Annotated in this window: 78 protein-coding genes; 41 read left to right on the top strand and 37 right to left on the bottom strand. The window is 71.2% G+C overall.

The genetic code is table 11. From position 1 onward, the window contains the following. Window positions 1-28: 28 nt before the first annotated feature. Window positions 29-1,378, bottom strand: a complete 1,350-nt coding sequence (locus BIU96_RS15980; protein WP_083402994.1) for an MFS transporter — start codon at window positions 1,376-1,378, stop codon at window positions 29-31. A 109-nt stretch (window positions 1,379-1,487) separates the two neighbouring features. Here BIU96_RS15980 and BIU96_RS15975 point away from each other — a divergent pair, with 109 nt between their 5' ends. Then, complete coding sequence (locus BIU96_RS15975) at window positions 1,488-3,737, top strand: FAD-dependent oxidoreductase (protein ID WP_071293583.1); 2,250 nt, start codon at window positions 1,488-1,490, stop codon at window positions 3,735-3,737. 26 nt (window positions 3,738-3,763) lie between these two features. Then, window positions 3,764-4,540: an IclR family transcriptional regulator gene (locus tag BIU96_RS15970; RefSeq protein WP_071293582.1), complete on the top strand. Its 777-nt coding sequence runs from the start codon at window positions 3,764-3,766 to the stop codon at window positions 4,538-4,540. A 207-nt stretch (window positions 4,541-4,747) separates the two neighbouring features. Here BIU96_RS15970 and BIU96_RS15965 read toward each other — a convergent pair whose 3' ends face one another. Next, the gene (locus BIU96_RS15965) at window positions 4,748-5,398 is read right to left on the bottom strand and encodes a GntR family transcriptional regulator (RefSeq protein WP_071293581.1); all 651 of its coding nucleotides are present in this window, start codon (window positions 5,396-5,398) and stop codon (window positions 4,748-4,750) included. Between the two features lie 12 nt (window positions 5,399-5,410). Then, window positions 5,411-7,522, bottom strand: coding sequence for an efflux RND transporter permease subunit (locus tag BIU96_RS15960; RefSeq protein ID WP_071293580.1), 2,112 nt, complete (start codon window positions 7,520-7,522; stop codon window positions 5,411-5,413). A gap of 77 nt (window positions 7,523-7,599) precedes the next feature. Between BIU96_RS15960 and BIU96_RS15955 the strand changes: the two genes are divergently transcribed. Beyond that, entirely contained in the window at window positions 7,600-8,013 is a 414-nt protein-coding gene (locus tag BIU96_RS15955; RefSeq protein WP_071293579.1) for a MarR family winged helix-turn-helix transcriptional regulator, read from the top strand. A gap of 87 nt (window positions 8,014-8,100) precedes the next feature. After that, on the top strand, window positions 8,101-9,150 hold the full coding sequence (locus BIU96_RS15950; RefSeq protein ID WP_071293578.1) for an LCP family protein: 1,050 nt from the start codon (window positions 8,101-8,103) through the stop codon (window positions 9,148-9,150). Between the two features lie 71 nt (window positions 9,151-9,221). On the opposite strand, the gene BIU96_RS20445 is transcribed toward BIU96_RS15950, so the two are convergent. The 5 genes from BIU96_RS20445 to BIU96_RS15925 all read right to left on the bottom strand — a co-directional run bounded on the left by BIU96_RS20445 (window position 9,222) and on the right by BIU96_RS15925 (window position 13,754). Next, entirely contained in the window at window positions 9,222-9,905 is a 684-nt protein-coding gene (locus BIU96_RS20445; RefSeq protein ID WP_071293577.1) for a transglycosylase family protein, read from the bottom strand. 334 nt (window positions 9,906-10,239) lie between these two features. Further along, on the bottom strand, window positions 10,240-11,391 hold the full coding sequence (gene rlmC / locus BIU96_RS15940; RefSeq protein ID WP_071293576.1) for a 23S rRNA (uracil(747)-C(5))-methyltransferase RlmC: 1,152 nt from the start codon (window positions 11,389-11,391) through the stop codon (window positions 10,240-10,242). 7 nt (window positions 11,392-11,398) lie between these two features. Continuing rightward, window positions 11,399-12,268, bottom strand: coding sequence for an SMP-30/gluconolactonase/LRE family protein (locus tag BIU96_RS15935; RefSeq protein ID WP_071293575.1), 870 nt, complete (start codon window positions 12,266-12,268; stop codon window positions 11,399-11,401). Window positions 12,269-12,309: 41 nt separating this feature from the next. Next, the gene (locus tag BIU96_RS15930) at window positions 12,310-13,035 is read right to left on the bottom strand and encodes a FadR/GntR family transcriptional regulator (protein WP_071293574.1); all 726 of its coding nucleotides are present in this window, start codon (window positions 13,033-13,035) and stop codon (window positions 12,310-12,312) included. Next, on the bottom strand, window positions 13,032-13,754 hold the full coding sequence (locus BIU96_RS15925) for an SDR family oxidoreductase (protein WP_071293573.1): 723 nt from the start codon (window positions 13,752-13,754) through the stop codon (window positions 13,032-13,034). The genes BIU96_RS15930 and BIU96_RS15925 overlap by 4 nt, the downstream gene beginning before the upstream one ends. A 45-nt stretch (window positions 13,755-13,799) precedes the next feature. Between BIU96_RS15925 and BIU96_RS15920 the strand changes: the two genes are divergently transcribed. From BIU96_RS15920 to BIU96_RS15890, 7 genes are all read left to right on the top strand, one after another. Next, complete coding sequence (locus BIU96_RS15920; protein ID WP_071293572.1) at window positions 13,800-14,561, top strand: SDR family NAD(P)-dependent oxidoreductase; 762 nt, start codon at window positions 13,800-13,802, stop codon at window positions 14,559-14,561. A gap of 114 nt (window positions 14,562-14,675) precedes the next feature. Next, window positions 14,676-17,588 carry a Na+/H+ antiporter subunit A gene (locus BIU96_RS15915; RefSeq protein ID WP_071293571.1) on the top strand — a complete coding sequence of 971 codons (2,913 nt, stop codon included), beginning with the start codon at window positions 14,676-14,678 and terminating at the stop codon, window positions 17,586-17,588. Further along, window positions 17,585-17,995, top strand: coding sequence for a Na(+)/H(+) antiporter subunit C (locus tag BIU96_RS15910; protein WP_071293570.1), 411 nt, complete (start codon window positions 17,585-17,587; stop codon window positions 17,993-17,995). Before BIU96_RS15915 ends, BIU96_RS15910 begins: the two co-directional genes overlap by 4 nt. Continuing rightward, complete coding sequence (locus BIU96_RS15905) at window positions 17,992-19,692, top strand: Na+/H+ antiporter subunit D (RefSeq protein WP_071293569.1); 1,701 nt, start codon at window positions 17,992-17,994, stop codon at window positions 19,690-19,692. Before BIU96_RS15910 ends, BIU96_RS15905 begins: the two co-directional genes overlap by 4 nt. Continuing rightward, entirely contained in the window at window positions 19,689-20,276 is a 588-nt protein-coding gene (locus tag BIU96_RS15900; RefSeq protein WP_083402993.1) for a Na+/H+ antiporter subunit E, read from the top strand. Before BIU96_RS15905 ends, BIU96_RS15900 begins: the two co-directional genes overlap by 4 nt. Next, complete coding sequence (locus BIU96_RS15895) at window positions 20,273-20,599, top strand: sodium:proton antiporter (RefSeq protein WP_175477585.1); 327 nt, start codon at window positions 20,273-20,275, stop codon at window positions 20,597-20,599. Before BIU96_RS15900 ends, BIU96_RS15895 begins: the two co-directional genes overlap by 4 nt. After that, complete coding sequence (locus BIU96_RS15890; RefSeq protein ID WP_175477584.1) at window positions 20,596-20,952, top strand: monovalent cation/H(+) antiporter subunit G; 357 nt, start codon at window positions 20,596-20,598, stop codon at window positions 20,950-20,952. Before BIU96_RS15895 ends, BIU96_RS15890 begins: the two co-directional genes overlap by 4 nt. 166 nt (window positions 20,953-21,118) lie before the next feature. Here the strand turns inward: BIU96_RS15890 and BIU96_RS15885 are convergent, their stop codons facing one another. Next, window positions 21,119-22,390 carry an MFS transporter gene (locus BIU96_RS15885; RefSeq protein ID WP_071293568.1) on the bottom strand — a complete coding sequence of 424 codons (1,272 nt, stop codon included), beginning with the start codon at window positions 22,388-22,390 and terminating at the stop codon, window positions 21,119-21,121. Between the two features lie 217 nt (window positions 22,391-22,607). On the opposite strand from BIU96_RS15885, the gene BIU96_RS15880 reads away from it, so the two are divergent. Together BIU96_RS15880 and soxR are read left to right on the top strand one after the other, a co-directional pair. Beyond that, entirely contained in the window at window positions 22,608-23,063 is a 456-nt protein-coding gene (locus BIU96_RS15880; protein WP_071293567.1) for an iron chaperone, read from the top strand. A gap of 44 nt (window positions 23,064-23,107) precedes the next feature. Beyond that, complete coding sequence (soxR, locus tag BIU96_RS15875) at window positions 23,108-23,596, top strand: redox-sensitive transcriptional activator SoxR (RefSeq protein ID WP_071293566.1); 489 nt, start codon at window positions 23,108-23,110, stop codon at window positions 23,594-23,596. Between the two features lie 64 nt (window positions 23,597-23,660). Here the strand turns inward: soxR and BIU96_RS15870 are convergent, their stop codons facing one another. Then, window positions 23,661-24,107, bottom strand: coding sequence for a MarR family winged helix-turn-helix transcriptional regulator (locus tag BIU96_RS15870; protein ID WP_071293565.1), 447 nt, complete (start codon window positions 24,105-24,107; stop codon window positions 23,661-23,663). A gap of 45 nt (window positions 24,108-24,152) precedes the next feature. On the opposite strand from BIU96_RS15870, the gene BIU96_RS15865 reads away from it, so the two are divergent. Continuing rightward, window positions 24,153-25,406: a multidrug effflux MFS transporter gene (locus BIU96_RS15865; protein ID WP_071293564.1), complete on the top strand. Its 1,254-nt coding sequence runs from the start codon at window positions 24,153-24,155 to the stop codon at window positions 25,404-25,406. A 116-nt stretch (window positions 25,407-25,522) separates the two neighbouring features. Here the strand turns inward: BIU96_RS15865 and BIU96_RS15860 are convergent, their stop codons facing one another. Next, complete coding sequence (locus BIU96_RS15860; RefSeq protein WP_071293563.1) at window positions 25,523-26,245, bottom strand: phosphatase PAP2 family protein; 723 nt, start codon at window positions 26,243-26,245, stop codon at window positions 25,523-25,525. Between the two features lie 111 nt (window positions 26,246-26,356). On the opposite strand from BIU96_RS15860, the gene poxB reads away from it, so the two are divergent. After that, a complete protein-coding gene (poxB, locus tag BIU96_RS15855) occupies window positions 26,357-28,081 on the top strand; it encodes a ubiquinone-dependent pyruvate dehydrogenase (protein WP_071293562.1) in 1,725 nt (574 codons plus the stop codon). Between the two features lie 28 nt (window positions 28,082-28,109). Here poxB and pcp read toward each other — a convergent pair whose 3' ends face one another. Together pcp and BIU96_RS15845 are read right to left on the bottom strand one after the other, a co-directional pair. Then, window positions 28,110-28,757, bottom strand: a complete 648-nt coding sequence (pcp, locus tag BIU96_RS15850) for a pyroglutamyl-peptidase I (RefSeq protein WP_071293561.1) — start codon at window positions 28,755-28,757, stop codon at window positions 28,110-28,112. A gap of 99 nt (window positions 28,758-28,856) precedes the next feature. Then, the gene (locus BIU96_RS15845; protein ID WP_071293560.1) at window positions 28,857-29,645 is read right to left on the bottom strand and encodes an SDR family NAD(P)-dependent oxidoreductase; all 789 of its coding nucleotides are present in this window, start codon (window positions 29,643-29,645) and stop codon (window positions 28,857-28,859) included. An 86-nt stretch (window positions 29,646-29,731) separates the two neighbouring features. Here BIU96_RS15845 and BIU96_RS15840 point away from each other — a divergent pair, with 86 nt between their 5' ends. Together BIU96_RS15840 and BIU96_RS15835 are read left to right on the top strand one after the other, a co-directional pair. Further along, complete coding sequence (locus BIU96_RS15840) at window positions 29,732-30,586, top strand: helix-turn-helix transcriptional regulator (RefSeq protein ID WP_071293559.1); 855 nt, start codon at window positions 29,732-29,734, stop codon at window positions 30,584-30,586. 44 nt (window positions 30,587-30,630) lie between these two features. Then, window positions 30,631-31,134 carry a MarR family winged helix-turn-helix transcriptional regulator gene (locus BIU96_RS15835; RefSeq protein WP_071293558.1) on the top strand — a complete coding sequence of 168 codons (504 nt, stop codon included), beginning with the start codon at window positions 30,631-30,633 and terminating at the stop codon, window positions 31,132-31,134. Between the two features lie 25 nt (window positions 31,135-31,159). On the opposite strand, the gene BIU96_RS15830 is transcribed toward BIU96_RS15835, so the two are convergent. Continuing rightward, entirely contained in the window at window positions 31,160-31,456 is a 297-nt protein-coding gene (locus tag BIU96_RS15830) for a Dabb family protein (protein ID WP_071293557.1), read from the bottom strand. A gap of 167 nt (window positions 31,457-31,623) precedes the next feature. Here BIU96_RS15830 and BIU96_RS15825 point away from each other — a divergent pair, with 167 nt between their 5' ends. Next, a complete protein-coding gene (locus BIU96_RS15825; protein WP_071293556.1) occupies window positions 31,624-31,980 on the top strand; it encodes a VOC family protein in 357 nt (118 codons plus the stop codon). A gap of 70 nt (window positions 31,981-32,050) precedes the next feature. Here the strand turns inward: BIU96_RS15825 and BIU96_RS15820 are convergent, their stop codons facing one another. Continuing rightward, a complete protein-coding gene (locus BIU96_RS15820) occupies window positions 32,051-32,938 on the bottom strand; it encodes an SDR family oxidoreductase (protein ID WP_071293555.1) in 888 nt (295 codons plus the stop codon). 171 nt (window positions 32,939-33,109) lie between these two features. On the opposite strand from BIU96_RS15820, the gene BIU96_RS15815 reads away from it, so the two are divergent. Continuing rightward, window positions 33,110-33,568 (top strand): DUF4383 domain-containing protein, encoded by a 459-nt coding sequence (locus BIU96_RS15815; protein ID WP_071293554.1) that lies wholly within the window; start codon window positions 33,110-33,112, stop codon window positions 33,566-33,568. Window positions 33,569-33,694: 126 nt separating this feature from the next. On the opposite strand, the gene BIU96_RS15810 is transcribed toward BIU96_RS15815, so the two are convergent. From BIU96_RS15810 to BIU96_RS15790, 5 genes are all read right to left on the bottom strand, one after another. Then, entirely contained in the window at window positions 33,695-34,666 is a 972-nt protein-coding gene (locus tag BIU96_RS15810; protein WP_254786181.1) for an ROK family protein, read from the bottom strand. Further along, window positions 34,663-36,345 (bottom strand): ABC transporter ATP-binding protein, encoded by a 1,683-nt coding sequence (locus BIU96_RS15805; RefSeq protein ID WP_071293553.1) that lies wholly within the window; start codon window positions 36,343-36,345, stop codon window positions 34,663-34,665. The genes BIU96_RS15810 and BIU96_RS15805 overlap by 4 nt, the downstream gene beginning before the upstream one ends. Then, window positions 36,345-37,238 (bottom strand): ABC transporter permease, encoded by an 894-nt coding sequence (locus BIU96_RS15800; protein WP_071293552.1) that lies wholly within the window; start codon window positions 37,236-37,238, stop codon window positions 36,345-36,347. Before BIU96_RS15800 ends, BIU96_RS15805 begins: the two co-directional genes overlap by 1 nt. After that, entirely contained in the window at window positions 37,235-38,194 is a 960-nt protein-coding gene (locus tag BIU96_RS15795; protein ID WP_071293551.1) for an ABC transporter permease, read from the bottom strand. Before BIU96_RS15795 ends, BIU96_RS15800 begins: the two co-directional genes overlap by 4 nt. A 93-nt stretch (window positions 38,195-38,287) precedes the next feature. Continuing rightward, window positions 38,288-40,084 (bottom strand): peptide ABC transporter substrate-binding protein, encoded by a 1,797-nt coding sequence (locus BIU96_RS15790; protein WP_071293550.1) that lies wholly within the window; start codon window positions 40,082-40,084, stop codon window positions 38,288-38,290. 237 nt (window positions 40,085-40,321) lie between these two features. Here BIU96_RS15790 and BIU96_RS15785 point away from each other — a divergent pair, with 237 nt between their 5' ends. The 3 genes from BIU96_RS15785 to BIU96_RS15775 are packed head-to-tail and all read left to right on the top strand — an operon-like array spanning window position 40,322 to window position 43,768. Continuing rightward, window positions 40,322-41,506 (top strand): ROK family protein, encoded by a 1,185-nt coding sequence (locus tag BIU96_RS15785; RefSeq protein WP_083402991.1) that lies wholly within the window; start codon window positions 40,322-40,324, stop codon window positions 41,504-41,506. Continuing rightward, a complete protein-coding gene (locus tag BIU96_RS15780; protein ID WP_071293548.1) occupies window positions 41,499-43,031 on the top strand; it encodes a M81 family metallopeptidase in 1,533 nt (510 codons plus the stop codon). Before BIU96_RS15785 ends, BIU96_RS15780 begins: the two co-directional genes overlap by 8 nt. Next, the gene (locus BIU96_RS15775; protein WP_071293547.1) at window positions 43,028-43,768 is read left to right on the top strand and encodes a copper homeostasis protein CutC; all 741 of its coding nucleotides are present in this window, start codon (window positions 43,028-43,030) and stop codon (window positions 43,766-43,768) included. Before BIU96_RS15780 ends, BIU96_RS15775 begins: the two co-directional genes overlap by 4 nt. Before the next feature lie 61 nt (window positions 43,769-43,829). On the opposite strand, the gene BIU96_RS15770 is transcribed toward BIU96_RS15775, so the two are convergent. Continuing rightward, a complete protein-coding gene (locus BIU96_RS15770; RefSeq protein WP_071293546.1) occupies window positions 43,830-44,489 on the bottom strand; it encodes a TetR/AcrR family transcriptional regulator in 660 nt (219 codons plus the stop codon). 110 nt (window positions 44,490-44,599) lie between these two features. Between BIU96_RS15770 and BIU96_RS15765 the strand changes: the two genes are divergently transcribed. Beyond that, entirely contained in the window at window positions 44,600-45,934 is a 1,335-nt protein-coding gene (locus BIU96_RS15765) for an MFS transporter (protein ID WP_254786180.1), read from the top strand. 18 nt (window positions 45,935-45,952) lie between these two features. Here the strand turns inward: BIU96_RS15765 and BIU96_RS15760 are convergent, their stop codons facing one another. Then, a complete protein-coding gene (locus BIU96_RS15760) occupies window positions 45,953-47,179 on the bottom strand; it encodes a Fic family protein (protein WP_254786179.1) in 1,227 nt (408 codons plus the stop codon). Between the two features lie 19 nt (window positions 47,180-47,198). Continuing rightward, window positions 47,199-47,843 carry an ATP-binding cassette domain-containing protein gene (locus BIU96_RS15755; RefSeq protein ID WP_254786178.1) on the bottom strand — a complete coding sequence of 215 codons (645 nt, stop codon included), beginning with the start codon at window positions 47,841-47,843 and terminating at the stop codon, window positions 47,199-47,201. A gap of 50 nt (window positions 47,844-47,893) precedes the next feature. On the opposite strand from BIU96_RS15755, the gene aztB reads away from it, so the two are divergent. From aztB to BIU96_RS15735, 4 genes are all read left to right on the top strand, one after another. Beyond that, a complete protein-coding gene (gene aztB / locus BIU96_RS15750) occupies window positions 47,894-48,721 on the top strand; it encodes a zinc ABC transporter permease AztB (protein ID WP_071293544.1) in 828 nt (275 codons plus the stop codon). Then, window positions 48,718-49,908, top strand: a complete 1,191-nt coding sequence (locus tag BIU96_RS15745; RefSeq protein ID WP_071293543.1) for a hypothetical protein — start codon at window positions 48,718-48,720, stop codon at window positions 49,906-49,908. Before aztB ends, BIU96_RS15745 begins: the two co-directional genes overlap by 4 nt. Before the next feature lie 71 nt (window positions 49,909-49,979). After that, window positions 49,980-50,864, top strand: coding sequence for a metal ABC transporter substrate-binding protein (locus tag BIU96_RS15740; RefSeq protein WP_071293661.1), 885 nt, complete (start codon window positions 49,980-49,982; stop codon window positions 50,862-50,864). Window positions 50,865-50,890: 26 nt separating this feature from the next. Beyond that, window positions 50,891-52,075 carry a hypothetical protein gene (locus BIU96_RS15735; RefSeq protein WP_071293542.1) on the top strand — a complete coding sequence of 395 codons (1,185 nt, stop codon included), beginning with the start codon at window positions 50,891-50,893 and terminating at the stop codon, window positions 52,073-52,075. 179 nt (window positions 52,076-52,254) lie between these two features. Here the strand turns inward: BIU96_RS15735 and BIU96_RS15730 are convergent, their stop codons facing one another. From BIU96_RS15730 to BIU96_RS15720, 3 genes are all read right to left on the bottom strand, one after another. Continuing rightward, entirely contained in the window at window positions 52,255-53,109 is an 855-nt protein-coding gene (locus tag BIU96_RS15730; RefSeq protein WP_071293541.1) for a LamG domain-containing protein, read from the bottom strand. Further along, entirely contained in the window at window positions 53,106-53,990 is an 885-nt protein-coding gene (locus BIU96_RS19955) for a S26 family signal peptidase (protein ID WP_071293540.1), read from the bottom strand. Before BIU96_RS19955 ends, BIU96_RS15730 begins: the two co-directional genes overlap by 4 nt. Window positions 53,991-54,093: 103 nt before the next feature. Next, window positions 54,094-54,747, bottom strand: coding sequence for a hypothetical protein (locus BIU96_RS15720; protein WP_071293539.1), 654 nt, complete (start codon window positions 54,745-54,747; stop codon window positions 54,094-54,096). 183 nt (window positions 54,748-54,930) lie between these two features. On the opposite strand from BIU96_RS15720, the gene BIU96_RS15715 reads away from it, so the two are divergent. The 3 genes from BIU96_RS15715 (at window position 54,931) to msrA (ending at window position 56,917) form a co-directional block, all read left to right on the top strand. Next, the gene (locus BIU96_RS15715) at window positions 54,931-55,377 is read left to right on the top strand and encodes a MarR family winged helix-turn-helix transcriptional regulator (protein ID WP_139200096.1); all 447 of its coding nucleotides are present in this window, start codon (window positions 54,931-54,933) and stop codon (window positions 55,375-55,377) included. A 37-nt stretch (window positions 55,378-55,414) separates the two neighbouring features. Continuing rightward, window positions 55,415-56,236 carry an aldo/keto reductase gene (locus BIU96_RS15710; RefSeq protein WP_071293537.1) on the top strand — a complete coding sequence of 274 codons (822 nt, stop codon included), beginning with the start codon at window positions 55,415-55,417 and terminating at the stop codon, window positions 56,234-56,236. A 156-nt stretch (window positions 56,237-56,392) separates the two neighbouring features. Further along, window positions 56,393-56,917 (top strand): peptide-methionine (S)-S-oxide reductase MsrA, encoded by a 525-nt coding sequence (gene msrA / locus BIU96_RS15705; protein ID WP_071293536.1) that lies wholly within the window; start codon window positions 56,393-56,395, stop codon window positions 56,915-56,917. Window positions 56,918-56,921: 4 nt separating this feature from the next. Here msrA and BIU96_RS15700 read toward each other — a convergent pair whose 3' ends face one another. The 3 genes from BIU96_RS15700 to BIU96_RS15690 all read right to left on the bottom strand — a co-directional run bounded on the left by BIU96_RS15700 (window position 56,922) and on the right by BIU96_RS15690 (window position 59,524). Beyond that, complete coding sequence (locus tag BIU96_RS15700; RefSeq protein ID WP_071293535.1) at window positions 56,922-57,281, bottom strand: UBP-type zinc finger domain-containing protein; 360 nt, start codon at window positions 57,279-57,281, stop codon at window positions 56,922-56,924. 19 nt (window positions 57,282-57,300) lie between these two features. Beyond that, the gene (locus tag BIU96_RS15695) at window positions 57,301-58,302 is read right to left on the bottom strand and encodes an aldo/keto reductase (protein ID WP_071293534.1); all 1,002 of its coding nucleotides are present in this window, start codon (window positions 58,300-58,302) and stop codon (window positions 57,301-57,303) included. A gap of 109 nt (window positions 58,303-58,411) precedes the next feature. Continuing rightward, a complete protein-coding gene (locus BIU96_RS15690; RefSeq protein WP_071293533.1) occupies window positions 58,412-59,524 on the bottom strand; it encodes a 5-methyltetrahydropteroyltriglutamate--homocysteine S-methyltransferase in 1,113 nt (370 codons plus the stop codon). A gap of 79 nt (window positions 59,525-59,603) precedes the next feature. Here BIU96_RS15690 and BIU96_RS15685 point away from each other — a divergent pair, with 79 nt between their 5' ends. From BIU96_RS15685 to BIU96_RS15655, 8 genes are all read left to right on the top strand, one after another. Further along, on the top strand, window positions 59,604-60,446 hold the full coding sequence (locus BIU96_RS15685; RefSeq protein ID WP_071293532.1) for an alpha/beta fold hydrolase: 843 nt from the start codon (window positions 59,604-59,606) through the stop codon (window positions 60,444-60,446). Window positions 60,447-60,551: 105 nt separating this feature from the next. Beyond that, window positions 60,552-61,895, top strand: coding sequence for an ABC transporter substrate-binding protein (locus BIU96_RS15680; RefSeq protein WP_368072980.1), 1,344 nt, complete (start codon window positions 60,552-60,554; stop codon window positions 61,893-61,895). Between the two features lie 29 nt (window positions 61,896-61,924). Then, window positions 61,925-62,881 carry a carbohydrate ABC transporter permease gene (locus BIU96_RS15675; RefSeq protein ID WP_071293530.1) on the top strand — a complete coding sequence of 319 codons (957 nt, stop codon included), beginning with the start codon at window positions 61,925-61,927 and terminating at the stop codon, window positions 62,879-62,881. Beyond that, window positions 62,878-63,783: a carbohydrate ABC transporter permease gene (locus BIU96_RS15670; protein WP_071293529.1), complete on the top strand. Its 906-nt coding sequence runs from the start codon at window positions 62,878-62,880 to the stop codon at window positions 63,781-63,783. Before BIU96_RS15675 ends, BIU96_RS15670 begins: the two co-directional genes overlap by 4 nt. Next, the gene (locus BIU96_RS15665; protein WP_083402990.1) at window positions 63,783-66,194 is read left to right on the top strand and encodes a glycoside hydrolase family 31 protein; all 2,412 of its coding nucleotides are present in this window, start codon (window positions 63,783-63,785) and stop codon (window positions 66,192-66,194) included. Before BIU96_RS15670 ends, BIU96_RS15665 begins: the two co-directional genes overlap by 1 nt. Window positions 66,195-66,427: 233 nt before the next feature. Continuing rightward, window positions 66,428-69,070 (top strand): class III lanthionine synthetase LanKC, encoded by a 2,643-nt coding sequence (gene lanKC, locus BIU96_RS15660; protein WP_139200095.1) that lies wholly within the window; start codon window positions 66,428-66,430, stop codon window positions 69,068-69,070. A 456-nt stretch (window positions 69,071-69,526) separates the two neighbouring features. Continuing rightward, a complete protein-coding gene (locus BIU96_RS19950) occupies window positions 69,527-69,673 on the top strand; it encodes a SapB/AmfS family lanthipeptide (protein WP_175477583.1) in 147 nt (48 codons plus the stop codon). After that, window positions 69,670-70,353 (top strand): hypothetical protein, encoded by a 684-nt coding sequence (locus BIU96_RS15655; protein WP_139200094.1) that lies wholly within the window; start codon window positions 69,670-69,672, stop codon window positions 70,351-70,353. Before BIU96_RS19950 ends, BIU96_RS15655 begins: the two co-directional genes overlap by 4 nt. A 257-nt stretch (window positions 70,354-70,610) precedes the next feature. On the opposite strand, the gene BIU96_RS15650 is transcribed toward BIU96_RS15655, so the two are convergent. The 8 genes from BIU96_RS15650 to BIU96_RS15615 all read right to left on the bottom strand — a co-directional run bounded on the left by BIU96_RS15650 (window position 70,611) and on the right by BIU96_RS15615 (window position 79,136). Next, the gene (locus BIU96_RS15650) at window positions 70,611-71,636 is read right to left on the bottom strand and encodes a LacI family DNA-binding transcriptional regulator (RefSeq protein ID WP_083402989.1); all 1,026 of its coding nucleotides are present in this window, start codon (window positions 71,634-71,636) and stop codon (window positions 70,611-70,613) included. A 166-nt stretch (window positions 71,637-71,802) separates the two neighbouring features. Beyond that, on the bottom strand, window positions 71,803-72,807 hold the full coding sequence (locus tag BIU96_RS15645) for a carbohydrate ABC transporter permease (protein WP_083402988.1): 1,005 nt from the start codon (window positions 72,805-72,807) through the stop codon (window positions 71,803-71,805). Between the two features lie 2 nt (window positions 72,808-72,809). Next, entirely contained in the window at window positions 72,810-74,174 is a 1,365-nt protein-coding gene (locus tag BIU96_RS15640) for an ABC transporter substrate-binding protein (RefSeq protein ID WP_083402987.1), read from the bottom strand. A gap of 38 nt (window positions 74,175-74,212) precedes the next feature. Then, window positions 74,213-75,100, bottom strand: a complete 888-nt coding sequence (locus BIU96_RS15635; RefSeq protein WP_083402986.1) for a carbohydrate ABC transporter permease — start codon at window positions 75,098-75,100, stop codon at window positions 74,213-74,215. A gap of 83 nt (window positions 75,101-75,183) precedes the next feature. Then, entirely contained in the window at window positions 75,184-75,978 is a 795-nt protein-coding gene (locus BIU96_RS15630) for a serine hydrolase (protein ID WP_175477582.1), read from the bottom strand. Then, on the bottom strand, window positions 75,975-77,120 hold the full coding sequence (locus BIU96_RS15625; RefSeq protein ID WP_071293524.1) for a serine hydrolase: 1,146 nt from the start codon (window positions 77,118-77,120) through the stop codon (window positions 75,975-75,977). The genes BIU96_RS15630 and BIU96_RS15625 overlap by 4 nt, the downstream gene beginning before the upstream one ends. Continuing rightward, window positions 77,117-78,271, bottom strand: a complete 1,155-nt coding sequence (locus BIU96_RS15620; RefSeq protein ID WP_071293523.1) for an exo-beta-N-acetylmuramidase NamZ domain-containing protein — start codon at window positions 78,269-78,271, stop codon at window positions 77,117-77,119. Before BIU96_RS15620 ends, BIU96_RS15625 begins: the two co-directional genes overlap by 4 nt. A gap of 1 nt (window position 78,272) precedes the next feature. Continuing rightward, on the bottom strand, window positions 78,273-79,136 hold the full coding sequence (locus tag BIU96_RS15615; protein ID WP_083402985.1) for a MurR/RpiR family transcriptional regulator: 864 nt from the start codon (window positions 79,134-79,136) through the stop codon (window positions 78,273-78,275). A 141-nt stretch (window positions 79,137-79,277) separates the two neighbouring features. Between BIU96_RS15615 and BIU96_RS15610 the strand changes: the two genes are divergently transcribed. The 3 genes from BIU96_RS15610 to BIU96_RS15600 are packed head-to-tail and all read left to right on the top strand — an operon-like array spanning window position 79,278 to window position 82,073. Further along, complete coding sequence (locus tag BIU96_RS15610) at window positions 79,278-80,225, top strand: N-acetylglucosamine kinase (RefSeq protein ID WP_071293521.1); 948 nt, start codon at window positions 79,278-79,280, stop codon at window positions 80,223-80,225. Then, window positions 80,215-81,234, top strand: coding sequence for an N-acetylmuramic acid 6-phosphate etherase (murQ, locus tag BIU96_RS15605; protein ID WP_083403003.1), 1,020 nt, complete (start codon window positions 80,215-80,217; stop codon window positions 81,232-81,234). Before BIU96_RS15610 ends, murQ begins: the two co-directional genes overlap by 11 nt. A 5-nt stretch (window positions 81,235-81,239) precedes the next feature. Further along, entirely contained in the window at window positions 81,240-82,073 is an 834-nt protein-coding gene (locus BIU96_RS15600; RefSeq protein WP_175477581.1) for a C40 family peptidase, read from the top strand. Window positions 82,074-82,152: the final 79 nt, after the last annotated feature.

Raw genomic sequence — 82,152 nt, 5'->3', positions numbered from 1 at the left:
CGCCTCCCGTCCGTCGTCCGCCCGCGTCTCAGGACGGCAGCTCCGCCTTGTTCGTCTCTCGTGCCCGCAGCACGGTGATCCCGGTGATCGCGGCCGCCGCCATCACGTAGAACGCCGGCGCGAACGTGTTGCCGGTCGTGGCGATGAGCCAGGTGGCGAAGTACGGCGTGATGCCACCGAACAGCGCGACGCTGATGTTGTACGCGATGCCCATCGAGCCGTAGCGGATCGCGGTCGGGAACAGCTCCGCCATCGAGGCGCTGACGGCTCCGTCGAACGCCGCCATGAAGAGCCCGAGGAGCATCATCGCGCCCGCCGCGGCGAAGAAGTTGCCCGCGTTCATGAGCATGAGCGTGGGGTAGGTCAACACCAGGAACCCGGCGCAGCCCGCGAGCATCACGGGCTTCCGGCCGATCTTGTCCGACAGCAGCCCGAAGAACGGCACGAGGGCGGCGATCACGATGAACCCGATCACGACCACGCCGTACGACACGAGCGGGGAGTAGCCGAGGTCGGCCTGCAGGTACGACGGCATGAACGTCTGCAGGATCCAGTGCCCGACCGCCTTGAGGACGACGAACCCGACGCAGAACAGCAGCGCCTTCCACCCCGAGCGGATCGAGCGACGGAGCGGGTTGACCGCGACCTCGCCCTTCGCCTTGAGGGCCCGGAACTCCGGGGTGTCCTCGAGCTTCGAGCGGAGGTACAGCCCGACCAGCCCGAGTGGCAGCGCGATGAGGAACAGGACGCGCCAGCCCCACGACTCGAGGGCGCCGTCGCCGGCGAGCGCCGTGAAGAGGAACACCAGACCGCCACCGACGATGAACGCCGCGAAGCCGAAGACGTCGATGAAGCTCGTCACGAAGCCGCGCCGGTTCGACGGGGCGAACTCGGCGAGGAGCGTCGTCGCACCCGCCCCCTCGCCACCCGCCGCGAAGCCCTGCACGAGGCGGACCACGACGAGCAGGATCGGCGCGAGGAGCCCGACGCTCTGGTAGGTCGGCAGGATCCCCATCACCGCGGTCGCGCCGCTCGTGATGAGGATGACCGTCGCGAGCGTGGTCTTCCGGCCGACCCGGTCCCCGAGCGAGCCCCAGAACAGGCCGCCGAGCGGACGCATCACGAAGCCGGCACCGAACACGGCGAACGCGGAGAGCAGCGCCACCTGGGGGTCGCCCTGCTTGAAGAAGTACAGCGAGATGACGGTGGCCAGGGTGCCGTACAGGCCGAAGTCGAACCACTCGACGAAGTGGCCGACGCCCGCGGCGACGATCACCTTCCGCATGCTCTGGCGGCGCGCGTCGTCGCCCAGTGCTGCCTGGACGTCTGGGCTGCTGGCGGCGTCGGCGCTCGTGCGCGTTCGGGTTCCGTCGCTCATGGGGTTGACCTCACACTTCGTTGTCGAGAGTTCGTTGACGATAGCACTTGCCGGGCACACTTTGCCACACAGTGGGAAAGAAGCACCAGAGGGTGATACCGTCACGGCCATGCAGTCCCGTGAAGAACACCACGACGTCGTGGTCGTCGGAGGCGGTCTCGCCGGTGTGAGCGCCGCGGTCGCCGCCGCCCGCCTCGGCTCCAGCGTCGCCCTCGTCACCAACCGCCCCGTCCTCGGCGGCAACTCCTCGAGCGAGATCCGGGTGTGGGTGGTCGGGGCGACCGCGCACGGCACGCAGCGGTTCGCCCGCGAGACCGGGATCATGGGCGAGCTCTTCCTCGAGAACCAGTACCGGAACCCGCAGGGCAACGCGGTCTACTGGGACCAGGTCGTGCTCGACCTCGTGCGCGCCGAGCCGAACGTCCACCTGCACCTCAACACCGACGTGCGGACGGTGACGACCTCGGACGACGACGGCGAGACCCGGATCACCTCGGTCACCGGATGGACGATGGGCTCCGAGATCGAGACGACGTTCACCGCACCGGTCTTCCTCGACTGCACCGGCGACGGCCTCGTCGGTGCCCTCGCGGGGGCCTCGTACCGGATCGGTCGCGAAGGACGCGACGAACACGGCGAGGAGTGGGCGCCGGAACAGCCCGACGACGAACTGCTCGGCAGCTCGATCTTCTTCTCGACGCACGACACCGGGCGCCCGGAGAAGTTCGTGCCGCCGTCGATCGCCGTCGACCTGGCGACGACGCCGATCCTGGCGAACCGCGCGATCACGACCGGCGACAACGGCTGCAACTACTGGTGGATCGAGTGGGGTGGCGAACTCGACACCGTCGCCGAGAACGAGCGCATCCGTGACGAGCTGTGGGGTGTCGTGTACGGCATCTGGGACCACATCAAGAACTCCGGGGCGTTCGACGCCGACACCCTCACGCTCGACTGGGTCGGCGCGATCCCCGGCAAGCGCGAGTACCGCCGCTTCGTCGGGGACCACACCCTGACGCAGCAGGACCTCGTGTCGCAGCGGACCTTCCCCGACACGGTCGCCTTCGGCGGGTGGTCGATCGACCTGCACCCCGTCGAGGGCGTCTACGCCGAGACCCCGGGCGCCCAGCAGCGGTACACCGACGGCACGTACGACATCCCGTTCCGCTCCCTCTACTCGGCGGACGTCGCGAACCTGCTCTTCGCCGGCCGGAACATCTCGGCCTCGCACGTGGCGTTCGGGTCGACGCGGGTGATGGCCACGTGCGCCACCCAGGGGCAGGCCGCCGGCACCGCGGCGCACCTCGTCGCCCGGCACGGCACGACGCCCCGTGCGCTCGGCACCGACCACGTCGCGATGCTCCAGCAGACGCTGCTCCGCGAGGACGCCCCGCTCGTCGGGGTGCGGGCGGCCGACGGCGCTGACCTGGCCCGGCACGCGCGGATCAGCGCGAGCAGCGAGCTCACGACGATCGACACCACCCCGTGGGCGACGGCGGACACGTTCGCGCTCGACCGCGACGTCGCGATCGTCCTGCCCGCCGACCCGGCGCTCGGCTCCTTCGCGCTCCGGACCGTCGCCGACGACGGCGCCCCGGCCGAGCTCACGATCGAGCTCTGGACGACCGGCAAGCCGCAGAACTACGCCCCGATCGAGCACGTCGCCACCCACACCGCCGCGGTCGCCCCGGGAGCCGGGGAGGCGGTGGTGGACCTCGCGTTCCGTCCCGAGGAGCCGTGCAACGCGGTCGTCGTCGTCCGTCGCGCCCCCGGCGTCCGCCTGGTCCTGACCGACGGGCACCCGTACGGGGTGCTCGCCCTCCGCGCCCGCACGGCCGATGACGAGCAGTTCGACGACCACATCCCCGAGGAGTCCGACCAGCCCGTGACCGACTGGGAAGCCCGGGCCCTGCGCGGACGCTCCTTCGCGTTCACCGCTGCCGGCACGTCGGACGCGTGGCGTGCCTCCAGGGTGGTGGACGGCTACCAGCGTCCCTTCGGCGGGCCGCACATGTGGTCGTCGGAGGCCGGCGACGGCACCGCTGCCCTGGTGCTCGACTGGGCGGAACCGGTCGACGTGCACGAGGTCCGGATCGTGTGGAACGACGACGTCGACGCCGACCTCATCAACCTGCACCACCACCGCACCCACTGGGACGCCGTCCCGACGCTCGCCCGCGACTACCGGGTCGAGGCGTGCGTCGACGGGTCCTGGCGGCTGCTCGACGAGGTGACCGGCAACCGGCACCGGCACCGCGTCCACGCGGTGACGCCCGTGCGGACCACCTCGCTCCGCGTGGTGGTGACGGCGACGAACGGGTCGCCCTTCGTCACGGCGAGTGCCGTGAAGGTGTCCTGATCAGCACTCCGGTCCAGAATGATCGGATGGTGACTACACCTCCGAACCAGAGCATCGAGCGCGCCGCAGCAGTCCTCGGCGCGCTCGGTGCCGCCGACGGTGCGATGCGCGCCTCCGACATCGCACGGGCGATCGGGCTCGGCACCTCCACCACCGGTCGGCTCCTCGCGACGCTCGAGTCGCTCGAGTACGTCCACCGGGACCCCGAGTCGCAGGGGTACTCCGTGGGTCGGGCCGTGCTCGAGCTCGCCAGTCAGGGCCTCAACCACAACCCCGTGCACCGCGAGAGCCGGGCCGCGGCGCAGGAGCTCGCACACCGCATCGGCCTCACCGCCAACGTCGGGGTGCAGGACGACGCCTCGTGCATCTACCTCTGCCACTTCGAGGGGTCGCTCGCGCCGAAGTCGCACACCATGATCGGCATGCGGCAGCCGATGCACGCGTCCGCCCTCGGCAAGGCGCTCATGCTCGACATGACGCAGGCGGAGCGGATCGCCCTGCTCGGCGAGGTGCTCCCCCGCTACACCGACCACACGATCACGTCGCACGACGACCTGACGGCGGACCTCGCGGCATCGGCGAAGCGAGGGTGGTGCGTCGAGAACCAGGAGCTCGCCCTCGGTCGCTTCTGCATCGCGGCGCCGATCCGGAACGCCTCCGGACGCATCGCGGCAGCGCTGTCGATCTCGGGCCGGGTGACCCAGCTGCGCGACCGCGACATGGACTCGCTCGCCGAGGACCTCATCGAGGTCGCCGACCGCATCAGCGTCGGCCTCGGCATGATCAGTGCCGTCGCCCACTGACGGCCCGGCGCACGCTCGGCACCACGGCGCGAAAGCGACACATGGCCGCCGGATGATCGCGGCCTTCTGTCGCTCTCGCGTCGGAGACGGCGCGCCGAGGAGCGGACTGTCGCGCTCGCGGTGCGGGCGGTGACGCGATGACGGCCTGGAGGCGCGGTGCCAGCTGGCACCGCGCCTCCAGGCCGTCGACCGGTCGCGTCCGGAACGCTAGCCGCGCGACGGGAGCAGGTGGATCGCCTCCATGGCGAGCTCCGCGGCGATCGGGTCCTTCGCCTGGACGGCCGCCTTCAGGTTCGCGACCTCGGGCAGGACGACGTCGGCGGGGACGAGTTCGGCGAGTTCCGGCACTCGGAGCTTGAACGCGAGGCCGTCGGTCGTCGACTTGCACAGCTGCTCGAGCGAGGGGTTGCCGCAGTGGTCCGCCCACATCGCGTAGATGTCGGCGCCGTTCTGCGCGACCTCGCCCTGGTGCTGCCGCTCGATCTGTGCGGTGACGTCGTCGAGCATCTTGACGACCTTCTTGCGCTGCGCGTCCGTGAACCGCGGGGTCGCGAGCCGGGCGACGCCGCCGTAGATGACGCCGAGCGTCCGGTACGCGTCGAGCAGTTCGTCCTTCGTGGGCGCCGCGACCCGCGTGTAGCGGTTCGGTGCCATCTCGATCAGGCCGGCACGGGCCAGTTCCGCCAGGGCCTCGCGGATCGGGGTCCGGGAGACACCGAGCCAGGAGATCAGGTCGTCGTCGTTGAGACGCTCGCCCGGCTCGAGGGTGCCGTCCATGATGGCGTCGCGGATCTTGTCCTGGACGGTGTCACGGAGGAGCTTCCGCTCGGCTGCGGGCTGCGTCGAAGGAACTGGCATACGCCCAGCGTGTCACATGTGATGGGTCGGACGCGACAGGCGCGACGGCCACCATGCGCGCCGTCCGAGGTCGTACGCCAGGGCAGGTACGAGCAGGGACCGGACGACGATCGTGTCGAGCAGGACACCGAACGCGACGACGAACGCGATCTGCACGAGGAACAGGATCGGGATGACGCCGAGGGCGGCGAACGTCGCCGCCAGGACGATGCCCGCCGAGGTGATCACCCCGCCGGTCACACCGAGACCGCGGAGCACGCCCTCGCGCGGCCCGTGCCGGAGGGCCTCCTCGCGGACCCGTGTCATGAGGAAGATGTTGTAGTCCACGCCGAGCGCCACCAGGAACACGAACGAGTACAGCGGGACGCTCGGGTCGGCGCCGGGGAAGTGGAACACGTGGTCGAACACGAGCGCACCGACGCCGAGGGCCGCGGCGAACGACACGATCACGCTGCCGATGAGCACGAGCGGCGCGACGATGCTCCGGAGCAGCAGCATCAGGATGAGCAGGATCACGACGAGGACGACCGGGATGATGACCGAGCGGTCGCGGATGCCGGTGTCGTTCGTGTCGACGGCCGTCGCGGTCACCCCACCGACGATCGCGTCCGGGTCGACCCGTTCGACGGCGGTCCGGAGCTCCCGCACGGTCTGCTCGGCGGCGTCGGAGTCGGCCGGGTCGGACAGGGTCGCCTCGAGCAGCACGTCTCCGCGCGAGACGGTGGGCGAGCCGGGAGCGCCGTCCCCCGTGACCGACACGGTGCCGGACGGGGAGTCCTTCGCCGCGGCGACCACCCCGTCGACCCCGTCGACCGCGGTGATCGCGTCGACGAGCCGGTCCAGGTCGGCCTCGGCGCCGATGACCTGCGCCGGGCTGCCCGAGCCGCCCGGGAAGTGGTCGGCGAGCACGTCCTGACCGTCGCGCGCCTGCGAACTCCCGATGACGAGGTCGCTCTGGGGCACCCCGTCGGCCTTGAGCCCGACGAGTCCGGCCCCCATCACGAGGAGCCCCACCGTGCAGACGATCCAGACCGTCCGCGAGCGCCGGGCGACGAGCCGACCGACCTTCGCCCAGATCCCCCGTGCGTCCGGACCGGTGACGACCGGGTGGGCGCTGCCGTACGCGGGGCGGAGCGGCCAGAACGCGGCCCGACGGAAGGCGAGCAGCAGCGCCGGCAACAGGGTGAGGGCGGCGAGCAGGCTGAAGGCGATGCCGATCGCCGCGACCGGCCCGAGCGCCTTGTTCGAGTTGAGGTCGGAGAGCAGCAGGCAGAGCACGCCGACGATGACGGTGCCGCCCGAGGCGAGGATCGGTTCGAGGCTCCCGCGGAGCGCGGCCTTCGTGGCGTCCCAGCCCGTGCGGTGGTCGCGCAGGGCCTCGCGGAAGCGCGACGTGTAGAGGAGTGCGTAGTCCGTCGCGGCACCGATGACGAGGATCGAGAGGATGCCCTGCACCTGCCCGTTGACGGTGACCACGTCCGCCTTCGCCAGCCACCACACGACGAGGATCGACGCGCAGAGGGCGAAGGTCGCGGTACCGAGCACGAGGATCGGCAGGAGCGGTGATCGGTACACGATGATGAGGATCACGAAGACCGCGGCGAGCGCCACCCCGAGCAGCAGCCCGTCGATGCCGGCGAAGGCCTCGGTCAGGTCGGCGGTGAACCCGGCCGGTCCGGTGACGTAGCCCTGGAGCCCCGACGGCAGAGCGTCGTCGACGTCGGCGCGGATCGCCTCGACGGTGTCCCCGGTCTCGGCCGCCTGGGTGAGCGTCGCGACGATCTCGAGGGCGTCGCCGTCCTCGCTCGGGATCACCGGGCTGACACCCTGCACGTCGTCGCGGTCCCCCAGCTGCGCGGCCAGGGTGCTGGCTGCCGAACGGTCGGCGTCGGTGAGCCCCGCCGCCCGCGAGAGGACGATGATCGCCGGCGCTCCCGAGGCCGTGCGGAACTCGGACGAGCGCTCCTGCACCTTGGTGGCGTCCGCCGAGGCCGGCAGGAAGGAGGTCTGGTCGTTCGTGGAGACCTCGGAGATCTTGCCGAAGAACGGACCGCCGACGGAGGCGATCGCGAGCCAGACCACGATGACGAGCGCGGGGAGGACGATGCGGAGGAAGCGGGACACGAGGGCGAGCGTACTCCAATAGTCAGCATGCTGATTACTAGAAGGGCCTACACGATGCCCGCCCGTAGACTCGCCCCATGGACGACGCCCCCGACGGCTGGCCCCTCGGCCGCCTTCTCTCGGCCGCGGCACGGGCCGTCGAACGGGACTGGGACGAACGACTCCGGGCGATCGGGCTGCCGCACGCCGCACTGATCGCCATCGACATCCTGATCCGCACCGGACCCACGGGTGCCGACACCCTGGCGCGGACCGCACGCGTCCAGCCGCAGACGATGTCCCGCACGCTCGAACGCATGGAGCGGGACGGCCTGGTCGAGCGTTCGCCGCACCCCGACGACCGGCGGCGGCGGATCGTGACGGTGACCGAGCACGGGCGCCGGGCCTGGGAGACCGCGCGGCACATCGAACGCGACGTCCTGCCGGACGACCCCGCACTCAGAGGAGCACTGGCCGCCCTGCTCGAACGCGGTCGCCCCTCACGCGACTGAACTGCTCGCGGTTGACATATCACATGCGCTAAGGTGGATCGGTCGGCGTCAGGTCCGACGCGACCCGATCCGACCGCAGGAGCCCCGATGTCCGAGCGCCGAGCAGCCCGCGCAGCGGCCGCAGCACACACCCCCACCACTCCCCCGGAGCGCCCCCGGAAGCGCCGGCGCCCGGCGCTCGTCGCACTCGTCGCGACCCTCGGCTCCCTTATCGGCATCGCCACGGTGATCGCCGTCGTCGCCAGCGTCTTCGTCGGCGGGCTCGCCCGCAGCTACGACGCCGGCAAGGACGTCATCGCCGAACCGTTCCCCTCCGGCTCACGACCGGCGGCGACGGCCGGCGCCGAGAACATCCTGCTCATCGGGTCGGACTCGCGGTCCGGGTTCGACCCGGACCACGACGGCGCAGCCGGTGGCCGCTCCGACACGCTCATGCTCGCGCACGTGCCGGCCGATCGGAAGGCCGTGTACCTCATGTCGATCATGCGGGACTCGTGGGTCGACGTCCCCGGCCACGGCATGGCGAAGATCAACGCCGCGTACTCGTGGGGCGGGGTCCCGCTGACGGTGCAGACCGTCGAGCGGCTCCTCGACGTCCGGGTCGACCACGTCGCCGAGATCGACTTCGCGGGCTTCACGGGGATGACCGACGCCCTCGGTGGTGTGACCGTGGACTCCCCGAAGGCGTTCACCGCTCGCGGGCACTCGTACACCGCCGGGCCGAACCGCCTCGACGGCGACGCAGCCCTCACGTTCGTCCGCGAGCGGTACTCCTTCACCGACGCCGACTACACGCGCGTGCAGAACCAGCAGGCGTTCATGCGCGGCATCCTCGACGGCGTCCTGTCGAAGGGGACCATCACGAACCCCGGCCGCATCCAGGACTTCGTCACCGCCACGAGCAAGTACCTCTCCGTCGACGAAGGGCTGACCTTCCCGACGCTCGTCAGCCTCGGGTGGTCGCTCCGTGACGTCCGGTCGTCCGACCTCACCACGTTCACGATGCCCACGGCGGGCACCGGGACCTCCCCGGGCGGGCAGTCGATCGTCAACCTCAACACGCTCGCGGTGCAGTCACTCTCCCAGGCACTCCGCTCCGACGACGTGGCGGGGTGGTTGGCCGACAACCCGCAGTAGCGCCCCGGACAGCACGACGCCCCCGCGACCGATGGGTCGCGGGGGCGTCGTGCGTGCGATGCGCTCGGGCGTCAGGCCGGGAGCTGCAGCGTCTGACCGGCGTACACCAGGTCGGCGTTGTCGATCGTCGACGTGTTCGCGGCCCAGAGCTTGTTCCAGCCGCCGTCGATGTTCAGCTTCGTGGCGATGCTGTCGAGGGTCTCGCCGGAGACGATCTTGTAGGTCTTGCCGCTCGTCTTCACCGGGGCCGGCTTCGCGGGCGCAGCCGGGGCGGCCGGAGCAGCCTGCGTGGCACGGGCCTGCGGCGCGGCCGGAGCCTGCGGGGCGGCCGGCTGCGGAGCAGCGGCCCGGGGGGCCGGAGCGGGAGCCGGTGCCGGCGCGGGAGCCGCGGCCTGCGGGGCAGCACCGGCGGTGCCGCTCAGGCCGAGCTTCGCGGAGCAGGCCGGCCAGGCGCCCCACCCCTGCGAGGCGAGGACGCGCTCGGCGACGGCGATCTGCGCGGAACGGCTCGCGGAGGCCGGGTTGCCCGCGCCACCGTTCGCCTGCCAGGTGCCGAGGTTGAACTGCAGGCCGCCGTAGTAGCCGTTGCCGGTGTTGATGGCCCAGTTGCCGCCGGACTCGCACTGCGCGAGAGCGTCCCAGGTCGAGCCGGAGGCGGCGTTCGCGGGGGCTGCGGCGAGGCCGACACCGGTCGCGGCGAGGCCGGCGAACGCGATGCCACCGACGATGGTGCGGGTACGAGAAAGCTTCTTCATGTTGGTGCTCCACCGGGACCACGCGCCGGAGAACGGCGGCCACTGCCCGCCCCGACCGGTCAGGGTCGAGTCGTGGGGGGTGCGCCTCCGGGGGCAGTGGTCTCGTGCCGGGGCGCCTCGGTCGGCCACCATAGGAAACTCTTGACTGTTATCAAACCGAGACCAACGGTTCTACCCAGGAGTGCTATGTACCCCACCGGTGTTCCTGTACGCCGCGATGCCCATGGCCATGGTGATCGCGACGTACCCGGGTACGCCACCTTGGCAGTTCCCTGGCAATGACGGCCTGGAGGCACGTGTCAGCCGGGATGCGCGCCTCCCGTCCGCCTGCCGGTCACCCCCGGGACAGGAGGGTGACCGCCTCGAGGTGCCCCGTCTGCGGGAACATGTCGAGCACGCGCACGCGCCGCAGGCGCAGCGACGGCATCCGGGCCAGGTCCTTCGCCAGGGTGACGGGGTTGCAGCTCGAGTAGACGACGTGCTGCACGTCCGAGTCCTCCAGCCAGGTCGACAGCGCCTCGCCGATCCCCCGCCGTGGCGGGTTCACGAGGACCAGCTCCGGTGTCGCACCGGGGCGGGACCGCAGCGCGTGCTCCGTCGCGTCGTCCGCCGCGAACCGGACGTCCGTTAGGCCGGCCTCGCGCGCGGACTGCTTCGCGGACCGGATGGCCTCGCGACTGGTCTCGATGCCGGTCACGGCCCGACCGGGGCGCGCGGCGTGCAGGGCGAAGCCGCCGACCCCGCAGTAGAGGTCCCACATCGACTCGGGGGCCACCTCGTCGATCCACGCCGACGCCTGCGCGTACAGCTCCGTCGCCACGTGGGTGTTGGTCTGGAAGAAGCTCTGCGGCCGCAGGTGCATGGTGACCGGGCCGAGCCGCATCGACAGGGTCTCCTGCTCGGTGAGCACGATCTCACGCTCCCCCTCGGTCACCGCCTTGTGCTCGGGCAGCAGGTTCGCGGTGACGACGACAGCCTGCGGCAGGACGCTGCGGAGCGCGTCGAGGTGCTGTCGGAGCGTCGGCAGCTGTCCCTCGGAGCGCAGGACGAAGCGCACCATGAGCTCGCCGTCGGGCGACTCGGTGACGAGCACGTACTTCAGCTCGCCACGACGTGCGGCGACGTCGTACGGGATCAGGCCGGCGTCCGCGATGAAGTCCGCCAGGATCGGCAGCGCGTGCCGGATGCCCGGCGTGCAGATGCCGCAGTGGCGCAGGTCGACCCCGCGCTGCCGGTGGTCGAGGATCCCCACGGTCGGTCGCTGCACGGTTCCGCCGACGACCATCTTCGCCTTGTTGCGGTAGCCGGACTCCGGGCTGGTGATCGCCGGCAGCCACTCCACCGTGCCCGGGCCACCCGCCGCGTCGACCGCCTCCCGCAGGAGCTCCAGCGTGCGGATCTCCTTGTCGAGGACCTGGTCGGCGTACGGCTGCCCCATGAGCGTGCACGAGCGGCACACCCCGCGGTCGAAGTAGTCGCACTGCATGGCCGAGTCAGGATACGGCAGCGTCCCGCGTCGTCGTGGCGATCCGGTACACCGACGTCGTCGCCGTCAGGAACAGCGTCGTACCGTCGTCGCCGCCGAAGCACAGGTTCGACGTCACCTCGGGGACGGCCACCTCGCCGATCCGCTCGCCCGACGGGTCGAATACGACGACGCCCCGGTGCGACGACGACCACACGTTGCCGTGCACGTCGACCCGGATGCCGTCCGGTGCGCCCTCGCCCGGCTCGAGTCTCGCGAACACCCGGCCGTTCTTCAGCCGGACGCCGTCACGGTCGTAAGCACGGATGACTGGCTCCTCGCCGGACGAGCTCGCGATGTACAGCACCCGCTCGGACGGGTCGAAGGCTAGCCCGTTCGGCTCGTCGAGGTCGACCGCGACCGGCCGGAGGTCCTCGCCGTCGGGGCCGCACACGAACGTCCAGTGGTCGCCGTACTCGCGCTCACCGGGGTGTCCCTCGCGCGGCTGGGTGATCCCGTAGGCCGGGTCGGTGAACCAGACGCTGCCGTCCCGCGCCACGACGACGTCGTTCGGGGAGTTCAGCCGGACACCGTTCCACGCGTCGACGATCGGCGTGACGACGCCGTCGCGGTCCCGCTCCACCCGGCGGAGCCCGTGCGAGCACTGCACCACGCTGCCGTCGCGGTCGAGCGTCCGGCCGTTCGTGAACTCGACCCCCTCGGCGTACGCGGAGGTCTCGCCGGAGTCGGCGTGCCACTGCAGGATCCGGTCGCCGGGGATGTCCGACCACCGCAGGGTGCGACTGGCCGGGATCCAGCAGGGGCCCTCCGCCCAGGTGCTGCCGGTGGCGATCCGCTCCAGGGCGGTGGGGTCGGGGACGAGGTCGGTGAACGGCATGTGCTCTCCTTCGAACCCCTCGACCCTATGCTCGCGGAGCCCTACGCGACGGGCGGCTGCACCACGTCGGTGCGGTCGATGATCTCCGTCATCGTCGCCGCCGCGACGGCGGCATCGCCGTCCGCCACCGCGTGGGCCAGCCGGACGTGCAGTCCGACGTCGTGCAGGTCCGGGCGGATGCTCGCGCGTTCGTCGAGTGCGCGGGCGGTGACCCGCCCCAGTCGGATGAAGAACGCGTTGCCGGACAGCGTCAGCAGACTCCGGTGGAGCTGGAGGTCCGCCAGGAGGAACGTGGCCGCGTCGTCCGCGTCCGTCCACTCCGACATGATGGTCGCGCTCGCGAGCAGCTCGACGAGCGGGTCGGGTGTGACCAGGTCCGCCAGGGGACCGGGCGCGCGCGGCCGGAGGACACGGCCCGTCGAGACGGTCTCGGCGGCGGCCGCCGCGGCAGCGGGTTCCACCGCACGGCGCACGGCTCGCAGTTCGGAGAGGACCCGGTCGCGGTCGGGTCCGGCGAGCTGCCAGCCGAGCACGAGCGGATCGGTGACGTCCCACGCCCCGGGCGGATGCACGAGGAGTCCGGTCCGGCGTCGCGCGGACAGGAGCCCGCACCCGACCAGGACACGGACGGCCTCGCGCACGATGCTGCGGCTGGCGCCCGTCCGGACGACGAACCCGTCGATGCTGTCCCGGTGCCACGTCGGCAGGACGCCCGTGACGATGGCACTGCCGAGCTCGTCCCGCACCCGGTCGAAGGTGCTCGTCACCGCTGGGACACCGGGCTGACCACGAGCTCGTCGACGCGCATGTACGGCGGAGCCTCGAGCACGAAGGACACCGTCCGGGCGATGTCCTCCGGCTGCAGCATCACCGATCGTGCGGCGGCGTCCGGCACGGACGGACGCTGGTCGAGGAAGTCGGTGGCGACGTCGCCGGGGCACAGGTGGGTGGCACGGACGCCGTGCGGTGCCTCCTGCTGGTTGAGCGTGCGGACGACGGACCCGAGCGCGGTCTTGCTCGCCGAGTACGCGACACCGGCGCCGGGCTGGAAGGACCACCCCGCGTACGACGACACCACGACGACCACGCCGCCGGACTCGCGGAGCGCCGGCAGTGCGGCGTCGACGACGGTGACGACGGCCGTGAGGTTCGTGTCGACGATCGCGCGGAAGTCGGGGAGGGACTGGTCGTCCCAGCGTCGCCGCGGTGCGTTGAGGCCGGCGGCGAGGACGAGTCCGTCGAGTCGCCCGTGCCGCCGCGCCACGGCATCACGGGCGTCGGCCACCGCGGACTGGTCTCCCGCGTCGAGGGGCAGGACGTCGGCGGTGCCGCCCGCCGCCCGGATCGCCGTCGCGGCCTGCTCCAACCGGTCGGCGCGGCGCCCGCTGAGCACCACCGTCCACCCGTCTCGGGCCGCGGCGGTCGCCACCGCCGCCCCCATGCCACTTCCCGCACCGGTGATCCAGAGCACACGCTGATCCGCCATGCTTGAATGGTATGCCTAATCAAGGCCTCGACGACGGGAGCACCGATGCACCTCGACCTGACCGACCGGGTGGTGATCGTCACCGGCGCCGCGCGCGGGATCGGTCACCGGATCGCCGAACGCTTCGCCGCCGAGGGGTGTCGGGTCGTCGCCTTCGACCTGGCGTTCGACGACGACCCCTCCACCACCGACTCGATCGACCACGTCGTCTGCAACGTCGCCGACCCGGACTCGGTGCGGGCCGCCGTGGACGAGGTCGTCGCCCGCCACGGCACGATCGACGTCCTCGTGAACAACGCCGGCATCAACGTCGAGGGCACCGTCGCCGAGCTCGAGTGGGACGCCTGGCGCCGGTGCATGGACGTGAACCTCGGCGGCACCTTCCTGATGAGCCGGGCCGTCGCTCCGGTGATGCAGGCCGCGGGGCGGGGGCGGATCATCAACGCCGCCTCGTTCGCCGCGATCATCCCGAGCGTCGGCAGCGCTGCCTACGCGGCGTCCAAGGCTGCGGTCGTCTCGTTCACCCGGGTGCTGGCGTCGGAGCTCGGCCCGTGGGGCATCACCGTCAACGCGTACGCGCCGGGCATGGTCCCGACGGCGATGAACGGGTTCGCGACGATGCCGACCGAGGCACAGGACCGCCTGCTCGACACCCTGTCGCTGCGCCGGTGGGAGACCGCCGACGACGTCGCCGACCTGCTCGTCTTCGTGGCGAGCGACGCCTCGGGCTACATCACCGGCACCCTGCTCGACGTCTCCGGCGGCAAGCTCGCCACGCAGATCCCCTCGCGCGCGCACGGCCGCTGACACCTCCACGGGCGGTCAGGCCTTTCCGGTTACTCAGGTTCCGTACAAGGGCCTCTCCGTAAGCTGTGAGGGCCCAGTGAGCCGGACTGCAGCCCGACCCCGAGGAGGTGCCCGATGGTCATCGTCCTCGTCGCGTTCGCGATCGTCGCCCTGATCGTCCCCGCCCTGACCCCCGTCCTCGGCCGTCGCGTCTTCTACGTCGCAGCCCTCGCCCCGGCCGCCGCCGCGGTCCTCACGGTCGCGCAGACCGGTCAGGCGCTGCACGGTGGTGTCACCGAGCGGTTCACGTGGGTGCCGCAGCTCGACCTCGCGATCGCCCTGCGGATGGACGCGCTGTCGTGGGTGCTCGCCCTCGTGGTCTCCGTGGTCGGTGCGCTCGTGCTCGTCTACTGCGCCTCGTACTTCGAGCCACGCGAACCCGCGCTCGGCCGGTTCGCCGGGGTCCTGACCGCGTTCGCCGGGTCGATGTACGGACTGGTCGTCGCCGACGACGTCATCGTGCTGTTCGTGCTGTGGGAGGCCACGACCGTCTTCTCGTACCTGCTCATCGGGCACGACGCCGCCAAGCGGGCGAGCCGCGCCGCCGCGATGCAGGCACTCGTCGTCACGACCGCGGGCGGTCTGGCGATGCTCGCCGGACTCGTCGTGCTGTCCGTCACGGCCGGCACGACCTCGCTCTCCGGGATCGTCGCGGACCCGCCCTCGGGCACGGTGGTCTCCGTCTCGGTGGTCCTCGTGCTCCTCGGCGCCCTGACGAAGTCGGCCATCGTCCCCTTCCACTTCTGGCTCCCCGCGGCGATGGCCGCGCCGACGCCGGTCAGCGCCTACCTGCACGCCGCCGCGATGGTGAAGGCCGGCATCTACCTGGTGGCCCGGCTGGCCCCGGCGTTCGCGCTCCTCGACGGCTGGCGCGAGACGATCACGTTGCTCGGCGTGCTCGGCATGCTCGTCGGCGGGTACCGCGCACTCCGGCAGACCGACCTCAAGCTGCTGCTTGCCTACGGCACGGTCGCCCAGCTCGGGTTCCTCGTGCTCGCCGCCGGGTGGGGAGCGCCGGCGGTCGCCCTCGGCGGGGTGGCCCTGCTCGTGGCGCACGCGGCGTTCAAGTCGACGCTGTTCCTCGTCGTCGGGGCGATCGACCACGTGACCGGCACCCGTGACCTCGCGCGGCTGAGCGGCCTCGGCCGGAAGCGCCCGTGGCTCGCCGTGGTCGCCGTCCTCGCGCTCCTCTCGATGGCCGGCATCCCGCCGACCTTCGGGTTCGTCGCGAAGGAGGCCGTGCTCACCGGCTTCGTCGAGGCGCTGCACGGGCCGGACGCCGGGTGGGCCTGGTTCGCGCTCGTCGGCGTGACGGTCGGCTCGGTCCTCACCGTGGCGTACTCCCTCCGTTTCCTCTGGGGCGCCTTCGCCCGGAAGCCCGGTGTCGCCGAGACGGAGCCGCACCGGCTGCACGGTCTGGGTGTCGTGCCGTCGGTGCTGGCCCTCACCGGGCTCGCCCTCGGTCTGCTCACCCCGCTCATCGCGCACGGCATCGAGCCCGCGGCGAGCGCGGCAGCCCTGCCGGGCGAGGCCGTCCCGCACCTCGCGCTCTGGCACGGGCTCGAGCCCGCACTCGGCCTGTCCGCCGTGAGCCTGGTGGGCGGCATCGCGCTCTTCGCGCTGCGCCGTCCTGTCGAGGCGATCCAGCACCGGCTCGCGGGCTTCCCCAGCGCGTCGGGCACGTACCGGCACCTGATGCGCGGGCTGGACCGCGTCGCGACGGGCCTCACCGCCGGTGTCCAGCGCGGCTCGCTCCCCTACTACCTGACGGTGATCCTGTCGGTCTTCGTCGCGGGCGCGCTCGTGAACCTGGCGGTCGGCGGCCCCTGGGCGTTCCACGTCCGGTTCGCCGACTCGTGGGGGCAGATCCCGGTCGTCGTCGTGATGTCGATCGCCGCGATCGCCGTCCTCACCGCGAAGACCCGGTTCGCCGCGGCCGTCCTGGTGGGGGTGACCGGCTACGGCATGTCCGTGCTGTTCGTCCTGCACGGTGCCGTCGACCTGGCGCTGACCCAGATGGTGGTCGAGACGGTGACCCTCATCGCGTTCGTGCTCGTGCTCCGTCGGCTCCCCCCGCGGATCGCCACCACGAACCCCTCGCGCTTCCGGGTCGTCCGGGCACTGTTCGCCGGGCTCGCCGGACTGACCCTGGCGGTCGTCGTCGTGGTCGCCGCGTCGGCCCGGACCGCCGAGCCGCTCTGGCCGGACCTGCCGGCGTTGACGAGCTCGTTCGGCCACGGCCTCAACGTGGTGAACGTGGCGCTGGTCGACCTGCGCGGCTGGGACACCCTCGGCGAGCTGACGGTCGTCGTCGCCGCCGCCACCGGTGTCGCGAGCCTGATCTTCGTGAACTCCCGCGAGGACACGCTCCCCCGGCTCCGCGACCTGCCCTCGACCGTCTCGGACGACAAGCACCGCCCGGACGGCGAACCGCGCGCCTGGCTACCGACGAGCGCAGCGATCCCGACCGGCCGGTCGGCGCTCCTCGACGTGGTCGTGCGCCTGCTCTTCCACGGGCTCATCGTGCTGTCGGTCTACCTGCTGTTCGCCGGGCACAACGCGGCAGGCGGCGGGTTCGCGGGCGGCCTGGTGGCGGGCATCGCGCTCGCGGCCCGGTACCTGGCCGGGGGGCCGGCGGAGCTCGGCGCCGCGGCTCCGGTCCGTGCGGGTCGGCTGCTCGGGCTCGGTGTCGCGACGGCGGCCATCACGGCGATCGTGCCGATGTTCTTCGGCAAGGACGCCCTGTACTCGGAGTTCTTCGAGGCCACGGTCCCGGTGCTCGGCCACGTCGAGTTCGTCACCGCCACGTTCTTCGACATCGGGGTCTACCTGGTGGTCGTCGGCCTGGTGCTCGACGTGCTCCGCAGCCTCGGCGCCGAAGTGGACCGGCAGCGCCTCGAGGACGCCTCCACCCCGACCCGGGACACCACCGAGTCCTCACCGCACGACAACGCCCAGGCGCCCACGCCGGAAGGGAGCGCGGTATGACCGTCACCCTGGTCCTCGTCATCGCGATGGCGGTCCTGTTCTCCTGCGGGGTCTACCTGCTGCTCGAACGGTCGCTGACCCGGATGCTGCTCGGGTTCCTGCTGCTCGGCAACGCCCTCAACCTGCTCCTCCTGACGATGTCCGGCGCCGCGGGCAAGCCGCCGATCGGCAAGACGTCCGAGGGCATCACCGACCCGCTGCCCCAGGCGTTCGCCCTGACCGCGATCGTCATCACCTTCGCGGTCAGCGCCTTCCTGCTCGCGCTGATCCACCGCTCGTGGAAGCTGTCCCGCGCCGACGAGGTCGAGGTCGACGAGGCCGACCGCGCGATCGGCCGCGACCGTGACGAACCGGCCGACGAGGACCCCGAGACCACCACCGACGCAGAACAGGAGGCGACCCGATGACCTGGCTCGTCCCGCTCCTCGTCCTCGTCCCGCTGCTCGGCGCCGCGGTCGCACTCGGACTCCTCCGCCACCAGAAGCTGCAGCGCGCGATCACCGTCGTGGTCCTCGTGGTGGCGCTGGCCGTCGCCGCGACCCTCATGGTCCTGGTCGACCAGCACGGCACGATCGTGGTGCAGGTCGGCGGCTGGGACGCTCCGTACGGCATCTCGCTCGTCGTGGACCGGCTGAGCGCCCTGCTCCTCACCGTGAGCGCGAGCGTGCTCCTCATCGTCCTGCTGTTCTCGATCGGGCAGGGGCTCGCGGCGGACGACGGCGAGGCACCGGTCACGATCTTCTACCCGACCTACCTCGTGCTCGCGGCCGGGGTCCTCGACTCGTTCATCGCGGGCGACCTCTTCAACCTCTACGTCGCGTTCGAGATGCTCCTGGTGGCGAGCTACGTGCTCATCACCCTCGGCGGCAGCGAGCAGCGCGTCCGGGCCGGCACGACCTACATCGTGACGAGCCTCATCGCGTCGGCGATCTTCCTCGCCGCCATCGGCCTGGTGTACGGCGCGACCGGCACCGTGAACATCGCGCAGATCAGCGAGCGCGTCGCCGGCCTGCCGGAGCACGTGCAGCTGCTCCTGCACACGATGCTGCTCATCGGGTTCGGCATCAAGGCGGCCGTGTTCCCGCTGGCGTTCTGGCTGCCGGACTCGTACCCGACCGCTCCGGCCCCGGTCACCGCGGTGTTCGCCGGCCTGCTGACGAAGGTCGGCATCTACGCGATCATCCGCCTCGAGACGATCATCTTCCCCCGACCACAGCTCAACACCGTGCTGCTCATCGTCGCGGTGCTGACGATGGTGGTGGGCGTGCTCGGAGCCGTCTCGCAGACCGACGTGAAACGGCTGCTGTCCTTCACCCTCATCAGCCACATCGGCTTCATGGTGATGGGCGTCGGGCTCGGGACGGTCGCGGGGACGGCGGCCGCGGTGTTCTACACGGTCCACCACATCGTCGTGCAGACGACGTTGTTCCTGGTGTCGGGGTTGATGGAGCGCGTCGGTGGGACCACCTCGACGCGGTCGCTCGGCGGCTTGCTCAAGGCCGCTCCGTTCCTGGCGGCGCTCTACCTGATCCCGGCGTTCAACCTGGGTGGGATCCCACCGTTCTCCGGGTTCATCGGCAAGCTCGGGCTGTTCCGGGCCGCCGCCGAGGACGGCTCGCCCCTGGCGTACGTGACCATCGGCGCCGGGGTCGTGACGAGCCTCCTGACCCTCTACGCGCTCATGCGCGTCTGGGACGCCGCGTTCTGGCGGCCGAAGCCGGCGGCCGAGGCCGCCGCTCCGCACGTGACCGCCGCCGAGCCGCACGCGCACCTGCGCTCCCCGGAACCCGCACCGCTGACCGTGTCCGAGGAGACCGGCGAGGCGTACCACCCGGGCGGCTCGACCACCGTCACCGATGCACCCCACGCGACCCGCGCCTCCGGTCCGGAGACGGCCTCGACGGACACGCAGGCCGGCGTCGGGGACGCACCCACCCGGGTGAAGCTGCCGCGCATGCTCGTCGGCGTGACGACCGTCGCGGTCCTCGGCTCCGTCGCCCTGACGGTCGTCGCCGGCCCGCTGTACGGCTACGCCACCCGCGCGGCGGAGTCGCTCGAGTCGCCGGACCGCTACGTGCAGGCCGTGCTCGGAGGGACGCGATGACCTCCGACAGCACGCGTCGCATCACGAACGCACGCCGGATCGCCGTCGCGTGGCGGTACGACGTGCCGCTGGTGGCGGGCCTGACGATCCTGTGGGCGCTGCTCTGGGGGTCGTGGACGCCGCTGACGCTCCTGTGCGGGATCGTCGTCGCACTGCTCGTGACCCAGGCGCTCCCGTTGCCGCCGGTGCCGCTGTCCGCGCGGTTCTCGATCCCGCACTTCGTCTGGTTCCTGCTGGTCTGGGCCGGGCTCGTGGTCGTGGCCTCGTTCCGGGTCGCGTGGGTCGCGTTCCGTCCCCGTGGGGTGCGTCGCAGCTCGATCTCCCTCGTGCAGATGCACACCACCTCCGAGATGACCTTCACGCTGGCCACCCTCGCGATCTCGCTCGTGCCCGGGTCGTACGTCGCCGACGTCGACCTGCGCCGGCGGCGGCTGCTGCTGCACGTGCTCGACACCGAGCGCGCCGAGCAGGTCGAGGCCGCGCGGCGCGAGGCGCTCGGCATCGAGGCCCTGGTCATCCGGGCACTCGGGTCGAAGCTCGACGTGTCCGAACTGTCCGAGCCGCTGCCGGAGGTGACCCGGTGAGCGCCGCGGTGGTCGTGATGGGGATCGGCATCGCCCTCGTGCTCGCCCTGCTCGGGGTGGCGCTCGGACTCGCGGTGTTCCGGATCGTGCGCGGTCCGACGATCCTCGACCGGATGATCGGCTCGGACATGGTGCTGACCACGGCGTTGATCGTGATCGGGGCGGCGATGGTCGTCCGGCAGGACCTGACCGGCATCCCCGTGCTCGTGGTCATCGCCGCGACCAGCGTCTTCGCGACGATCGCGGTCGCCCGGGCCGTCACACCGTCGTCGGACCCCTCTGACGACGGACTGACGGCCACGACACCGGAGGAGCGATCGTGATCGACACCATCCAGGGCTTCATCGACGGCGCGGGCGTCCGGGCGTGGATCGCGCTGGGGCTGCTGCTCGTCGCGGCAGTGCTGTCGCTCGGAGCCGGGGTCGGCATCGTCCGCTTCCCGGACCCGCTCGTCCGCCTGCACGCGATGGCGAAGCCGCAGGTGCTCGGGCTGGCGTTCGCCCTCGCGGCGATCGTCGTGGCCGTGTGGACGTGGACGGCGCTGTGGGTCGTCCTGCCGATCATGGTGTTCCAGCTGTTCCTGGTGCCGGTGTCGACGCACATGATCGCGCGGGCGGGGCTGCGGTCGGACGACCTGCGGCACGAGGACCTGCTGGTCGACGACACCGAGTCCTGACGCGCATCGGGTCACGTCGGTGCCCGGTGCGGTGCCGGCCTGGAGGCACGGTGCGGGTCCGCCACGCGCCGTCGGCCCGGCAGGTGGTCGGGTCACGGGCACCACGCGGGCGGGCACCCCGCGTCGCGATGCGCGGGTGGTCGGGCCGCGGGTGCCGCGCGGGTGGTCAGGCAGCGGCGCGACGCGGCAGCAGCAGGTTCGCCACGGCCGCGAGCACCACGACCGCCGCCGAGGCGGCGGGCAGCAGCATCGCCGCGCCCGTCCCGTGCTGTTCGGCGAGGTCGCCCGTCACCGCCGACGCGATCGACTGCCCGACGATCACCGCGGAACCGAGGATCGTCATGGTCGTCGCCGAACGACCGACCGGCGACCGGTCCGACCCGAGGCTGTACTGCGCGACGAGGGTCGGTCCGATCCCGATGCCCATCACGCCGAGCACGACGCCGACGGCGAGCACCGAGTCGGCCTGCGCGAACGCGACGGCACCCCCGAGCAGGACGACGCCGAACACGAGCCAGCGCCAGCCGAGGGCGAACCGACGCGGGAACGCCGCGGAGCCGAGTGCCAGGCCGGCTGACCCGATGCCCATCAGGCCGTACAGGAGCCCCGCCTGCGAGGACTCGCCGTGGGTCTCCATGAACGCGGTGAGCGACGTCAGCGTCGACCCGAAGAACAGGCCGATGCCGAGGATCCCGAGCACGACGACGACCAGCCGGGGGCGGAGGAGCTCGCGCGCGGGTGCCTGCACGAGGTCGTCACGGTGACCGAGCGCGAGCTTGCCCGTCGGGTGCAGGGCGAAGGCCGTCACGAACACGAAGGTCAGGGCGGAGGCCCCGGCGACGGCGACCCACGGGGCGATCGCGCTCGCGAGGATGCCGACCAGGAACGGTCCGATGATGAACACGGTCTCGTCGGCGGCGGACTCGTACGCCATCGTGCCGCTCGTGACCTGCTCGCGCCGGCCCGGAGCCATCCGCTGCCGGATGATCGCGACGAGCCGGGTGCGGGACATGGGCGCGACCTGGGGCGCGGACGCCCCGATGCAGAACGCCATCGCGAGCACGGCGAGGTCCGGCGCGGATCCGGTCACGACGAGCGGGAAGAGCCCGAGCAGCGCGGCGTTCACCAGGCCGACGGGCACGAGCACGCGGCGCTGCCCGAAGCGGTCGGCCGCGGCGCCGATCATCGGGCCGAACACCGCCGCGCCGATGCCGACGGACGCGGAGTTGACCCCGCCGAGCGCGACCGAGTCGCGTGCGGAGACGACGAGCGTGAGGACGCCGACGACCATCATCGCGAAGGGGAGCCGGGCGACGAACGCGACCGGGAAGTACCAGCGTCCGGCGAGGGCGACCAGTGACCGGTCGGCGGCTCCGGTGGGTCCTGACGACCCCGTCTGCGGAGCGGGGACGGACGTGGTGGAGTGCGGGTGGAGCATGAGGTGTGCCTTCTCGGCCCGCCGGACTGGAGGGGGCGGACCCATCGGGTGCCGCCGTTGTCCGCCGGGGAGCCGGCGGCCGGTAGATACACACTGCGTGTTGGTGGAGCCCGGCCAGGGTACCAGCGGCGACCGTTCGGCACCCGAGCAGGATCGGAGAAGCAGTCGGAGCGTCCGGGCGGCACGATGGGACCACACCGACCGAGAGGACGCGATGATGGCCACCACGAAGCAGACCGAGGGCACGTTCACCGACGAGGAGCGTGCCGCGATGCAGGAGCACGCCGCCGAGGTGAAGCGGGCGCGGAGCACCAAGGGCACGAAGGCGGAGAAGGCTGCTGCCGATGCCCAGGCCGTCGTCGACAAGATCGCGGAGATGCCCGAGCCGGACCGGGGTCTCGCGGAACGGATCCACCGCATCGCGCTCGATGCCGCTCCCGAGCTCGCACCGCGGCTCTGGTACGGCATGCCCGCGTACGCGAAGGACGGCAAGGTGGTGTTCTTCTTCCAGGACGCGGCCAAGTTCAAAGCCCGCTACTCGACGCTCGGGTTCCAGGACCCCGCTCGCCTCGACGACGGGTCGTTCTGGCCGACCTCGTGGGCGATCACGCCGGAGTTCTCGGACGGCGACGAAGCCACGGTCGCGGACATGATCCGCCGAGCGGTCGCCTGACGCGTGCGGACTCCGGGGGCGGTGCCGGTCGTAGGATCTCGACCATGGTCGAGATCCAGCCCCCGAGACCGACCGACCTGCTCACGATCGGCGAGGTGGTCGAGCGCACCGGAGTCGCCGCCTCCGCCCTGCACTTCTACGAGCGCAAGGGCCTGATCCACCCGGAGCGCACGGCCGGCGGCACCCGCCTGTACCCGCGGCACGTCGAACGGCGCATCGCGATCATCCAGGTCGCCAAGCGGCTCGGCATCCCGCTCAGCGAGGTCGCCGAGCAGTTCGAGGCGCTGCCGTCCGACCGGATGCCCTCGCTGCGGGACTGGGAACGGCTCAACGAGCGGTGGCGTGCGCGGCTGCGTGCCCGTCAGCTCGAACTCGAGCGGCTGCAGCGCGAGATGGACCAGTGCATCGGCTGCGGGTGCGTCTCGCTGAACGCCTGCCTGGTGATGAACCCGGGTGATGCCCTGGGCGCGGAGGGGTACGGAGCCCGCCGGTTGCTGCCGATCGCGGACGAGGTGTCGGAGGCGACCGGCTGACGGCCTGGAGGCGCGGTGCGGGCCCGCCACGTGCCTCCAGGACGTCAGCCGGGTGCGTCCACCGTCAGTGGCCCGCGTCACGCAGGTTCGCGTCGACCCGCGTGAGCAGCGCGAACGTGGCGTCGACGCCGCGCTCGTCCCCGGCGAGCGCTGCGCGCAGCAGCTCGGCCCAGTGCGCGTGCAGACGGGCGATGCTCTGCCCGGCGAGCTCGGTCGAGAAGAGCTGGACGGTACGGGCGTCCTCGGGGGCGGGACGGCGTTCGACCATGCCCTTCGCGACGAGCGATCCGACCGCGACGCTGAGGTTGCTGCGCTTGAGGGCCGTCGCCTCGGCCACCGCACTCGGCGTGGATCCGGGGTTCCGGTCCACCCAGCGCATCACGAGGGCCTCGGTGCCGGTGAGCGGCACGATGTCGAGCACCCGCGCACCGTTCGGGTCGACCTCCCGCGAGATCCGGAGCACGACGTCGGCGAGTTCGGCGAGGAGGTCGTCGGACACCGCGGGTTCCATGTCGTCACTGTAGCGGCGTCGACGATGAGTTATGATTTCATAATCATGACGACGGACACCGGCACCATCCGCGCGCACGCCGCGCCACACACGACCCGCCAGCAGGGCATCACGACGGGACTCCTGCTCGTGCTCGGCCTGCTCAGCGCCGTCGCACCCTTCGCGACCGACCTCTACCTGCCGGCCTTCCCGCAGATGACCGGGGAACTGCAGGCCTCGGCGACGACGGTCCAGCTCACCCTCACCGCGTTCCTGGTCGGGGTCACCGGCGGGCAGCTCGTGTTCGGTCCGCTCTCCGACCGGTTCGGCCGCGTGCCGCCGCTCATCGCCGGCGCGGTGCTCTGCGTGCTCGCGAGCGCGGCCGCCGTGCTGGCCCCGAACGTCGGGGTCCTCGTCGTCGCCCGCCTGCTGCAGGGCCTCGGCGGCGCCGCCGGCATGGTCATCGGGCGCGCGGTGATCTCAGACCTCGCCACCGGCAAGCCGGCCGCCCGTGCGTTCTCGCTGATGATGATCGTCGGCGGCGTCGCCCCGGTCGTCGCACCGCTGCTCGGCGGACTGCTCACCGGGCCGATCGGCTGGCGGGGGCTGCTCGGCATCGTGCTCGGACTGTCGGTCCTCATGCTCGTGGCCGTGCTCGCCGTCGTGCGGGAGACCCACCTGCGCTCGCACCGCGATGCCCTCCGCGCCGAACGGCAGGGACCGGGTTCGCCGCTGCGTGCCCTCCGCTCCCGGACGTTCCTCGGCTACACCGCCGTGTTCGGCTTCGCGTTCGCCGTGATGATGGCGTACATCTCCGCCTCGCCGTTCCTGTACCAGGACATGCTCGGGCTCGGGACGGTCGGCTACGGGATCGCGTTCGGCCTCAACGCCCTGGCGCTGATGGGCATCAGCGTCCTGTCGGCAAAGCTCACGGCCACCCGCTCGGTCGTCGGCGTGCTGACGCTCGGCATCGTCCTCGTGCTCGCGTCGACCGTGGCCTTCGGGCTCCTCGTCGCCACCGGGGCGCCGGAGTTCTGGCTCGCGGTGCCGCTGTTCACGGCGGTGGGGTCGCTCGGGCTGGTGCTCGGGAACGCGACGGCGCTGGCCCTCGGCGCCGTGCCGTCCTCGGCGGGCAGCGCCTCGGCGGTGCTCGGTGCGCTGCAGTTCGGGCTGGCCGCACTGGTCTCGCCGCTCGTGAGCATCGGCGGGTCGACGACGGCGGTGCCGCTCGCGATCGTGATGCTGGCCGCCGCGGTGATCGCGGTGCTGGCGCTGCTCGCTGCGCGGGGTCGCGTGCGCGAGGGGCACGTCCGGGCGTAGGGGGTCGTTCCGCGCGTAGGGGGTCGTTCCGCGCGTAGGAGGTCGTTCCGCGCGGAGGAAGTCGTTCCGCGCGTATGGAGCAGGAAGTTCCTGCTCCCTATGCGCGATTCGTCCTACTACGCGCGGATCGACCCCGCGGCCGACCCGCGGGGCCGCAGGAACGGGATCCGCGGAATCAGCCAGTCCACCCACACGACGCGCACGCCCGGAGCCACGGCCAACGCCCACACGATCGAGGCGATCGCGTCGGTCGGGTAGTGCACCGCGTCGATCGTCACCGCGAAGAACACCACCACGATCGCCACCGTCCCGAGCGTCAGGACCAGCCGGTGCCACCGGGTCTCGCGGAGGAGCCAGATGAGCGCGACCACGAACGCGGTGATGTACACCGTGTGGCCGCTCGGGTAGCCGGGGTCGGGCTGCACCGGGAACGGGTGCGGCAGCACGGCGACGTCGGGCCGCGCCCGGTGCACGATCTCCTTCACGACCGCCGACGGCACCCACGTGATCGCGATCGTGCCGCCGAACGCCAGCGCTGGACGGAGGTCGCGCCCCCGCCACCAGATCACCGCGACGACCACGACCGTGATGCCGATCGCCGGTCCGGGACTGATCACGTGGTAGACCGCGTCCGAGAACGCGCCGATCGCCCCGGTGTGCAGGGTGTTGAGCGCCTTCGAGAGCCCGATGTCGACCGTGCCGAGGGTGAACCCGACGATCGTGATGACGATCACGGCGGCGACGGCGAGCGCGATCGACGCGAGCGGGTACCGGCTCGGGAGGAGGATCCCGTCGACGTCGTTCGGTCGTCGGCGGGGGCGGATCGCGGCGTCGGACATCCGCTCATCGTCGCAGACCGGAGTCCGGTGGCGACCTGGAGATCGGTACGCGTCGATCCGAGAGCACTCAGCGACGTGCGAGTAGCAGCTCCCGCGACTAGACACGAGTGCATGACAACCGTTGCCGAGAACATCGTCGCCGCCCTCCGCGAGAACCACGTCGAGCGGATCTACGGTCTCCCCGGGGACTCCCTCAACGGCTTCACCGACGCACTCCGGAAGGACGGGTCGATCCGGTGGGAGCACGTCCGACACGAGGAGGCGGCCGCGTTCGCCGCCTCCGCCGAGGCCGAACTGACCGGGAACCTCGCCGTCTGCGCCGGCAGCTGCGGCCCGGGCAACCTGCACCTGATCAACGGTCTGTACGACGCGAACCGCTCGCGCGTGCCGGTCCTGGCGATCGCCGCGCACATCCCGACGGCCGAGATCGGCTCCGGGTACTTCCAGGAGACCCACCCGCAGGAGCTGTTCCGCGAGTGCTCGGTCTACGTCGAGTACGTCGCCGACCCCACGCAGATGCCCCGCCTGCTCGAGATCGCGATGCGCGAGGCCATCGAGAAGCGCGGCGTCGCGGTCCTCGTCATCCCCGGCGACGTCCTGCTGGCCGAGGCGAAGCACGAGCGCGTCACCCGCATCGAGCGCGCGACGCCCCGCATCCTGCCCAGCGAGGCCGAGCTGCAGCGCACCGCCGAGCTCCTCAACGGTGCGGACAAGGTCACGATCCTGGCCGGTGCCGGCGTCGCGGGCGCCCACGACGAGGTCGTCGCCCTCGCCGAACGGCTGCAGGCCCCGATCGTGCACGCCCTGCGCGGCAAGGAGCACATCGAGTGGGACAACCCATACGACGTCGGCATGACGGGGTTGCTCGGCTTCGCCTCCGGGTACCGCGCGATGGAGGACGCCGACGTGGTCCTCATGCTCGGCACCGACTTCCCGTACCAGCAGTTCTTCCCCGCGAAGGCGAAGCACGTGCAGGTCGACATCCGCGGCTCCCAGCTCGGTCGGCGACACCCCGTCGACATCGGCCTGGTCGGCACGGTCAAGGACACCGCCCTCGCCCTCATCCCCCTGCTCACCGGCTCGCACCCGACCAAGCACCTCGAAGAGGCCCGGCGGCACTACACGAAGACCCGCGCCAAGCTCGACGACCTGGCCGTACCCGCCGGCAAGCACAAGGCGCTGCACCCGCAGTACGTCGTCCGGGTGCTCGACCGGATCGCCGCGCAGGACGCCGTGTTCATCCCGGACGTCGGCTCCCCCGTGGTGTGGGCGTCGCGCTACCTCACGATGAACGGCGACCGGCGCCTCATCGGCTCGTTCGTGCACGGCACCATGGCGAACGCGGTGTCGATGGCGATCGGCGCGCAGACCTCCCACCCCGATCGCCAGGTCGTCGCGCTGGCGGGCGACGGCGGCCTGACGATGCTGCTCGGCGAGCTGATCACGATCGTGCAGAACAAGCTGCCCGTGAAGATCGTCGTGTTCGACAACTCGTCGCTGAACTTCGTCGAGCTCGAGATGAAGGCCGCCGGCTTCGTGAACTTCGGTACCGAGCTGCAGAACCCGGACTTCGCGAAGGTCGCCGAGGCCATCGGCATCGCGGGGTTCCGCGTCGACGAGTCCGACCAGCTCGAGGACGCCCTCGCGGCGGCGCTCGCACACGACGGCCCGGCGCTCGTCTCGGTGAAGTCCGACCGGCAGGAGCTCTCGATGCCGCCCGCGGTGACGCTCGAGCAGGCGAAGGGCTTCACGCTCTACGCGATCCGCACCGTGCTGTCCGGCCGCGGCGACGAGCTGCTCGACCTGGCGTCGACCAACTTCCGCCAGTTCATCTGACCGCGCGAGCCGTGGCGGCGCGGCGGTCTCAGGACTCCGCGCCGCCCTGCTCGACGATGTCCGCCGACGGGTCGATCGACGCCCGGACGACCGCGTCGAGAGCGGTGACGATCTGCTCCAGCTCGAGCGACGGCCCGTCCCCGGCGATGTCCGGCGTCGCGGGCACGTGCACGAAACCGGCCCGGAACCCCTCGCGCTCGGCGAACGACATCAGCTCGTAGAACACCTGGTTGCAGGTGAACGTGCCCGCGGTGTTGGACACGGCGGCGGGGACTCCGGCGGCCCGGACGTCCCGCACGATCCGCTTGATCGGCAGGCCGGAGAAGGCAGCGGGCGCGCCGAACGGGTCGATCGGTTCGTCGACCGGCTGCGCTCCGGCGTTGTCCGGGATCCGTGCGTCCATCACGTTGATCGCGATGCGCTCCGGCGTGACCGCGGCCCGTCCGGCAGCGAGACCCGTCGCGATGACGACGGACGGCCGGTGCTTCGCGATGAGACCGGCGAGCCGGGAGCGTTCCTCGGCGAAGACGACCGGCAGCTGCTCGACGACCAGCGTCGCCGGTCCCTCCCACGTCGCGGCCAGCCGCTCCGCGGCATCCCACGACGGGTTCCGGGCGTCGCCGCCGAAGGGCTCGAAGGCGGTCAGCAGGACGGTCGGTTCGGTCGCGGCAGCCACGGCCCCATCGTACGGAGCAGACGGACGGGAGGCGCGGGTCGGGCCCGCACCGCGCCTCCCGTTCGTCAGATCGTCACCATCGCGAGCCGCGGTGCCTGCTCAGGCGCCGGCGCCGCCGTCCACCGGCACGATCGCGCCGGTCACCATGGACGCCCGGTCGCTGAGCAGCCACGCGGCGACCTCGGCGACCTCGCTCGGCTCCGCCATCCGCCCGAGCGGGACCGACGCGTTGATCTGCTCGACGATCCCCGGGGTCGCCGCCTCCCACGCGTCGATCATCTCGGTGGCGGTGCCACCCGGGGTGATGCCGTTCACCCGGATGCCCTCGGGCGCCCAGGTCACGGCGGCGGTCTCGGTGATGCTGTTGAGCGCTCGCTTCATCGCGCCGTACGCCGGCAGTGCCGGGTTCGCGCGGCGGCTCCCGATGCTCGACGTGTTGACGATCGCACCGCCACCCGTCCGCCGCATGAGGTCGGCCTCGGCGGTCATCGCGACCCAGTGCCCGCGGAAGTTCACCGCGAACTGCGTGTCGAGGTCGTCGTCGCTCGTGGTGTCGAGCGGCCCGGGCTGCTGGATCGCCGCACCGTTGTTGAAGGCGCCGTCGAGGCGCCCGTGCAGGGTGTCGACGTGCGCGACGGCGGCGCGGATGCTCGCGGGATCGGCGAGGTCGAGCGCGACCGCCTCGGCCGCGCCGCCCGCTGTCCGGACGTCGGCGACGACGGCCTCGAGTGCCGAGGTGGTCCGTGCGGCGAGCACGACCGAGGCGCCTTCCCGGGCGAACAGGCGGGCGGCTGCAGCGCCGATGCCACGGCTCGCGCCGGTGATGAGGACGACCTTGCCGGTGAGCAGGCCGATCGGAGCGGAGGTCGGGGTGGTCTCGTTGGTCATGTCGTCAGCGTCGCCCGTACCGCGACCCCGGAACCAGGTACATCCGGTACCAGGGTCCGGCGGCTCGGACGCGGCAGACTCGGCGCATGGACAAGCAGGAGCTCGCCGCGTTCCTCCGATCCCGACGTGAGCGGGTCCGGCCGGAGGACGTCGGCCTGCCGTCGGGTCCCCGTCGCCGGACGCCGGGTCTCCGACGCGAGGAGGTGGCGGTCCTCGCCCACATCTCGACCGAGTACTACGTGCGGCTCGAGCAGGGCCGCGCACCGAGGCCCTCGGCCGAGGTGCTCGCCGGGATCACAGGAGCCCTCTGCCTGACCGACTCCGAGTCGGCACACCTGCACCTGCTCGCCGGGACGGCCGCGCTGCACGCCGGCGCGGTGCGCCGCGACGTCCGCCCGAGCATCCTGGCGGTGATCGAGCGGCTTCCCCAGACCGCGGCGATCGTGCTCTCGGCGGACTTCGAGGTCCTCGCCTGGAACGACCTCGCCGCGGCGCTCATGGAGGACTTCGGAGCCCGCGACCGCGCCGGACGGAACCTCGCCCGGCAGGCGTTCCCCACCGTCGGCTCGTCGTTCCCTGCCGATCCGCCGTACGGCATCTCGGACGGTGCGGAGTTCCGGCGGCACGTCGTGATGCAGCTCCGCACCACGCTGACGCGCTACCCGTCCGACCTCGCCGTCACCGGCCTCGTCGAGGAGCTCCGGACCGGCAACGCGGAGTTCGCCGAGCTGTGGGAACGGCACGACGTGCAGACCGCCCCGGTGCTCTCGAAGACCTTCCGGCACCCGGCGGTCGGCCCCGTGACGGTGGACTGCGACAGCCTCGCCCTGACCGACCACGACCAGTTCCTGGTGCTCTACACCGCACCGGTCGGATCGCCCGACGCCGACGCCCTCGCGCTCCTCGGCGTGCTCGGTGCGGCCCAGGCCCACTCCCGCTGACACCCCCGAGCCGCTTCGAATTCGGAGCACCGTAGGATCGCTGCATGTCCGACGACGCCTCCGCACCGCCGCTCGACCCCACCGAGCTCGGCGCCTACTTCGCCCTCATCGAGGTCAGCAGCCTGCTCCGGCACACCGTCGAGCAGCAGCTGAAGGAGGCCGGCGGGCTGAGCTACGTGCAGTTCCAGCTCCTCGCCACGCTCGGCGACGCCGCGGACGGCAGCCAACGGATGACCGACCTGGCCGACGGCGTCGTCTACAGCCGCAGCGGCCTGACCTACCAGATCGGACTGCTCGAGCAGGCGGGGCTCGTGACCAGGAGCCCGTCGGCCGACGACGAACGCGGCGTGACGGTGACGATCACCGACGCGGGGCGGGACGTGCTGGCGCGGGTGTTCCCCGGGCACGTCGAGGTGCTCCAGCAGCTCTTCCTCGACCCCCTCTCCGCGCAGGACGTCGGGGTGCTCGCGGACGTCCTCGGGCGGGTGCGGGACCACATGCGGACGATCCCACCGCGCTCGGCCCGCCCGCGGCGCAAGCGCGCCTGAGCACGGCTGCGACCTCCTGCGGCGCTCAGTCCTCGACGTCGAAGACGACGACGCGGTCGCTCGCGGCACCGATGAACTCCGCGACCGGCCGGTGCTCGGGGTGCGGCAGGTAGCCCGCCAACGCCGTGCGGTCACGGAAACGCACGACGAGCATCCAGTCGAAGCCGCCCTCCAGCCCCTCGGTGCTGACGCTGGTGCCGGACCGGACGTCCTCGACGCCGTCGATGCGGGCGAGGTGCTCCGCGACGACGGCGTCCGCCTCGCGCGCTCGGTCCGTCCCCGGCTCCCAGGTCACCAGGACCACGTGCGTCACGCCTGCCATGTGCTGCTCCCCGTCGATGCGTCCGGACCCGCACTCGGGCCCGCAGCCGATCGTGCCACGAGCCCCGGCATCGCGTTCGGAGACACCACCACCCCTGTGTCCATGCACATCCGCGGCTCCTAGCGTCCACCGCGAACGACAACCGACACATCGGAAGAGGAATCACCATGGCAAGTGGAGTGGCAGCGGTCTGGGTCCCGGTCAGCGACATGCAGCGAGCGGTCGCGTTCTACCGCGACACGCTCGGTCTCGAGGTCGCCAGCGAGTCCGACGACTGGAGCGAGATCGACGCGAACGGCCTGCGGATCGGTCTGAACGGCCGCGAGTCGGCATCGGCGTCGAGCGACGGCGGCGCGGTCGTCTCGTTCCAGCCGGACGGCTCGATCGAGGACGAGGTCGCCGACCTGCGGTCGCGGGGCGCCGAGTTCCAGGGCGAGATCAGCGAGCACCCGTGGGGCAAGATCGTCCCGTTCAAGGACAGCGAGGGCAACGATCTGCAGCTCTACTCGCCGCCGCAGGGCTGACGGGACCTGGTGACGGTCTGGAGGCGCGTGGCGGGCCCGCCACGCGCCTCCAGCCCGTCTGCCGTTCCGTCTAGAAAGCGGGCGTCCCGCCTGCGATGGTGATGGTCGAGCCGGACTGGTAGCTCGACTCCGGGCTGACGAGGTGCACGTAGGCGGCACCGAGCTCGGCGGGCTGCCCCGGACGGCCGAACGGCGAGCTCTCGCCGAAGTGTGACACGGTCTCGGCGTCGTCGGAACCCGGCTGGAGCGGCGTCCACACCGGTCCGGGAGCGACCGAGTTCACCCGGATGCCCTTCGGTGCGAGCTGCTGGGCGACCGCCTCGGTGAAGAGCTTGATCGCCCCCTTCGACACGGCGTAGTCGATCTTGTCCGGCGACGGCGTCGAGGCCTGGATCGACCCCGTCGTGACGATCGTCGAGCCGGGCTCCAGGTGCGGGACCGCGGCCTTCGTCAGCCAGAACAGCGAGTAGATGTTCGTCTTGAACGTGGAGTCGAACATCGACGTGTCGAGCGTGAGGATGTCCTCGTTGCTGTCCATCCGGCCTGCGACCATGACGAGGGTGTCGAGGCCGCCGAGCTCGTCGACCGCCTTCTGCACGAGGTCCCCGCAGTACTGCTCGTCCGAGATGTCGCCCGGGAAGAGCACCGCGCGGCGCCCCTCGCCCTCGAGGAGGTCACGGACCTGCTCGGCGTCCTCCTGCTCGTCGGGCAGGTACGAGAGCACGAGGTCGGCCCCCTCGCGGGAGAGCGCGATGGCGGCGGCCCGGCCGATGCCGGAGTCGGCGCCGGTGACGATCCCGCGGAAGCCGGTCAGGCGCTCCTTGCCGACGTAGCTCTGTTCGCCGTGGTCGGGCGTCGGGTCCATCTTCCAGGCGGCACCGGGCAGGGACTGCTCCTGCTTCGGGAACGGCGGCTTCGGGTAGAGGGTGTTCGGGTCGCGCTTCTCGTACTGGCTCATGTCCCCACAGTGCTCGTGGGGGCCTGCTGGTCGGCACAGCGCACGGCTGCGCTGCGTGGACAGCGGGGTTCTCCTGCAAACCGACTCGGGGAGTGCTCCGAATGTGCTGTGGGCGTCATCGCGCCCGATCCGGTGCAGGGGCGCCGGAATCGCCGAGAGAGAGGTCGCACCATGACCAGCAACGCAGCCACCAACCGGATCGGGTACGGCTCGACCTGGACCCAGAAGGGCGCCCTCGTCTTCGGCGTCGTGTTCCTGCTCGTCGGCATCGCCGGCTTCGTCCCCGGCCTCACGATGGACATGGGCACCATGTCGGTCGCCGGCCACGGCTCGATGGCGATGCTCGTCGGCCTGTTCCAGGTGTCCGTCCTGCACAACATCGTGCACCTGCTGTTCGGCGTTGTCGGGCTGCTCGCCGCCCGCAGCGCACGCGGCGCACGGCTCTACCTGGTCGTCGGCGGCATCGTCTACGCGGTCCTGTTCGTCTACGGCCTGTTCACCGCGGGCATGGCGGACCCGGCCAACTTCGTGCCGCTCAACAGCGCCGACAACGTCCTGCACCTCGTGCTCGCCGTCGCGATGATCGTCCTCGGTCTGCTGCTGCCGCGCGTCGGAGCACGTCGGGCCTGACCAGCTCGGCGCCCGCCGCCGGCACCACCGCAGAACGCAAGTCGGTCCGAACCACGAGATCAGGTGGTTCGGGCCGATTTGCGTTGTGCGGAGCGCGCCCGGCACGCGGGGCGCAGGGCGCACGGCTCAGCGCGCGGGGGCGCCGCCGAGGACGAGGTCGCGGACCTGCGCCGCCGCGCCGAGTGCGACCGCGTCGGCCCCGAGCGTCGACTGCGCCAGGCGGATCGCCGCCCCGCTCACCGGCGGCTCGAGCGCGATCGCACGCGTGATGGCCGGTTCGAGCAGGTCCCACGACCGGGCGATGCCGCCGCCGATGACGAGGGTGGTCACGTCGAGGATGCCCGCCGTCAGCAGGGCTGCACGCGCGAGGCCCCACCCGGCGGTCTCGAACACGCGTGCGGCGTCGGCGTCTCCGGCACGGGCGGCCTCGGCGATCTCGCGCACCGAGGCCCGGCGACCGGTCCGTTCGGCGTACCGGTCGGCGATGCCGCGGGCTCCCGCGATGGTCTCGAGGTGGCCGATCTGCCCGCAGGTGCACAGGGCGTCACCGAAACCCGGCACGTGGCCGATCTCGCCGGCGGCACCGCGGGGGCCTGCGAACAGCGAACCGCCGAGCACGAGCGCCCCACCGACCCCGGTGCCGAGGGTCATCCCGAGCACGTCGGGTTCACCGGCGACCGCGCCGGTCGCGACCTCGCCGAGCAGGAACGCGTTCACGTCGTTGTCGAGGGTCGCGGGGACGCCGAGCGCCGACGTCACCGCGTCGGTCACGCCGAACCCGGCCCACCCCGTGAACGAGTTCCCGGTCACGAGCACGGTGCCCGTGGTCGCGTCGACCACGCCGGCCGCGCCCACCCCGACACCCGCCAAGGAGGCGCGGTGCCGGTCGAGCAGTTCGGTCACGGCGCCGAGGGCCGCCGTCACGATCGCCGCTCCGCCCGCGTGGGCGGGCGTCGGCAGGTCGACCCGGTCGATCACGTCGAGGGTCGGGGTGGCGAGGAGCACCTTCGTGTTCGTCCCGCCGACGTCGACGCCCGCGACGACGACGTCCGTCCCCAGGGTCTGCCGGTCCACCGCAGCCGGTGCCCCGCCGATCACGCGGTCACCGCCGCGAGGGTCGCGAGCCGCTCGGCCCGGCGCTGCCGTTGCACGATCGGGTCGGGGACGGGGACCGCCGCCAGCAGCCGCCGGGTGTAGTCCGTGGTCGGGTGCAGGAGCGTGGTGCCGGTGGTGCCCTGCTCCTCGACGACGCCCTGGCGCATCACCACGACCCGCTCGGCGAACTGCTGCACGACGGCGAGGTCGTGCGACACGAACAGGCACGCGAACCCGAGCTCGCCCTGCAGCTCGCGGAGGACCTCGAGCACGGTCTCCTGCACGCTGACGTCGAGCGCGCTGGTCGGTTCGTCGGCGACGAGGAGCCGTGGCGACAGCACGAGTGCGCGAGCGAGCGAGACCCGCTGCCGCTGCCCGCCGGAGAGCTCCCGCGGTGCACGCGACGCCAGGGTGCGCGGCAGCCGGACGGCGTCGAGGACCTCGTCGATGCGTCGACGTCGGTCGGCCGAGGACATCCCCCGGCGGTGCACGGCGAGCGGCTCCGCGATGCACTCGGCGACGGACATCCGCGCGTCGAGCGACGCCACCGGGTCCTGCAGCACGACGCCGATCCCGGACCGGAGCGCACGACGGTCGCGCCCCTTCGCGGTGCGGAGGTCGGAGCCGAACAGGTGCACGCTGCCGGACGTCGGCTTGACCAGGCCGAGCGCGACCCGCGCCGCGGTGGACTTGCCGGAGCCGGACTCGCCGACCAGGCCGACGGTCTCGCCCGCGTGCACGGCGATGTCGATCCCGCTCAGCGCGTGGACGGCACGCGCCCCGCGCCCGAACGTCACCGAGACGTCCCGCAGGTCGACCACCGGGGGCGAGTCGTGCCTCCCGGCCGGCTCGACGGGACCGTCGACGGACGCGCGGTCCGTGGCGGACGCAGGACCGGCGACGGCGAGCCGAGGCACCGCGGCGAGCAGCCGCTTCGTGTAGTCGTGCTCGGGGCGGAGCAGGACGTCCTCGACGCCCCCGGTCTCCACGATCTCGCCCTGCAGCATCACCGCGACCCGGTCCGCGAAGTCCGCCACGACGCCCATGTTGTGGGTGACGAGCAGGACGCCCGTGCCGGTGTCGGCGGCGAGCTTCCGGAGCAGCTCGAGGATCTCTGCCTGCACCGTGACGTCGAGCGCGGTCGTCGGTTCGTCGGCGATGAGGAGCGCCGGCGAGTTCGCGATCGCCATCGCGATGACGACGCGCTGCCGCTGCCCGCCGGAGAGCTGGAACGGGAACGCCTTCGCGCGGCGCTCGGGCGACGGGATGCCGACGCGGCGGAGCAGCTCGACGGCCTCGGCGTGCGCGTCGGCGGCGCTGACCGACCGGTGGTTCCGGACCACCTCCGCGATCTGGGCACCGATGCGGGTGAGCGGGTCGAGGGCGGTCGCGGGCTCCTGGAAGACCATCGAGACGGTCTTGCCGCGCAGGCCGCGGAGCGCGTCCTCCGGGGCGCCGACGACCTCGTGGCCGTCGACGACCGCGCTGCCGGTGGCGGTCGCGTTGCCGGAGAGCAGCCCCATGGCGGCGAGCGCGACCGTGGACTTGCCGGAACCGGACTCGCCGACGAGCGCCAGGGTCTCGCCCGGCTCGACGTGCAGGGTGACGCCGCGGACCGCGTCGACGGTGCCGGACTCGGTGCGGAAGGTGACCCCGAGGTCGGTGGTGGTCAGGATGGACATCAGCGGCCCCTCACGTCGAAGGCGTCCCGGAGCCCGTCGCCGACCGCGTTGAACGCGCAGACGACGAGGATCACGGCGAGACCGGGCGGCACGATGAGCCACCAGCGTCCCGAGTACGCGGCGGTGAGCCCCGCCGACAGCATGCCGCCCCAGTCCGTCGCCGGCGGCTGCACGCCGAGGCCGAGGTACGAGACGTAGGCGACGAGGAGGATCGCGTCGGCGACCTGGAACGTCGCCGCCACGACGATCGTGGACACCGAGTTCGGCAGCAGGTGCCGGCCGATCGCGCGGGCGTGGGACCCGCCGATCGCGCGCAGGGTGAGCACGTAGTCGCGGTTCTTCAGCGTCAGGGTCTCGGCGCGGATGAGTCGGGAGGGCACGAGCCACGACACGAAGCCGAGGATGACGATGAGCCCCCACACGCCTGGAGTCGTGATCGCGGAGATGACGAGCAGGATGAAGAGCGCGGGGATCGCGATGCCCGCGTCGACCACGCGCATCATGACGGCGTCGACCCAGCCGCCGACGTACCCGGCGACCGAACCCCAGAGCGTGCCGACCACGGTGGCGAGGACGCCGGCGGCGATGCCGACCATGAGCGACACCTTGCCGCCGTACATCAGGCGGCCGAGGACGTCGTGGCCGACCGCGTCGGTGCCGAACCAGTGCGCGGCGCTCGGGCCGAGGTTCGCCTGGGACAGCTGCGTGTGGGTCTGGTCGGTCGGGTACACGAAGGGGCCGACGAAGCAGAAGAGCACGATGACGACGATCACGACGAGGCCGATCACCGCGAGGGTGTTGTGGCGGAAGCGGCGGACGGCGAGCTTCCAGCCGGTCGCCGCGACGGTGACGGGTGCGCCGGGTGCTTCCGGGGCCATCTGGACGGCGGTCATGCGCGGCCTGCCTTCACTCGGGGGTCGATCAGGGACTGCGCGACGTCGGCGAGCAGCGTGCCGACGACGGTCGCGATCGAGATGACGAGCACGCAGCCGAGCAGGGTCGGGTAGTCCGAGGTCTGCGCCGCGTTCCAGAACAGCAGCCCCATGCCGGGGTAGTTGAACAGCTGCTCGGTCACGAGCGCCCCGCCGAACAGGACCGGCAGGTAGTAGCCGAGCATCGCGACCACGGGGGTGAGCGAGTTCCGGAACACGTGCCGCCGCAGGATCGTCGCCGTCGACGCCCCACCGGCGCGGGCGGTGCGCACGTAGTCCTCGTGCAGGTTCTCGAGCGTCGAGGCCCGCATGTACCGGCTGAACACGGCGATCATCGCGAGGGCTCCGGTGACGACGGGCAGGACGAGTCCGGCCGGGTCCTGGAAGACCTCGGCGAGCGTGTTGCCGCTCGGCGCCTGGGACGGCAGCCACGGCAGCTGCTGGCTGAACACGATGATGAGGACGAGGCCGAGGAAGAACGCCGGCGTCGAGTAGAAGACGAACGCCAGGGCGGTGGCGGCGTAGTCGACCGCGCCGTTGCGGCGGACCGCCTGCCACATGCCGACCGGGATCGCGATGACGATGCCGAGCACCGCGGACATCCCGGTGAGCACCAGGGTCTTCGGCAGACGCTCGGTGATGAGCTGCGAGACCGGCTCGTTGAGCGTGTACGAGGTGCCGAGGTCGCCGGTGAGCAGGCGGCCGAGGAAGCGGAAGTACTGCACGGGCAGCGGCTGGTCGAGCCCCTGCGCCTGGTTGAAGGCGGTGATCTGCGCGGGCGTCGCGGAGACGCCGAGGACACCGCGGGCGGGCCCGCCCGGCAGGGCGTGCAGCAGGCAGAACACGACGATCGTGACGATGAGGATCACCGCGAGCGCCTGCAGGACGCGCCTGGTGAGGTAGAGAGCTGTGGTCATGCGGCTTCCGATGGTCGGGTTCGGGACGTGGGGAGGACGGGAGGCGCGGTGCGCGTCGGACGCGCGCCGCGCCTCCCGTCCGTGGTCACGTTGCTACTTGCTCCACTTCCACTGGGCGGGGTGGAAGTTGGCGAGCGAGTCCTGGTCGAACCCGGACAGGCCCTTCTTGACCACCGAGATCTGGTAGTCCGGGCTGGGCAGCCAGATCACCGGCAGGTCCTTCGCGACCGCGGCGCTGTAGTCCTGCACGGCGGAGGCGTCGGGCGAGGTGGTGGTCGCGTCGATCAGGGCGTCGACCTCCTTGTTGGAGTAGCTGCCGAAGTTCGCCGAGCCGGCGGTCGAGAACAGCGACTCACCGGTCGGGTACGCCGGGAAGTACCAGCTGCCCGCGGTCCCGAAGAACGACAGGTCCCACTTGCAGCTCGCCTGGTCGGCGGTGCAGGTCGGGGTCTGCGACAGCACGCTCGAGACCGGAGCGGTCTTGATGGTGAAGCCGATGCCGGTCTTCTGCAGCGACGACTGGATCGCGCTCATCATGTTGTCGGTCACGGTCGAGCCGGACTGCGAGAGCACCTGCATGGTGAACTTCGTGCCCTGCTCGACGCCCTCGCCGCACTGGCTGTCCGAGGTGCCGGGCGACGTGCAGACCATCGTGCCGCCCTGCTCGGTCCAGCCGTGGCTGGTGAGCAGGTCCTTGGCCTTCTTCGTGCTGAACGGGTAGGGGTTCGACTTCTGCACGTCCGAGACGTAGTCGGACTCCTGCGCCTGCGGGATCGGGCCGTAGGTCGAGGTCGCGGTGCCGTTGAAGACGACCTTCGACAGGCTCTTCTGGTCGATCGACATCTGGACCGCCTGGCGGGCGTACAGCTGCTTGAAGACCGCACCCATGGTCGGGTTGTTGAAGTTGTACGGCATGTACGTGATCGCCCAGCCGGTCCACGGCTCGACGTCGTAGCCCTTCGCCGTGAAGGACGACTTCTGGTCCATGTCGGTGGCGTTGATGTAGCCGTAGTCGACCTCGCCCGAGCGGACCGCGTTGACCTCGGCGTCGCTCGTGGTGAACGGCAGCAGGTTCACCGTCTTGATCGCCGGCTTCTCGCCGCCGTCGTACTTCGTGTTCGCGGCGAGGGTGACCTTGCCCGCGGTCGTGAAGGACTTGACGCCGTACGGGCCCGAGATGGTCTTCCACAGGTCGTCGCTGGCGTAGTCGGAGATCTTGCCGGCCGCGGTGTTGAGGTACTTCCACACCTGCTTCGCGCCGGCGGTGGTCTCGTCGGCGTCGGAGACCTTCGCGCTCGCGCTCGTCTTGTCCCAGGCGTGCTGCGGCAGCGGGATGATGTGGCTCAGCTGGTTGGCGAGCATCCAGTCCGAGTTGTACGCCTTGTCGAACGTGATCGTGAAGTGCGTGTCATCGACGGTCGTGAACGAGGTCCAGTTGTCCGGAGCCTTGCCCTCGGAGTACGAGCCCCACTGGTCCTTGTTCGCCTTGATCAGGTTGAACCAGAACGCGACGTCGCGGCTCGTGATCGGCTTGCCGTCCGACCAGTGCCGGTCGCCGAGGGTGACCGTGACGCTCTTGCTGTCGGCGGCGAACTGCGCGTCGGTGGCGACGGAGCCGGCCTTGTTCCACGCGATCTTGCCGGTCGACCCGTCGTAGGCGACGAGGGGCTCGTAGAGCGACTGCGCGATCGAACCGTTGTTCGTGTTGAGGTGCGACGCCGTGCCGATCGGCAGGATCCAGTTCGGCGTGAAGTTGGCGGGCAGCGCGTAGTTGATCTCGTCGGAGTCGGAACCGGACGCGGTGGAGCCGCCCCCGGAACATCCGGCGAGCAGGGCGCTCACGGCGATCGCCGCTCCGGTGAGGAGCGCCCAGCGACGGGGCTTGGACATGCGGTGTCTCCTTGTGCGGTCACGCCGGTTCGGCGTCGGGGGTTCGGGGAGGTGGAGCACGAGACGTGCCCGGAGGCACGAGGACAGTCAAGGACCAAAGCGATTGGAAAAACAAACATCTCGATGTAAAAACTGCGTTACTGCCGATCGGACGAAAGGGTCGACCGCCGGTTCTGCCCCGTAGGCTCGCCGCAGATCGGGTCCACCGATCCCCTTCCGCCCGGATTGGAGAAAGTCGTGCCGGACCTCAGTGCCCGCGTCCTCGAACTGGTCGCGTCCGGGCAGGCCACCAGCCGCACCGAGATCGCGACCCTGCTCGGCGCCGCGCCCTCCACCGTCTCCCACGTGGTCGCCCAGCTGCTGTCCCACGGGTTGCTCGCCGAGGAGGGCACCGACGTCTCCACCGGCGGTCGCCCACGCAAGGTGCTCCGGATCGGCGGGGCCGACGAGTTCGCGGTCGCCGCGGACGTCGGCGGCGGGCACGCGCGCATCGGCATCGTGCTGCCGGGAGGCGCGCTCGAGTCGGTCGCGAACGTCCCGTTCGCGCTCTCCGACGGCCCGACCGCCGGGCTCCAGCGCCTGGCCGCGCTGCTCGAGCGGCTCGCCGACGAGCGTGGTCGCGACGGCCTGCGCGGAGTCGGGCTGAGCCTGCCGGGTCCGGTCGACGTCGAGGCCGGCGTCGTCGACCTGCCGAGCCGGATGCCCGGGTGGAACGGGTTCCCCGTCGCCTCGTGGCTGTCCGAGCGCTTCGGCCTGCCGGCGATCGTCGACAACGACGCGAACTGCATGGCCGCCGGCGAACAGACCGTGCAGGACCCGAGCCGCCGGCAGACCATCACCATCAAGGCCGGGTCGGCCATCGGCGCCGGGATCGTCATCGACGGCCGGCTGTACCGCGGGTCGACGGGCGCCGCCGGGGACATCACGCACGTGCGGATCGACGCCGCCGGCGACACCCCGTGCTCGTGCGGCAACACCGGGTGCCTCGAGACGGTGGCCTCCGGTGCCGCCCTCGTGCGGATCCTGTCGACCGCCGGGGTCGACGTGTCCTCGACCGCCGACGTCGTCCGGCTCGCATCGGACGCGCACCCGGCGACCACCCGGGCCGTCCGGATGGCCGGCCGGTACCTCGGCGAAGTGCTCGCCGCCAACGTGAACTTCTTCAACCCCGACGCCGTCTACCTGGGCGGCATCCTCTCCACCCTCGACCCGTTCATCGCCGCCGTGCGCAGCCAGCTCTACGAGAGCTGCCACCCGCTCATGACGCAGCACCTCGCCATCGAGCCGGTGTCGCTCGGCGCCGACGCCGGGCTCGTCGGGGCCGGACAGTTCGCCCTGCAGCGGGGCCTCGCCGCCTCGCTCGAGGAACTGTCCTCGCCCATCCCGCAGTCCACCACCAGGAACAGGAGCGTCCGTGTCTGAGCCCCTCACCCATCGTCGTCCGGTCATCGCCATCGCCGGGCTCGCCATCGAGACGTCGACCTTCACGCCGACCCGGACCCTCGCGCCGGCGTTCCACCCGGACCGTGGCGCCGAGGTCGTGGCGCGGTACGACTTCCTCGGACCGCTGTCGTCGCGCGCGGACTTCCGGGGCGCACTCATCGGGCACGCACTGCCCGGCGGGATCGTGGACCGGGCGTCGTACGAGTCGCTCGCGTCGGAGATCGTCGAGCGGCTGCGGTCGATCGTCGAGGCCGAGCACGTGGACGGCCTCTGGTACGACATCCACGGCGCGATGGTCGTCGAGGGACTGGACGACGCCGAGGCGGACCTGCTCGGCCGGATCCGCGCGGTGATCGGCCCGGACGTCATCGTCTCGGCGTCGATGGACCTGCACGGCAACGTGACCGCCGAGCTCGCCCACCAGGTCGACCTGGTCACGTGCTACCGGATGGCCCCGCACGAGGACGCCCTCGAGACGAAGGAGCGCGCCGTCCGGAACCTGGTCGACGTGCTCACCACCCGCCCCGTCGGCGCGCAGCGTCCGGTCAAGGCGTGGATCCCGATCCCGGTGCTGCTGCCCGGTGAGCAGACCTCGACCCGCATCGAGCCCGCGGCGTCGCTGTACGCGCAGGTACCGGAGGTCGAGGCGACCGAGGGCGTGCTCGACGCCGCCATCTGGGTCGGCTACGCCTGGGCGGACCAGCCGCGGGACCGTGCCGTCACCGTCGTCACCGGGTGGGACGCCGACGCGGTGACCGCTGGTGCCGAGCGGCTCGCAACGGCGTTCTGGGACGTCCGCGAGGACTTCGTGTTCGTCGCCCCGACCGGCTCGTTCGACGAGTGCCTCGCCGCCGCGCTCGCCCCCGGCGCCGCGAAGCCGTACTTCATCTCGGACTCGGGCGACAACCCCACCGCTGGCGGCTCGGGCGACATGACGTGGGGGCTGACCCAGGTGCTCGCACGCCCGGAGTTCCAGGACCCGACCGGCCCGATCGTCATCTACGCGAGCGTCCCCGGCGCCGCCGCCGTGGCGACCGCCGTCGAGGCCGGGGTGGGCGCGACCGTCACCGTGACCGCGGGTGCGACGGTCGACGACGTGCACGCGGGTCCGATCACGATGACCGGCCGGGTGCACGCGATCAAGCACGGCGACCGCGACGCCGAGACCGAGGTCGTGCTGCAGGTCGGCAGTGTGTTCGCCATCCTCACGAAGCTCCGGAAGCCGTACCACCACGAGCACGACTTCACCGACCTCGACCTCGCGCCCCGCCAGGCCGACGTCGTCATCGTGAAGATCGGGTACCTCGAGCCGGAGCTGTTCGACATGTCCGCCGACTGGATGCTCGCCCTCACGCCGGGCGGCGTCGACCAGGACCTCGAGCGCCTCGGGCACCACAGGATCGAGCGCCCGATGTTCCCCTACGATCGAGTGTTCCCGTCGGCGCCGGACCTCCGCGCCCGGATCGTCCCCGCCTCCAACGAACCGCTCGGAGCCACTGCATGAGCCACTCTCCCGTCAGCCTCGAGATCGCCGTCACCTCGCCCGCCGGGGCGATCGTCGCGCGTGACGGCGGCGCCGACCGGGTCGAGCTCTGCGTCGGACTCGAACTCGGCGGGCTCACCCCCTCGCAGGCCCTGGTCGAGACGACCCACGAGACCGGCATCCCGGCGCACGCGCTCGTGCGGTGCCGGCCCGGCGGGTTCGTGCACGACCGCGGCGAGGTCGACCTGATGGAACGCGAGGTCCGCACGGTCCTCCGTTCCGGGGCCGCCGGCGTCGTGGTCGGGGCCCTGCGCCCGGACGGCACCCTCGACGTGGACGCCCTCCGGCGCTTCGTGGACGCCGCCCGTTCGGTGAGCGCCACCGCCGAGGTCACCCTGCACCGGGCGATCGACCACGCGGCGGACCCCGTCGCGGCGGCCGCGTCCCTGGCCGACCTCGGGTTCACCCGCGTGCTGACGTCCGGTGCCGCTCCCACCGCCCTGACCGGTGCGGCGACGATCGCCCGCATGGTCGAGGCCGCCGGACCCGTGCAGGTCATGGCGGGCGCCGGGGTCATCCCTGCCGACGTCCCTGCGCTCGTCGCGACGGGGGTCGCCGCGGTGCACCTCTCCGCGAAGCGCCCGGCGGCGGACAGCGCCCATGCCGGGGTCCCGATGGGCGGCGCCGACGACGGCTCCGCACACTTCGTCACCGACGAGTCGGTCGTCGCCGCTGCCCGGGCGGCGCTCGACGCCTGATCGCCTGCGACAGGCACAGTGCTTGTTAACATTAACAACGCTACAGCGGGCCGGCGCGTCGTCACTCGACGGGGCGCGTCGCCTCGTAGCGGAACACGCGGTGCAGGTCGTCGGGCCGGATCGCCGCGCCGGGCAACGGGTGGCGAACGCCGTCGGCACGGAGCCCGTCGAGCACGATGCCGAGCTGCCGACCGATGATCCGGTCCGCCTCGTCCGGGGGCAGGTTCGAGTAGCTGCCGAGCCGGAACGCCGCGAACGTGACGTCGTTCGCCGTCACGTCCGGACGCAGGGCACCCTCGGCCTGCGCGGCCGCGATCAGCGCGTCGAGCCGGTCGGCCCACCGGGCACTGAGCTGCTGGTCGTCGTCGAGGGCGACCATCTTCCGGTTGAGCCGCGGGATGGCCGGGTGCTCCTGCAGGACCTCGATGATCGTGGTGACGAGGGCGACGACGCCGTCCCATCCGGTGGGCTGCGCGGCGACGGCCGCCTCGACCCGGCCGAACTCCTCGAGCAGTCGCCCGTGCAGCTCGCGCACCACGTCGTCGATGCTCGGGAACCGGCGGTAGAGCGTGGCGGTCCCCACCCCGGCCAGTTCGGCGAGCTGCGCCATCGTGGGATCGGCGTCGCGCACCGCGTAGTGCCGTTCGGCCGCGGCGAGGATCGCTTCGCGGCTGCGGCGGACCTCGACCCGCTCGGCGCGGACGCGCTCGCCAGGGGACATGAGAGAACCCTAATCGTGGGTCTTATGTGGACGCTTGACTCCACATAACGATCTGCCTAGGTTCTCAGTGGGACGGCCCGCACCCTAGGCGGACCGTCCACAGCACGGTGATGCCGCCGAACCCGAACGGCGGCATCACCGGCCCCACACCGGTGGGCACCGCTGGTGCGTCGCACGGGAATGGCACGACGCCGTCGGGGCTTGAGCAGCGCCTGACCTCGTCAGCAGAGCGCCGCGGGTGGCTCAGTGTCACGTCCGTCGCACTCGGATCGTTCGTCCTCGTCCTGTCCGAGTTCCTGCCGATCGGCCTGCTCCCCGCGATCGCGTCCGACCTCGACGTCGGCATCGGGACCGCCGGCCTGATGGTCGTCGCCACCGGCCTCGTCGGTGCCGTCGCCGCACCCGTCGTCACGGTGTTCACCTCCCGGATCGACCGCCGAGTCGTCCTCGTGTCACTCACCGTCCTGCTCGTGGTCGCCGACGGCCTGGCCGCGATCGCGCCGTCGTTCTGGGTCCTGCTCCTCGCCCGCATGCTCCTCGGGGTCGGCATCGGCGGCTTCTGGGCGATCGGCGCGGGGATCGCCGGACGACTCGTCCGCTCCGACGCCGTGATCCGCGCCACCTCGCTCATCACCGCGGGCGTCTCGGTCGCAACGGTCGTGAGCCTCCCGCTCGGCGCCCTCGTGTCGTCCCTGGCGAGCTGGCGCCTGGCGTTCGTGATCGGCGGGGTGCTCGGCCTCGTCGCACTCGGCCTGCAGCTCGCCATGCTGCCGAAGATCCCGGCCCTGCAGCAGGTGCGGTTCTCGACGCTCGGATCGTTGCTCCGGGTCCCCCGCGCACGCGTCGGACTCATCGCGGCGGCGTTCCTCTTCGCGGCGCAGTTCGCCGCGTACACCTACATCGCGCCCTACCTGCAGGACCTGGTAGGCGTCGGCCCGGACACCATCACGATCGCGCTGCTGGTCTTCGGCGTCGCCGGCATCGTCGGCAACTTCGCCGCCGGCTTCACCCTCGGCCGGAGCGTCCTCGGCACCATCGGCTCGGCGAAGTTCGTGCTCGCCGGCGCCGTCGTCCTGCTGCCGCTGTTGGCACACTCGGTCGTCGGGGTCTTCGTCCTGCTCGTGGTGTGGGGCCTGGCCTGGGGCGCGCTGCCGCTCGGGATGCAGACGTGGATGTCGACCGCGTCGCCGAGCGGTTCGGAGACCGGCCTCGCGCTGTTCGTCACGACGATCCAGCTCGCCATCGCGGCCGGATCGGTGCTCGGTGGCGTGGCGGTGTCGTCGTTCGGACTCGCCGCCGACTTCTGGCTCGCCGGCGGTGTCGCCGTGATCGGTGCAGTCGTGCTCGTGTCGCTGGGTCTGCGGCGGTCCAACGCGGTTCCGACCGCCGAGCCCGTCGCGGTCGAGACGACGACCACCGGTTCGGTCGCGGTCGCCTGCCCCTGAGCGGGCGCCGGCATCGACCTACCGTCGGCGACCTGCGCGCGCTGCAAACGCATCCAGGGCGTGCAGGACCTCGTCGTTCCGGTAGAGCACGCCATGGCGGTACTCGTTCTCGGAAACGAGGATCCCTGCTTCGACGAGCTTGGCGATGTGCGGATACGCATTGCGCTGTGCGACACCCATCTCCGTCGCCAGTACCGTCGCGTTCAGGACCGGCTGTCGAGCGACGACGTCGAGCGCCCGCCACACGCCGGAGTCAGTGCGCGCCGTGACCCTCTCAGCCCAGCTCTGGCGGATTCGCCGGACGTCCGCGACGAGTTCACGCGCGTTCTCGATGGCGACGAAGCACGCTTCAGCGACCCGTTCGATGATCGGAGCGATGTTCCCCTGCCGGTAGGCCATCAGGGCAGCAACGTACCCCCGCGTGTCCGTCAGGAGTCCGGCGGAGACGGGGACGGTGACGTTCTTCGTCAGTTCGTCGGAACGCAGCATCGCCTGGAGCAAGGCGCGCCCGGTCCTCCCGTTCCCGTCGGTGAACGGGTGCACGGTCTCGAACTGCGCATGGGCGACGGCAACCTGAGCCAGTCGAGGAAGGTCGATCCGCCGAGCGAATGCCATGACGTCGTCCACCAGTTCTGGGACGCGCTCCCACGCCGGCGCGACGTAGTCGGCACCGACCGGAGAGCGCGCGCTCGTACCGACCCACACGGGTTCTCGGCGGAAGGCACCGGCCTCGTGATGGTGGTCGTGCTCCATCAGGACGCGGTGCATCTCGAGCACGGTCTCCGCGGTGAGCTGGTCGGAGAGCGCGATCGCCGTTCGCATCGCTCGCGTGTTCGACACGATCTCGCTCGCGTTCCGCTCGGCGGGAGCGCCGATCTCCGCGGTGAAGATCTGCCTCGCGCTCGCTGTCAAGTGCTCGATCTGGGAGGACGCGGCTGCCTCTGAACGAAGGAGCAGCGAGGAGAACGGCGCCAGCTCCGCACCGAGTTCACTGTCGAAGCGCGCAAGCGCGGTCGAGGCTTCGTCGGCGAGCGTTGCCGTCGCGTGATCGACGGCGAGCGGCAGCGACGCGATCGCCGGGGGGACGGCCGCCGTGTACCGTTCGCGGGGTCGACCCCGCCGAGCAGCGCGCGGCCCCACGTCCCCGTACCGGCTCTCCCACTCGAGACCTTCGAAGGCGAGCTCCGGCCACGTTTCTGACATGTGATCCTTCGACCCGCTCGGCCGATCCTCTGAGTTGAACAACTATCTCAGAAAAAACTGGTCAGCGTTTCTGATCTCGGCAGGGCAGCGAGACCACCCGGTCCGCCGCCGCGATCGCCCCCGGGTCGTGCGCCGCGTGCACGACGACGACCCCGCGAGCGGCCTCGTCGGCGAGCGCCGCCACCACGAGCGCGGCGGACTCCTGGTCGACGCCGGCGGTCGGCTCGTCGACGAGCAGGACGGGTGCCCGCTGCGAGAGTCCGAGCGCCACGAGCGCGCGCTGCCGCTGCCCGCCGGACAGTTCGTCGAGCGGCCGGTCCGCGAGTCCGTCGATCGCCAACCGCTCGAGCTGCACGTCGACGATCCGGCGGTCGTCGCGACCGAGCGGGCGCCACCAGGGCCGACCCCGCCACCGTGCCATCGCGACGGCCGCGCGGACGGTGAGCGGGAGCGCGCCGGGCGGGACGGCCTGCGTCACGAACGACACACCGCCGGCCGGGAGGCCCGTGACGCGTCCGGCAGACGGCCGCAGCACCCCGCCGAGCACGTCGAGCAGCGTCGACTTCCCGGACCCGTTGGCCCCCGTGAGCGCAGTGACTCCCCCGGCCGGGAACGTCGCGTCGAGGCCGTCGAGAACGACCCGGTCGCCGCGTCGGACGACGAGGCCGGACGTCCTGACGGCAGGGATGTCGGTCGAGATGCGCACCTGAGGACGCTATCAGTATCGATAGTCATTTTCATGTAGCGTCACAGCCCATGGCCTGGTTCACTGACCCCTTCTCCGCGGACTTCATGGTCCGCGCCCTCGTCGGTGGCACCCTCGCGGCGGTCCTCTGCGCGGTCGTCGGCACGTGGGTCCTCGTGCGCGGGATGGCCTTCCTCGGCGAGGCGCTGTCGCACGGCATGCTCCCCGGCGTCGCGATCGCCACGCTCACCGGGATCCCGACCGTCATCGGCGCCGCGGTCAGCGCCGGCGTGATGGTGGTCGGCATCGGAGCGCTGAAGCGGCGGAGCGGCCTGTCGTACGACACCTCGATCGGCCTGCTCTTCGTCGGCATGCTCGCCCTCGGGGTCATCATCGTGTCGTCGTCGCGGTCCTTCGCCACGGACGTCACGGCGATCCTCTTCGGGGACGTCCTCGCCGTGACACGCGCGGACCTCCTCGGGCTGGGGCTCGCCGTCGCGGTGGCCCTCGCGCTGGCTGCAGCCTTCCACCGCCCCTTCACCGCGGCGGCGTTCGACGTCCGCAAGGCCACGACCCTCGGGCTCCGCCCACGACTGGCCGAGGTCGTGCTCATCGCGCTGGTGACCCTGGCGGTCGTCGCCTCGTACCGCGCGGTCGGCACGCTCCTGGTGGTCGGGCTCCTGCTCGCCCCGGCCGCCGCCGCTCGTGCGTGGACCCGATCCGTCGCGACGACGATGCTGCTCGCCGCGGGCGTCGGCACAGCGGCCGTGACCGCCGGGCTGCTCGTCTCGTGGCACCTCGGCACGGCAGCCGGCGCGAGCATCGCCGCGGTCGCCGTGGCCGGTGTCGCCGTCTCGCGCGTCACACGATCCGCAACACGACCTCGAGAGGCACCATGAACCCCACCACACACCGAGCACCCACGCGCGTCCTGGGCGCACTCGGTCTCGCGACGGGCCTGGCCCTCGCCGCCGCGGCCTGCTCGGCGACCGAGCCGTCGCCGGCAGCCGACGGCGCGACCGGATCCGCAGTGCCACACGGCTTCGTCGAGGGGGCGAGCGAGTCCCGAGAACCGCAGCTGCGCCTCCTGGCCGTCTCGGCGACCGGCGAGACGGTGCTGCACGACCTGCTCACCGCGGAGACCACGACGCTCGACCCGATCGACGCGCCGGACCACTCCGCCACCGACGGTCGGTTCCTCGTCACGAGCGACGCGGAGCGGACGACCGTGGTCGACGGCGGCGCCTGGACCGTCGACCACGGCGACCACACGCACTACTACGCGGCGGAGCCACGGGTGGTCGGCACCCTCGACGGCGGCGGACCGGTCGAGGTGCACTCGTCCGAGACCACGACCACGATCACCTGGCCGGAACGGGGCGAGGCGGTCGCACTCGACCGCGACGCCCTGGGACAGGGCGACGTCGAGCAGCGCGCGGCGGTCGACGCCTCGGTGCTGCTGCCGTTCGGGGAACACCTCGTCCAGGCGAGCGACGACGGCGTCCGCGTCCTCGACGGCGACGGCCGAGCAGCCAGCGGGACAGCGCCGCAGGCGTGCACCGAACCGACCGGGGGGATCGTCACCCGTGCCGGTGCAGTCGTCGGGTGCGCGGACGGAGCGGTCGTCGTGGACGACGACGGTGGCACGACGTTCGTCGAGCTGCCCGACGGTGCCGAGCGCCCGACCGCCTTCGCCGCCCGGTCCGGACGGCCCACCGTCGCCGGCGTCGCGGGCACCACCGGCGCCTGGCTGCTCGACGCGCGGGACCGCTCCTGGCGGCACCTCGCCACCGAGCGGCCGCTCCGAACGGTCGTCGCCGTGGACGACGCCGACGAGCACGTGGTCGGCGTGGACGACCAGGGACGCATGGTCGTGCTGACGGCCGCGACCGGCGCCGTGGCCACGACGGAACCGCTGATCGGTGCCGGTGCCGTACCGCTCCTGCAGCTCGACGCCCAGCGCGCCTACGTGGCCGATCCGGAAGACGGCGTCGTGCACGAGATCGACTTCGCGGACGGCGCGCGCGTCGCCCGCACGATCGAGCTGCCGATCGCGCCCGCCGCGTTCGCCGAGGTCGGACTGTGAGCCGGCCGGAGCCGGGGACCACGCGGCGACGGCGGTCCACCCGATGGCCCGCTCGGTGGCCCGCCCGGACGCTGGCCGCCACCGCGGTGCTCGTCGCGGTGTCGGGCGGCGCGACGGCCTGCACGTCGGCGGGGTCGGACCGCCCCCTCGTGGCCGTGACGACGAACATCCTCGGCGACGTCGCACGTCAGGTCGTCGGGGACTCCGCGGACGTGATGGTCCTCATGCCGCCCGGCGCCGACCCGCACTCGTTCGAGGTCTCGGCGAAGGAGGCCTCCCGGCTCCGGACCGCGGACCTCGTCGTCGAGAACGGCCTCGGACTCGAGGAAGGCGTCGCCCGGCACGTGACCGCGGCCGCCGAGGACGGCGTCCCGGTGTTCACCGCCGGCAACGCGGTCGACGCCCTGGAGTGGACGACCGAGGACGACAGCGGCCCCGACCCGCACGTGTGGACCGACCCCGCGCGGATGGTCGACGTCGTCGAGGCGTTCGACGACGCGCTCCGGGACGTCGGCATCGACGCCACCGGGTCCGAGGCGTACCTCGACCGGCTGCGCGACCTCGACCAGGACATGGCCTCCGCCTTCGCCGGCATCCCACAGGACCGTCGAGCCCTCGTGACGAACCACCACGTCTTCGGGTACCTCGCCGACCGGTACGGCTTCCGTGTGGTGGGCGCCGTGATCCCGAGCGGCACCACCCTGGCCTCCCCGAGCGCGGCGGACCTGCGCGACCTCGCGGACGCGATCGACGAGGCCGGTGTGCCGACGATCTTCGCGGATGCCTCACAACCGGCACGACTGGCCGAGGTGCTCGCCGACGAGGTCGACGTGCACGTGTCGATCCGCTCGCTGGCGACCGAGTCACTGACGGCCGAGGGGGACGCCTCGACGTACCTGGGGATGATGCGCTCGAACACGGCGGCGATCGTCGACGGCCTGTCGATTGGTAATTGAGAATGAGAATCAATACAGTCCCGATCATGACCACGAAGAAGAAGACCATGCGGGCCGCTGCGCCCGCGGCCCTGCTCGGGGCCGCCGCCCTCGCCCTGACCGGGTGCGCGACCGACCCCGCGGACGCCGAGGCGGACCGGACCGCCACGCCGAGCGCCGACGGCACGCGGATCACGCTGACCTACGACGGCGGCCTGCTCGTGCTCGACGAGGACCTGCGGGTCGTGTCCGACGACGCGATCGACGGCTTCACCCGCGTGAACCCCGCGGGCGACGGGCGGCACGTGCTCGTGACCGTGCCGGACGGGTTCCGGGTGCTCGACACCGCCGCCGACCCGGCCCTGACCGACGCGGTGTTCCCCGCGGATACCGGAGGTCACGCGGTCGTGCACGGCGACCGCACCGCCCTGTTCGCCGACGGCAGCGGCGACGTGACCACGTTCGACAACACCGCACTCGACGGCGGCGAACTGCCGGAGACCACGACCACCCGGTCCGAGGCCGCACACCACGGCGTCGCGATCGAGCTCGAGGACGGCACGCTCCTGACGACCATCGGCACCGAGGAGAGCCGCTCGGGCGTCCGGGCACTCGACGCCGACGGCGAGGAGCTCGCACGGTCCGAGGCCTGCCCGGACGTGCACGGCGAGGGTGCGGTGCGGGGCGAGGTCGCGGTGTTCGGGTGCACCGACGGCGCGCTCGTCTACGCCGACGGCGCGTTCGAGAAGATCGGCGCCCCGACCGAGTACGGCCGGACCGGCAACCTGTTCACCACGGACTCCTCGTCCGTGGCGGTCGGCGACTACAACGACGACCCGGACAGCGAGGGCTACCTGCTTGACCAGATCGCGCTGATCGACGCGGCGACGGGGAAGTACAGCGTCGCGGACATGCCCGACGGCGTCGGCTTCACCTTCCGCGACCTCGCGCGCGGCCCCGGCGACGAAGCGGTGGTCCTCGGCGACGACGGCGCCCTGCACACCTTCGACGAGACCACCGGCGAGCCCGTCGAGTCGTTCCCCGTGATCGACGCGTGGGAGGGGCCGGCCGAGTGGCAGGACGCCCACCCGGCCCTGCGGGTCGCGGGTGACGTCGCCTACGTCACCGACCCCGCCGAGCGGACGGTCCACGCGGTCGACCTCACCACCGGGGAGGTCGTCGCCTCCAGCGCCGAGCTGCCGGGCGTGCCCAACGAGATCGCGGTCGCCTAGCGTCCCGACGCGACCACCTGTGGACCGGAGGCGCGGTGCCGGTCCCGTCGACGGCTCGCGCCCGATCCGCACGCACCGACCCTCGCGCTCAGCGACACCTCACGGCCCCTGCGGCCCGTGAGGTGTCGCTGAGCGCGTGAAGTCGCAGCCGGCGGACAACGCCCGCCGGCCCTGCCCGGTCAGCGACCGGCCGCCGCGTGGTTCGCGACCTGCGTCGCCGACAGCACCGTGCTGTAGACGGCCGCGTACCGCATCGACCCGGTGAAGAAGAAGTTCGACGGCTGCCCCGGCCACCCGGAGACCGTGTCGTACCCGACCCGGAAGTAGCCGGTGTACGGCTCCGCGGCGGTGAACGCCGTGTTCGACGCCACCAGGACACCGTCGGCGTACAGGCGCATCCCGGTGCCGGCCGACTGCGTGGCGACGACGTGGTGCCACGCGCCGTCGGTGTAGGTCTTCGGCGAGGTGACGACCTGCGTGGTCCCGCTGTAGGTCCCGAAGACGAGCTGGCCGGCCGTGTTGAGGTACACCTGTCGGTCGTGCTGTCCGGAGGTGGCGACCTGGTTGGCACCGAACCCGATGAGCATGCCACCCGCGACGGAGGTCTTGAACCAGACCTCTTCACTGAAGGTCGTGGGGTTCGCGTACGACCGCGGCGTGGACACGAAGCTCGTCGAGCCGTTCAGCTGGTACGAGCTGCCGGTGTCCCGCGGGCACGCGTTCGGGTTCGGGGTCGTCGCGGTCATCGACCCCTGGTAGGCGCCGTTCGCGCGGTTGCCGGACCAGTCGGTGGCGGTCGTCGACCCCGAGGCCTCGGTCAGGCGGTAGGCGAACAGGGCGTTCGCGGTGTCGGCGCCGACCGCTGCCGTGCACGTGAAGTACGGCGCCGTCGCGGCGGAGTTGCCGGAGTTCGCGACCACGGCGCTGAAGGCGGAACGAGTCGGGGAGAACGCGTTGAGGAGCGCGACGACGACGAGCCCGAGGACGAGGACGGCGGCGATCACGCGACCGTCGCGCAGGTGCTGGAGCCTCACGAGGGACGCACCGCCTCGACCCGGCCGACCGACAGGCAGAGCACGAGCGGGACGAGGCACGCGGCGATGAGCAGCGCCCACCCGACGGGACCGAGGTCGATGTTGGAGGTCAACTGGTAGTGCCCGTTCTTCGTGAGCTCGTGGATGACCATCCGCCCGACCTGGCCGTCGACGAGGTGCAGGCTGTCGGCGCCCTGGGCCTCGACCCGGACGGGGAACATGCCCGACGAGACGATGGTCGCCTCGACACCGGACGGGCTCGAGGTGTTCGTGATCGTCGTCACGTTGACGAACGGCTTCAGGACGAACGCCGCGTAGGAGACGGTGAGCGCGCCGCCCGCGATGCGGAGGCAGGAGCGCGTGACCCGGTCGGTGAAGACGCTGGTGAGCGTCCAGATGACCAGGGTGCCGATGAGCAGGAGCGGGGCGGCGCGGAAGAGCCAGCCGAGGTGCGGGACGAGGAGCGCCGGGGTGCCGATGACGTCGTCCTGGGTGAGCGTCCACGGGTCGGTCGCGCCGTTGATGTCGCCGCGGGTGTGCAGGCCGCCGTCGGCGTCGACGGCGGTGATGCGGTGCGTGTAGACCACGCCGCGGTTGGCGGCGGTCTCGAACGAGACGACGTCGCCGACGTGCAGGGTGGCGACGTCCACGGGGAGGTCGAGGACGAGCGTGCCGACCGGTGCGGCCTCGCCCATCGAGGGGGTCTCGACGACGAACCAGCGCCCGCCGGCGGAGAGGAAGAGCACCGCGGCGGTGAGCAGGACGGCGGCGACGAGGGCGACCGACCAGGCGAGGACGGTCTCGAAGCGCGTGGCGGTGGGGGCGCCGAGGAGCGGACGGTCGAGCGCGCCACTGAGCGGGATCGCGGCGGTCTGGCTCATCTGCTGCTCCGTCCTGTGGGTCGTGGGGTGGTGCGGGGAGGTGGGGTGATGGGGGCGACGCTCGGCCGGAAGGGGGTCGGCCGAGCGTCGCCGGTCAGCGGGGCTAGGCCGTGAACGTCCAGGTCATCGGCACCGAGGCGGCGAGGCCCTGGTAGGTGTTGCCGGCCGAGGGGTCGAGCGTGACGGCGAAGTTGAACGGGACGCTCGCACCGGCAGCGGGGGCGGCGGGCATGGTGAAGGCCGAGGCGGCGGCACCCTTGAAGCTGGCGAGCGTGCCGTTGAAGACCGTGGTCGCGCCGGACGTGATCACGAGGTTCATCTTGGCGCACAGGTCGGCCGCGGTGCCGTTGATCGTGCCGTTGGCCGACTGGGTGCAGGTCGCACCCGGGGTGAGCGTGAAGGTGGCGGCGTTCGCGGTGCCGGTGTTCTTGATCGAGATGGCGGTGTTGACCGTGTTGCCCGGGGTCATCGTGGTGCTGCCGCCGAACTTGTTGATGGTCGAGCAGGTCGCCGCGTTCGTGGAGACCGAACCGCCGTCCGTGCTGAGGCACGTGACCGTGGCGCCGGCGTTCTGCTCCTGCATGATCAGCGTGCCGCTCGCGGCGGTGTTGCTGCTGTTGGTGATGCTCGCCGCGAACCCGGACAGCGTGCCCGTGAGCGAGAGGGAGAGGAGGACGGCCGCGAAGATGCCCGCGAGGAGCGCGACGGGGGCGAAGCGGATCCGCTTCAGTGCGGAGGTGCGGAGCTTGTCGGACACGGGGATACCTCTTCGATCAGGGAGTCAGGGTGTGGGGCGGAGCAAGGGGCTCGGGCTCTCTTGCTTCAATGATCAAGATACTTAATGCTTGACCAAGTTGACCACTCGTAGACTTACCCCAGTGCGAGGGGTGCCCCGATCCGCGGCGGCCCCGGCGACACCGAGACGACAAGAGGAGCACCTGTGACCCGGACAGGTCAGACGGACACGGCGGACATGCTGACGGCCTTCGACGCGGTCGTGCGCGCGAACGCGAGCCTGGTGCGCCAGCTCAGTGCGCGCGCCGGCGTGCACGAGAACGCGCTGCGCGCCCTCGTGCTCGTGAGCGACACCGGGTACTCCACGCCGACGGAGGTCGCCGGGTTCCTCGGGCTCACCTCGGGTGCGGTGACGAACATGATCGACCGGATGACGAGCGCGGAACTGCTCGAGCGCGCGCCGAACCCGAACGACCGACGCGGGTCGCTCCTCCGGCTGCTGCCCGCGGGCGAATCGGTGGTCGCGGACTACCGCGAGCGCTACACCGCGGTGCTCCGGGCGGTCGACACGGCGCACGGCGGTGACCTGCTCGCGGTGCTCGGCGAGCTGGCGACGAGCCTCTACGGCTCGGCCGGCGACGCGATGCCCTGACCGACGACGCCACGGTCACCGGCGTATCGTCCGGAGCATGCCCGCTCTCATCGACACGTTCACCATGTCCAACGGCCTGCACATCCCGAAGATCGGGTTCGGCACCTGGCAGATCCCGTCCGGCAGTGACGCCTACGACGCCACGAAGACCGCACTCGACCTCGGGTACCGGCACATCGACACCGCGCTCGCCTACGGCAACGAGGCCAGCGTCGGCGAGGCCGTCCGCGACAGCGGCGTCCCCCGCGACGAGGTCTTCATCACCACGAAGCTCCCGGCCGAGATCAAGACCGCCGCCGGTGCCCGTGAGGCGTTCGAGACCTCCAGCGCCAACCTCGACCTGGGCGGGATCGACCTGTACCTCATCCACGCGCCGTGGCCCTGGTCGGACATGGGCTCGGACCACCGCGACGGGAACGTCGAGGTGTGGAAGGTCTTCGAGGAGCTCTACGACGCCGGCCGCACGAAGAGCATCGGGGTCTCGAACTTCATGGTCGCGGACCTCGAGGACCTGCTCGGCCGCACCGACGTGGTCCCGCACGCCAACCAGATCCGCTGGTTCATCGGCAACACGCAGGACGAGACGACCGCCTTCGACCGCGAGCACGACATCCTCACCGAGGGCTACTCGCCGCTCGCCACCGGTGGCCTGCTCGAGAACGCGCAGATCCGTGACATCGCGGCGAAGTACGACAAGAGCGTCGCGCAGGTCGCGATCCGCTACCTGCTCGAGCAGGACGTGCTCCCGCTGCCGAAGTCGACGACCCCGTCGCGGATCGCCGAGAACGCCGACGTGGACTTCGTCCTGTCGGCCGAGGACGTGGCCGCGCTGGACGCGCTGCAGGAAACGACCGACTGACCCGACCCCGGATCCAGACGCGACCACAGGTCGGGCCTGGAGGCGCGGTGCCGGCCCGCACCGCGCCTCCAGGCTCGCAACGGGAACAGGACACCCCCGTCGCCGGTTGCACAGTACGGTGCCGCAGCCAGCGACACGAGAGCCCAGGAGGCCACCATGACCACCACCACCGAGACCGCCATCCTCGCCGGCGGCTGCTTCTGGGGAGCGCAGCAGCTCCTCCGTCGTCGTCCGGGCGTCATCAGCACCCGCGTCGGCTACTCCGGCGGCGACACCCCGAACGCGACCTACCGCAACCACGGTGACCACGCCGAGTCGGTCGAGATCGTCTTCGACCCGTCCGTGATCTCGTACCGCGACCTGCTCGAGTTCTTCTTCCAGATCCACGACCCGTCGACGAGGGACCGTCAAGGCAACGACGTCGGCCGCAGCTACCGCTCGGCGGTCTTCTTCACGTCGCCCGAGCAGGAGCAGGTCGCGCGCGACACGATCGCTGACGTCGACGCCTCCGGCATCTGGCCGGGCCCGGTCGTGACCGAGGTCACCGCCGCCGGTCCGTTCTGGGAGGCCGAGGAGGAGCACCAGGACTACCTCGAGAAGTACCCGGCCGGGTACACCTGCCACTTCGTGCGTCCGGGCTGGAAGCTCCCGCACCGCGACGAGGCGACCGCGTCGGTCTGATCACCTAGCGCGAGCCGCCGAGCAGCTCCAACCAGTCCCCGGGAAGGCGATCCGCCGGCCCGGGGACTGCCTGTTCCACCGGGTGGCTCGTCGGCGCCGCGAGTTCCAGCCCCTCGGACCGCGAGTCGTCGCGGTAGTCCCACGCCCAGGTCTCGCCGGGCTCGAAGCTCTGGATGACGGCGTGCCCCGTCTCCTCCCAGTGCCGCGTCGCGTGGGTGTTCAGCGAGTCGTCGCAGCAGCCGATGTGGCCGCACGCGGCGCACCGGCGCAGGTGCACCCACCAGGACCCGGTCGCGTCGCACTCGACGCACCCGTTCCCGCTCGGCGCGACCTCGGGGTGGATCATCTCGTCCTGGTCCGTCATGGCACCATCATGGCCTCGCTCAGCCGCGCGGCACCAGCGCGTCGATGGCGGTGAGTTCCTCGTCCGACAGCGGCGCACCCGACAGCGCGTCGAGCGTGCCGTCCAGCTGCCGCACGCTCGAGGCGCCGACCAGTGCCGAGGTGACCGCGGGCTGGCGGAGCACCCACGTGATCGCGAGCTGCGCGAGGGTCTGCCCGCGCGCCGCCGCGATGTCGTTCAGCGCCCGCGCCGTGGTCAGGTACTCGTCGTCGATGCGCTCAGCGGTGAACCAGCGGCCCTCGGCGGCACGCGACCCGACCGGCACCGAGCCGTCGAGGTAGCGGTCGGTCAGCAGGCCGCCGGCGAGCGGCGAGAACACGATCGCGCCGGTGCCGAGCCGGGTCAGCTCGTCGAAGAGGCCGTCCTCGGGGACGCGGTCGAACATGTTGTAGCGCGGCTGGTTCATGAGCAGGTGGATGTTCTCGGCGGCCAGGGCCTCGGCCGCGGCGCGGGTCTGGGCCGGGTCGTAGTTCGAGATGCCGACGTACAACGCCTTGCCGGACCGGACTGCGGTCACGAGGGCGCTGACCGTCTCCTCGATCGGCGTCTCTGGGTCCGGACGGTGCGAGTAGAAGACGTCGACGTAGTCCAGGCCCATGCGACCGAGGGACTGGTCGAGCGAGGCGAGCATGTACTTGCGGGAGCCCCCGTTGCCGTACGGGCCGGGCCACATGTCGTAGCCGGCCTTCGTCGACACCACGAGTTCGTCGCGGAACGGACGCAGGTCCGACTCGAGGACGCGGCCGAACTGCTCCTCGGCCGCGCCGGGCGGGGGGCCGTAGTTGTTCGCGAGGTCGAAGTGGGTGACCCCGCGGTCGAACGCGTGCAGCAGGATGTCGCGCTGCGTCGTGAGCGCGCGGTCCGTCCCGAAGTTGTTCCAGAGGCCGAGGGAGATCCGCGGCAGCAGCAGGCCGCTCTTCCCCACGCGCTCGTACGGGAGGCGCTCGTAGCGGTCGTCGGCAGGCAGGTGGACGTCAGGCATCGTTGCTCGATCCGGGGTCGGGGACATGGCCGTCGTCGACGCTAGCGGATGACGGACGGGAGGCGCGGTGCGGGCCCGCCCCGCGCCTCCCGTCCGCTCTCGGGTCCGTCTACGACCAGACGCGCCTCGCGATGTCGACCACGCTGCGGACCTTCGCCCACTGCTCGTCCTCGGAGAGGACGTTGCCCTCCTCGGTGGAGGCGAACCCGCACTGCGGGCTGAGCGCGAGCTGCTCGATCGGGGCGTACTCGGCGGCGTCGCGGATGCGCTGCTCGATGACGGCCGGGTCCTCCAGCTCGCCGGTCTTCGAGGTGATGAGCCCGAGTACCACGACCTGCTCACCCGCGGGCAGGAACCGCAGCGGTTCGAAGCCGCCCGCGCGGTCGCTGTCGTACTCCAGGAAGAACCCGTCGTAGCCGGTGTTGCCGAGCAGTTCCTCGGCGACCGGCTCGTACCCGCCGGACGCGATCCACGTCGAGCGGAAGTTGCCGCGGCAGACGTGCGTCGTGACGACGAGGTCCTCCGGACGGCCGTCGAGCACGCGTCGGATGATCGACGAGAACCGCGCGGCGATGCCGTCCGTGTCGATCCCCCGCTCACGCGCCTTCGCCATCTCGGCGTCCGAGCAGGCGTACGCCCAGGCGGTGTCGTCGAGCTGCAGGTACCGCACACCGGCGGCGTACAGCGCGGCGATCGCGTCGCGGTACGCCTGCACCAGGTCCTCGGTGATGGCGTCGCGGTCGGCGTAGTGGTCGGTGCGGATCTGGTCGGCGTCGAGCCGGAAGTCGAAGACCGTCGGCGCCGGGATCGTGAACTTCGCGGTCACGCCACGCTCGGCTGCCTGGGCGACGACGAACGCGGCGTCGGCGACGAAGGGGTGGTCCGCGGGGAACGACACCGGGCCGGTCACGCGCATGCCCTTCGGCGTGGTGGTGACGCCCTGGAACGCGATGCCGTGGTCGAGCTCGACGACCTCGACGCCCGCGAGACCACCCCAGAAGTCGAGGTGCCACCACGCCCGGCGGGCTTCGCCGTCGGTCGCGAGCTGCAACCCCGCTGCCTTCTGGGCGTCCATCAGGGCGCGGATCGCGTCGTCCTCGACGGAGCGGAGCGCGCCGGCGTCGATGCGGCCCTCGGCGACCGCGCTGCGGGCCTCCTTCACGGTGTCGGGGCGGAGGAAGCTGCCGACGACGTCGGCGCGGAACGGCGGGTGCTGGCGCATCCGTCGATGGTACCGGGGCGGAATCAGGTGGTGCGGCTGCGGGCGGACGCCGCCTCGGGCGGGGAGGACCATGGGCGCCATGACGAGTCAGGTCGTGATCGGGCCGTCGGCATCGCTGGCGTACGACACCTCGGGGAGCGGCATCCCGCTCCTCGCCTTCCACGGCGCGTACTCGTCGCGCGTCGAGGTGCGCGGGTTCCTCGAGCCGGTGCTCGCCGACCGAGGTGTCCGTGCGGTGTACGTCGACCTGCCCGGCCACGGCGACTCACGCCCGTCGAGCGGGTTCCGGTCGGCGGAGGACGTGCTCGACGCCGTCGACCGGCTGCTCGACACCGAGGTGCCGCACGGGCCGTTCCTGCTGCTCGGGCACTCCTACGGCGGCCACTTCGCCCGCGCGGTCGCCGCCCGGCACCCGGACCGCGTCGCCGGCCTCGCGCTGATCTGCACGGTCGTGCCCGGCGAGCTGCGTCCGGCCGCGTCCGCGGTGGTGCGGGACGACGGCGTCTCGGCGCAGCTCGACGACGACCGGCGTGCCGAGTACGAGGGATACTTCGTCGTCCGGACCGCGGCGACGCTCGAACGGTTCCGGACCGCCGTCGCGCCCGCGGGCGGCACCGTCGACGACGAGACCCTGGAGCGCGCGATCACGACGGGACCGCACGCCGCCGACCCCGACGCCGTGGTGGTCGACGCGCCCGTGCTCGTGCTGTCCGGCCGCCGCGACCACTGGGTCGGGTGGGAGCGGCAGGAGCGGCTCGGTGACGGCGACGTGTACCCGCACGCCACCGTGGTCACGGTCGCCGATGCGGGGCACGCGCTGCCCCACGAGCGGCCGGGGCTCGTCGGGGCACTCCTCGGCGACTGGCTCGAGCTCGGTGGTCTCGGGATGGCGGACGCGGGGCAGGAGCGCCCGTCGCGATGAGCCCGTCGGGCGCGACCCTGGTACGGACCGCAGCGGCGAGATCGACGCGCACCGCGCCTCCTGTCCGGATTACAACGTTGACTTGCGGTTTCCAGCGCTGTAAACATGACCACGCGCGAGGGAGCGCACGAGGGAGCAGCAATGGTCGGCAGCAGGACAGGAACCATCGGGACGACGCTCGGACGGCGGGGGTTCCTCGCCGGGGCGGCAGGTGGGATCGCACTCGGCACGTTGGCGTTGGCGGGGTGCGCGACACCCGGCCAGGCCGCTGCGGGCGGCACCACGCTGCGTTTCTACGAGCAGAAGCAGGAGGTGATCGCCTACTTCGACAAGCTCCTCCGCCGGTTCGAACGCGAGCACGCCGGCCTCTCCGTGGTCCACGACAGCACCACGGCGATCGCACCGCAGTTCGTCCGCGGACAGCCGGCCGACGTCGGGTGCTTCAACGACAACCTCGAACTCGCCCGCTACGTCGAGCGCGGTGTGCTCCGCGACCTCAGTGGGCTGCCGTCCGCCGATCGGATCCGGCCGAGCATCGCGTCGCTCGGCGACCAGTACGCGAAGTACCCCGGCCGCGTCAGCGTGCTGCCGTACTCGTTGGCCGCAGCCGGTGTCATCTACAACAAGAAGATCTTCGCGGACCACGGCCTGCCGGTCCCGACGACCTGGCACGAGTTCGTCGACGTGTGCACCGAGTTGCAGAAGGCGGGCATCACGCCGGTCTACGCGACCGACCGTGACACGTGGACGCTCTGGCAGGGCCTCTTCGACTACTCGGTGGGCAGCCTCGTCGACACCGGCGAGTTCTTCCGGAAGATGAAGACCATCGGCGCGGACGTCGGGCCGGACTCCGAGGTGTCGTTCGAGAAGACCTTCGCGGTGCCGATGGAACGCGCGAAGACCATCTCGTCGTTCTTCAACCCGGACCACGCGACCCGGTCGTACGCCGACGGCAACCTGGCGTTCGGGCAGGGCAAGGCCGCGATGTACCTGCAGGGGCCGTGGGCGCTCGGGCAGATCGCGCTCATCGACGACAAGCTCGAAGTCGGCACCTTCGCCCTCCCCGTCTCGAACGACCCCGCCGACCGGAAGGCCCGGGTGAACGTCGACCTCGGGCTCTGGATCCCGGAGGCCAGCGGTCACGTCGACCAGGCCCACGAGCTCGTCGAGTTCCTCATGCAGGACGAGGTCATCGACGCGTACAACCGCGACAACCTCGCCTACTCCACCCGGAAGGGCGCACCGCCGCAGACCGACGAGCGACTCGCGGGCCTGCAGCAGTACGTCGACGACGCCGCGTTCTACCAGGGCGCCGGCACCTTCATCCCGACCTCCATCCCGCTCGGCAACTACCTGCAGTCGGCGATCCGGAGCGGTGACTTCACCTCGATGCTGCGGCGACTCGACGCGGACTGGCGGCGGCTCGCTGGCCGGTCGGCGACGGTCTGAGCCCGGCGACCAGGACCCCAGGAGCGATCATGACCATGCAGACCCCTCTCGCTGGCGAGACCGACCAGCCGGCACCCGGCGCGGCCACGGCGGCCACACGCGTGCACCGACGCGTCGGTTCGCTGCACCGCACCGAGCGGATGTACTACTTCTTCGTGGTGCCGGCGCTCGTGCTGTTCACCGCCTTCGTCGTCGCTCCCGCGTGCGTCGGCATCTTCTACAGCTTCACCGACTACCTCGGCTTCGGCGCGTGGCACTTCCTCGGGTTCGAGAACTACAAGGCGCTCGTGTCCGACCCGTCGATCCTCGCGTCGTACGGGTTTACGCTCGGGTTCGCGCTCGTCACGGTCGTCGTCACGCAGGTCATCGCGCTGGCCCTGGCGATCGGCCTGACGAAGAAGGTCAAGTACGCCGCCGGGCTCCGCTCGGTGTTCGTGATCCCGATGGTCGTCTCCGGCATCGTCGTGGCGTACGTCTTCAACTACCTCTTCTCGAACACGCTCCCCGCGTTGGCCACCTCGGTCGGCTTCGGGCCCCTCGAGCAGAGCATCCTGGGCGACCCGAACCTCGCCTGGCTGTCGATCGTGATCGTCTCGGCCTGGCAGACAGTGCCCGGTGCGCTCCTCGTCTACACCGCGGGGCTCACGTCGATCCCGAACGACCTGTACGAGGCGAGCGCGCTCGACGGCGCCGGCGCGTGGAAGCAGCTCCGCTCGATCACGCTGCCGCTCATCAGCGGGTTCATCGTGATCAACACGGTGCTCGGCGTGAAGGGCTACCTCGGCGCGTACGACGTCATCGTCGGCCTGACCGGCGGCGGCCCCGGCACCGCGACGAGCAGCGTCGCGATGACGATCTTCAGCGGCTTCACCGGCGGCGACTACGCCTACCAGATGGCGAACGCGACCGTCTTCTTCATCATCACCGTCCTCATCTCCGTGCTGCAGCTCGCGGCGACCCGTGGAAGGAACCTGCGACTCGCATGACCGCCGTCGACACCCGAACCCAGACCACCGTCCCCAGCGGCCGCGACGACGACGACGACCGGCCGGTCCGTCGGCGCCGGCTCGGCCGACCGAACTGGCCGCTGACGATCCTGCTCGCGGTCGCGTCCCTGACCGTCCTCGTCCCGCTCTACGTGACCGTGGCGATGGCGTTCAAGACGAGCGCGCAGTCGGTCGACGGCAACGCCCTGTCCCTGCCCGCGCCGTTCAACCCGGCGAGCTTCGTCGAGGCGTGGCAGCTGACTCGCTTCCCCGTCTCGTTCTCGGTCTCGGTCGGCGTCGCCGCGCTCACCGTCGTCGCGACGCTGCTCCTCAGCTCGTTCGCCTCGTACGCGATCGTGCGGAACTGGCACAAGCGGTTCTTCCGCTTCTCGTTCGTGTACCTGCTCGCGGCGATGTTCCTGCCGTTCCCGGTCATCGCCCTGCCGCAGATCAAGCTCACCGCGCAGCTCGGCCTCGACAACCCGATCGGCGTCGGGATCCTGCACGCCATGTTCCAACTGTCGTTCAGCGTGCTGCTCTACTCGGCGTACCTCCGGTCCATCCCGGTCGAGCTCGAGGAGAGCGCCCGCATCGACGGGGCGAGCACGTGGCAGATCTTCTGGCAGATCATCCTGCCGCTGCTCGCGCCGATGAACGCCACGGTCGGCATCTTCGCCTTCCTGGCGTCGTGGAACGACTTCATGCTGCCGTCGCTCATCACCGCAGACCCGACGTTGCAGACGCTGCCGGTCGTGCAGAACATCTTCCAGAGCAAGTTCGGCACGAACTACAACGTCGCGTTCGCCTCGTACCTGATGGCGATGGCGCCGACGATCATCGTGTACCTGTTCGCCCAGCGCTGGGTGATCTCGGGTGTGACCCAGGGAGCGGTGAAGAACTGATGGCATCGACCGAGACCCACACCACCGCGGACGTGATCCGCCCCTTCCCAGGGTCGGCCCCCTCCGCCGACCCGGCCGCCACGATCACCGGCGACCACTGGCGGGTCACCGTGCTGGCCGACGGGGTCTTCCGTGTCGAGTGGAGCGACGACGGCGGGTTCGAGGACCGCGCCTCGACGTTCGCGCTCCGGCGCGACCTGCCGGTGCCGTCGTTCACGGTCGAGCGGACCGGCAGCACGGACGCCGCCGGAAGCCCGGACGCCACCGGCACCGACAGCGCCACCGGCGTCGTCGTCACCACCGCCCGCGCCCGCCTGCGCTACGACGGCCGCCCGTTCTCCCCCGGCGGCTTCACCGTCGAGACCCTCGGCCCGGACGCCAACCGGTGGCGCTGGGGCCAGGAGCCCCGCGACCTCGGCGGCACCGGCCGGACGCTCGACGACGTCGACGGCCGCATGCCGCTCGAGTCGGGGATCCTCGCGCGGGACGGCATCACCGTGCTCGACGACTCCGAGTCCTTCCTGTTCGCGGACGACGGCTGGATCGGCACCCGGGTACCCGGCCGCCGCGACGTCACCGTCTTCGCGTACGGCCGCGACTACGACGCCGCCCTGCACGCCTTCCACGCCGTCTCCGGCGCACCGTCGCTCCTGCCGCGGTGGGCGCTCGGCAACTGGTGGAGCCGGTACCACCCGTACACGGACACCGAGTACCTGGCGCTCGTCGACCGGTTCGCCGAGGAGCACCTGCCGTTCTCGGTCGCCGTCATCGACATGGACTGGCACCGGGTGGAATCCGTCCCGGAGCGCTTCGGCAACGGCTGGACCGGCTACTCGTGGGAGCCGTCGCTGTTCCCCGACCCCGCCGGCTTCCTGGGCGAGCTGCACCGTCGCGGGATGCGCACCACGCTGAACCTCCACCCGGCGGACGGGGTGCGTGCGTTCGAGGACGCCTACCCCGCCGTCGCCCGGGCGATGGGAATCGACCCCGCGTCCGAGCAGGCCGTCCCGTTCGACCCGACCGACCCGACGTTCCTCCGGTCGTACTTCGCCGACCTGCACCACCCCCTCGAGGAGCAGGGCGTCGACTTCTGGTGGATCGACTGGCAGCAGGGCCGCACCACGAACCTGCCCGGCGTCGACCCGCTGTGGCTGCTCAACCACTTCCACATGCTCGACTCCGCCCGCGACGGCGCCGCGGGCATGACGTTCTCGCGCTACGCGGGCCCCGGCAGCCACCGCTACGCCGTCGGGTTCTCCGGCGACGCGGTCGTCTCGTGGGCGTCGCTGGCGTTCCAGCCCGAGTTCACCGCGACGGCCGCGAGCATCGGGTACGGCTGGTGGAGTCACGACATCGGCGGCCACACGCGCGGTGTCCGCGACGACGAGCTGGCGACGCGGTGGGTGCAGTTCGGGGTGTTCTCGCCGATCATGCGGCTGCACTCCGCGAACAACCCGTTCATCCGGAAGGAGCCGTGGGCCTTCCCCGCCGAGGCCCGCGACGCGATGGGTGCGGCGCTGCGGTTCCGCCACCGCCTGGTCCCCTACCTCCACACGATGAACCACCGCGCCGCCGCCGGCACCGCGCTGGTCCGGCCGGTCTACCACCTGGAGCCGCACCGCGACGAGGCGTACCGCGTGCCGAACGAGTACGCGTTCGGCAGCGAGCTCCTCGTCGCGCCGATCGTCGAGCCGCGCGACCCGGAGTCACTGCTCGGTCGCGCCCGCGCCTGGCTGCCGCCCGGCACGTGGACGGACGTCTTCACCGGCACCACCTACGCCGGCGACCGCCGGGTCGACCTGCACCGCGGCATCGAGGGCATCCCGGTGCTCCTCCGCGGCGGCGGGATCCTGCCCCTCGCCTCGGAGGACGAGGTCGACGCCACGGCGAACCCGACGTCGCTCGAGGTGCTCGTCGCTCCCGGGGCGTCCGGCTCGTTCACCCTCGTCGAGGACCGTGAGGACGACCCGGACTCGGTCTGCACCACCCGCCTGTCGTGGGATGCCGACGAGTCCGTCTTCCGGGTCCACCCCGCCGAGGGTGACCGCACGTCCGTCCCCGCCCACCGGCACTGGCGGGTCACCTTCCTCGCCGCCCCGGCAGCAGGACAATCGGTGGACGCGCAGGGGGCGGACCGCTTCTCGGTCGACCTCGAGGTCGACACCGCAGCAGGTGCCGCCCTCACCCTGGCCGGTCCACCGTCGGTGGGCGTCGACGCGCGCGACGGCGCACGCCGCCTGCTCGAACGCGCCCAGTCCGGCAACCCGGAGAAGCTCGAGGCGTGGACCGTCGTGGCGCGGGACGCATCCCGCGCCGACCGGATCGCCGAACTCGAGAGCGTCGACCTGCCGGTCGCGCTCCGCTCCGCACTGGTCGAGCTGCTGGGCAGCGTCCACCCCGGTACGAACTGACGGTGTGACGGACTGGAGGCGCGTGGCGGCCCCGCCCCGCGCCTCCAGTCCGATGCCGCGCCGTCTCATGACGAGCACAGCGACCCCGCCTCAATTGAGGCTGCCGGATCGTCATGTCCATCGCCGCTTGCCTGCGGCTGCAATCCACCGCCCAGATCTTAGAACTCTGTTGACACGAAACACGTCCGGTGAAATGTTAACCATCAGACCGATGTTTGGACGAGGGGGACCAGATGGATCTGCGGTACACGCGTTACCTTCAGGGCGACGCGTTCTTCTACGAAGTACCCGAGCGAACAGGCGGTGTCCGGTCGAACTCCTACGACTGGTCGATCGGTGGCTTGCCTGACGGGTGGGTGCGACGTCGTAGCGACGGGTGGACGTTCCTCGCGCCGAGTGACGTGCTGCTGCCGCGACAAGGGTGGAAAGTACACGTGTCCGCAACGGCTGCGGACACCACGCGCACGCTGCGCGACGTCGCACGCTACTGCTTCGCGACCGAGATCCCGTTCAAGTACCTGAGCACGGAAGCGGTGTACCTCGCCGCGAATCAGAAGTACGCCGAGCGTTCCGGGAGCGGGAAGTTCATCACGATCTACCCAGAGGATGACACCGCGACGGAACAGGTCTGTGAGGACCTCGATTCGCTGCTCGGTGGAAGGCCCGGGCCCTACATCCTCAGCGATGTCCGCTTCCGACACGGCCCCGTGTACGTGCGCTACGGAGGCTTTCAGCTAGCCACGGTCCTCAATGAGGCGGGCGCATCCGTTCCTGCCATCACCGCGCCGGACGGCAGCCTCGTTCCCGATGAGCGCAATCCATGGTTCAGCCCGCCGTCATGGCTGGAGCTACCCGGGTTCGTCGCGACCGCTGTGGAGGCGCTTGGCTCCGACGACCGCCCCGACGGCTTCAACTACGACGTCGAAGACGCCTTGCACTTCTCCAACGGAGGCGGTGTCTACAGTGCCAATGATCTCCGAACGGGTGCACGAGTGGTACTCAAGGAGGGCAGGCCGGATGCAGGTATCACCGCCGATGGTCGAGATGCCGCTACGCGGGTGCGTGATGAAGCGGCAGTGCTGCGCCAGCTCGATGGAGCCGGGTACGCGCCGAAGCTCATCGAGACACTGTCGGTGGAAGGCCATGAGTTCCTCGTCGAGGAGTTCATCGCTGGGCGCACCTTGAACAAGAGTTCGGTGGAACGGATGCCGCTGATCAGGGCCGGATCGAGTATCGAGGAACGGCACGTGTACCGAGATTGGGCGATGCCCATCCTGTGGGCGATTCGGAACGCCGTGCACGATCTCCACGCACGAGGTCTGGTGTTCGGCGACGTACATCCGGAGAACATCATCATTACCGACGACAACGCACCGGTCCTGGTGGACTTCGAGATGACGTCCCGAGCGGATGCACCTCCTCCGCCCGTGATGGGAGCTCCGGGGTATGTCCCACCGGATGGTCGGGTGGGTGTCGATGCGGACAACTACGCGCTCGGTGTGCTCCACCTGGCGCTGTTCGTTCCGCTCGGTTCGCTCCTCGCCCTCGACCCGTCGAAAGCACCTCAGCTCCTCGAAACCGTCGTCAAGCAATTCGACCTGGATTCGTCATTCGAGACGACCGTGCTCGATCTCCTCGGCCCAGTCCCCGAATCGGTGGACGGCAGCCACGAACGCCGCGCCGCCCGCAGCGTTGCCCAGACGTGGGACGTGCATACCACGCTCGGACTCGAGGAGGTCCTCAACGCGATCAGCACCGGCATCGCAGACTCCGCGGACTTCAGCCGAGACGATCGCCTCTACCCCGGCGACATCGAACAGTTCCACAGCAATGGCTGGAATCTTGCATGGGGTGCCATCGGTGTTCTCGGCAGCGGCAGCATCAGCAGCGAGCAACTCGCGGCGCGCACCGAACGGTGGATACGGCACTCGATCGCCGAGAGCACAGCACGTGGTACAGCGCCGCTCGGCCTCTTTGATGGCCTCAGCGGGTTGCAGTGCACACAAGCCATGCAGTCTCGCGGTCTCGGTGACTTCACTCGCCGGCTCCAGCAAACCGATCTGGAGCAGCTCGACTCCACCCTCGCTTCGGGGCTCGCCGGCATCGGGCTGGCAAGCCTCGAAGCGCCCGACGACCGCACCACGAAGCGCAGCCGGGAGATCTCCGAGGTCCTCGCACAACGATTGTTCGTCAGCGCACCGAAGACGACGGTCGCAACCGGACAGGGTGGGCTGATGCGTGGCACTTCCGGTGCAGCACTGTTCTGGATACGGCACTTCGAAGTCACCGGCGAATCTGAAGCACTGGACCATGCCGAGCAGGCGATTCGCACCGATGTCGCAGCGCTCGTGGAGTGCCCCGACGGGTCGCTCCAGATGAATGAAGGCTGGCGAGCGGTGCCCTACCTCGGTACCGGGTCAGCAGGCGTCGGCCTTGCGATCGCTCGACTCCTTCAGCACCGCGCTGTTCCTGATCTCACCATTACGCTCGAGCGGATCAACTTCGCCACACACGCGGGGTTCGTCATTCAATCCGGCTGGTGGAACGGCCGCGCCGGGCTGATCGACTTCCAGCTCGCTGTGGCCGAGCCACTCGGCTTGCCCGGCACTGTCGACCATCACGTCGAAGCACTGCAGCAGCACACACTCATCCGCGGGTGCGGCGTGCACTTTCCAAGCGAGCAACTCCTCCGCAGCTCCACCGATCTGCTCACGGGGTCCGCCGGCATCCACCGCGTCCTCCGACGCTACGGACTCTCTCGTGGCCTCCTCGCGGCCGACCCGGTTACCGACCCGCTACAGCTCATCATGCCGACCATCACCAACAGAAAGGACGACCATGCACTACCTCTCGACCTTGCAAGCGCTCCCCGCTGACCAACGATCAGCGGCAGACGGACGCGGCCTGAGCAACGCTTCCTGGGCATACTGCCCCAGCGGCGCAAGCTGGGCATTCTGCTGATGGCCGCCTTCACTCTCAACCTGCAACGCAGCGCTCACACGGACACACCGACTCCCGCAGGGCTCAGCACCAACAGCATCTTCCTCTGCATCAGCTCGAACAGTCTGGTGTGGTGCTGATGCGATACGTCCTCACCCTGCAGAACGCCACGTCCACGAACACCGAGCCGCGATTTCCCAGTACCTGGAGCGTCGCCGCATGCGCCAGTACGTGGAGCGTCGTGGCCTGCTGAGAGGAACCGCCATGCAACCCATCCTGAACTTGCAGCGCACCGCCACGACCGCCGTAAACGTTGAACCTCGGTTCAGCACTGTCAGCGTCGTGGTGTGCGGCAGCAGCCTGTCCCTTTCACTCTGCTAGGAGCTAGATCGATGAAGCACATGCTTGACCTGCAAACCTTCCGGGGCGGTGATGCTGGGCGGGACGAGGCGAATTCCACGCCGACCATCATCGTCAGCACGGTGAGCCTCGCCGTCTGCATCAGCAGCACGCTCAGCGCTGCCCTCTGCACACCATGAACAAGCGGCGGCCCCGGTACAAGTACCCCTGGGTGGGCGCGGCGACCTGGGCCGCCGCTACCACCACCGCGACCCTGATCGCGGTGCGTACTCCACCCGACATCCTCAGCTGGGCACGACAAGGCACTTCACCGACCACGATCCAACGCGACACCCTCGCGGCGGTGGCACCGGCTCTGGTCGGCATCGGTGGACTGATCGTGTTGATCGCGTTCGCAGTGCGCACGGTCCTCACCCAGCGTCTCCCGCTCCTTGCGGTGCCGATCGTGTTCCGCGCTCTTCGAGCCGACGCGGGCATCGTCGTCATCGGCGCGTGCGCGCTCATGATGCTGCAGCTGGTCCAGACCATCACCCCGGACGGGACCCTCACGTCCGAGGACACCGTGATCGCGGTTCGGATCCTCGCGGTCGGATTCGCCGTAGGCGGTGCCCTTTTCGCGATCGGAGTCATTCGCGGGTTCACCAGCCAGCACCCGCACTACGTGCCGCAGCTGGTCGCCGCGGTCGGGATCGCCAGCGCCGGGGTTCTCGGCCTCGCAGCGAGCGCGACCGACAACCTCACCGCGGCAGTCACCACGGCCGCAGTCGCGGCCCTCGCGGCGGCGTTCACCAGCCTCGTGCTTTCCATCCGCACCCTGGCCCGACATGAACGCGGCCGTCCGCCCGGTACACCGCAGTAGACCCGGTATGACTCGCCGGCGTTCTCGGTGCGGACGTCGGCGAGGCCATGCGGTGGGTACCGATCCAGGACGGGAAGCCGCCGAGTGAGATCGCTCCGGGTTCGGTGGAGGGTCTGGTTTCCCGGAGGAGCGGAGCCGGAGCTGCAGGAGCATCCCACGCGGCGCGCAGGCCTGCGCGACGCGGGCCCGCCGATCGTCCGCCTCGCGAACCATCCACTGGACTGGAGGCGCGTGGCGGCCCCGCCCCGCGCCTCCAGTCAGTCGACGGAACCGTCCGCGTACGGTGCGCTCTCCCCCACGACGAGCCGGTGGCCGACGGTGACGAGGCGGCCGGCCGCGTCGTCGCCGTCGATGCGTGCCAGCAGCAGGTCGAGCGCGGACTCGGCGAGGGCGACCGTGTCCGGCGCGACCGAGGTGAGGCTGGGGGCGAGACTCGCGGCCAGGCCGAAGCCGTCCCACCCGACCACCGCGACGTCGGCCGGTGCCTCGAGTCCACGCAGGCGCATCGCCCGCAGCGCGCCGATCGCGGCGAGGTCGTCGCGGCAGAGCAGGGCGTCGACGTCGAGACCGGCGTCGAGGGCCGCGTCGAAGGCGGCCTCGGCGCCCGCCGCGTCGCCGACCTCGCGCGCGACGAGCAGGCCGTCGTCCACGGCGAGGCCAGCGCGTTCCAGGCCGGCGCGGTAGCCCTCGAGCCGGAACGTCGACGTGCGGGACGCCTGCCCGGTCTCGTGTCCGAGGAACCCGATGCGGCGGCGGCCGAGCGCGACGAGGTGGTCCACCGCCTCGGCGGCGGCCGCGACGTTGTCGATCACGACCTGGTCCGAGCACTCCGGACGGAGGTCCTCACCGAGGAACACCACGACGGTGTCGCCGCGGATGCCGTCGATGTACTCCGGGGTGAGCACCTGCGGGTGGATCACGACGCCGTCGACCACACCGGCCTCCCGCCCGCGCACCGCCGAGCGCTCACCGTCCGCCGTGCCGCCCGTCTCCTCGAGGAGCAGCTGGTAGCCGCGGTCTGCGCAGACGCGGGAGAACACGTGCGCGAGTTCGGCGAAGTACGGCCGACGGAGGTCCGGGAACGCGAAGGCGAGCATGTTCGAGCGGCCGGTGGCGAGGCTCCGGCCGGAGACGTTGGGGCGGTAGCCGAGCTCGTCGACGGCGGTCTGCACGCGGTCGCGCATGGCCACGCTGACGTGCCGGTAGCCGCGCACCACGTTCGACACGGTCTTCATCGACACACCGGCGTGGTCCGCGACGTCCTGCAGCGTGACCTTGCCCACGTGGCCACCGTACCGGGCGGGGCGACGCGTCAATCGCGCTCGAGTCGCCCGGGGCTCGGAGACGGCCGGCTGCTCTCACGCCCCCGCGCTCCCGATGCCCGGGTGGTCGGACGCCGGACGAACCACGGATCGGCGGCGGCGCGGTCGGAACCTGCCGTGTCGCGGCTCAGTCCGCAAACCGCTTCTGCAGCCGGAGGAAGATCGCCGAGACACCGACGACGATGACGAACCCGACGACGGCGAGCGCGGTCGCGAGCCCCATCGACTGCGCCGTCGTGCCGAACCCACCGAAGCCGGTCCGGTAGAACAACGTTCCGAGGACGTCGGTCGCGCCGCTCGGCCCGGCCTGACTCCCCTGCATGATGTAGATCAGGTCGAACGTCCCGAACGCGCCGATGAAGTTCATCGTCGTGATGAGGAGGATCGTCGGCCGGATCGACGGGATGAGGACCGACCACAGGACCCGGAACCGTCCGGCGCCGTCGAGCGCGGCGGCGTCGAGCGTGTCCTGCGGCACCTCGGTCAGGGACGCGAGGAACACGAGCACCGGGAACCCCATGCCGACCCATGCCGTGATGACGGCGATGGTCGGCAGCGCGAGCGTCGTCGACCCGAGGAACGGCAGGGCGAGGGCGTCGAGGTGCAGCGCGTGCAGCACCGCGTAGAGCACGCCGCTGTTGGGTTCGAGGTAGATCGTCCAGATGTAGGCGATCGCGACCGGGGGCAGCGTGAACGGCAGCATCATGATGATCGAGTAGCGCTGCGACGCCCGCTCGTTGACGATCAGCATCATGTAGGCGAGCCCGATGCCGAAGACGAGCGTCAGGACCATCGAGATGACGAAGAAGTACAGGTTGTGCCCGATGGCCCGCCAGAACTCCGGGGCGAACGAGGGGTCGAAGAGCGTGAACGCGTAGTTCCCGAGCCCGATGAAGTTCGTGAGCGGGCCGGTGCCGTTCCAGTTGTAGAAGCTGTACCGGACGCCATCGAGGAGCGGGAAGACCACGAAGATCGCGAAGAGGAGGAACGCGGGGGCCACGAAGGCGGCGAGGATCACGACCTGTCGCTTCGGGACCTTCCGGCGGGCGCGCGGTGTGGGCTGCTCCGATGCGGGCGCGGGAGTGGGGACGGACGCGCTGTCCCGCCTCCCGGATGTGGTGGTGGTGGCCATGATCACTTGGCCGTGAAGTACCAGTCGAGCTTGCCGTTGATGTGCTCGGCCGCTTCGTCCGGGGTCATCTTGCCCTCGAGGAGCGGTACGACGACGTCCTGTTCAGCGGTGTACACGCCGGAGGTCGTGGAGATCGTCTTCTTCTTCGTGAGCGACTTCGGATCGGGGTCGGGGGTGTCCATCGGCGAGCGGATCCCGATGATCGGGTCCGCCGCCCGGGTGTCGAACCACTCGGCGGCCTGTCGGCTGAGCGGGTACTTCTTCGGGATCGTCACCCCCGCGATCGGCGAGATCTCCCCGGCGACGTCCGAGAAGGCGTTGCCGAACTTCTTCGTGGCCGTGTAGGCGATGACCTTCTCGGATGCCTTCTCGACCGCCGAGTCGCCGATCTTCGCGTTCATCGAGATGTTGCCGTCGACGTACCAGGTGATCTTCGCCTTCTGGCCGTTCGGCGACGGGACGAGCATCTGCCCGTAGTCGAGATCGGGGTTGACCTGGTCGATCGTCGCCGTGTCGAAGATGCCGTCGATGATGAACGCCGCTTTGCCGAGCGCGAAGGCCGTCTCCTGCTCGTTACCGGCCGAGCCCGTCGCCTGCCAGTTGTCCTGCAGGTACGGTGCGAGGTCCTGGAACGCGGCGAGCGACTTCACGAACTGCGGGTCCGTGTAGTCCGCCTTCTTGTCGGTGATCGCCTGCGCCGTGTCGTTGCTCACCGTCGAAGCGCCGACCGCCTGCAGCTGGAGCGACATCAGCCACTGCTGGACGCCCATCGTGTACATCGGCGTCGTCCCCTTGGACTTGAGCTTCTTCATCGCGGCGGTGAACTGCTTCCAGGTGGTCGGCTTCTCGATGCCGGCGTCCTTGAGGATCTTCTTGTTGTAGAACATCGACATCGTCTGGACGGCGAACGGGACGCCGTAGGTCTTGCCCTCGTACTGCGCCGCTGCGAGCGACGCCGGCTTCATGCCGGAGGTGTCGGCGACGTCGTCGATCGGCTTGATGAGCCCGGCCGCGGCGTACGTCTGCGTGCCGTTGCCGGCGCGGTCGTAGAAGATGTCGGGTCCGCTCCCGCCGTTCATCGCGGTCTTCAGCACCGAGTCGTAGGACGTCGCGGAGATGGACCGGAACTTGATCGTGAGGTCCGTGCCCTCGGCGCGGAGGTTCTTCTGGACGCTCTCCCACAGGGGCTTGTCCTGGGATCGCCACGACCAGACGGACACGGTCGGCCCGCTCGAGCTCCCGCTGTCGTCGCCCGCGGCGGATCCGCCCGCGGAGCACCCGGCGAGGGCGAGGGCGGCTGCGGCGACGGCGCCGACGACCGCGAGGGTCCTGCCGCGACGGTGACGGGTGGTGTGCGTTCGTTGCATGGCTCCGGACGTCCTTTCGGGGTCGGTCGGGGAAGAATTCAGGCCTTGACGCCGCCGCCGACGAGGTTCCGTCGGAACTGTTTCGCGACGAGCAGGAACCCGATGAGGGTCGGCAGGCTGATGATGACGAGACCGGCGAGGAGGAGTTGCCACTCCGTGGAGTGCTCGCCGACGAAGGAGAGGATGCCGACGGGCACGGTCATGCTCGACGGGTCCTGCACGAGGAGCAGCGGCAGGAAGAACTCCTTCCAGGCCGACAGGAACTGGAAGATCGCGACGATGCCGAGCGCCGGACGGATGAGCGGCAGCACGATGTGCCAGTAGATCCGCAGCGGGCCAGCACCGTCCATCACGGCGGCTTCCTGCAGCTCGAACGGGATCGTCCGCATGAAGTTGACGAGGATAAACACGCTGTACGAGATCCCACCGGACGCGAACACGATGACGAGCGAGGTGAGCGTGTTCAGCAGGTGCAGGTTCTTGATGAGGATGAAGATCGGCAGCGCGATGATCTGGATCGGCAGCGCGAGGCCGGACACGAAGAACAAGTAGAGCAGCTGGTTGCCCTTGAACCGGTACCGCGCGATGACGAACGCGGCGAGCGACGAGAACGCGAGGATGGCGGCCACGGTGACGCACGCGACGACGATCGTGTTGACGAGGAACTGGCCGATGTTGCCCTCGTTCCAGGCGTCCGGGTAGTTCTCGACGTGGAACACGTCCGGCCATGAGAGCGGCGTGCCGAGGATGCCGGGGATGTCCTTGAAGGACAGGAACACGACGAACAACAGGGGCAGCAGGACGACGATCGACGCGATGACGAGGACGACGTGGCTCACGACCGGAGCGGGCCCGTTCCGCTGTCCGCGCCGCCGCGCGGGTGCGGCTTCGGCGGGTCGAGCGGGGCGAGTGGGGATGGCGGTCATGAGCGGCATCCTTTCCGTGGTTCTCCGCCTCGGAAGCGAAGTTGTCGGAAGGTTACCTATCGAGACGCAAACGCGTCAATGGTTTACCTGGTCAGGAAACACGATTGCAACACGCTCCCCACGGAACGGATGACCGCATCGCCCTGCGCCTCGTCGAGACCCCGCGTGCAGACCGCCAGGACGGACGCGTCGGCGGCCTCCCCGTCGGTCGCGAACGCCGCGACGTCGTGGACGACCCCGGGGACCCATCCGCTCTTCGATCCCCACCACGAACCCGGCGGCAGCTCTCGAGCGATGTGCGGGAAGCGCTGTCGCGCGAGCACTGCACGTGCGAACTCGGTGCTGACCGCGGAGAGCGCCCGGCCGGCGACCAGTGCGTGCATCGTCCGGGCGAGGTCGGCCGCCGACGTCCGGTTCTCGAGCCCGGCACGCTGCGCCGGCACGTCGCCGAGCTTCCGGGCGACGACCGTCCCGCCGAGGCCGTGCGCTCCGACGGTGTCCGCGATCCGCATCGCGCCGAGCAGGTCGAGGAGCACGTTGGTCGCTTCGTTCGAGGACCGTTCGATCATCATCCCGGCGAGCGCCGCGACCGTCGCCTCGGCTCCGTCCGGCGGGAACTCGGGGTCGGCGTCCTCGGGATCCGGTCGGATCGTGCGGCCCCCGCCCGCTGCCGACGCGGTGGTCGACGACACCGTGACCGACCGGTCGAGCGTGATCGTGCCGTCGTCGACCGCACGGAGCAGGGCGAGGAGCACGACGAGCTTGATCGTGGACGCCGCGGGCAGCACCACGTCGCCGTCCCGCTCGGACACCGAGGTACCCGCCGGATCGAGGAGCACCCAGGCGACGAGCGGCTCGCCGTCGCCGGTCGCACTCACCGGCACGCGAACGCCAGCTCGGCGACCGCACGACGCAGGTCCGTGGTGCCGGATCCGTGCCGCGTCGGATGCACCCGGTTGGTCAGGAGCACGATCGTCAGCCCGGCGTCGCGGTCCACCTGGACCGACGTCCCGGTGAACCCGGTGTGCCCACGCGACCCCCCGCCGGGAGCGCCCATCCACGAGGTCTCACCGACGCGGAGGCCGAGGCTGGCCCCGGTCCCGTCGCCGCGCGGGTCCGCACGCCCGGTGACCGCTGGCAGCTGGTCGTCCCACATCCACCGCGCGGTGACCTCCGTCTCGCCGCGGCGGATGACCTCGCCGAACCGCGCCACGTCGTCGACGTCGGCGAACAGCCCGGCGTTCGCGGTCGCGCCGCCGAGGGACCACGACGACTCGTCGTGCACGTCGCCGCGCACGACGCCGCGGTGCAGCTCCGGCTGGTACTCGGTGCTGACGACGTCGTCCCGCCGCCCGGCATCGGCCGGCCGGTAGAGCGTGCCGGCGAGGCCGAGCGGGACGAGCGTCTCGCGGGACACGAGGTCGGCCCACGACTCGCCGGTCGCGGCCTCCGCCACGAGCATGGCCGTGTTGAACCCGGTGCACGCGTACTCCCAGTGACGGCCTGGAGGCGCGGTGAGCGTCGTGCGCGCCAGATCCGTCCGGAGCAGGGCCCGGTCCGGCAACGGCGACGCCCGGAACGGCGGGGCACCGTCCGGCAGCGCGGCGAGCGCCTGCTCGAACGGCGCTCGCCAGCCGGGCCAGGTCGCCGGGAGGCCGGAGGTGTGGGTCAGCAGGTGCCGGAGTGTGACGGACCGTCGATCCGGGTCGTCCCGGTACTCGGGCAGGTGCTCCGCGATCGGGTCGTCGAGACCGAGCACGCCGGACTCGACCACCCGCAGGAGCGTGTACGCCGAGTACGTCTTCGTCACGGACGCGAGGTCGAAGAGGGCGCCGTCGGCGACCGGGGTCCGCCCCTCGGCCGGGATCGGGGCACCGTCGTCGTCGACGGTCGCGACCGTGCCGCGGACGCTCCGGGCCGCGACGGTCCCGTCGACCACCACGACGGCGGCCGCTGCGGAGGCGACCCCACCGTCCAACGCGACGTCGAGGAGTGTGGTGAGCCGCGCCTCCAGGCTCATACGGCCGCTCGATCGTCACGCGCGTCGGCGAACCCGACCACGTCGTCACCCGCGTCGAGCGCGCGGCGGAGTCGATCGGATCCCCACAGGCGGTCGAGCGGGTGACCGGGCTCGGGTGGGGCATCCGCCGGCTGCGGCCGCACGGCGAACGTGTCCGGGTGCAGCCGTGCGGCGGTCCCGATGATCGCGAGGCCGGTGCGGACCGGGCGGAAGCGATCACGGTCGGTGATGTGGAGGGCGACTCCGCGCACGACCTCCCCCGCGTACTTGTGGAAGGTCGGTCGGAAGCGGGTCTCACGGAGGGCGACACCGGGGAGCTCGAGTTCGCGGAGCGCCGGCACGAACCGGTCGTCGAGCCACGGTGCACCGACGGTCTCGAACGGACGGGTGGTTCCACGTCCCTCGCTGAGGTTCGTCCCTTCGACGAGTCCGGTACCGGGGTAGACGAACGCGGTGTCCGGCGTCGGCAGGTTCGGCGACGGCGTGACCCACGGTCCGCCGTCCCCGCTCCACGGTGCGCGGTCGGCCCACCCGGCGACCTCGACGACGTCGAGTGCCGTGGTGGCTCGGAGCCCGCACGCGCCGGCGGCGACCGCCTGCCGGGCGAGCTCGCCGAGCGTCAGCCCGTGCCGGATCGGGACGTCCACCCGACCGACGAAGCTCGCGAACGCCGGATCGAGGCCGGGGCCCTCCACGAGGGTGCCGCCGATCGGGTTCGGGCGGTCGAGGACGACCACGGGGACGCCGGCACGGTCCGCGGCGACGAGGCAGTCGAGCATCGTCCACGGGTAGGTCCAGAACCGGGTCCCGATGTCCGGCAGGTCGACGAGCAGCAGGTCGATGCCCGACGCGCTGATGCGCTCGGCGAGTCGATCCGGGGCGAGCTCGTACGTGTCGACCACGACCAGGCCGGTGGCGCGGTCGTGGTCGAGGGACTCGGACTCCCCCGCCTGCCCCGTGCCGTGCATGCCGTGCTCCGGTCCGAACAGCAGGGCAAGACGCACCCCGGTGCGCTGCAGGGCGTCGACGGTGCGCTCGAACGCGGCGGTGACCGCGGTGTCGTTCGTGACCAGCCCGACACGGGCGTCCCCGATCACCGACGCGCGGAGCGCCGGGTCGGCGAGCAGTCGGTCGATCGCGGCGACCGGCATGTCACTCGCCGTCGCGGAGCGGTCGGACGGCGGAGTGCGTGCGCCGGATGGCGGAGACGCTCCGGTCGGGGTCGGTGCGGGCGACCCCGACGAAGAGGTAGTCCACGACCGTGAGCTGCGCGATCCGACTCGCCATCGCACCGGAGCGGAACGCGGTCTCACGGACGGCGGTCCGGAGGACGGCGTCGGCGACACCACCGAGCGGCGAGTCCGCGGCGTTCGTGATCGCCACCGTCGTGGCACCGCTGTCGTGCGCCGCACGGAGGAACTCGATCGCCTCACGTGTCCGGCCGCTGTGCGAGAACGCGATCGCGACGCCGCCCGGTCCGAGGAGCGTCGCGGGCACGAGGGCGTCGTGTGCATCCGTGAACGAGAGTGCGGTCCGCCCGACGCGGAGGAGTTTCTGGGCGAGGTCGCGGGCGCCGGCGTTGCTCGCGGACACGCCGAACACGATGACGGTGTCGGCGGTGACGATCCGGTCGATGACGGACTGCAGCACGTCGAGGTCGAGCGACGCCGCCGTCTCCTGGATGCCGACGATCTCGGACCGGCTGATCTTCGCGATCATCTCGGCGAGGGAGTCCGCGTCGGTGATGTCCGAGCCGTACTCACCGACCTGGCCGAACTGGGCGGACTCGGTCGCGAGTTCGGTGGCCATCTGCAACCGCATCGGGGCGTACCCGGTGAACCCGATCGTGCGGCAGAACCGCACGACGCTCGTCTCGCTCGTCGCACAGCTGCGGGCGAGCTCGGTGATGGTCTGCTCGAGCACGATCTGCGGACGCGCGAGGATCGCCTCGGCCACGCGCCGCGTCGAGGGCGGGTAGGTGTCGAGTCTCGACTGGATCGAGGTCCGGATGCTCACCCTGACGACACTATTGGGCGATTCCAGCACGGTCATGGACAACCTCTCCGAGCGCATTCCGAACGGTCGTCATGCTACGGAGCCGGACGTCGTTGCGTCAATGCTTTTCATTGCGTAGGGCAATCAGGTAAATTACCCACCATGCCGCCCGTCGCGCTCGCCGCCCTCGTCGACCTGGGGAAGACGAACTGCCGTGTGCGCGTGGGTGATGCGTTCGTCTCCGGGTCCGGGAGTGCGGGCCTCGCGGAGCGCGATGGCCTCGACGAAGCGCTCGCTGCGATCGCAAGCGTCTTGCCGCCCGACCGGTCGGCCACGTCCGCCGAGGTCCTGTCGCCCGCCGGGCTCGCCGGGTTCGCCGGCGGTGTCGCCATCGGCGCGGCCGGGGCCGCAACGGTGCCCGACCGCGCTCGGGAGCTCGCGCACCGTGTCGCGAGGGCGTACCGCACCCGCGCCGTCGTCACGAGCGACGTCGTGACCGCGCACGCCGGCGCCCTCGGCGGCGCACCGGGAACCGTGCTCGTCGCCGGCACCGGAGCCGTCGCCATCGGGATCGACCAGGACGGACGGGTCCGCCGCGCAGACGGCTCCGGCATCTGGCTCGGCGACGACGGGTCCGGTCGCTGGATCGGGCAGCAGGGCCTCCGGGCGGTACTCCGCGCGCACGACGGCCGCGGACGCGAGACCACCCTCCGCGAGGCCGCGACGTCGCTCACGCCATCGCCCGACACCCTGCCCGCCTTCGTCGGCGGCTCCACCGCACCCGAGCGGACGCTGGCGGCCTTCGCGCCGGTCGTCCTGTCGCACGCAGCCTCCGGCGACGCCGTCGCAGTGGACATCGTCGAACGGGCGATCGGCCACCTCGTCGAGACGGCGAGCGCGGTGTCTTCCGCTGTCCCTGCGCGGACCGTCTCGATCACCGGCGGGCTCGTCGGCCACGACGGGTTCGCGGCGCTCCTCCAGCAGGCGCTCGTCGACGAGGGCTTCCTCGTGGTCGACCCACTCGGCGACGCCCTCGACGGCGCCGCACTCCTCCTCGACAACCCCGATCTCCCCCACGAGAGGCAGGTGTCCCGTGTCGATGCCCCCTGACCCCCACGCCCACCCCTTCGGCTCGCGCGGCGACGACGAGCTCGGTGACGACGAGCTCGGTGACGACGCAGACCTCGACGCCATCGGCGACGAGCTCGAGACCCTCGGCACGGAGGCCGTCGACCAGAGCCGGCGCACCCTCGACCTCCTCGGGACCGCGGAGCTCGTCGCGTCGATGCACGCCGGGAACCGCGCTGCATTCGACGCCGTGGGCCCGGCCCTCCCGGCGATCACCCACGCGGTCGACGCGATCAGCACGCGGATGGCCGGCGGCGGTCGCCTCGTCTACATCGGTGCGGGGACGTCCGGGCGGCTCGGCGTCCTCGACGCGAGTGAGTGCCCACCGACGTTCGGTACCGACCCGTCGCTCGTCATCGGGATCATCGCCGGCGGTGAGCGCGCGATCCGCTCCGCCGTCGAGCGCTCCGAGGACGACCCGGCATCCGGCGCCGCCGACCTCGTCGCAGTCGGGCTGACCGCGCAGGACTCGGTCGTCGGGCTCTCCGCCTCCGGCCGCACGCCGTACGTGCTCGGTGCACTCCGCGTAGCGAACGACATCGGCGCCCTCACCGTGTCCGTCGCCGGCAACGAGCGCTCCCGGACCGGCGCAGAGGCTGCCATCGCGATCGAAGCCGCGGTCGGCGCCGAGTTCATCGCCGGCTCCACCCGCCTGAACGCCGGGACCGCGCAGAAGCTCGTGATCAACATGCTCTCGACGCTGACGATGGTGCGGCTCGGCAAGACCTTCGGCAACGTCATGGTCGACCTCCGTGCGACGAACGCCAAGCTCCTCGCCCGCAGCCGCCGTACCGTCGCCACCGTCACCGGGGTCGACACCGCCACCGCGGCCGCAGCACTGCAGGCGGCGGACGGATCGGTCAAGGAAGCGGTCTTCGCGCTCCTGACCGGGAGCACCCCCGTCACGGCGGCGACCGCACTGGCCGCTGCGGACGGGTACCTGCGGATCGCACTCGATCGGGCAACCTCGTCGACGGGCCTCGCACGATGACGCGCATGCTCGACCTGCTGAACACGTCGACCGTCGTCGACGTCCTCGCGACCGTGCTCTGGAACGCACCGACCGCACCCCGGCCGATCGACGCGGCCGCCGTCTCCGAACGGCCGGACCTGGTCGCGTGGGCGGCGGGACTCGACGACGACGCTCGGCTGGGACTGCTCGACCGTGCCGACACCCACGCCGTCCTCGGGGAACCGGTGATCGTCGTCGCCGAATCGGACGGCTGGGCAGAGGTCCGCCTCCCGCTCCAGCCCTCCTCGAAGCACCGCGACGGCTACCCGGGGTTCCTGCCGACCGCGCACCTGCGAACGCTCGGCGCCCCACGGACCGACCCGGTCGTCGTCCGCAGCGGTCCGCTCCTCGGTGCGATCCTCGAGCGCCGACCCGCAGGCGGGTACCGTGCTCCCGACGGGATCGTCCACGAGCTGGACGCGACCTCGGTCACGTCACTGCTCTCGGAGGAGGCCGTCGACCCCGCTGCCGCGCTGGCGGTCGCGCGCACGTTCACGGGGACGCCGTACCTCTGGGCCGGGAGCTCGGCCGCCGGTGTCGACTGCTCCGGCCTCGTGCACGTGGCGTACCGCGCGCTCGGGGTCGTCGTCCCGCGCGACGCCGACGACCAGGCGGAGGCACTCGAACCCGTCGTGCCGGAGGACGCCCGACCCGGCGACCCGGTGTTCTTCGCGAACGAGCGCGGGATCCACCACGTCGCCCTGGCGACCGGCGGCGGGGCCACGTTCCACGCGCCACGGACGGGACAGCTCGTCGGCGCCGGGCGCTTCGACACGGTCCCGGCGACCGAGACGGTCACCGCAGCGCGCGTCCGCTGACCGAACGCGGGCCGGTCCCGCCCGGCACGCAAACGGACCAGCGACGGGTCACGTCATGCCGGACGGGAGGCTCGTGGCG

It is taken from the genome of Curtobacterium sp. MCBA15_008, from assembly GCF_001865065.1.
Taxonomy (GTDB): Bacteria; Actinomycetota; Actinomycetes; order Actinomycetales; family Microbacteriaceae; genus Curtobacterium.
The sequence above is the reverse complement of the archived record's forward strand: the minus strand, read 5'-3'. Positions and strand labels throughout refer to the sequence as shown.

Coding starts and splice junctions, on each gene's coding strand:
- BIU96_RS15600 (WP_175477581.1), top strand. CDS start 81,240: ATGCTCGACCTGCTGAACACGTCGACCGTCGTCGACGTCCTCGCGACC.
- msrA (WP_071293536.1), top strand. CDS start 56,393: ATGACCACCACCACCGAGACCGCCATCCTCGCCGGCGGCTGCTTCTGG.
- BIU96_RS15680 (WP_368072980.1), top strand. CDS start 60,552: ATGACCACGCGCGAGGGAGCGCACGAGGGAGCAGCAATGGTCGGCAGC.
- BIU96_RS15845 (WP_071293560.1), bottom strand. CDS start 29,645: ATGACCAACGAGACCACCCCGACCTCCGCTCCGATCGGCCTGCTCACC.
- BIU96_RS15865 (WP_071293564.1), top strand. CDS start 24,153: ATGACGACGGACACCGGCACCATCCGCGCGCACGCCGCGCCACACACG.
- BIU96_RS15975 (WP_071293583.1), top strand. CDS start 1,488: ATGCAGTCCCGTGAAGAACACCACGACGTCGTGGTCGTCGGAGGCGGT.
- BIU96_RS15870 (WP_071293565.1), bottom strand. CDS start 24,107: ATGGAACCCGCGGTGTCCGACGACCTCCTCGCCGAACTCGCCGACGTC.
- aztB (WP_071293544.1), top strand. CDS start 47,894: ATGGCCTGGTTCACTGACCCCTTCTCCGCGGACTTCATGGTCCGCGCC.
- BIU96_RS15665 (WP_083402990.1), top strand. CDS start 63,783: ATGGCATCGACCGAGACCCACACCACCGCGGACGTGATCCGCCCCTTC.
- BIU96_RS19955 (WP_071293540.1), bottom strand. CDS start 53,990: ATGAGCCAGACCGCCGCGATCCCGCTCAGTGGCGCGCTCGACCGTCCG.
- BIU96_RS15965 (WP_071293581.1), bottom strand. CDS start 5,398: ATGCCAGTTCCTTCGACGCAGCCCGCAGCCGAGCGGAAGCTCCTCCGT.
- poxB (WP_071293562.1), top strand. CDS start 26,357: ATGACAACCGTTGCCGAGAACATCGTCGCCGCCCTCCGCGAGAACCAC.
- murQ (WP_083403003.1), top strand. CDS start 80,215: ATGCCCCCTGACCCCCACGCCCACCCCTTCGGCTCGCGCGGCGACGAC.
- BIU96_RS15675 (WP_071293530.1), top strand. CDS start 61,925: ATGACCATGCAGACCCCTCTCGCTGGCGAGACCGACCAGCCGGCACCC.
- BIU96_RS15670 (WP_071293529.1), top strand. CDS start 62,878: ATGACCGCCGTCGACACCCGAACCCAGACCACCGTCCCCAGCGGCCGC.
- BIU96_RS15745 (WP_071293543.1), top strand. CDS start 48,718: ATGAACCCCACCACACACCGAGCACCCACGCGCGTCCTGGGCGCACTC.
- BIU96_RS15955 (WP_071293579.1), top strand. CDS start 7,600: ATGGACGACGCCCCCGACGGCTGGCCCCTCGGCCGCCTTCTCTCGGCC.
- BIU96_RS15610 (WP_071293521.1), top strand. CDS start 79,278: ATGCCGCCCGTCGCGCTCGCCGCCCTCGTCGACCTGGGGAAGACGAAC.
- BIU96_RS15885 (WP_071293568.1), bottom strand. CDS start 22,390: ATGCTCCACCCGCACTCCACCACGTCCGTCCCCGCTCCGCAGACGGGG.
- BIU96_RS15860 (WP_071293563.1), bottom strand. CDS start 26,245: ATGTCCGACGCCGCGATCCGCCCCCGCCGACGACCGAACGACGTCGAC.
- BIU96_RS15815 (WP_071293554.1), top strand. CDS start 33,110: ATGACCAGCAACGCAGCCACCAACCGGATCGGGTACGGCTCGACCTGG.
- BIU96_RS15925 (WP_071293573.1), bottom strand. CDS start 13,754: ATGGCGGATCAGCGTGTGCTCTGGATCACCGGTGCGGGAAGTGGCATG.
- BIU96_RS15695 (WP_071293534.1), bottom strand. CDS start 58,302: ATGCCTGACGTCCACCTGCCTGCCGACGACCGCTACGAGCGCCTCCCG.
- BIU96_RS15980 (WP_083402994.1), bottom strand. CDS start 1,378: ATGAGCGACGGAACCCGAACGCGCACGAGCGCCGACGCCGCCAGCAGC.
- BIU96_RS15800 (WP_071293552.1), bottom strand. CDS start 37,238: ATGACCGCCGTCCAGATGGCCCCGGAAGCACCCGGCGCACCCGTCACC.
- BIU96_RS15900 (WP_083402993.1), top strand. CDS start 19,689: ATGACCTCCGACAGCACGCGTCGCATCACGAACGCACGCCGGATCGCC.
- BIU96_RS15685 (WP_071293532.1), top strand. CDS start 59,604: ATGACGAGTCAGGTCGTGATCGGGCCGTCGGCATCGCTGGCGTACGAC.
- BIU96_RS15920 (WP_071293572.1), top strand. CDS start 13,800: ATGCACCTCGACCTGACCGACCGGGTGGTGATCGTCACCGGCGCCGCG.
- BIU96_RS15825 (WP_071293556.1), top strand. CDS start 31,624: ATGGCAAGTGGAGTGGCAGCGGTCTGGGTCCCGGTCAGCGACATGCAG.
- BIU96_RS15915 (WP_071293571.1), top strand. CDS start 14,676: ATGGTCATCGTCCTCGTCGCGTTCGCGATCGTCGCCCTGATCGTCCCC.
- BIU96_RS15970 (WP_071293582.1), top strand. CDS start 3,764: ATGGTGACTACACCTCCGAACCAGAGCATCGAGCGCGCCGCAGCAGTC.
- BIU96_RS15735 (WP_071293542.1), top strand. CDS start 50,891: ATGACCACGAAGAAGAAGACCATGCGGGCCGCTGCGCCCGCGGCCCTG.
- BIU96_RS20445 (WP_071293577.1), bottom strand. CDS start 9,905: ATGAAGAAGCTTTCTCGTACCCGCACCATCGTCGGTGGCATCGCGTTC.
- BIU96_RS15620 (WP_071293523.1), bottom strand. CDS start 78,271: ATGCCGGTCGCCGCGATCGACCGACTGCTCGCCGACCCGGCGCTCCGC.
- BIU96_RS15790 (WP_071293550.1), bottom strand. CDS start 40,084: ATGTCCAAGCCCCGTCGCTGGGCGCTCCTCACCGGAGCGGCGATCGCC.
- BIU96_RS15625 (WP_071293524.1), bottom strand. CDS start 77,120: ATGAGCCTGGAGGCGCGGCTCACCACACTCCTCGACGTCGCGTTGGAC.
- BIU96_RS15910 (WP_071293570.1), top strand. CDS start 17,585: ATGACCGTCACCCTGGTCCTCGTCATCGCGATGGCGGTCCTGTTCTCC.
- BIU96_RS15775 (WP_071293547.1), top strand. CDS start 43,028: ATGAGCCACTCTCCCGTCAGCCTCGAGATCGCCGTCACCTCGCCCGCC.
- BIU96_RS15770 (WP_071293546.1), bottom strand. CDS start 44,489: ATGTCCCCTGGCGAGCGCGTCCGCGCCGAGCGGGTCGAGGTCCGCCGC.
- BIU96_RS15805 (WP_071293553.1), bottom strand. CDS start 36,345: ATGTCCATCCTGACCACCACCGACCTCGGGGTCACCTTCCGCACCGAG.
- BIU96_RS15820 (WP_071293555.1), bottom strand. CDS start 32,938: ATGAGCCAGTACGAGAAGCGCGACCCGAACACCCTCTACCCGAAGCCG.
- lanKC (WP_139200095.1), top strand. CDS start 66,428: ATGGATCTGCGGTACACGCGTTACCTTCAGGGCGACGCGTTCTTCTAC.
- BIU96_RS15640 (WP_083402987.1), bottom strand. CDS start 74,174: ATGCAACGAACGCACACCACCCGTCACCGTCGCGGCAGGACCCTCGCG.
- BIU96_RS15795 (WP_071293551.1), bottom strand. CDS start 38,194: ATGACCACAGCTCTCTACCTCACCAGGCGCGTCCTGCAGGCGCTCGCG.
- soxR (WP_071293566.1), top strand. CDS start 23,108: ATGGTCGAGATCCAGCCCCCGAGACCGACCGACCTGCTCACGATCGGC.
- BIU96_RS15835 (WP_071293558.1), top strand. CDS start 30,631: ATGTCCGACGACGCCTCCGCACCGCCGCTCGACCCCACCGAGCTCGGC.
- BIU96_RS15690 (WP_071293533.1), bottom strand. CDS start 59,524: ATGCGCCAGCACCCGCCGTTCCGCGCCGACGTCGTCGGCAGCTTCCTC.
- BIU96_RS15950 (WP_071293578.1), top strand. CDS start 8,101: ATGTCCGAGCGCCGAGCAGCCCGCGCAGCGGCCGCAGCACACACCCCC.
- BIU96_RS15935 (WP_071293575.1), bottom strand. CDS start 12,268: ATGCCGTTCACCGACCTCGTCCCCGACCCCACCGCCCTGGAGCGGATC.
- BIU96_RS15765 (WP_254786180.1), top strand. CDS start 44,600: ATGCCGCCGAACCCGAACGGCGGCATCACCGGCCCCACACCGGTGGGC.
- rlmC (WP_071293576.1), bottom strand. CDS start 11,391: ATGCAGTGCGACTACTTCGACCGCGGGGTGTGCCGCTCGTGCACGCTC.
- BIU96_RS15655 (WP_139200094.1), top strand. CDS start 69,670: ATGAACAAGCGGCGGCCCCGGTACAAGTACCCCTGGGTGGGCGCGGCG.
- BIU96_RS15635 (WP_083402986.1), bottom strand. CDS start 75,100: ATGACCGCCATCCCCACTCGCCCCGCTCGACCCGCCGAAGCCGCACCC.
- BIU96_RS15830 (WP_071293557.1), bottom strand. CDS start 31,456: ATGGCAGGCGTGACGCACGTGGTCCTGGTGACCTGGGAGCCGGGGACG.
- BIU96_RS15645 (WP_083402988.1), bottom strand. CDS start 72,807: ATGGCCACCACCACCACATCCGGGAGGCGGGACAGCGCGTCCGTCCCC.
- BIU96_RS15710 (WP_071293537.1), top strand. CDS start 55,415: ATGCCCGCTCTCATCGACACGTTCACCATGTCCAACGGCCTGCACATC.
- BIU96_RS15840 (WP_071293559.1), top strand. CDS start 29,732: ATGGACAAGCAGGAGCTCGCCGCGTTCCTCCGATCCCGACGTGAGCGG.
- BIU96_RS19950 (WP_175477583.1), top strand. CDS start 69,527: ATGAAGCACATGCTTGACCTGCAAACCTTCCGGGGCGGTGATGCTGGG.
- BIU96_RS15905 (WP_071293569.1), top strand. CDS start 17,992: ATGACCTGGCTCGTCCCGCTCCTCGTCCTCGTCCCGCTGCTCGGCGCC.
- BIU96_RS15880 (WP_071293567.1), top strand. CDS start 22,608: ATGGCCACCACGAAGCAGACCGAGGGCACGTTCACCGACGAGGAGCGT.
- BIU96_RS15700 (WP_071293535.1), bottom strand. CDS start 57,281: ATGACGGACCAGGACGAGATGATCCACCCCGAGGTCGCGCCGAGCGGG.